This is a genomic window from Clostridioides sp. ES-S-0010-02 (genome assembly GCA_020641055.1).
In the GTDB taxonomy this organism is placed as follows: Bacteria; Bacillota; Clostridia; order Peptostreptococcales; family Peptostreptococcaceae; genus Clostridioides.
Window position 1 is genome coordinate 2,216,173 of record CP067345.1, and the last position, 115,343, is coordinate 2,331,515.

Here is a 115,343-nt window from a genome sequence, read left to right on the forward strand (position 1 = left end):
AAAAGCGACGTTCTATAGCTATGTATAAATCTGTAGGACAAAGTGATAAACAGAATATTAAAATGACTTTAATTGAAGGATTTACATCAGGTTTATTTGGTGCTTTTATTGGAGTATTAATATCTATATTAGAAATTCAGACGATTTTCATAGTTGCAGGACCAAAGATTTCAATGACACCAGATTTAGATTTTAAAACATTCATTTTTGTTGGAATGTTAGGTATTACGGTAACATTAATCGGTTCAGTAGTACCAATTATAAAAGGAAAGAAAATGAAATTAGTAGAAGAAATTAAATTTGAATAAAAATGGAGGATAACACATGAAAGCAAGCTATAAAAGTATAGCAATAGAAGCAAAAAATATTATTAAAGAATTTAAAGTTGATAATACAACTACTAAAGTTTTAAAAGATATATCTTTACAGGTGATGAAAGGTGAGTTCGTTTCTATTATGGGACAATCTGGTTCTGGCAAGAGTACTCTTTTATATATTTTAGGTGGGCTAGATACTCCAACAAGTGGAAAGGTATATATGAATGGAACAGATATATCACATTTCAATGACGATAAGATGAGTATAATACGTCGTAGAAATATAGGGTTTGTATTCCAATTTTATAATTTAATACCTAATTTAAATGTTGAAGAAAATATTATGCTACCTCTATTACTAGATGGGAAAAAAATGAATGATTACAAAAATCAATTAAACGATATTTTGGAAATTGTTGGATTATCAGATAAACGTAAACATATTCCACGTAAGTTGTCAGGTGGTCAACAACAACGTGTTGCAATAGCACGTGCATTAATAGGAAAACCAGAGATTTTATTTGCTGATGAACCTACTGGAAACTTAGACAGTAAGACAGGAGCAGAAATAATGCAATTACTCCGTAAAATAAATCAAGAAAGTGGTCAAACAATAATTATGGTGACTCATTCACCTGAAGCTGCTGGAAGTAGTAATCGTATTATTACAGTTCTAGATGGTGTAATAGCAGAATAATTAATAGATATATTTTGGTAATTTTTATATAATAATTTTAAATATTCTTAAAGATTTCAAGTCTTTTTAGATTGTATAATTTTTATATATATGAATTAGAATATGTTAAATGTGTTATAATATTAAGACAATGAATAAAAAATTATACTCTATGTAAATTATTTTATTTATTGTTTATTAAACATATTATTAGGGTATTTATTTAAGACAATAAAATATTTAAAAGTCTAAGTAATAATTGGTAGAAGTTTTGGCAAAATATACAAAAACTAATTGATTATATACGTTATATGGGTATATAATAGATATTGTTTTAATAAAATACTTGAAAGGGAATGATTTGATGAAAATTACTTTACCAGAAACAGCTATTGATACTTTAAAAAGTATCTTAAAAGACAATCAAGATAAACCTAACAATGTAAGAGTATACTTTGCAGGTGTTGGTTGTGGAGGTCCTTCTTTTGGATTAGCTTTAGATGAGAAAAAAGAAGATGACTTAACTTATGAAGTCGGAGAATTACAATTTGTGATGAGCTCTGATGAATATAGTCAATATGGAGATATAATTATAGAAGATACAGGATTTGGATTTAGAGTAATTCCAGAAAATATGAAAGATCAAGGTGGAGGAGGATGCTCTGGTTGTTCAGGGTGCCACTAGAATTGATTTTTTAGTATATTGAGAACTCTCTTTGATAGAAATAATTTTCTATTCTAAGAGAGTTCTTTTTATTTTTAAGTAAGATAATGTATAATAAAAAATGTATTTTACTAATTTTTATATGTAAGGAGAATTTATTGTGAGAAGAAGACGAAAAAAAGGTGCAGATGAAAAACTTTTAAGTTATACAGAATATGTCTTAAGAGAAGATATAGACAAGTTAAAGGGCAAATGGAGTATAAAATTTGGAAATGATAATCCAATACATGTTGAATTTGGAACTGGAAAAGGTCAATTTATTACAACCTTGGCCAAGCAAAATCCTGATATAAACTATATTGCTATGGAATTAAAGGAAGAAGTACTTTTAAAGGCTGTTGAAAAAGCTGATGTTTCTAATTTAAATAATATATTATTTTTATGGGCTGATGTAAGTGATATTCTAAATTATTTTGAATCTAAAGAATTATCTAGGATTTATATAAATTTTTGTGACCCATGGCCAAAAAATAGATGGAGTAAAAGAAGACTTACTCATTCTGGATTTTTAGAGATGTATAATAATATTTTAGAAGATAATGGAGAAATTCATTTCAAAACAGATAATGAAAAATTATTCGAGTTTAGTTTAAATGAAATTGCTGCAAATAATTGGCTCTTAAAGAACATTTCTCTTGATTTAAGCAGTAGTGAGTATAAAAATAATGTTACAACAGAGTATGAGGATAAATTTATGTCACAAGGAATGCGAATATTTAGATGTGAAGCTAAAAAACGTAACTAGTAATATGTTTATAAGTTTAATAGTAGAAATTTATGCTAATTTATATTAATAAAGTGTACGAAAGTAGGCATATATAACAAGGAAACAGAGCCCTCTCATAGAAATTAATTTACTATGTAAAAAATTTTGTTTTATGTGGGAGGGTGCTATGAATTTAGCTAATTTAATACCATTTCTTATTTCTGCGACGGCTTTAAATCCAATAAATTCAAACGATAAGATTTTAAGTGAAAACCAACTTAAAGATATTTTTCCTGATGCTAACCTGAGAGCAGTTGTAAAGCGATATGTAAATCCAGATGAAATGACTATAAGTAATATAAAGGCTTTGGATGGTGAATTTTATGCAACTGGAGAAAATATTTCAAATTTAAAAGGTATATCATATCTTGAAAACATAGACAATTTTATTTTTTGGAACAATAACATAAAGGAACTTCCTAGAGAAATACTAGGTCTAAAAGATATGGACTCAATTAATCTTGCAAATAATTATTTAATTAATGATAATACAGTTAATTCTCTTTCAAATAATGGTGTAGATGTAAATTGTGATTTGAATTTTATTGATACAAAAGATAATCAATATAAATTAGATTCTAAATACCATAATATTGACATATCAAAAGGCGAGAGTATTGATTTGAGAAAAATAGTTACAAAGAAAATTGATAGTTATTACAAATACTGGGAAGTAACTAATAGCCTTCCGAAAGATTTAAACTTTGTGGTATCTGTAAGTGATAAGAGTATACTTTCATGTAAAGATATGATTATTAAGGGTAATAATAAAGGGCAAGCAGTAGTGAAAGTTATACTAAATGACAAAGATGATTTAAATACATCTCAAGAAGTTTTAATCACTGTAAATGTAAAATAACATAAAATAAAGTGTATATTTATACAACTTATTTAATTATTATATTTTTAATTTTAATATTAAATCAAAACAAAGGTTGCTAGTAACAAGGCACTAATATTAATGTTTTGTTACTAGCAACCTTTAGATATCTATAAATAGATTATCTAAAAAATCCCATTTCTTTTGTTAGTAGACCATATTCCTATTAAAATTATCAATGAATATACTATATACAAAACTATTCTTATATACTGAACATCTAGTCCAAAAAACTCAATATTACTTTGTGAGGTATGCAACATCACAAGTACTGCAGATATACCAATAAGCAAAGGATTAATTACTATTTGCTTATCAGTTCTTAAAATCATTATTTTTCCCATCCAAATTATCGATAATATAAAAAATAAAACTTTAAGACCAAACTCTAATGTATCTACCAAAGCGAAAACATCCCTTCATTTATAATAAATTTTTCAGCTTAATCAAATATAAAACCCTAATATAACTTTTTAAACTTGTACTAAATCCGTATAAGATAATTTAATTAAGTTCTATAAAACTTTATCTACATTAATATATACTACACTATACTTTGCATTTCTTAAATATAAATTATTAAAATTAATAAAATTTTGTTCATGAGTGTATAAAGATATATTTCATTATTTAAATGCATATCATTATATATACAGTTTTAGGAGGCGAGGTATATGGAATCTAAATTTTTTAATTGGTACACTCAATCCTTAGGAGGAACTTTTGGTATTATATCATGTATATGTGCTTATTTAAATGGATATATGTTTGTTTATACAAATAGTGCTAGCAGTTACTTTGAAAGTATAGGATTTTTAGGAATAATTTCAAGCTATGTATTACTTCCACTTTGTATGCTAACGTTGATTTTTGGAATTATACGTTCTTATACTCCAGATACATCTGATAAAAGTATTTTTGATATACCATTTTTTACTTTAAATAAACGATTGATACTTGTTACAGTAGTTTTTGGATTTATTGGTGCTAGATTTTATTTTATAATTCCTGCAATTTTAATGACTTTTAACTTATATAGTAGTATTTTAATCACTAAATTAAAAGATATACTATATAAAAACAAAGAAAATGATACTAATATGAAAGAAAGCGAAGTCTAAATTGCATAATTTTGGTATTTGTCTTAAAAATTCCCGAGGTATTAATTTGTATTTTATTGTATTTTGCAAAATATATTGAATTTTATTCATTTTATACTTATAATTTATATTAATAATGGAAAATTAAAACAAAAGAATTTACTGGTTGTTAATTTAAAATTAAAATATATCTGAATGTGTTGATTCTATAGTCAGCACTTTTTCTTTTATAAATTTGCTTTTTGTGATATAATATTAGCACCAGGTAATAATACAAGGGGGTAACAACATGAACATCAATGAAATTAAGGAATTATTAAAGGTCATAGACTCAACTAACTTAGAATATGTAAAGCTTGAAAGTAGTGATTTTAAATTAGAAGCATCTAAAAAAACTGAAGTTACAAGCTCACCTGTTTTAAGTGTACAACAAGAATCGGTAGTAGATCTTTCTTTAGAAAAGCCATTTGTAAACGAGGAACCTGTAGTATCTAATGAGAATTTATCAATAGTAGTAGCTCCTTTGATGGGGACATTCTATGATTCTCCAAGTCCAGATGCAGAAGGTTTTGTCAAGGTTGGCGATGTAGTTGAAGAAGGTGACACTTTATGTATATTAGAAGCAATGAAGCTAATGAATGAAATAACAAGTGAAATTAAAGGTGAAATAATTGAAGTATTAGTTGATAATGAAGAACTAGTAGAATATAATCAACCTTTATTTAAGATAAAACCATTGTAGTAGGAGGTATTTAAGTTGATAAAAAAAATACTAGTTGCAAATAGAGGTGATATAGCAGTTAGAATCATCAGAACGTGTAAAGAACTAGGTATAAAAACTGTCGCTATCTATTCTGAAATAGATAAAGATTGTTTTCATAGATATATAGCTGATGAATCTATTTGCATAGGGCCAAACAATATAAGCAAGAGTTATAATAACATAGAAAATATTATATACCTTGCTCTTAAATTAAAATGTGATGCTATTCATCCAGGTTTTGGCTTTTTATCAGAAAACCCTGAATTTGCAAAACAATGTGAAGAGAATAATATTATTTTTATAGGTCCAACAAGAGAACAAATGATTTTGATGGGAGATAAATCTAGAGCGAGAGAAACTATGATGGAATTAAATATCCCTGTTGTTCCTGGTTCAGAGTCTGTTTTAAAAACTAAGGAAGAAGCTTTAGAAGTTGCAAGAGAAATTGGCTATCCTGTTATGATAAAAGCCTCAAGTGGAGGCGGTGGAAAAGGTATGAGAATCGTTAGAAAGGAAGAAGAGCTTTTTTCAAATTTTGATATGGCAAGTTCAGAAGCTTTAGCAGCATTTTCTAATAGCGATTTATATATGGAAAAATTCATAGAAAATCCTAGACATATAGAAGTACAAGTATTTGGTGATAAACATTCAAATGCAATACATTTAGGTGATAGAGATTGTTCTATGCAAAGAAGAAATCAAAAAGTAATAGAAGAGTCTTTAAGTCCATACCTTTCAGATGAAGAAAGAATAAATCTTCATAAAATTGCAGTGGATATAGTAAAAGGTGTAGGTTATATTGGTGCTGGTACTATTGAATTTATAGTTGATAAAGATAAAAACTTTTATTTTATAGAGATGAATACAAGAATACAAGTTGAACATCCAGTCACAGAGATGGTAACAAATCTTGACCTTATAAAACTTCAAATATCTATAGCTAATGGAGAAGAAATACCTTTTAAACAAGAAGATGTTGTTTTTAGAGGTCATGCTATTGAGTGTAGAATAAATGCTGAAGATTCATCAAATAATTTTGCTCCATCACCAGGTAAAATAGAGTCATTAAATTTACCTGGAGGTTTTGGCGTTAGATTTGATACTTTTGTATATACAGGATATACTATACCACCTTTATATGATTCTATGATAGGTAAATTAATATGTTGGGCTGAGACTAGAGAAGAATGTATAAATAGAATTTATAGAGCTCTAGATGAAATTATTGTAGAAGGTATTAATACAAATGTAGAATTCCAAAAGGCACTTGTAACAAGTGAAGAGTTTAGAAAAGATACTCATCATACCAAATTTATAGAAGATGTCTTTATGAAGAAAGAATTTGCTACATTATAAGGAGTAAATAGATTATGATAAAAAAATTTTTATCATCAAAAGAATCTAAGTATGTTACGATTTCTTTAGATGACAACTTTAAAAAGAATAGTGTAGATGATAAATTTTGGACTTATTGCAAAGGATGTAATAGTCATGTATTTAGAAAAGACATAGAAGAAAATTCATTTGTATGTCCAAAATGCTCAAGACATTATGGTTTAAGAGTTCGAAATAGAATAAATTTATTGATTGATAAAGGGACTTTTATGGAATTTAATTCTGATATAGAATTTCAAAATCCATTAAACTTTCCTAAATATAAAGAAAAAGTAGACTCTTATAAGGAAAAAACGAATGAGTCAGAAGCTGTTGTCACAGGTTATGGAAGATTAAATGGAATTAAAACAGTTATTTGTGTAATGAATCCTGATTTTATGATGGGAAGCATGGGTTCTATTGTTGGAGAAAAAATAACTTACTCAATAGAATATGCTGCCAAAAACAATTTACCTATAATTATTTGTTCTGCTTCAGGAGGAGCTAGAATGCAAGAAGGTATGGTATCTCTTATGCAAATGGCAAAGACTTCTCAGGCACTTGCTAAGCTTGAAGAAAAGTCATTACCATATATATCAGTTTTAACTGACCCTACTACTGGAGGCGTAACTGCTAGTTTTGCTATGCTTGGAGATATTATAATTTCTGAACCAAATACATTAATCGGTTTTGCAGGACCAAGAGTAATAGAACAAACAATAAATCAAAAACTTCCTGAAGGATTTCAAACTTCTGAGTTTTTACTTGAAAAAGGTTTTATTGACATGATAGTAGATAGAAGAAAAATGAAGGAAGTATTGTATCAAATTCTTGCTATGCACAAGAAATAGGGCATAAAGGAGGAACTGTTTTGATTGAAAATAATAATGATAAAATAAAAGTCTTGGAAAATGATATCAAACAATTAATAGCTATTTCTGAGGCAAATAACATAGATTTAAGTGATAAAATAAATTCCCTTAATGAAAAATTAGCAAAGCTTAGAGAAGATGCCTTTTCACATCTATCACCATATGAAAAGGTAGTGTTAAGTAGAGATATAAAAAGACCTACAACTTTGGAATACATAGAACATATTTGTTCTAATTTTTTAGAGCTTCATGGAGATAGGCTTTATAAAGATGACCCTTCTATAGTTGGAGGAATAGGGCAAATAGGAAAATTCAATGTTACTATAGTTGGTCACCAAAAGGGAAGAGATACTAAAGAAAATATAAAAAGAAACTTTGGTATGCCTCATCCAGAAGGATATAGAAAAGCGTTAAGACTTATGAAGCAAGCTGAAAAATTTGACAGACCGATAGTGACATTTATTGATACATCAGGAGCATTTTGTGGTCTAGAGGCAGAAGAAAGAGGACAAGGAGAAGCTATTGCAAGAAACTTACTTGAAATGAGTAAACTTTCTGTTCCAGTAATTACCTTTGTAATTGGTGAAGGTGGTAGTGGAGGAGCTTTAGGAATTGGAGTAGGCAATGATGTGTGTATGTTAGAACACTCAGTTTATTCTGTAATTTCACCTGAAGGTCTTTCGAGTATCTTATTTAAAGATTCATCTAAAGCAAAGGAAGCTTGTGATGTTATGAAACTTACAAGTAATGATTTATATGATTTAAAAATAATAGATAAGATTATAAAAGAACCTCTTGGTGGTGCACAAAAAGATGTAGAAGCTGTTTCAAAGGAAATGAAGTCTTATATTTTAGAAAGATTAAATCATTATAAAGATATGCCTAAAGAAGAAATAATGTCTCAAAGGTATAATAAATTTAGAAATATTGGAAAATGCTTATAGAATATAAAGAAATTTGTAGATTTTTCATTATAAAATGGTTTTAAAAAATAAAGGTTTTCTTAAATCTATTATAGAAGTATATTTTTATAAAAGTATACTTTAAATGATGATTGTAATTAGTAAATGGCAATTGTGATTTAGTACTTTAGGTAATGGATACTTTAACAAATTAACAAGGAGATGTTGAAATGGAAGTACTAAAAGTTTCATCAAAATCTAATCCTAATTCTGTAGCTGGAGCTTTGGCTGGAGTACTGAGAGAGCGAGGTATTGCAGAAATACAAGCTATAGGAGCTGGAGCTCTAAATCAAGCAATAAAATCAATTGCAATAGCAAGAGGATTTGTTGCACCTAGTGGAATGGACTTAGTGTGTATTCCCGCATTTACTGATATAGAAATCGAAGGTGATAAGAAAACTGCCATCAAACTTATAATTGAACCTAGATAATATATCTTTTTGTTAGAATTTAATCAAGTTTTAAAGGTTGACTATGGAAATGATGTCCTGTAGTGAACCTTTTTTACTTCGATATATTTTATTTTATATAAATTTTAATGTATAATCTTAATTAAACAAATAAGTTTGAAGGAGATGTATATTATGAAATTAAAACTATTTTTAGAAGAGTATGCAGTATGTAGATTAAATAATAACAGTAAAATACCAACATGGATAGATACAGAAAAATTTTACTCTATAACTAAAACTGATGATGAATTGAGCATTGTATGTTCAAATAACAATATTCCTTCTGATATTAAGTCAGAAAAAGAATGGAGAATACTTAAAATCTTAGGCCCTTTAGATTTTTCACTTATAGGAATTTTATCTAAGATAAGTGGGTTATTAGCTGATAATAAAATAAGTATATTTGCAATTTCTACATATGATACAGATTATATTTTAATCAAAGAAAAAGATATAAAAAATGCTTGTAAAATTTTAAACTGTAATGGATATGAGATAGAGTAGTTGAATACTTAAATGCGAGGTCATAGTTTATGATTCATATAGTTGAGATTTTTAAAATAAGTATAATAAATATCTTTTGTTTTATAGGAATATTTATTGTATTTGGATTGATTTTTAGTATTATAGAAAATTTAAATAATAAATATATCTTTTTATCTTTTGGAAAAACTGGTGTCATTGTAACTGGAGCTATAGGAACTTTTGTACATGAATTGAGTCATTTAATAATGTGTTTGATTTTTATGCATAAAATAAATTCAGTAAAATTCTTTAGACCAATTGAAAGTAAAAATGATGGAGTATTAGGATATGTAAATCATAGCTATAAAAAAGATAATATTTATCAGAGTATAGGAAATTTTTTTATAGGAATCGCTCCAATTATAGGTGGAACAATGATAATTATTTTACTTTTTAGAATACTATTACCAGATAGCTATATTAAAATAATACAAAGCATAGATTTAAGGTTATATGTAAGTATGATTAATAACTTTAATATAGCAGGTTTTACACAGATTATTTTAGATGATATTTTTAATTTTGTAAAAATAATATTGTTAACGCCTGATATATATTCATTAAGATATTTTATATTTATGTTTTTAATGTATTCAATTTCCACTCATATGTCACTTAGTAGTGCCGATTTAAAAAGCAGTTTAAAGGGTTTGAGTTTTATAGTTATAATTATATTTGCAATTAGTTTAATCATATACTTATTTGGGCTTAATAGCTTAAATATTTCTAATTTAATAGTGAAGTACAATATATTTATAAGTTTTTTTATGACAATAGGTGTTATTTTTTCAATAGTAACTCTCATAATATCTTATATTTTAAGTTTGGTAAGTCCATTTAAAAATTTTAATTAAGATATTAAATCTTATACTATTTTACTTTCATTGAAAAGATAGTAAAATTCAAAATTGAAAGAGAGTTTAATAAAACATAAAATTTCTCAATATATTTTAGTAAATACTTATTAAGTATATATTGAGAAATTTAAAAAGAGCATTTGAATTCAACTAGTCTTTAAATGTGGATTTAGGGAATAGTTAGTGCAAAAACCAATTAGAGCACTACTAATCTCTTAAAAAATACATTAATTGATTAAATTAAATATTTATGCTAACATAGCTACATTGTTATTAATAAAAATAACTTACAAATATTCATATTTTAATTTTAGGAGGTTTAAATTTGAATAATGATAAGAAAATTATAAAAGTACATAATAAATCTGATAAACCTGATAATATTGTCATCAAAGAAAATGAACTTATAGAAAAATGTCTACTTTTGGAAAATAAACTTCCTGCATTTATGAAAGATTATTTTATATATTTAAAAGGTTCTGTTGCTGTCTCTACACGACTTGCTTATTTAGAAGATATAAAGTTTTTCTGTTTATACATGATTGAGACAAAGGAATTAACAAGTGCAGATTGTATAAAGGACATTACAGAAAGTGATTTTAACATGATAAAATCAAGAGATATAAACTTATTTTTAGGTGATTATTGCAGTAGATATTATAAAAATACAGAGAAAAATACATTGATTTTTGAAAATAACAATAGAGCTCTGGCAAGAAAAAAATCATCCATCTCTACTCTATTTAAATTTTTATATAGAAATTCTCAAATAGATAGTAACATAACTGATGGATTTAATCCAATAAAGCTACCTAAACCACAACCAGATGCTATCAAGCGTCTTGAAATAGATGAAGTTGCAAAAATGTTAGAGTCAGTAGAAACAGGTGAAGGTCTTACTGAAAAAGAAAAAGTTTATTGGAAAAAAACTAGATTACGTGATAAGGCTATATTAGCTCTATTTGTTACATATGGGCTTAGATTAAATGAACTCAGAGAACTTAATATCTCCTCTTTTAATTTTTCAAGAGGTGAATTTAAAATATATAGAAAACGTGGAAAAGAAGTCTTAATGCCTATAAATCATACTTGTGAACATGTAATAAAAGATTATTTACAAAATGAGAGAACAAGAGATGACTTACTAGATGATGAAGTTAAAGATGCATTGTTCTTATCTCTTCAAAATAAGAGGATTACAGCAAAAGCTATAAGAACACTTGTAAAAAAATATACCTCTATTCCATTAGATACAACTAGAGATAATGGATATAGCCCTCATAAATTAAGAGCAACTGCTGCAACTTCTCTGATTCAAACAGGATTTTCTATATATGATGTTCAAAATTTACTCGACCATGATAATGTCACGACTACTCAACTTTATGCCGCACATAAAAAAAATGTAAAACGTGATATAGTTAAGAATTTTGAATGGATTGAAGATGATTAAAAATCAGGAACAAATGTTTGCAGATATAAATGGATTATGTTATAATTAAAAATATAAATGTATGGAAATAAAAACAAAATATGTTTGGAAATGAGTGATGTTATGTATTTAGATCTAACTGAAAAGCAAGTTTTAATACTGGAATTTATAAAATCTCAAATCATATTAAAAGGCTATCCACCTGCTGTAAGAGAAATATGTACTGCTGTAGGGTTACGATCTACTTCAACTGTGCACTCTCATCTAAATAAACTTGAAAAACTGGGATACATAAGAAAAGACCCTACTAAACCAAGAGCTATTGAAGTTTTAGAGCGTAGTAAAGTCAATGATGTTTCTGGAGCTAACCAGGAAATAATAGAACTTCCTTTAGTAGGTCAAATAACAGCTGGAGAACCCATTTTAGCTCAACAAAACATAGAGGAATATATTCCATTCCCTGCCAGTTTAGTAAAGGGCAGTAATAATTTTGTATTAAAAGTAAAAGGCGAAAGTATGATTAATGCAGGAATTTTAGATGAAGATTACGTTGTAGTAGACAAAAAAAATACAGCCTTAAATTCTCAGATAGTGGTTGCACTTATAAATGGTGAATCTGCGACGGTCAAGAGATTCTTTAAAGAAGGAAACTCTATAAGACTTCAACCAGAAAATGATTTTATGGAACCAATTATGCTTAAAGACTCAGAAGTTGAAATTGTAGGTATTGTAACTGGTGTATTTAGAGTTATAAAATAACTATTAAAGAATATCAAAAAAATAAGCTATTTAATAGATAAAATGTATCTTAATTTCTTTATTTTATCTGTTTGGAATAGCTTATTTTTATATGCATTTACTTTTTTATAATATTTAATGCTTTTTATTTATTATTTCTCATACTTTAGCTATTGATATTTTAACTATTGCTTTCCATAACATATATCACATGGGTCATTTTTCTTACTTTCTGCAATTGTACCTGATAATATTTTTTTACTTCTTGAAAGCCCACTACAATTTTTAGTTGAGTGATAACTCTTCCCTTTTGGAGTAAAATACACTGTTTTTGACGAATTTGATACATTTTGTTCCTTATTTAAGGATTCATTTTTGTCTGTATTGTTATTTAAATTTTCGTAGTTTCCATCTTCTCTAACACCATTTTTGTAACTTCCATCTTTACAGCTTGTAAAAACTCCATCACCTGTAGATTCAAATACTATATCTGAACATTCGTCACTTCTATGTACTTTTACACCCATCTTTTTTAATTTGTTCATTGTTTCCTCATGTGGATGACCATATGAATTACCTTTCCCAACTAAAATTACTGCATATTCAGGGCTTACTTTATCTAAAAAAGCCTGAGATGAACTACTACGAGAACCATGATGAGCTACTTTTAAAAGGTCTACTTCTCCAAGTTTTGATAGTATTTCTTTTTCTGTACCTTCCTCAGCATCACCTGTAAATAAGGCTTTATCATTACCATTAGTATATGCAAGTACTAGTGATTGTTCATTAGTAGTATCTCCTCCATTTGTATTTAGAACTTCAAAATAGGAGTCTTCAAGATAAAATTTTTTATTTTCAAGAGGTACACTTGGAGATAAATCCTTATTTGCTAAAGCATTTATAAAATCTCTGTAACTCTTTGTTTCTGCTGAACCATTTGATACAAAAACATTTTCTATATTGAAATTTTTTACAACAGAATCAAGTCCCCCTAGATGGTCTGCATGAGAATGAGTAGCTATAAGATACTTAATATCTTTTACCCCTTGATTATTTAGGTAGTCTACCATTAAATTCTCATCATCGTTATCTCCCCCATCTATCAACGTAAAAGTTTTGCCCTCTTGAATTAATATTGCATCACTATTTCCAGTATTAATAAAATGAATTTTTATATTTTTATCATTTGATATACTACTAGATAAAGTTTCTTGGTTATTTGATTGATTATTTTCACTGTCTGTTGCACTACTACATCCAGTTAAATAAATAGATATAGAAATTATCAATAAAAATACCAAAGCTTTAATTTTACAATTTCTTTTGTTTTTTATATTACCTTCTATCATAACTTACTCCTCCATTTTCACAATACTTTATGTCATCTACCGACTTATTCTATCATAATTAGCCATTTGATATCAATATTTATCCTATACAGTTAATTTATCTTGTATTAATAATAAAACAATAATATCTCAACTTTTTTTATTTTAATAATATAATTTATTAACTTTTTATATATTTTTAAGTAATAATATTTAATATAATAGTAATGATGATAAATTACAAAATAAAGGATTTTTAAGCTTTAATCCATTGGAAAAATATACTATAATATATGTATTAACCAAGAGAAAATAGCTAAATAAGCTATTCTTAGTAATATAAAAATATATTTCTAGATTTTGATAACTGTCAGTTTAACTATCATAACCTATATTTGAGGAAAGAAATTCCCATTTCAAACCTAGCTAAAGGATGAGTTATTGACAGAATTTTTACTCAGGAGGTAAAAATGGAAGATAATTCACATTATACACTCATTCTAGCATTAGCTGATATAATTGTTGGAAAACAAATAGATACAAAAAAAGTCACTAAATCGCTTGAACTTATATGTAATAGTTTTTCGTTTGAATGTGCTCTAGTATATGAAGTAGACCAATATAATCATTTTAATTTAATTGAGAATTACAGTTTGAGTGACATAAAATTATGTAATAGTTTCAATGCATATGAAATTGAATCGGATTTTCAAAAGCAATTAGCTCATCAGAAAATAATTTATTTAAATAAAAATAAAAATTATAAACCATGTGAGATTGATTTTATGAATATTTTTCATGCAGAATCTTTGATTGGAATATCTGTGATAGATGAGAATTTTAATAATTATGGCTTTATTTTATTTTTAAATACTACATCTAGGAAAATAGATTTTTCTGATTCTGAACTTAATACACTATGTATTGTCCTTTCACTACTTGAAAAGTATTTAAGTGTAAGAATACATAGAAATAAAGTTTTCTTCACACAGACTGCACTTGAAAGCATAATAAATAATACAGGCATAGATATTTATGTCATTGATTTTTATACATATGATATTATATATGTAAACAAGTCAATGGCTGAACCTTATGGTGGGATATCTCAATTTTTGGGTCAGAAATGCTGGCAGGTTCTTTTCCCTGGGCAGACATCTCATTGTGAGTTTTGCCCACAAGAAAATCTTATTGATGAAAACGGCAACATTACAGGAGTACATACCTGGAATTATCAAAGACCTTTTGATGGAGCATGGTTTAGAGTATTTAGTACAGCTTTCAGATGGATTGATGGTCGTCTTGCTCATCTTGTTAGTAGTGCAGATATAACTGATAATAAAAAGAATGAAGAATTAATTGAATATATGGCAAATTATGATGTATTAACAGGTCTTCCAAACCGAAGAATGCTTATTGAAGAATGTAAAAATAGAATTGACAATGCTAAAGAAGATGAGCAAGGATATGTAATCTTTTTCGATATTGATGGTTTTAAAGTAATTAATGATAATTATGGGCATGATGCTGGTGACGAGTTTCTTATAAAATTGGGGGAATTCTTCTCATCAATTCCACTTCTTAAAAATTCAGTTTATAGAAATGGTGGAGATGAATTTGTTGCTGTAATTGGTGGTGACATTACAAAAAATAACATACGTAATTTAGTAAGTTTTATACATGAAAGGTTTAAAAACCCATGGAATTTAAAAAATGGTTCTATATATTGTAATACTAGTGTTGGTATAGCTTGCTATCCAGAAGATGGAAATAATGCTGAAGAATTAATTAATAAAGCAGATCAGGCAATGTATCAAATTAAAAAAGCTGGCGGTTCAGGAATATGTTTTGGCTACCAGTTAATAAAAAATGATTAAATCTAAATTTTTTAATCAGCAGTAAAAGGGTAATAACTAATTCTAGTTATTACCCTTTTACTAATTAATTGTAACATGATATGAGTTTTTACGATGTTTTTTTACATAATATTTAAATAATAATTTATAAAGCAATAACATAGAAAATTGATACCTTATAAGTTTTATATTATATAAAATGAATTATTTTACATCAGTAGTACCCAGTTATGCATTTTAAACGCCCATTTATGTTTAAAATATTGCAAAATTCTTCCAAAAACTATAATATATTAAATATCAACAAAAATAAATAAACTTTTTCCTTAAAGAAGGCTTAAAGCTCACACCAACTGCCTTCTTTTTTTTTATAATTTTTTAACTATTTATTTTGATTAATATTTATTTCATATTTTAGCTCTACTCTTCTAGATGCATCTCTATTTACACTATTATCTCCGTTTTTTAAGAGTTCAGCTTTTGACCTACCTATTGCAATAATATGTTTAGTTACCTTATCTTTATATTTATAATTACCTATTTCATCTCCTACTATAAATTTAGCAACGCTATATGCCCTTCTTTGTGATAAATCTAAGTTATAGATATAGCTTCCTACATCGTCTGTATGGCCTTCTATAACTATTTTAGATATATAGTCGCCATAATCTTTATAAATAGTTTCTATGTACTTTGGAACAAACATTTTTAACATCTCTTTAGCCTCTGGTTTCAAGACATCACTATCTACATCAAACATTGTCCTTTCACCAAAAGTTACTTGACCATTAGCCTTATCCACTTTCACAGGTATACCACTTTTTTTAAAGGTATCTTCAACAGAAGCATTCACATTTTTAGCTAAATCCTGTTCAACTGAACCTGAGATACTTTCTGAACTAAATAATATAAGAATTACAACCATCAACACAGTGGATAATAAATCTGTAAATGTTGGCCAGAAACTACTCTTTTCAAATTCTCTGTTAACAGTTCTTCTATATTTATTATTCATTTAACTCATCCTCACCTATGACCTTTATTTCTTTCTTTTCTATCTCATAAATTTCTTCACTTAAAGGATTAAATATACTATCAATATTACTTTCAAATAAGTCTTCACTATCAAGAGGAACTTCGTCTTGCATGAAGGAGTTATTAAACATAACATCTAGCTTATCTTGAATGTCTAAAGAATTCTCAAACATTATATCTAGTTTGGCTTGTAAGTCATTAGAAAAGTTCTCAATAATACTTGAAAGATTCTTAATTGAATCGTCTAGAGTATATTTTTCGTCTAAAAGAATTTTTTGATTTTGAGATATTTTGTTTTCATGAGTCATTAATTTAGTTAACAAATCTTGAGCACTTCTTTCATATAAAGCAAATCCTGCATTTATATTTCTTATATAATCTTTAATTTTATGTTGGCTTTCAGTGGAATTATATATATTTTTTGAGGATTCTTTTATATCAAATAAAATTTCCTTATTTATATTATCTTGATTATCGTACTTATCAAACAGTTTTACAAATTTTACATTTAAAATATTAAACTGTTTATCTAATTTTCTTACACTTTGGTCAAATGTCTTAATAGAACTTTGAGAGCCTTCTAAAAGACTTTTTAAAGCTTCTATTCCACTAATAAATTCGTCATTAAAATCATTTAAGTCTTTAGATATTTTATCAAATTTTTCAATAGCTTCTATAGACTTGCTTATTTGTTTTATTGTATTTTTTACCTCCTCTACTTTTAAATCCATTCTTTCCGATTTAATATGAGTTACCTCAGAAGTCAGTAGATTCTCAGCTTTTAACATTATTTGTATCAAAACATGTTCACAGTCTTTTATCTTTGTAAAATAGCCTATAATTAGAGAAAATACTACTCCAAATATACTAGTTGTAAATGCAGTTTGCATGCTACTAATAGTCGAAGGAAGTGAATTTATAATATCTTTAGTATCAACACATAAAAGCATTGTAGAAAGCCCAACAAATGTACCTAAAACTCCAAGTAATATACTTATTGAAGATGAATTTTTTATGCTCCTAATTTTTTCTAATATCGGTAAGTTATTATATTTTAAATCTGATACAACTTCTTCTACAAACGAAGTTATATTTACATCAGCATAAGGATTTTCTTTACTATATGTATAGTAATCATTCCTTATTTTGCTATAAAATACACTCGTTTTATAGTCTTGGTTGATTTCTTCTAGTTTTGAACTTACAAACAAATACAACTTGTTGTTTTCCATAATTTTAAAAATAGAATACACAGTTATTGCAAGTAAAAATAATATAGTTATTGGATTAGTAAATATTGACTCTATCAAATTAGTTATTATGTTACTCAATTTTATCCCCTACCTTATAATTTATTTATCTATAATTTATACGTACAAGTTACTAAGAAAATACGTAAATAAACAAAATATTTATATTATATTTATGAAAAATGGTACAAATAGGTTGTAATGTTAATAACATAATATATACGAGCTAAAAGTTATAGGGGGTGGCATAATGAATGACAACATAGTAGAAGTTAAAAATATCAATATGAACTTCTACACTAAGGAAGGCGAGCTTGAAGTATTAAAGGATGTCAATTTTAATTTAAAAGAAGGTGAAATACTAACATTACTCGGTCCTTCTGGAAGCGGAAAATCTACAATTTTAAATATTCTTACTAATCTTTTAAAACCAACTAGTGGTGATGTAAAGATTACTGGAAATATTGGATATATGTTTCAAAAAGACAATCTGCTTGAATGGAGAAATATAATGGATAATATAACTATTGGTTTGGAAATTCAAGGGAAAAAAGATAAAAAATCTTTAGATAGAGTTGAAGAGCTTTTAAAGACTTATGGACTATGGGATTTCAGAAGTATGTATCCTAAAGAATTATCTGGTGGTATGAGACAAAGAGTTGCTCTTATTAGGACACTTTCTGTAAATCCAGATGTTTTACTTTTAGATGAACCTTTTTCAGCTCTTGACTATCAAACTAGACTGTTGGTTTGTGATGATGTTTATAGTATTATTAAAAATGAAAATAAGTCTACTATTTTAGTTACACATGATATTGGTGATGCACTTTCTATAAAAGTGCAACTTTAGGAATTAATCTATTTTATTTAAATCCATCCATTTAGATTCTAACTCAGATATTTTTCATGATAATACTCATGAATATGAAGTTGTTATAGTCAATCTTAATATGTATGAAATGTAGAATAGTTGAGGGTGCTATTGCTTCTAACGAGCTAGGAATTATAAAAAAGTCCTTTTAATCTTAAAAAGGGGTTTGTGCTATACAGTAAGATAGTAAAGCTATTTTCATAAGGTTTTCATATTGACAGTTTTGCAATAAAGTTATAATATTAATAGGATTGTAGTTTTTTATAGCATATGGAAAATTATGTTCATTTTAAAACTATTAATAAATATAATTTTTTATATTTGGATAATCGTAAAATTAAAATAAAGGATGATAAAAAATGACAGAACAAAATTTAAGCTTGATTGATGAAGTTAAAAGAAGAAGAACCTTTGCAATCATTTCCCATCCCGATGCAGGAAAAACTACATTAACTGAAAAGTTTCTATTATATGGTGGTGCCATTCGTGAAGCAGGATCAGTTAAATCAAGAAGATCTCAAAAACATGCAGTATCTGACTGGATGGAAATTGAAAAACAAAGAGGTATATCTGTTGCATCAAGTGTTCTTCAATTTGAATATAACAACTTTTGTATAAATATTCTTGATACTCCAGGGCATCAAGATTTTAGTGAGGACACTTATAGGACTCTTATGGCAGCAGACTGTGCAGTAATGGTTATTGACTCTGCTAAAGGTGTCGAGGATCAGACAAAGAAATTATTCCAAGTTTGTAAAATGAGAGGAATACCAATTTTCACTTTTATAAATAAAATGGACCGTCAAGGAAAGGATCCCTTTGAACTACTTGAAGATATTGAAAATGTTCTAGGAATTCGCTCTTGTCCAGTAAACTGGCCAATTGGTTCTGGTAAAGAGTTCAAAGGTGTGTTTAACCGTCATAAAAATCAAGTTGAACTATTTGATGATGGTAACCATGGACAATCTATTGCTAAATCTACAACTGGAGATATATCTGATGAAAAATTTAATACTTTATTAGGTGATGCTCTTCATGAAAAACTACTAGAGGATATTGAACTTTTAGATATTGCTGGAGATAATTTTAATTTAGACGGAGTATTAAATGGTGAATTGACGCCTGTGTTCTTCGGAAGTGCCCTTACCAACTTTGGTGTAGAACCATTTTTAGAATCGTTCTTAGAAATAACACCTCCACCAAATCCTCGTAGCAGTAATTTAGGTGATATTGACCCTAATTCTAATAGCTTCTCAGGATTTATATTTAAAATTCAAGCTAATATGGATAAATCTCATAGAGATAGAATTGCATTTTTAAGAATTTGCTCTGGTAAATTTGAAAAAGGTATGACAGTAACTCATGTACAAAGAAATAAAAAGGTTAAACTTTCACAACCTCAACAGTTTGTAGCCCAAGACCGTGTTATAATAGATTCAGCTTATCCAGGGGACATTATAGGGATACATGATCCAGGAATATTTAATATTGGTGATACATTAAGTGAAAAAAAATCAAATTTACAATACACTGGTATACCACAATTTGCTCCTGAACATTTTGTAAGAGTATCTACAAAGAATGCTCTTAAAAGAAAACAGTTCTTAAAAGGTCTTACACAATTATCAGAAGAAGGTACTATACAGATATACAAACAACCTAATTTTGGTATGGAAGAACTTATTGTAGGAGTCGTTGGAGTTCTTCAATTTGAAGTTTTAGAATATCGTCTAAAACAAGAATATGGTGTTGATATGATAATGAATACACTACCTTATCGTCACATACGTTGGATTGAACCTGATACTTTCAAATCGGATAAGCTTTCAATACCAATGGATACAATACTAGTTGAAGATAAAAATAGCAATCCAGTATTGTTATTTCAAAATGAATGGTCTATTAGACATCTAATTGAAAGAAATGAAAATTTAGTTTTAAGAGAAACTTCTTTATAAAAAATAAATATTAATGCCCCCTACGTCTATTTTTAAACGTAGGGGGGAGATTTCCGATTTTCTTTTTTCTAACCACTCTTCTCTTTTAATGCCATTAGTCTCATAAAATATATGTGAATCCAAATATTTTCTCATTTGTTTTTCCTCTCTTATATCATATGTATACCTTATCAAAATTTTAAGCTTTAGCTTCACTTTTTTCTAAATCTTCTTCTAGTATCTTAAAGGCTTTATCTAAAACTTCCTCAGGATACTTTTTTCTTAATGCATTTACAAACCATATAGCTTTAGCTGATTCTATTTTTTTTAGTTCCAGTGGATTTGTAGGAAAAATCTCCACAACTTTTATATCCATATATAACCCCCCTATGCCTTAATTGAGTTATTATATTAATCTATGAGGTTATAGACTTGTCTTGACACAACTAATTAAGTCTCAAATTTTCTCTATGAAAACGAAATCAATATTTTTTCATATGATGCAATAAAAATGTATTATTAACATTTAATGTATTCTTTACATCATATATTTATATATAAGTAAATAATAAAACACTATTAATACCTATACGTATTGAAAATACTACTATAAGGGGTGAACTGATAAATACATCTACTCTTTTGTGATATGAAATTGAATACCAGAATATTACTTATTCAAGTCAATTTATACCAAAGTTTAAGGGGGTTAAACTTATGAAGGCTGCAATTTATTCAAGAAAATCAAAATTTACGGGCAAAGGTGAATCTATAGAAAATCAAATACAACTATGTATGGACTATGCTAAATCTGTTGGTATAAAAGATTTTTTAATATATGAAGATGAAGGCTTTAGTGGTGGTAATATAGATAGACCTCAGTTTAAAAAAATGATGCAAGATGCAAAAGCAAACAAATTTGATTATCTTGTGTGTTATAGATTGGATAGAATATCAAGAAATGTATCTGACTTCTCTACTCTAATAGAAAAATTAAATAAACTAGATATATCTTTTATATCTATCAAAGAGCAATTTGACACTTCTACTCCAATGGGAAGAGCTATGATGTTTATATCTAGTGTATTTGCACAGCTTGAAAGAGAAACAATAGCTGAACGTATAAAAGATAATATGTATGAACTTGCTCGTACTGGGAGATGGCTAGGTGGTAAAACACCTCATGGATTTAGCAGTAAAAAAATCAAATACTTAGATGAAAACCTAAAAGAAAGAAGTATGTATCAGTTAGAAGTTAGTGATGATGAGATGGAAGTTGTTAAAATAGTTTATGCTAAGTATCTAGAACTTAGATCTTTATCTCAATTATACAAATATGTTTATCACAATGGAATAAAAGGTCCTCGTGGTGGTAAATTTGACCCTAGTTCATTATCTGGTATACTTAGAAGTCCTGTTTATGTAAAAGCTAATGATGTTGTTGTAGAATATCTTAGAAATAATAATATGGAAGTTATCGGTACTCCTGATAATGAATGTGGAATACTTACTTATGCTAAAAATACATCTACACCTATAGCAGCTATTGCTAAACATAAAGGAATTATAGATTCTACTACTTGGCTTGAAGTTCAAGGTTTACTTGATGCTAATCGTGATAAGAGTCCAAGAATTGCTACTGGTAAAGTTGCTTTATTATCAGGAATTTTAAAATGTTCTAAGTGTGGTTCTAATATGAGAATTACTTATAAAGGCAAACGAACTGATAAAGAATTAAAGTATTATTATGTATGTGGTACTAAAAAGAATCTTGGTGTTGATGCTTGTAATTGTAAAAATCTTAAAGGACCTTTAGTTGAAGCTATTGTTATTGAAAGAATTAAAAATTGTAATGTAGAATCTATTATAGATGCTTTTCATGAAAATAAGATTAAAGTTGATAATGCATCAAATAGTATTAATAGTGAGATTAATTTATTTAGGAATTTTATTAAGGATAAAGAAAAAATCATCAGTAATTTAGTTATAGAACTTGCTAAAAATACTGGTAGTGTTGCTTCTAATTATATTATCTCTCAGATTGAAAGTTTAAATAGTGAAATTGAAGAATTAAAAGTTAAGGTTAGAAACTTAGAAGATAACAATGCTGATATTAAAAATGCCAGTGTTAATTTAGATATTGTTGTTAGTAATTTAGAAAAGTTTAACAATATGGTTGATGATGCTAATTTGGATAATAAGAAGTTATTGTTGTCTACTATTATTGATTCTATAGTTTGGGATAGTTCTAGCAACACTCTTAGCATTGTTTATATGGGTGCTGACATAGATGACTTAGTTTCGTTGTCTGATAGGTCGCACTTTTGTAGCGATGGCAGAAGCAATAAGCATATCAGATAAAGTTGCAATACTATCTAAAAGACCAGCTACTATAAAAAATATTTATGATATTGAACTTAATATGGATGGAACAAAAACGCCTCTCAAAACACGTAAAGTTCCCGATTTTCAAAAGTATTTCGACATCTTATGGAAGGAGCTAGATACACATGAGGCTTAATAAAAGATCTGAAGGATATATAAACTATATTAAAGGTGTAAAAAGAGAAAAAAGAAATGTATTATTTTATCAACTATTAATTTTAATTGGCTTTATTATAATTTGGGAGATTTTAGCTGATTTAAACGTTATAAATACTTTTCTATTCAGCAAACCAAGTGATATTTACAACTTGTTTATTCAATATGCATCTAGTGGCCAACTATTTAAACATATTGGAGTATCTGTATATGAAACAGTTCTTGGTCTTGTTATAGGAACTGTTTTAGGTATTTTAGTAGCTATTGCTCTTTGGTGGTCAGAAAAATTATCAAAAATATTAGACCCATTTTTGGTAGTTTTAAATGCTCTTCCTAAGACTGCTTTGGCTCCTATAATTATAGTTTGGGTTGGTGCTGGAATAGAAGGAATTGTAGTAACAGCTGTAACTATTTCCGTTGTTGTTACCATACTTTCGGCCTATAATTACTTTATGAATATAGATGAAGAAAAATTAAGATGTTAAAGAGTTTTGGAGCTAGCAAATCACAAATCCTATTTAAACTTATATTACCCGCAAATACAGGAAATTTAATAAACTTAACTAAGATTAATATTGGTATGGCTTGGGTAGGTGTTATAGTAGGAGAATTTTTAGTATCAAGATATGGAATAGGATACTTGATAGTTTATGGCAGTCAAGTATTTAAGTTAGATTTAGTAATGATGGGTGTATTCGTGTTAGCTGTTTGTGCATGGGCAATGTATGCTATAGTTAACATTATTGAAAAAATATATAATTCTAGATAAATAAAAAATATTATTTAGTAAATTTTAATCATTCTAGTATTTATAGGATAGTTTTCTAGAAATACTAGAATTGTACAATTAAAAAATTATAACTATATAACTTTAATATGTGAAACTGTAGGAATATTTGTGAGAAACATAAAGCAAATTTACCTACAGTTTTTAGTGTATAAAATCAGTAAAATAAGTTAGATATTTACTGATTTTATTACATAAATCCAATAGTACAATTCATCTTTCCATAATATCTGGAGATGTATCATACAATCTTATTTTTTATTGAGTATATTATAAAGTAATAGAACAATTAAAATACTGATTACCCTATTTTGCAACTTACACAATTGTATATAAAAGATAAAAAATAATTATCATCAAATTCATAATTTTAAGGCTTAATGCATATAATTATATGTCGGTTAAAGGCGCATAAAAATAAAAGGAATTCATAAGTTATATGTTGTATAGATATTGTAGTAGATGTAATATGTAAGAAATTTCAGCACTATTTATATTCTGTACAAAAAGATACTTGAAGGGAGATTGAAAATGGGAATATTAGAAGGAGCTGCAATGATAAGAGAAATTGCAATTAAAATAGCCAAAGAAAAAGGTATTACAGAACAAAAGGCATGGCCTGAAGCTGTAAAAGAGTTTAAAGAAAAATATGAACTTGTGTTATAAATTTTGATTATAAAAAACTGTCTTGATTTTATTAAGACAGTTTTCATATTTTATGATGAAAATTTTATAAAAAGTTTAATGAAATAAGATTTAATTATTAAAAAAACAATTTAAAATTTATTTTATCTTTTATATTTTTAGCTATAAAACAAATTTGTTTTTAATACTGTTTTTGAGGTATAAATCTTATATATTAAAGATAAGATTTGGAGGTATTTAGTTTGGAAAGTAAACTTGAAAATAGATGTTCATGGCAAGAGTATTTTATGAGATTATGTGAGACAGTAGCTGAAAGAGGTACTTGTGACAGAGCTTATGTTGGAGCTATAATTGTTAACTCAGAAAACAGAATCGTATCTACTGGATACAATGGTAGTATATCTGGAGATAATCACTGTAGTGAAGTTGGTCATGAGATGAGAGATGGTCATTGTATTAGAACCATTCATGCCGAACAAAATGCCCTTTACTATTGTGCTAAAGAAGGCATATCAGTTAAAGATTGTTCTATTTATGTAACCCATTTTCCTTGTTTAAATTGTACTAAGGCCATAATTCAATCTGGAATTAAACATATCTACTATAAAACTGGATATAGGATGGATGAATATGCCTTGAGATTATTACAATCAAGCAATGTGTTATATACAAAATTGCAATTTTAATACTTACACATATTATTCTATAATTTTACAAAATATTTTATATTAGATAATTAAAGTATAAAAAGAAACAAAATTTTAAATTGTGCATATATTAAATAGAAGTTAAATTTAATCATAAAGGAGATGTATAATTTGAAAGTAGTAGTAATACCAGGGCACACTTTAACTGGGAAAGGTACAGGAGCTGTAGGATATATAAACGAAAGTAAAGAAACAAGAATAATGAATGACTTAATAGTTAAATGGCTTAAATTAGGAGGGGCTACTGTTTATACAGGAAAAGTTGATGCATCAAATAATCATTTAGCTGACCAATGTGCTATAGCAAATAAACAAGAAGCTGATTTAGCTGTTCAGATTCATTTTAATGCAAATGTTACAACTTCAACCCCAGAAGGTACAGAAACTATATATAAATCTAATAATGGAAAAGCATATGCAGAAAAGGTAAATGCTAAACTAGCTACAGTATTTAAAAATAGAGGTGCAAAATCTGATGTTAGAGATCTTTATTGGCTTAATCACACTAACGCAACAGCTATACTAATAGAAGTATGCTTTGTAGATAGCAAAGCGGATACAGATTACTATGTTAATAATAAAGATAAAGTTGCTAAGTTAATAGCAGAAGGAATATTAAATAAATCTATATCAAATTCTCAAGGGGGAGATAAAGTGTATGAAAATGTAATAGTTTATAAGGGGGACGCTGATAAAGTTGCTGCTCAAATTTTATACTGGCAATTGAAAGATGCTTTAGTAGTAGAAGCATCTAGCTATAAGCAAGGTTTAGGCAAAAAAGTTTATGTTGTAGGTGGAGAAGCTAATAATCTTGTAAAAGGTGATGTAATAATAAATGGTGCTGATAGATATGAAACTGTAAAATTAGCATTAAGACAAGTAGGTAAGTTATAAAATAGATATTATTTTATAAATATATAATAAAAAGATGTATCTACTTATTATGTTTATTCATCAATAGATACATCTTTATTTATTTGTACTTTATAAAGTATTTTCTGTAAAATTAGTTTAGTAAAGTTTTAAATTCACAGAAATACTAAAGCTTATCGTATTAATATTTTTTATCCGAAAAAATATTTTTAATTATAGTTAATATATCAACTATGACATCCATATTTGATTTAACGCTGTCTTTAGTAACAAGAAAGTCTGCTGTAACTTCAGTAACAGCCTCTGTTACATCTTTCATATTCTCGCCTACTTCTCCAAAACTATCTACAACACTAGGAAGATTATTTAAAGTTGTATTTATATTTTGAGTATTTTCATTTAATACATTTCCAACAGTATTTAAAATCTTATGTAATTTAGCAAGTACAATAATTAAATAAATTAAAGCGATACACCCAAGTATAGCTAATAATACATATATTATACTAATATTAATTGTTATTGTGTTATTCATTGTTATTCCTCAGTGACACTTACTGGTTCAACAATGTCTATTACTTTATCTTCCTCGCTAGAATCTTCAACACGTTTTTTATTATCTATATAATTTCTTATCTTTTGCTTTGATTCAATGAAATTTCCTTTTCTGTCTTCTAATTTCTCAGACATCTTACCTTTTACATCCACTGTTTTCATGTTTATTTTATCCGCAATTTGTTGAGATGCATCTTTTATATCTTCTCTTGTTTCTTTTCCTGATTTAGGTGCTAGTAATACTCCTCCAACTGCACCAGTAACAGCTCCTAATACGACACCAGCCGTTGCAATTTTAGCTTGTTTGGCTTTTTCAGCTCTTTGTTTAGCTTTTCTTTTATCTTCTATTTTTTTTGATAAGCTCATATCCAATCGCTCCTTATTATAATATTTCTAAATATTATAATACATTTTTTTCCATAATGATATAGTTTCTAACTAAATTTTTAAAAACTAATAAAAAGTTCTTTCTAGTATTTATATATATAATAAGAATTCTAAACTACATTCCAAAAATTCTATAATATAAGTATCTGAAAACTCTTTAATATAAGTCTCCTACTCTTTCACTGTATATCAAAAATTTTGATGCAGTTTCTAAATACAATTCTTCATTAGCGTTTAAACATCTTATTTCTTTTGTGCTAAATATCTCCATATTTTTAACCCTTTTAAATAAATTAATTAAAAAAACAATAAGAGAGGAATTAATCCTCTCTTTTAAATTTAATTAGATTTGGCAGGGCGGCGTATCCTGCATCTCTATTAACTACCCTATAAGCAGCGTATTGGGTGCCTTTTCCAACCTCAAATCTAATAAATAAATATTTACATATATATTTATATTATAACTTATTTGATAATATTTTTCAATGCTTTAGGAAAAATTAATAATATTATGTTAACCATCATATTGTAATACTCTTCCACTACTAATTCTACTTTCTAATTTTGCTTCTTTTATGGCGTATAATGAAGAGACATATAGATATCCCTTTTTTGTATCTAGTTCTGTAGCAACTAATATATAATCATCAAGTTTTTTTACAAATTCTACACTTTTACCAGGTTTTTTAGGATGACTTCCTATATACTCAGGAGATTTTAGCACTGTTTTTATAGTTTCTAGTATATCATTAAAAATGTCTTTACTCAATTGACCTCTATGTTTTTTCTTTATATGTTTTATAACACCAGAAGAAGCATAAATTTTACCAGTATATTTAATTCCAGCGAGTTCAGCTAATTCTTCATCTATGATTCCAACAACTTTGTCTGTAGACATATAAAGCACATTCCTTTCTAAGATAATTTATTGCTAAAATTATTAAAATTAAATATCTATATTTAAAGTATAGTTTATTCGAAAAAGAAAAGATAGTATAATATAGTTTTTTCATATCTGACCTTACATAACCTCTTTTTATATGATTTATAAATGGTAACTAAGGCTCTATTTTCAAATTATTTTTGGAAAATTTTTAGTTTTTTAAGCTTATATTATATATATATCATTTTTTACTTGAAAATATATATATTCTGAATTATTATAATAGTAAGAATTGAAATGAAATTAGGCAAGGCTGTTGAAAGATTTTATGATTAGATATGGAGAAAATATAGTAGACTTTTGTTTGTACAGAATAATAATGCATGTTTTATTTTAAAGTGTTCTATGATAATATTATTTTTATATATCAAATAAATTACCAACAGGAGGAAATTATGAACGCTCAACAAGAAGTATATAAAAAATTGGATGAACTAAATATATCTTATGAAATTGTAAATCATCCTGCAGTCTATACAATTGATGAAATGGAACAATTAAAAACACTACAAATGGAGTTTGTTGTAAAAAATTTATTCCTTCGTGATTCTAAGGGTAAAGAGCACTTTTTAGTTGTCTTAGGTAAAGATAAAAAAGCAGATTTAAAGGATATACGCCAAAAAATTGATAGTAAACCTCTTAGTTTCGCTTCTGAAGAAAGACTTGAAAAATATCTAAAACTTACTAAGGGAGCTGTAACACCTTTTGGTATACTAAATGATACTGATGCTATTGTAAAAATTGTATTTGATAAAGATTTATTGAAAATGGATAAAATAGGTATACATCCAAATGACAATACTGCCACTGTATTTTTAAAGTTTGAAGATTTAAAAAGGATTATAGAAAAAAATGGAAATGAAATATACTATGTAGAAGTATAGGTTTATTATTTTACATATAATAAATGATAGATAAAGTGGGTACCTCAAAATAAAAATTTGAGTCATCCACTTTTTTATACAAAAAATAGAAAGGGGGGTTCATAAGAACCCCTAGTATAATTCACACTACTTCCATAGATGAACTCTGTATTTTCAATGTTTAAATCGCCTTTTGGGACAATTGTGAATCATTTGAACTCAATCACGCATGTATCTCTTTTATTTTCTATTAAGTCATATCATCCCTAAGCGCATCAATAATATTTTCTCTTTTTATTTTACTAATGGCATACAACATTGTAATGAACACTATAAAGAGAACGACAAACACGCTGATTCCGATACTGGTCCATGGAAGTACAAAATCTATATCATCTTTGACCATTCCTTTATGAATTAGCCAGGAAGAAATTACAGCTATAGGAAGTCCAAAGAACAGCGACCTCATGCCATAAAAGGCACACTCAAAATTCATCATCTTCTGAAAATCGCGTTCAGACATTCCCACAGAGCGAAGCATGGCAAGTTCACGACGGCGTAGCTTGATATTTGTGGAAATTGTGTTGAATACATTGGCTACTGCAATCAGCGAGATCATAATTATAAAAGTATATGCGAACACGTTGGCAATAAAGATGTAATTACGGTTTTCGTCCATCATTCCATACATATTGTACAGGTTATACTCAGCCGTAATCCCTTCGATTTCGATGATTTTCTCCATTTCTGCAACTGACTGATTGGGATTCTTTGATTTAAAACTCAAGCTTTTAATTCCTTTAGAAATACTTGGAGTCTCAAACGAATCTTTGACCGAATAAGGTGCCAACACCCTGAAGCAGGCTTTCCTCATCTTTGAGTTTCTGACACCTGGTGGAGAATCAGGTGGCACGACTTTTACAAATGAAATGTTTACATTTTGCCTATCGACTGTGTTCGACTTGCTATCAGCTTCAGAAGTAAGTTTAAGATTTATGGAAGAATTTGTGAAGATATCAATAGTATGGTCATCCTCCACCATCATGGAAACGGCAATCATTTTTGCATTTTGCCCAGTGTACTCTTCTGTTGGCAACCCCAGACTTTTGATAATGTTCAGATACGTACTGTCATCAAGAAACTGCATATCTACTGGCATATCAACCGTTTCAGATGGCGAATGTGAACCCTCATAGTTCAAGTAATCATCTGTAAGTTCACTTACTTTAACAACACATGAATAGGTCATAAGTTCTTGATACAAGCCTTCATACACACCATTGGTAGTCTTCAGCTTATTGTATAGCTGTAGCATTTTACTGTCATTCATGTCCTGTGTGGAAAAAATGATGTCCTGGTCAGTAACCTCTGATGCCTGATTTGAAACTTGTTTCAAATCAGCTACCAAAGCACTGGTCGATATGAACAGCACTATACTTAAAACAAGCGATAGCACAATACTACGATAGCGTTTCTTGTTTCTTTTAAAATTCTTCAGCGCCAGAGTTCCCTCCAGACCGTAAATACGCTGTGCAAGCTTTGATATCCTTACTGCTTTGGATTCAATTTTCACCTCGTTCGTCTGGCGAATACACTCCATCACTGGTTTGCTGGCAGCCTTTCTAGCTGGAATATAAGCCGATATCAAGATGGTAACCATGCTGACCACTGCCGCAACAACGATTGCTGGGATGGACAACGTCAAGGTCAAAGGTACATTGGTGTAGAGAACATTTGCGAAATTTTTGGAGATAACAGAAATAACAAGTCCAATACTAACTATACCAACCGCAACACCAATTGGTATGCCAACAGCACCAATGCAAAGACCTTCAAATAAAACTGAATTACGTAGCTGCTTTGCTGTAGCTCCAACAGATGAAAGGATTCCAAACTGCTGTGTGCGTTCGTTCAACGACATGTTAAACGAATTATATATCAGAAAAATCGAGCCGAGCATGATTATGGCGACCACAATACCACCAACTGAGTACAAAAGCATATTGAACAAGTTATTGTCGGAAATACCCATGAAACGCAACACATTATCATTTAAAACGTAAGCATGGTCTCCAGTACTGTTTGTATATGAATGAACCTGACGTGGATTTTTCAACGTGACAAACAGGCTAAGGCTGTCAGCCTTGATTTGTGCATCCGCTTTGGTTATCAATGTGTATCCTGGTGCGGAAGATTCCTCAAAGACAGGCCTTTGGCAGGTACCAACAACTGTGTAGCTTCTCTCGCCTTGTGGAACAAGAGTTTCATCTCCAGCAGTATATTGGTCACTCTGACTAAGCTTCTCATTTCCATTCATACGGTTTCCCACAGGCAAAGAAATAGTGTCGCCCACTGCGAATTTGACACCGCCATCTGTTGCAACTTTACCCGAAACAAGAATCTCTCCACTGTTTTCAGGTAATCTGCCAGAAATCAAAGTTATAGGCAAAGTATCAAAGGCTTTTTCGCTGAATCCAGCTATAAAAAGATACGGTTTGTTTGGGTTTTTGTTGCCATCAAGCTTTGCATAGCCAATATTTTCAAATGTTGCGGTATTTGCAACTTTATCATTTCCTATCTGTTTCTGTACGAAAGAGGAATTAACATCCAAAAACTCAACATGCCAACCACCATATTTCTCAATCGAACCATTTACCATATAGTTTTGCAGGGAAATGGCAAGTGTAGCGACTGCTGTAATCATAGCAGCAGACAGAACAACTCCGATAACTGTTACAATCGTTCGTGTGCGTCTCTTTTTCATGTTTTGCAGTGCAACTTTGTTGAAAATGTTCATGGATATACCTACCTCCTTTCATCTCGCGTCACTTTGCCATCTGATATGCAGATAATGCGGTCTGCTTGCAGGGCTATATTTTCGTCATGCGTTACAATGATAAGGGTTTGACGATATTTTTTATTGCTTAATTTCAATAGATTGATAATTTCATGTCCATTTCGGCTGTCTAAACTACCTGTGGGTTCATCAGCAAGCATTACCGCTGGGGCATTCATTAAAGCACGTCCTATGGAAACACGCTGTTGCTGACCGCCAGAAAGCTGATTTGGTAAATGCGTTTTGCGGTCTTTTAGCCCAAGTAGGTCCATCAAGTCATTTAAGCGTTCCTCATTGACCTTTCGCTTGTCCATCAGTATAGGTAAAGTGATGTTTTCCACAACATTCAGAGTTGGAATAAGGTTATGAAATTGGTAAATCAGTCCGACTTGTCGCCTACGGAAAATGGCCAGCTTTTCATTGCTTTGGGCATATACATCCTGACCGTCCAAATACACCTTTCCGCTTGTTGGTACGTCCACTCCACCGATGATATGAAGTAATGTGGATTTTCCTGAGCCAGATGAACCAATGATTGCAGTAAACTCCCCCTTTTCTATTGTAAGCGAAACATTGTCAAGTGCGGTAACTTTGTTCTCGCCCTTGCCGTAGACCTTGCATAGATTTTCAATTTTTAAGAACTCCATTATGTAAGTCTCCTTTCTTATGGTTTAACCATATAATATAACTTTCAACTTACATCTGTGTGACTTTCAGGTGAGAGATTAGTCACTTTGGGAAACGAATTACAAATATCGCGCCACCTTTTTGGTGATTTTTTGCAGTAATCGTCCCTCCCTGTCGTGTTATAATTATTTTACAGAGTGCCAATCCAATCCCATATCCTGTGGCTTCTGCGTTTTTACCACGATAAAATCTATCAAACAAATAAGGTAAATCTTCTTTTTCAAATCCTGTGCCACTGTCATGGATAGTAATCTCAGTAAATAGCGGATTATCCTCACAAACAATCTCAATCTTCCCATTATCGCCTGCACTTTCCATACAATTTTTGAGGATATTCTGAATTGCTTCTGAAAGCCAACCCGAATCACCCTGAATAATCATTCCTTTAGGCACATCTATTTGTAAAGCAATGTTATGCAGTTCAATTGGAATTAGAAATGGTCGAAGTGAGTTGTATATCAAGTTGTTCACATCTATCTGCTCGCTTTGGAAAACTACAATACCTGCGTCTAAGCGAGATAACTTCAATAGGGAAGTAATCAACCAATCCATCTTTACAAATAATTCCTCTGTTTCCCTCACCAATGCCTTTCGTTGATTTTCATCAGAGCTATTTGATAGCAATGACAGAATAATATTCGCGGATGTAAGAGGTGTGCGGAGTTGGTGGGCTATGTCAGCCAACGAATCAGCAAGATGTTCTTTTTCTTTTTTCAGCGCATCGTTTTGTTCCCGAATACATAGTGTCATTTTTGTTATCTCGCTGTGCAGAATGGAAAGTTCGCCCTCGTCCGATTCACCAATATACAGATGGTCAGCATTATGAAGCACAAGATCAATTTGATTAGAAATCTGTGCAATATTTTTATATCGAGCTTTGGTAAAAGAGAAAAACGCTAAACCAAAGGCAGTAACAGAAATAATAGAAAGGATTCCCGCCACCATATTTATTGTAAATCCAAGCGTTACAGTGGTGACAGCCATTAAAGAGAACAAAATAGCAAACTGCTTAAACTCTCTATTTCGAAGCATAATCGTCCCCCAATCTATACCCTGTCCCACGAACAGTCAGAATTATTTGTGGGCTTGCTGGGTCGCTCTCTATCTTCTCCCTCAAGCGCTTTATGTACACAGTTAATGTATTATCATTGACAAACTCACCCGCCGCGTCCCATAATTCATCAAGGAGCCTGCTCCTCGTGATAATACTTTTGGGGTTATTAATAAACACCAACAACAAGCGGTACTCTAAAGCTGAAAGAAAAACCTCATTGCTGTTTTTTTTCACAACGCCACTTGCCATATCGACATGAAGCCCACAGATTTCAAAAGCCGCTTCTGAACGTCCGTTTTTTCGTAGGGCAGTTCCAATTCGCGCAATCAATTCACGTGGACGAAAAGGTTTTGTTATATAGTCATCTGCGCCTATATTCAGCCCAGTAACAACACTCGCCTCATCGCCTGAAGCTGTCAGAAAGATAACAGGAACATCTTGCATTTCTTTGATTTCTGTGCAAACTGTAAAACCATTTCCGTCAGGTAAGGAAATATCAATTAACGCCAAGTCAAATTTATTACTGGAAAGTATGGCAATAGCTTCACCTCGTGTAGGAGCGTGAGTGACTTCAAATCCTTCTGAGTGCAGCAAAAGCATAAGATTTTTAGCGATTGCTTTATCGTCCTCAACCAAAAATATTCGTTTCATTTGTTTTCACCATCCTTTACTTTACTATTTCTATATCGTCCATCAGCTGAAACAAATCACATATTCTTCATTTTTTTGTTTACTTAATCCGCTCAGCAGAGTAATTTCATATCACTATTATGTATGCAATTTCCCAATTTTTCAAGGGTTCTTTTGTTGTTATATAGCTCACGCGTAACACCTCCATTGCTATATTATATTTCTTTTGATGGAAATACACAAGTTGAGGTCTTGGTAAAACTGCTTTAACAAGCATCTTTACATTTGAAAATAGTTCTCCATAATGAAATCAATTTTCGAAAGTTCTCATTTTGCATTGTTATAGAAAGTAACCATATTCCTGTAAATACAGGTTTGATAAATGCCTTACCTATATTTACAGTGTCAAATGTACATGTTTATAGTGTAATAAAGAGGGTGAAAGCAACAAGTGCTTTCACCCTCTTTGAATATATAGCTTGTGTCACCCAATAGAATCCCATAATCACTTGCAACCAAAATTCCACTATTTTTTATTACTTTTTCCTTGCAGAAACAAGTAACATCATAGGTCTACGTAATTCATCTTTCATTTCAGGAATCGTATTTAATAATTTCCCTTCTGGTTGAGGTTCGATTATTTCTAATATCTCAAATCCAGTTTTAACTAAAGTATTTAGATAAGTAGTTAATGTTTTATGATATTTTATAACTTCTTCCCCTAAAAAATTTGATTTTCGAAGTCCCTCTATAAAATAGTTATCTACTGGCCAGTGTAAATTGTTTCCATCTTTATCACAGTACCATTCTTGAGCTCCATATGCAGTGAATATAGGATGTTCAACTGAAAATACAAAATCTCCTCCGCTTGAAAGACAATTGCTTATATTTTTACATATATCTTCAAATGATTGAATATAATGAAAAGCCAAAGAACTAATTACTACATCAAAGCAATCTTTTGGGAAGTCTATATCTTCAATAGGCATACATATGTATTTTATATTATCAAATTTGGTTTTATTTCTTGCTTCTTTTAGCATCTTTTCTGAAATATCAATTCCAATAGCAGACTCTGCACCATTTTCAACTGCATATTGACAGTGCCATCCAAAACCGCACCCTAAATCTAATACTCGTTTCCCCTCAAAATCAGGTAACATTTTTTTTAGAGTATGCCATTCTCCAGCACCTTCAAGACCTTTTTTAGAGCGTTCCATATCACTGTATTTACAAAAAAATTCATCATTATCATATTTATTTTGTTTCATTTAATTTCCTCCATTTTAACTGTACTTGTTTAACTATATTTGCCAAAATATAAAATGCAAATCTTCACTACTTTACACAATAACATTTTTTAAATTTATAAAATTAAATTATTATTTATATGAATTAATTTAATATCTATTATTAATAAATTTTGTGCCTATATAATTTATATAAAACATTACTGTTTTAATTTTATATCTTAATTTACAAATAATCAATACAATCTATTTAATATAATCGATTACTTGAAAAATTCAAATATAAAAATTATTTTTAAATTATTGTAGAAATAAATTCTATAGGTATATATTTTTGTAACAACTACAACAAATATTTAATATTATATATTATTCGGATGTCTTATGGGAGGTATTTATTATGTTTAAAAAAATAATCGCAATTGCAAGTTCTATTGTTATGAGCACAATATGCTTAACTGGATGTGATTTTAACTCTAATGATGAAAATGATAAGTCTGCTTCATCTAAAGACTTAGATAAAGTAACTATTGCAGAAGTTACTCATTCTGTTTTTTATGCCCCACAATATGCTGCTATTACAAAAGGATTCTTCGAGGATGAAGGAATAAAGATTGACCTTATAAATACTCAAGGTGCGGATAAAACTATGGCAGCTTTAATTTCAGGTGAAGCAAATGTAGGCTTAATGGGTCCTGAAGCTTCCATATATGTATATAATCAAAACAAAAACGATTATGCTGTAAACTTTGCACAATTAACTAAAAGAGATGGTAGTTTTTTAGTTGCCAGAGAAAAGATGCCTAATTTCTCATATGATGATTTAAAAGGAAAAGAAATATTAGGTGGTAGAAAAGGTGGCGTTCCACTAATGACTTTTGAATATGTTCTAAAAGACAAAGGACTTACTATTGGAGAAAATTTAAAAGCAGGCAATGTCAACGTAAGAACTGATGTACAAAAATCAGTCTGTTTATAACTGTGATTTATAGCATCTAAAATACATATAATATAATTATTACTAAATTTAATGTCAAGATAATATAAAAAGACATAGATGAATTACTCTTCATTCATGTCTTTTTTGTATTATTATTTTTTTCATATATTTCTATATTATATATTAATTAACTTGATGTTTTCTAAAGTTATTCTTAACAAAAGGTAAAAAAATAATTGATAATATTAAACCTGTAAAAATAATCATTGTAGGTAAATCTATTATTAAGTTTCCAAATCTGTAGTTTACATACTCAGAAAATGAGAATGAAATAGCATTTGATGGTAAAATTCGAAGAATCTGATTATATAGCCAATTTGTCTCACTATATTTTAAGAACAGTGGTATAAATAGTAACACCATATCTGTAATTAAAACGGGAAAAGGCGATTTCATGCAAGTAGATAATAAAAGTGTAAATCCAATTAATGCTATTAATATCATATAGATAACTAAAATACTCAATAAAGTTGCTTGTAAAAATGTAACTGGGTATGGTGTTGAGCTTACTGTAAGTTGTAATGGTAAATTCCATCCATCTACTCCAAAAGACAATATAAGAATTCCAATAGATATAATTGTATTTATTATAAAAACAATTGTCCCAAATAAAAAGGAACTTATTATTTTAGCTGTTATAACTTTTGTTTTTCCATATTTAGAAGACAATATCACTGAATCAGTACCTGATTGATATTCTCCTGAAAATACAGAAGCTATACTTATACAGATAGCCAATATAGTGAAAATTAGTAAGTCTCTACCCAGTAAAAAATAATTCCAGCCTTCATAATATCCATTTAAATAGGGTTCATTTATTTTCTTATTCTTAGATAACCAAAACTCTTTTTCTTTTTGTGCATAATTTCCATCTGAATATTCACTGTTTAATATTGTATTTACTTTTTCATTTCTAAACTTATAAAAATTAGTTCTATTTTTTAATGATATTGATTGAAGTATCATAGAATTAAAATCATTTGGTGCATTATATGATTCTGTTATAAAGTTATAAAATGTTTTGTTTGGATAAAAGAATCTCCAATAAACACCTTGCTTAAAACTTGAAAATCCATTTTCATCTTTTACAATATTATTTGGATTATTAAAATTTTTTTGATATTCTCTGATTGAGTTTTCTATTTTTTTATCTGTTATGTATCCCTCGTTTAATTTAGATTGTTGTTTTGAAAGTTCAATAGCTTGTAGCCCTCTATACTCTTTACCATTCTCATCATAGGATTTTTCTTTGAGTGGCATTAAGGCAAAAAGAAATATACTTAAAATCAAGCTTCCTAAAACAACTGCTATTGTAGACTTTCTTTTTATTATCTTTTTTAATTCAAACTTAATTAATGTAGACATATTTATCCCCTCACACATATTTATTGTACTTCATTAAAACAATATAAATATAAATCTTCTAATGTTGGTCTTAGATTACATGCATTATCATGTGGTTTTATATCACTTATAATTCTAAGAGTGGCAACACCTCCAGAGTGATGAATATTTACCAAACAATATTTACTAGCCATATAATCTACTTCATTTTCATTAACCACACATTTCCATACTTTATCTTCTATTTTTGATGTTACTGCTTCCACTGAACCATCCAAAATGAGATTCCCTTTTTTCAGTATTAAAATTTTATCTGCAATATGTTCTACATCAGATACAATATGAGTAGATAAAATTACAATTTTTTCCTTGGAGAATTCTGAAATCAAATTACGAAAACGGACTCTTTCTTTTGGGTCTAAACCAGCTGTTGGCTCATCTAATATTAAAATTTTAGGGTCATTAAGCAATGTCTGAGCAAACCCAAGTCTTTGTTTCATACCACCAGAAAATGTTCTTATTTTTTTATTAACGACACCTGACAATCCAACCAACTCTAATAATTCTTGCGATTTTTCTTTTGCGTAACTAGGAGTTAACCCTTTCAATGAAGCTATATATAACATAAACTCTTTTGCAGTAAAGTCTGGATAATATCCAAATTCTTGAGGAAGATATCCAATCATATCTCTAAAATCTTCTCCCATATCCAAATTATTTTTACCATCTATCTTCACTTCTCCAGAGGTTGGGCTTAATACTCCGCAAATCATTCTTATAAGAGTTGTTTTTCCTGCTCCATTTTCTCCTAAGAATCCATATATACCTTCATTTAGCTTGAATTCTATCCTATCTACTATAATTTTGTTATCATATTGTTTTGTTAGACATTCTAAACTTAGTTCCATACAATTCCTCCTAATACTATATATTGTTATTTATTATTTAGATAATAATGTTTTCAAATGAACAAAGATGTTTCCATGTTTTTTTTATTTCATGTATTAATATTACTGATGTCACTAAAAAAATAATTAACCATTGCTCTATTGATTCAAATTGATATATACTGTTTTTAAAAGTACCAAGCATAAATATTAACAAGACAAGAGATGTACCATAAATCATACAATAGTAATTTGTATACTTACCTCTATTTCTATTTATAATTTCTAAGCATCCAATACACATTAAGTTAAAAGGTACTAATATATAAATTATTATATACAAGGTATTGATATCAATTATTTGTTTTGCTAGTAATAAAATAACGCACATAAATAATAAATCACTTACTCCAAAAACAATCATTCTAGTAGCAATAATTTTATGTAATGTATTTTTTGTTGAAAATTCTATTTCCAATACACTATTGTTATATACTTTTGCTATCTCCTCTATATTAGTCAATATAAAAAGTGGAACTGCTACAGAAACCAAGGATAATATTTCATAAAATGAGTTATTATCTCTTGATGTATTGAATAGTAATGCACATATTGTACATAACACTAGAAATTGTATAATCCAGGTTCTTTTTCGTATAAAACCAATTTGAGAGATAAAAAAATCTATACTATTCATCCTTTTATCAGCGTTACTAAACGTCATTTTATGTATTGTTTTAATAGTCTTTTCAAAAGCTGAAACTTCATATTTAGGAACTGTATACTCCATTAAACTTTTTTTGATTTTTTTCTTATTCATACTTTGCCTCCTTCCATATATACCTCTAATTTTTTTAAGGCCATACTCATCCTATACTTTGTAACAGATACACTGGAATCCATAATTTTAGCAATATCCTTAAATTTCAAATCATGATAATACCGCAAAATTACTACTTCAAATTCTGTTTCTGGCAATTTAGTCAAGGCTTCTTTTACAAATATTTTGTTTTCTACATCTACTAATTCTTGTTTAGATTCTTCTTTGTCTAGTGACTCTAAATATAGGGGTTGTTTTTTCTTCCAAAAATCCTTACACCTATTTCTAGCAATAACATATAAATAATTTTCAAATTTACCATAGTGTTTATAATTACTTATATTTTTTATAACTGTTACAAATACATCTTGAGTTAAGTCCTGTGCAGTCATTTGATTATCTACATGGCGATAACAATAACAATAGACGCTATTATAATATTTCTCTATTAAAGTATCAAACAATTCTTTTTTACCTGTTTTTATTTGTGCTATAATCCTAGAATCATTCACTATTATCACCTCCATAACTCTATATAACGATTAAAACAAAGATAATCTTCAAATGACTTTATACCTTTAGATAATGCCCTATTTATTCCTTGTTTTGCTGTTTTGTTTAACGCTAAACTCTTATTGATAACTATTTTAAATTTAAGTATAATATATAAAACTAAATATTGATTATAATTTAATTATCCTCTCTTAAAATATCCTGTTTATAAATTTTAATATCCTCTTCAAGAGCTTCTTGTGAGTCACTATTTAATTCCTTATTTATGTATATCTTGTCTATAAAAAGTTTAAGCTTTCCTCTATAAGATAATTTGAATATAATGTATGCAATACAACCACCTAAAGTATTCATTATCAAATCATCTATATCTACAGCTCTTAACTGTGGAACTATAGACATGCAGTTCATAATTAATTGAATAGTTTCTATTGATAATGATATTAAAAAGCTAACTATAATTGTTTTTTTAAAATTTCTTAAACTTGATTTTATTAAACATAGATATAATGTAAATGGTAATAACAACAAAGTGTTGCCAATTAAATTATTTTTTATAAGATTTATATTTGTATACTTATTTTCTATGAAATCTCTAAATGGCAATAGATTTATATTCATTTTTTCATAAATCGTAAATCCTGAGAAATAATTTTCATCTGTATCTATTGGCAAAATGACTAAACTTATTAATATAAATAAATAAAGTATAAATATGTTGACCATTATTTCTTTTAAAAAAATATACTTCTCTTTATTCTTATACTTATTTATAAGTACAATTACCCTAACTATTACCCATATTGGTAATCCACACACAAATAACTTCATTATATCAAATTTCATAATCTACCTCCTTAGTATTTGTAATTTGAAAACTTTAAGTAATTTTATCCTTATAAAATTGATTTATCTAGTGTAAATTACTTCTACTATCTTATATAACGATTTACAGTTTCAAAAAGTCAGTATTAAAAAATTATTTTATAAAATATATTCTTTAATATTTATCAATAATAATTTGAAACTTATATACTATCTGAAAATAAAAATAAAAGCTCTCTCCAAATATTTTATATATTTAGAGGTAGCTTTTATTTTTAATAACTATATTTGATTTGGATAATCTAAGGTAGTGTTTATATAAAGTTTATATTTTATTTGAAAGTATAAATGTATCGTACATCAGTAATTTTTTTATCCATAATCTCAATAGTATATACATCATTATTACAATAAAATCCATGTTTCTCATAAAATTTTCTCGCTCTCTGGTTTTCTTCTAATACCCAAAGATAAATATTACTAAATCCTGACAATCTCATATCATCTAGAGCACTTTGAAATATTTCATTTCCAACACCTTTTCCAAAATACTGAGGAAGTAAATACAATGAAACTATCTCGCCCCAATCTTTTAAAGTATCATCCCTTGAGTTGCCATAAGCAATACAACCAATTGGTTTATTATTATCAAAAATCATTTTAGCTGTTATTTTATTGTTTCCAATTAAATCTTTAAAAGTTTCAACCCAAAAATCGTCCTTTAAATCGTCTAAATAACTCTGTGGTATAATTCCCTTATATGCTGTTTTCCAACTTTGAGCATAAATCTTACTTATATTTTCTACATCATCTATTACAGCGTTTCTAATTTCCATCTTCTCCTCCTTAAACATAAAATATTTATGATAGTTATTTTCTATTTTATAATCTTTTATAGTAATAAATTTTAAAAATTATATAACTTACTTTAGTAAGAGTATACCAGTTTTCTTTTATACAATAAATTAAATTTTAAAATAATACTGATATTTCAAATCTTAACAATATTTTATAAGAAATTATCATATGTAATCTAAGTTTTAATGAGTATATTATTAGTTAAAGATTTATTATAAATTAACTAGTGAAGTTTTAATGTTAAGTTTTTAAATATATTTGTCCTATTTTATATCATAAAGAAGTGCTAATTACTAGCAACTTCCTTATTTGAGTTTTGTACTTTTAATTGTCTATCTATCATTATTTTTTCTATTGCTTTATATATTCTATCATCTTTATCCTGTTTTTCTCCTATTGTAAACTTTCTTCCTAGTGTTGTTTCAGGAGATACTACATGGCATACAGTATTTCCATGTAGTACTGTCATGGATATTTTATAACCATTATCGTCTGTTGGAACATCTACATCATCATCAAAGTATGTTATAGTAGTTGTACCATCCAAATCTTTTTCTATCTTTGGCATGCAAATCCCCTCCTCTCTTATATTTTATGTATATTAAAAATTGTCCTATTCTTAATTAATATTTATAAGTATTTAAGTAGTGTAATTTATGAAAAACAGCAATATATATCCAAAATACTCCATACAGTTAAGCACTTAATTAGATACTTTATGTAGTAAATTAAAACCATTATACTCTAATAAAATTAAGTGCTAAACTATGATATACTAAATATAAAAAAATTATATAATTAATAACTTTAATACTTAAGATTTAATATTTAAGTTGATTTTCAATACTAAATCTATACTTTATTATGCTAGTTAATTTGTGCATAAAAAGAGAGGAAGAATTATTTTAAAATAGGTATTATAAAAAGTACAAGGAGCTGATTTTATGGAATGGATTGAAAAACTAAACAAAGCAATTAACTATATTGAAGAAAACATAACAAAAGAAATTGAATATGAACAACTGTCAAAAATAGCTTGTTGTTCTACATATCATTTTCAAAGGATGTTTGCTTATATGGCAGATGTACCTCTTTCTGAGTATATTCGACGTAGACGTATGTCTTTGGCTGCTGTAGAATTACAAAATGATAATAAAAAAATAATTGATGTAGCTTTGAAATATGGATACACTTCTCCAACAGCATTCAATCGTGCCTTTAAAAGTATTCATGGTATTGCACCATCAATTATACAAAAAGGAGAAACAATAAATTTAAAGGCCTTTCCTCCAATTAGCTTTAAAGTTACTATAAAAGGAGCTGAAGAAATGAATTATAGAATTGAAAAGAAAGAAGAATTTCGTATTGTTGGTGTATCTCAACGCCTTCACACTGAGTTAGAAAAAAACTTTGAGATTGTTCCAAAAATGTGGCAACAATCTGCATTAGATGGAACTATTCAAAAACTGTTACCTATGATGAATAGCCAACCAAAAGGTGTATTAGGTGTAAGTGTGTGTAATGATTCAGAAGAGTGGAAATACTTTATCTCTGTTGCAAGCACAGAATCCATAGATGATAAATTAGATGAATATACTATTTCACCTTTTACTTGGGCAATATTTTCTGGAGAAGGACAATGCCCACAAGCTATACAAGAACTAGAAAAACGTATTGTAACAGAATGGTTACCTACTTCCGGATATGAGTATGACAATGGTCCTGATATTGAACTTTACTTAAATCCAGACCCACAAAATTCTAAGTTTGAAGTATGGATACCTGTTATAAAAAAATAGCCTATAAATTTAATTTATATAGATATATAGAAATAGAAAGATAGAATTTATGCAAAAGTGAAGTTCTATTTATAATAACAAAGACTTGAATATATATGTGAAAATAAACATGTTAAAAAATAAAATCTATTTTTTACATGTTTATTTTTTATGTTTTAAATATAATCAGTTTACTGCTGAATATAATATATTCAAGGAGTGTGATTTAATGAATGTTTCTATTTATCTGCGAAAAAGCAGAGCTGATGAAGAAGCAGAACACAGAGGTGAGTTTGAAACCTTAGGTAGACATAAAACAACACTACTAAAACTAGCAAAAGAACAAAACTTAAATGTAATTGATGTTAAAGAGGAACTTATTTCTGGAGAAAGTATAGAATATAGGCCTAAGATGTTAGAGCTACTAGATGAAGTTAAAAGTAATAATTATGATGCTGTTTTAGTAATGGATATTGACCGTTTAGGACGTGGAAATATGCAAGACCAAGGATTAATATTAGATACTTTTAAAAAGTCTCAAACAAAAATTATTACTCCTAGGAAAACTTATGATTTGAATGACGAATTTGATGAAGAATATTCTGAATTTGAAGCTTTTATGGCTCGTAAAGAATTAAAACTAATATCTAGGCGTATGCAAAGAGGTAAAATTAAAAGTATTGAAGAAGGTAAGTTTATTGCTCAGTCTCCTCCCTATGGATATGATATTAAATACTTAAACAATAAAGAAAGAATTCTTGTAGTAAATAAAGATAAAGCAAATGTTATTAAAATGATATTCGATATGTATTTAAAAGGAATTGGAGCCTGTAAAATATCCAAGTATCTAAATGAACTTGGTTATAAAACCACAACAGGTAGAACTTGGTATGAAAAAGGTGTAAGAGATATTATAAAAAATAAAGTATATTGTGGCTACATAGTATGGAATAAAGTTGAGAGAAAAAGAAATTCTAGTAGGACTAGAGGCATCGAGGAACAAATGGAAGTAAAAGGAAAACATGAACCAATAATAAGCGAAGAAATATGGAATAAAGCGCAAGATATAAGAAAAAAACGCAGTAACTCACCTACTCCAAACAATAAAATAACCAATCCTTTAGCTGGAATTATAAAATGTGGATATTGTGGTCATACTTTAGTTGCAAAATCTAATACAACATCAAAAGGATATGAAAAATATATAGTCTGCACTAATTGTAAAAACAAATCTACTAAATTATACATATTAGAAAATAAAGTTTTAGAGGTTTTAAGTAAATGGCTAACAGATTATAAGCTATCTTTGAAAGAAGAACTTGTTTTTAAAGATAAATTTGAAGATAATTTAAAATGTACTCTAACATCCTTAAAAAAAGAACTTGAGAACCTAGAGAAACAAAAGGGAGGATTACATGATTTTTTAGAACAAGGAATATATAGTTCAGATGTATTTATAGAACGTTCAAATATACTTACATCACGTATAGAAGATGTTAAAAATTCTATAAATAAAGTAAATATAGATATTAAAATAGCAAAGGAAAAAAGCACTGTTAGAATGCAAATTATTCCTCAACTTGAAAAAGTTTTAAGAGAATACACAGAAGAGAAAGAGCCTTATCTGAAAAATATATTACTTAAAACTATAATTGACCATGTTGTATATAAAAAAGAGCCTAATCAAAAATGCGATGATTTTTCTTTAATACTATACCCCATTATATCAAAAGATTAATTGTATATTTCAATGTTATAAACAGACTGACTACCAATTTGGAGTAATGGCTGGGGCTTTTGCAGGTGGTGAAGGTGACTTTACAACAGCATTTGAACCTACAGCAACTGCCATGGAAAAAGAAGGCAGCGGATATATAGTAACATCTATAGGAAAAGATTCTGGAGAAATACCATTTACAGCTTACTCTACTACTAGATCTTACATGAAAAATAATAAAGATTTAATTCAAAGATTTACAAATGCTGTTTACAGAGGTCAATTATGGGTTCAAAAAGCTCCTAGTAAAGAAATCGCCGAAGCTATGCAACCTTTCTTTGAAGATATATCTCTAGAAGATTTAGTAACAGTTGTAGATAGATATAAGTCAATAGATGCATGGTCTCAAAACCCTGTATTAAAAGAGGAAGGTTTAAATAAACTAATGGATGTTATGAAAGAAGCTAAGGAATTAGACAAAGAAGCCCCTTACAAAGACATAGTAAATACTGAATTTGCAAATAATGCAATAAAAAATATAAAATAAATATGCATCAGTTTTAACTAAAAGCTTACAAAAATTATAAAAAGAGTCTTTTAAAAGACTCTTTTTATAATTGAGATTAAAGTTTATATTAAAAAATAGAAATTAAAGTATCGTAAAGATACCTATATATCTATCCTCTGTATTCTGCTCCAGCATTGATTTTTGTAATTTGAACAGCAACCATTTCCTCATTGCTTCCATTAGTAATTTCATGCCATTCTCCTGTTGGTACAAAAACAGTATCACCTTGTTTTACATCACACTCATGTTCTCCAAGTTTCATTTTCCCTTCTCCTTTTAAGAACACAAATATTTGTTCACCATTAGGATGTCTATGGGCATTAAGAACTTGATTAGGTTTAAAATAATAAACTTCTGAAGTTATATCATTACCAGCAAATACTGGTATTTTTGGTACTGCTGCATCATTATATTGAGCTAAGCTTCCATCTAATAGATTCTTTTTATTTTCATGCATACTATAAATACCTCTTTTCTATATTATAGATTTACTATTATTATTCCAATATAAAAAAATAGTATTCTCCTTATACATAATAGGAATAAAATTCTTTTACTTGTAACTATGACTCCTTAATATAAATTAAATTTTTTAATGTTTTTATTAAACTTACATCTTAACCTTTTAACACAGAAATTATTTCATTACATATATTTAATGATTATCTTGATTTTCTATTCTAATGTTTTTTTCATAGGTTGGTTTACTTTTGATTCTATTTTCAATATATGTTGAATTTGAAATAGAGTTATTCAAAAAGTTTGTAGAGATAAATTCTAATTTTAAATACATTATTGATGAAAATAAACATAAAAACAATACTACAACAGTGCTTCCTTTATATTTTTCACTAAACATATAATAAACACGTTTTTGAATATCTGATTTTTGATGTAAACCAGCTACAAATTTATTTGAATAATTTAATTTTTTTCTCATCATATTTATGATAATTAAAGCATACTCTTTTTTCTCTTCTATATTACAATTTTTTAAAACTCTTTCATCACAATAAAGTTCACAATCTAAATCTATAATCTTATCCATAATATACATAAAAGGATTAAACCAATAAACACATTTTAAAAATAACACTAAATATTTAATATAAAGGTCTTTATTCTTAAAATGTATAAGTTCATGTCTAAATATCCATTCAAGTTCTTTTAATGTATATTCACATGGTGGCAAAAGAACACATGAATCAAAAAATGCAGGTGTTTCAACTTCATAAGTGTATTTAAGTTTTATATCTTTACTTATTTTTAGTTCCTTTAATAAATTTTCATAAAGCTTGATTATATCTTTATCATCTATCTCATAAGATAAATCATTAATTAAATTTTTGAGTTTTATATATTTCAAAATATTGTAAATTAAATATACTATTGCACCAATAATCCAAATAAATATTAAAATGCCACTTTTAGAAATAGAAATATTATTAAAGTTTTCTAAGTTTATCTTTTTAATACTATCTTGATATTTCAATGTATTAAATGTAAAAGTATAATATGTAAATGGTAGCAAGAGTTTAATAACTACAATAAACCAGATATAATAATTAAATCTTTTACTAAATCTTTTAAATACACTTATTCTAAATACTAATAAAAGAATTAGGAATAAATTACTTACTAAAACCGTTCTAAAAATATCACTTAGAATCAAACTCATAGACTCTTCTCTCCTATTATATCTATTCTTCAATATGTTTATTTAACAATTTTTAAAAATCAGTTCAATATTAGTATTTTGTATTTAATTTTATGTATAAAGTAATTATAATTGCCATTAGTAAAATTTACCAGTATTATTTTGTTACTTATACTTACCAATAAACTTATTTAATTCTCTCCTTACCAAATCAGGTTTATCACGAAGCTATTTAGGCTAATTAAAATTTATTATATTAAATATAATTTATACTTAAAACTATATTATTAAAAAAAGGCATAAAATATATTATTTTATGCCCTTTTTTAATAGTATGGTTTTTTCAATGCTTGTATAAACATAAATCGTTTATTTGTCAGTGAAATGCCAGTAATTTTTTTTGTTTTTTTTATTATTTTTTCATCTTTTTAGGATTCTCATAAACATTATATTTGTATTTATATTTTTAAAATTTATAGAAATCAAGCATATTAATTTACCACTCTAAATAGTTTTTACATTAAATTATTTAAACTTTATATTTTTTGTTTTAGCTATACCATATTTCTACCACAAAGAATTTATCGAATTTTATTTTCATTCAAATCCTTTTCAAATTAAAGACTCGTTGTATCGCATAAATTTCCATTAAAAATATTTGCGTTTCTATTTTTTATTTTAGCAAACTTTTCTTTTATTTTTTTAATTAAATTCATAAATTTCATTTTTATAAATTTCAGCCAAAATTTATCTCTCCGCATTTTGGATTTTAAATGCACTCTATAAAACCACGCTATGTTTTATACATATTTCATACAAACTTCCTTAAAATCTATTTAAATGTGTAATTTGATGTTTAAGCTACAAGCGAATCTAAAAAGTTAACTATATTTATATTATGTAAACTAAATTGATTTTTGAAAGCTTCATTTATATTTTTAAATAATTAAGATAAACTTGAAATTATTTTCATAGTGATTTATCTTAATATTATGAATATTTACCAATAGTACTTTAAAGAAAAAAGGGAAGCATTACAATCTATTTAGATTAGTGCTTCTCTTTTCACTTCTTTTCTTCTTTGTTGAGTTAATAATACTTTCGCAGTTACAGTTATGAATAGGCATACTATTATTCTCATAAATTAATCCATCCTAAAAGAAAAATAAATCTTCAAACTTTTTATCTAATGCAATGCATAAAATCAATGCAAGTTTAGCAGTAGGATTGAATTGTCCTGTTTCTATTGAACTAATAGTATTACGTGATACTCCAACCATTTTTGCTAATGCTGATTGAGATAATTTTGCTTCTGACCTTGCTTCTTTCAAACTATTTTTTAATATCAATTCTTCTTTTTCCATATCACTTCTACCTATAACGTATAAATGAATTTAAAAATACATAGTGCAAAAATAATTAAAGCCCCTATACTTATCAGCAAATATTTTTTCTCATTTATCTTTCTGTAAACAACAAAATAAGCAACTGATACATAGCCAGTTAATACAGCTAAAATATCATAGAATGGTGTTACTTTTTCAAGACCTCTCATGTCAGATACAACTACTTTGACTGCGAAAACAACACCACAAATAATCGCTAAAGCAATTGAACCAATTGCAGTAGCTTTTTGACTTACTGTGTTTTCAAATTCTTCGTTTTTTTCCAATTTTGCCTTGTTTAAAACAGCTTCTTTATTCATATCAATTCCCCTTTCTTAAAATACTTGTGTAATGTAATAGATAAAACTACTCAATGTTATAATAGAAGAGAGAAGGATAATAAAGCCACTCTTTTTATTTAATGCCTTAAAACTCCCATAATAGTTCCCAGTTAACCAGCCCCATAATATAGTTAATAATAAGGATAAATCAGTTGTTCTTAATTTTATAAGATTTAAGATAATGAGCGGTACTATTATACCTACAAATAATAAAGTTCCATATCGTTGACCTTTATTTAATACGAATAAATATCCCTCATCTGATTTTTCTTGTCTACTTCTTTCTAAAATTTCTTCTTTATTCATCTATATTCTCCTTTTATTGCCAAGTTTACTTGTCAATAACTTTTGCAAAGTTTTATTGTCAAATTAAAAGTATGCAAATCTTATATAGAAATGCACGCTTTTATGATTTACCTTACTATCTTCCAGTTATCGCCTTTCTTCAAGGTCAATTCATACTGTGAAATCTGCATTGGATTTTTACATAAAAAATACTAGATATAAATTTATGATTTATATCTAGTATTTTTATTTGTCACATATCACTTTCACCTATCAAAAACAATTGTTTTCCATATTGCAAAAAATTCTCTTGTATAATATGTTGGAACAAATGAAAGCTTTGACTTACTAGCGTAAAAAGAAATATTTTTATATTCATTTCTAGATGCTAGTATTTTACTCCTAAGAACATGAAAATCAGTTGTTACAATTTTTACTTTTATATTTTTTATTCTTTTTCTACTATGCTCTTCTATCTTTAGCTTTGAATATTTAAAGTTTTCATAAGTATTTGTAGATTTATATTCTTCTATTATTCTATTGCTATCTATACCATTTCTAACAAGATAATCTTTCATAGCTTTTGCCTCAGTTATATTTTCTCCATTACCCTTACCACCTGATACTACTACATAGCATTCACTATTAACTTTTAAATATTTTAAAGCAGTGTTTAATCTTCCCTTCAATGTAGTACTTGGTGTAGTCTTTTTTACAGAAGCTCCTAAAATCAAAAGATAATCACTTTTTGTCTCAAAACTATTTTTAGGATAAAAGATTATTAAGCTTTCAGTAATCATGAATACTATTAAGAAAACACTAATTAGTATTTTTAGCACTTTATAAAAAACCTTCTTTTCTTTAATTTTCTTTTTTAAGATTCGATAAACAATTAATAGTATTCCTATAACTAAGAAAAATCCACTAAATGAAATACCACCAAAAACTATTTTAAGATAAAAATAGTAAATTATAAATATTAAACCCAATATTAAATTAATCATATTTCTATAATCCTTTTTATTTGTTTTTGTTTTTATATAAAGAAATATCTATGCACTCTATAAGACAGTTATATTCTCCATCTATCCAATTAATCCAACTTGCAATTGATACATTTTCTCCAAATATATTTGTCTCTGTTTTAAATTTTGAATCTCTATTTTCTTTTAATCCATTAATCGGGCAGTTATTACAAGGAATATTAGATTTTAATAATGATTTATAACATTTATCTCCTATTTTTATTTCTAAGTCTAAATTTGAGACCTTATTATTAATAAAAATAAGGTCATAAGTATTCGGATTTACTATATATATATAATTATCAATAGAATCAAGAACTTCTTTTAGTGATAGATTAGAATCTTCATATTCAATTTCACCTTTTAGACTTTCTTCTTTCACACTACCCTTACTTATATCGGTTTCAAGTTTATTTTCACATATACAATCATTATAAAGTGAATACTTATCTTTTCCTTTATTCTTTGCATAATAAAGTGCCATGTCTGCTTTTTTATAAAGTTCTTCAAATACAGCTCCATGTTCTGGTACGAATGAAATTCCAACTGTACCTGATATCTTATACGTTTTTTTATTTCCAGTATAAGAATTTCTAAATATATTACATATTTTTTCTGCTTTACTTTTAGCATTTTCAAAAGATTGAATATTCTTTAAGAATACTATAAATTCATCACCACCAATACGCCCCACTATATCATTATTTCTAAATATAGGCTTTAGTTGTTTAGAAACTTCATACAAAACTTTATCTCCAAAAACATGTCCTAAATTATCATTTATTGATTTAAAATTATCTATATCAATAATTAAAAAGGCATGAATTCCTGAATTTGATTCTTCTGAATTTAGAAAATCATTAATAAGATTTTCTGTAGTACCCTTATTATATAATCCTGTTAAAGTATCTCTTTCAGCTTTTAATTTTAATTTAATTTCTTCATTTTTCTGTTCGTCGATATCTTTAATATAAGCAAGTGCTTTTATATCATTCGTAATAGAGTCTTTTATTAAATGCATTGTACAAAGTACCCAAATCATTTTATCATCTTGATTCATTCTTCTATATTCCAACTTTATTTCACTTATATTATTTTTATAGGCTTCTAATAAATGTCTACATAAAAATGTATTTAAAAAGACTTCTTTATCATCTTTATAAATAACAGTCTCTGATATAGATTTTACCATTTCAGAGTAGTCATTGCTTGGTTTAATTCCAAATTGTCGATACCAATTTTCATTACCCCTTATAAAAATATCCTTTGATACATTTATTTCATAGGTTATTATTGCTTCTGATAATATAGCGGAATGATATTTGTATGCTTGATTATATCTTATTTCTGCTTCTTTTTGTTCACTTATATCTTCTTGTATCCCAATAGCTCTTATAGGTTTACCATCTTCATCAAAAATAGTAGTTAATGTAATTTTGTTCCATATGTAGCCTTGATCTGGAACTCTTATTTTAACAACACAACTTGCAGTTTTTTCTCCACTTATTATCTTCTCATACATTTTTATAAAATCTTCACTAAAGTCTTTATAAATAATTCCTGCTTCAACTAAGGAATAAGGAACATTTTCATTTATTTTATCAATATTATAATTTTCCATACTCTTATTAGTATTTACAAGAGATTTTGTATTTATATCATACTCAAATATAATATTTGATGTTTGATTTAATGCAATTCTAAATCTTTCTTCATTAATTCTAAGTTTTTGTTCTGCATTTTTTAAATCAGTTATATCAGTTAAAATCCAAATTCCTTTTTTGCTATCATCACTATCAGTAATAAGCCTTCCTTTTAAAGAAACCCATATCATCTTGCCATCACATTTCTTTATTCTATATTCACCTACAGCGATATTTCCAATAATCAACTGATGTCTTAAATTTTCAAGAATCTTTTTTCTATCATCATAAAAAACAAGATTACATGATTTATATTGGAGTTCATCTTCTAACTGTTTACGTGTATATCCAATCATTGATAGATAACCAGAGTTAGCATATTGTATAGTAAAATCTTCATCAAATTCTGTTATAAGTATTCCGCCTAATATATTTTCTGATACCATTTCAAGTTCTAAATTCTTTTGTTCCATTTCTTTTTCTAATTGTTTTGTTTTGGTAATATCTACTGTAACACAATAAAGATATTTTTTACCATCAGGTTCTACTATAAGTTCCCCCTTATCAGATATCCAGACTATATCACCACTTTTAGTTCTAACTCTGTATTCCAATTCAATAGTTTTATTTTTATAAAGTTGTTCAGAGATTTCTTTTTTTACTCTTTCAACATCATCTTTGTGTATTATTTTATAAAAACTATTATTAAATTGCATTTTTATTTCTTCTCTTGTGTAACCAAACAAATCAACAAATCCATCACTTAAAAATTCAAACTCAAATTTTTCATCAACAGTACATTTTTGAACTCCTCCAGGAATGCTATTTGTAATAGATGATATTTCCTTATTGGCTTTTAGAATATGCTTTTGTGATTTATTATTTTTATAGAAGATATATATTATTAGTGCAATAAATAATAAGAACACCTTACAAATTAAAGAAAATGCTAATTGATTTATTTTATCAATATTTTTTCTTACAGTATATTGTGGTATTACTGAGAGAACATACCAGTCATTTACACCTATTGGTGTGTATGTTGCATAACGTTCTTTACCTTTGTATTTATATGAAATAAATCCACTCTTTTTATGTTTTGTATCTTCATATACTTTTTTATAGCTATAACCAGCATCAAAAGAAGCTTCCTTGAATATATCGTATATATTACTACTTGCTCCAACTATAGCATTTGTATGTGAAGATTTCAAAACAAATTGTCCGCTAGATTCAAATATATCTATATATCCTTCACTGTTGAAACTTGTTATGTCAATGAATTCAGCTAATTTATCATTATAGTATGAACCATATAAAACACCAATCACTTTATTTTCTTTGTATACAGGTGTAGCTATAACAAAAGTATCTTTTCCATCAATAGGAGATTTTACTACTTCAGATATGTTACTGTCTCCACTAATAGCTTTCTTAAAATATTGGTAATTTGATATATCAACAACTTTCCCATCGCTAGTACGACTTATTCCATTAGGAGAAGCAATTGATATTCTTTGAAAATCAGATTCTTTTGATATTTTAGCTAATAACGGGATTATCTCAGGATTATCTATAGTATCAAAATATGAAACCATATTCGCTATACTCTTAACAAATGATAATGAACTGTCTAGCTTTATTTTTATAGCATTAGAACTTTGTAAAGATATTTCTTTTAAACTAACTTTATTGTTTTCTTCTTCTTGAACATTAGTTTTAAATGCAAAATCAGAAAAAGAAATTATTGTGAATAAAAATATTAATATAATACTCATTACGCTTTTCAACGATTTTGCTCTTATCACTTACTTACCACCTCCAAATTAAAATTTATTGACCTATATTTTATAGACTAATTTCTCAAACTCTTTAACTGGTAATGGTTTTGAAAAATAATAACCCTGAATAATGTCACAATTTGCTTCCCTTAACATTTCCACCTGACTTTTTGTTTCAATTCCTTCAGCAACGACTCTTATTCCCAATTGTTTAATAAGCGAAACTATACTTTTTATAACAATTTGACTTTTATCAATATTCTTATCATCAATAAAAAAGCCTCTATCTAATTTGATTACATTTAAAGGTATATTTTTAAGCATATTTACAGAAGAATATCCTGACCCAAAATCATCCATTGAAATTATAAATCCAATATCTTGAAGTCTTCTACTTACATCAAATAGAGTGTCCGTATCACCAAACATACTAGATTCAGTAATTTCAATTTCTATTAAACTATATGGTATTTTATATTTATCACATATATTAACTATTTTTGTGATAAAATCTTTTTTTAAAAAATCAACTCTTGAAAAGTTCACAGATATAGGTAAAGGTAAAATACCTTTGTCAAATAAAGTTCTAATTTCTTTGCAAGCTTGTTCTAGTATGTACATATCAATTTTTGTAATAAAACCATTCTTTTCAAATATAGGAATAAAATCACTTGGATATATAAATTCTTTTTCTGTGTATTGCCATCTAACCAGTGCCTCACTTCCACAAAATTTATCTGATTTAATATTGTATTTTGGTTGTAAATACATTATAAATTGATTATTTTCAAGTGCATATTCCATCTCTTTCTCTATTTTATCTTCAAGTAATAACTTATCCCTTAACTTATCGTTAAAAAAAGCAAAATTTATATCTCTATTGTTTTTTATTGATAATTTCGCAAGTGAAGCTCTATCACTATATGCACTTATAGATAAGTTCTTATCCTTAATTTCATAGATTCCAAAAGACAAATTTACAAAGTCATTACTAATAATGATTTTTTTAATAGTATTTACTATATCTTCTTTTGTATTATATTTTAATAAGATATTAAAATTATCAGAACTAACACGAGCAAAAGTCTCATTATCATGAGTCATATTATTTAATGTATCTGCAATATCTTTTAAAATTGAGTTGCCTTTTTTATGGCCATATATATCATTAATTGCTTTGAATTTATCAATATCAAATGTTACCATTGCATGTTTATCATTTTGTGATGCTTTCTTTAGTAAATTTATAGCATCTGATTCAAATTTTCGCCAATTTGAATAACCAGTTACAAGATCTGTATATGCTATTTTTTCTATAGTCTTTTGACTCTTTGCTTTTGAATATAATATGTACAGTATAACACCTAAAAACAAAAATGAAAGTATAATCCATCCAATAATTGTAATCATCATTAAATTGTTTAGCTTTTTAGATACAACTATCTTTGGAACGATTGATATTATAAACCAGTCATTTATTCCTAAAGAAGTATATGCCATATAAATTTCTTTTCCTGATTCTTTAGCCTCTACTACTCCTTTATCCGATATTTTCATATTTTTAAAAGTAAATGTTTTTTTAAAATTAACTTGTGAAAGATTTGTAATATTTGAATTTGAATTTTTGTGATAAGATGGTATAATTATTTCACCATTACTATCACATATAAGTGAAAAACTTTCACCATTAAAAGTTGAAATAGACAAAAACTCAGATACAAACTCAACATCATAATCAGCTGCAATAACAGCAACAATTTTACCATTATTGTATAATGGGACTGCATATGTTTTCGTCAATTTTCCAGTATCTTTATCTATTAAAGGCTTTGATATATTAGCTGTACCTTTAATGGCCAACTTAAAATAATCCCTATCTGAAAAATCTGTTCCAAAAATACCTTTAGCATAGCCTTTGCCATTAGGTAAAATCATACCAATATTATTATAGTTACTATTTTTATTATATGATTCCAAGATTTTCAAAGTTTTTTCTAAATTAAAATTATCTTCTATTTCTAAAAACTTAGAAATACTTTCTAATTCATTTAAATTACTTTTCAACTTACTATTAATTGCAATCTTACTCTCTTCACTAATTTCTGATAAATAATTCTTTGTCTCATATTCTAATACATTATCCATATTACTTATATAAAAAAACGCAAATACACTAAAAAAGAATAGTACCATAAATGCTATTAATATACTTTTTAATATTTGCCTACTATATTTCAAGTAGCTACACCTCACCCTCTCCACTAGTTATATTTAGTTGATTCACTTTATTTTACTATTAAAAACTCTTTTTTACAATTGAGTTTTATAAATTGTTAATAAAGAACATATTAAATAAGTATTATTTATAGGATAATAAAATTAAGGGTATAAATACAGCAATAGCATATTTAATTACATTAGTAACAATAAGACTAATATGATTAAATATGTTATTGTTTATATTTATACCCACTTACATGTAATTTTAAATTTATATAATTTAAATAAGAGTCTATTTTTCTAAATACTCTCTTCTGACTGAAGATGTTTTAAAATATTCAACAAGTTTATTTTTATCATTATTAAAGATAGCCTCTTTTATTAAATTCACTTCCATCTCAAAATTTTCTATAGATTTTAATAAATTATCTCTATTTCCTAAAAAAAGTTCACTCCATAGGTCTTCATTCATATTTGCAATACGAGTTAAATCCCTATAGCTATCTCCAATAAATTTGCCTGTATCTCTACCTTCTTCATCACTATTTATAAGAGCAACTGCCATTACATGAGGTAATTGAGATGTAAAAGCTATCATTTCATCATGTTTTTGTGCAGTTAATTTTTTTACTCTTTTAAATCCTATCTCTAAAATTAAATTCTCAACAAACTCCAAGTTTTTTATATTATTTCTGCCAGTTGGAGTAATTATATAATTTGCTTCTTTAAATACCTCATCACTCGCAAAATCAATTCCCTTTTTTTCTCTACCTGCCATTGGATGACCAAATATAAAATCTATATCATCTGGAATAATTTTTAAGACATCATTTATAAGAACTTCTTTTATTCCTGTGGTATCAGTAATTATAGTTCCTCTTTTAAAATACTCTTTATTATTTTCTAAAAAAGTTACAATTAATCTAGGATATATAGATAATATAATCAAATCAGCTTGTTTGAAAAATTCCTTCCCTGTAGTACATCCTTTTTTGATGATTTCTAACTCTTCTGCTTTTTTCAGAGTTTCAGAATCTATATCTACTCCAAACACATCTTCATATCCAGCTTTTTTCAATGCCTTAGCAAAAGAACCTCCTATAACTCCTAATCCTACAACAACAATATTCATTATTCTTATTTCCCCCTAGATTATTTTTTCATTAAATTCAAATTTAAAATTTTTATTAATTGCATTTTTGATATTATATACAGCATCATTTAATGATTTATCATTTAAAATTTCTATATCCGCAGCATTTTTATAAAGATTTATTCTTTCATTATAAAGATTGTATAATTTCTCTTTTCCATCTTGTAATAAGGGTCTTGAATTAATATTTATATCTTCTAAAATTTTTTCTATAGGTCTATTAATAAAAAGTATTATTCCTGCTTCTTTGAGTATTTCTATATTAATATCTTTTTTTATTACACCACCACCAGTAGAGACTACTGTTTTATCACTAGTAGAAAGTTCTCTACATGCTTGAGTTTCATAATTTCTAAAAACATCTTCTCCTTCTAAAAATAATTCTGCTATACTTTTTTGAGATATTTTATTTATATAATCATCCATATCACAAAAACTACAATTATATTCCTGTGCTAAAAGTTTTCCAATTGTAGTTTTTCCACTACCTGGCATACCTATTAATATTACTTTTTCTTTGTTTATCATAATCAATCCCCCTATAAAAAGTTTAATTTTATTTCTTCATATATAATATTTAAAACACCATTATCTATTTTAGTATTCTGCCATATTTCTTGAGATTTTATTGCTTGCCCAACCAACATATATAATCCATTACACGTTTTTTTACCTAGATTCTGACCAATTTCTAGAAAAGAAGTTTTTTTAGGATTGTAAATCAAATCTACTAATATATCAAAATTTTGTATAATAGATTTTGAGACAGGTGATAATCCTATATTAGGGTACATTCCTACTGGAGTTGCATTTAATATTATATCTCCTTTTATATTCTTAAGTTCTTCATAATCTATTAATATAGCTGAATTATTTGATAGCTTTTTATTATCTTTTTTTCTACTTGAAACATAAACTTTATCTATTCCAGAATCAAGAAGGTATGTTATGGCTGCTTTAGATGCACCTCCAGTACCTAATATAACAGCTGTCTTTCCTTGAATATCAATATTAGCTATTTTGAACATAATGTCAAGTCCAAAATAATCTGTATTATAGCCATATAATTTATTCTCTTTAAGTAAAATTGTGTTAACTGCCCCTATACGCTTTGCTTCTGGAGATATAAAATCTAAAAACTCCATGACTCTTTCTTTATATGGGACAGTAACATTTACACCTTTGATTCTTAATAATTTTATAGCATCATCCAACATTGGTATATTTTCTTTTGAAATCTCAAAGTTCTTATAAGCACCTTCAATATTCAATACTTCAAATAACCTCTTATGAATTTGAGGTGAAACGCTATGAGATAGCTTTTCACCTATTAGACCAAAAAAATTCATCTTTCCACCTCCAATCATTCTGTTTTAAAGAAAAAATTACATTTATCTATTCAATTTTATTTCTATATACACCGATAAATTTGAAGTATGCTGTATTACGTTCTATCATGTCTAATAAGCTACATACTTTTGAATCATATATAGAACATTCAAAATCTATATAAAAGAAATATCTCCAAGAAGCATTTTTCATTGGTCTTGATTCTATTTTTGTCATATTTATATCGTTTTCAGCAAAGTATCCAAGTATTTTATAAAGCTTTCCAGCTTCATGCTCAACAGAAAATACAATACTCATCTTATTTGACTCTTCTTCAATGTGTATCTCATTACTAATTACCACAAATCTAGTATAATTATCTGTTATATCATTTATACAAGGACTTATTATTTCTAATCCATAAATCGTTGCGGCTTTTTTACTAGCAATTGCTGCCTTTGTTTTATCTTGAAGCCTTTTAACAAGTTCAGCACTAGTTGCTGTATTATTAAAAGGTATCAATTTCCATTGACTATTTTGTTTTAAAAATTCACTACTCTGACCTATTCCTTGTGGATGTGAATATATTTCTTTAATATCTTCAAGGTTTGTGCCCTTTATTCCAATTAAATTTTGATTTATTTTTATACACTCTTCCCCAACTATATAGAATCCATATTTTCCTAAAAGGTCGTAAGTTTCAGAAATTGCTCCTGTAGAGGAGTTTTCTATAGGTATTATTCCATAATTTATTTCTTTATTTTGAAGTGCTATAAAGACATCTTCAAATTCTTTAAATTGTTTTTTTGTGATTTGAGTGTTAAAAAATTTTGTTAGTGCTTCTTCTGTGAATGAACCTGATATACCAGGAAATCCTACTAGGAGATTTTTTTTATTAAGTTCACTTTTTAATGACTTATATTTATATAGATTTAACAAATCAAAATTTTCATTTGATGAATTTGAACTGTTTTCATTTTTTTCCTCTACATCATTATCTATTAATCTTTTTTGCAAATTTCTACTAACTTCCATTACTGAATTGAAAAATTGTACAGTCTCTTGTGAATATTTTTTATCTTCTAGATTATCTACTGCTTTACTCAATACTTTTTCTTCTCTATCTTTTTGAAGTATAGTAGTATTATTTTTCATTTTATATCTAGCAATTTCGAGAACTATATTCATCCTTTTTTCAAATAGTTGAACAAGTTCCTTATCTATATCATCAATTTTATTTCTATATCTCGTTAAATCCTCCATTATTATCGTCCTTTCATCAAATCAAAAATTCCAATAGCTGTTACTGCTTCTATTACAGGTACAGCTCTTTGAACTATACAAGGGTCGTGTCTACCTTTAATAGCTAAAACATCATCTTTTTTATCTTTTATATTAACAGTATTTTGTTGTTTACTAATTGATGGAGTTGGCTTAATTGCTACTTTAAAAACTATTGGCATTCCAGTTGTAATACCTCCAACAATCCCACCATTATTATTAGTTTTACTTTTTACTGTATCTTCATCATAGTACATTTCATCATTACTTTGAGAACCATACATGTCTGTAATATCAAATCCTAATCCAAATTCTACACCTTTTATAGATGGAACAGAAAATAGTAAATGTGATAGAGTAGATTCAACAGAATCAAAAAACGGATTTCCAACACCTACATTAACACCTACTACTGCACATTCAATTATACCACCAACTGAATCTCCCTGATTTTTTGCATCTAGAATAGTATTTTTTATAGCTTCTTCTTTTGATAAATCAAGCAAAGGTAATTCTAAATTTTGTAAATTTAATAATTCTTGTCTTGAGATGTCTATATAATTAAAACCCTTATCCTCTATATTCTTGATTTTTTTTATGTGGGCTCCTATCTCTATACCTTCTTGTGATAAAATTTGTTTACATATAGAACCACAAAATACTAATGGAGCAGTTATTCTTCCTGAGAAATGTCCTCCTCCTCTATAGTCATTAAACCCAGAATATTTTATATGACCTGTATAGTCTGCATGACCTGGTCTCATCAAGTTTTTAACTTCTCCATAATCTTTTGAGCGAGTATCACTATTTCTTATAATTGCACATAATGGAGTTCCTGTAGTTTTTCCATCAAAATATCCACTTAAAATTTCTGGTATATCACTTTCATTTCTTGAAGTTGATATAGAATTTTTTCCTGGTGCTCTTCTCTTCATTTCTTTATCAATTTTATCAAAGTCTAACTCAATGCCAGCTGGAAGACCATCTATATTTATACCTATAGCATTTCCATGAGATTCTCCAAAGATGGATATTTTTAAATTATTTCCCCATATTCCACTCATCAATTCTTCCTCCTAACATCTCAAAATCTTTAAAAAAATGTGGATAAGACTTTGATACACACTCAAAATCTTTCAATATGATTGGTTTATCACATCTACAGGAAGCAATTGCAAGTGTCATGGCAATCCTGTGGTCTTTGTGACTCCATACCTCTACGCCTCCATTTAATTTGCTTACTCCCTCAATTATCAAACTATCCTCTTTTTCTTCTATATTTGCCCCAAGCTTACTTAACTCAACATTTATTGCATGAAGTCTATCACACTCCTTAATTCTAAGTCTTCCAGCATTGATTATAGTCGTCTTCCCTATACTTAAAGCTGCTACCACAGATAAAACGGGTATTATATCTGGGCATTGAGATGCATCTATCAAAGTACTATTTAGACAATTTGTTATTCCTTTGATTTTGTTGTCTTCTCTTAAAATTTCCACACCCATCCTTGATAAAATCTCAATAACTTCACTATCTCCTTGAAGAGAATTTTCTTTAAGGTCAAGTATGTTAATATCTTCTCCAATAGCATCTGCTGATAAATAAAATGCACCTTGAGAATAATCTCCTTCAACTTTATAATCTATAGCTTTATAAGTTTGATTTCCTTTTATGATAAATTCTTTATAATTATTGTTTACAATTTCTACCCCAAAATCTTTCATAGTTGAAATAGTTAAATCTAAATACCCTTTAGATTCCAGTTCAGTGGTAATTATTATCTTTGAGTCACTATCTAATGTAGGTAATATAAATAATAATCCTGTTATAAATTGAGAACTTATATTTCCTTTTACTCTAAATTCGTCTGGTTTAAGTTTTCCTGATACGATTAAATCCAGTTTATTTTCTTTGTAGTTGTATTCTATGCCTTGTCTGTCAAATATCTCATAATAAGTATTAAGTGGTCTTTTTCCAAGATTACCTCTTCCTATAAATCTTTTTACTCCATCAAAGGCTAAAGATATAGGTACCAGAAACCTTAAAGTAGAACCTGATTCATTACAATCTATAGTCAATTTAGGTTGATTCAATTGATTCTCTTTATTTAAGATTGCTTCTTTAGAGTAGATTCCTGTAATTTCTAAAATGTCTTCTTTTTTTTCTATGGTTGCTCCTAATGATATCATTGCTCTTATAGTAGCTATGATATCATCAGAAAAATCTATATTAGAAATTCTACTTTTTCCATCACTTAAAGCAGCACAAATAACTGCTCTATGTGCCATACTTTTTGATGGAGGAATTTTCACATCTCCTGATAATTTGCTTGGATATATTTTTAAGCTTCCCATCATTTTACCTCCTGAAAAAATTTAGAAGTAGTATCATATATAATACTTTCTCCAATATCCTTTAAAAGTATTATTTTTAGTGTATCACCTAGATTTTTTTTATCAAGAGATATAGTATCTATTATAGATTTATTATCTCCTAATTCAACATCATAAGGTAAATCATAATTTATTAAAATTGATTTTATAAGCTCTGATGTACCTTGTTTTGTAATCCCTTTTTTTTCACTCTCTAATGTTATCTTATACATGCCTACACCAACAGCTTCTCCATGAGTATAACCTGTAAAGTTATAGTGTTTCTCAATAGCATGACCTAGTGTGTGTCCAAAATTTAAAAGCATCCTATCTCCTAAATCTCTCTCATCAGCTTCAACTACAGTTTTTTTGATAAGGCAACATTTGTGTATAATGTATTCTATATGTTGCATCACTTCTTCCCTATTTTTTAAGTTTTCAAGCTTATTAAAAAAAGTTTTATCTTTTATACATCCATACTTTATAACCTCTGCCATTCCATCTCTATAAAATTTTTCTGGAAGAGATGATAATACATCTGGGTCAATAAATACTGCTTTCGGCTGATAAAAACTCCCTACTAAGTTTTTTCCCCTTTCAAGGTCAACTCCAACTTTTCCACCTACAGAACTGTCCACTTGAGCTAATAGAGATGTTGGAATTTGAATAAAATTTACACCTCTTAAAAAAGTTGCTGCTGTAAATCCTCCTAAATCTCCAATTACCCCTCCTCCCAATGTGATAATCAAATCTTTTCTAGTTAACTTAAAGTCAAGTAAACTTTCATATATTTTAGGTAGAGTATTAAATGACTTTGTCTCTTCACCAGCTTCTAATATTATAGCTTTCGTTTCAAATCCAGATTCAATCAAATTATTTTTAACTTCATATAAATATAATTTTGCTACATTTTCATCTGTAACAATAAAAATCTTATTTCCAGAATATATTTTTTTAATTTCTTTACCTATATTTTTTAATATACTTTTTTTTATAAATATATTGTAACTATTCTCTTTTAGATTAACTAATAATTTTTCTTCCACGTTTAACCATCCTTCTATAGATTATATTTCTCTTCCAACTGCTGATGCGATAGTTTTTAGTTCATTTATTAATCCTTCATACTCATCTGGTTTAATTGATTGTTTACCATCACAAAGTGCATGAGCTGGGTCATTATGAACCTCTATTATTAAACCATCTGCTCCAACCGCAATTGCTGCTTTAGATAGAGAGTCAACCATCCATGATTTTCCTGCTGCATGACTTGGGTCAACTATAACTGGTAAATGGCTAAGTTTTTTTACAGCTAAGATTGCACTTAAATCCAAAGTATTTCTAGTGTATGTTTCAAAAGTTCTTATACCTCTTTCACAAAGAACCACACTTTCGTTTCCTCCAGCCATTATATATTCAGCTGACATTAGCCACTCTTCAATTGTAGCAGATAATCCTCTTTTTAAAAGTATTGTTTTATTTGTTTTTCCTAATTCTTTCAATAAATCGAAGTTTTGCATGTTTCTTGCTCCAACTTGAATTACATCTACATTTTCTTCAAATACATCTATATCTTGTGTTGACATTATTTCTGTAACTATAGGAAGACCTGTTTTTTCTTTTGCTTTTTTTAATAAATCTAATCCATCATATCTTAATCCTTGGAAAGCGTATGGAGATGTTCTTGGCTTGAATGCTCCTCCTCTTAAAAATCCTGCTCCTGATTTTTTTACATCTTCAGCTATAGAAACTATTTGTTCCTCTGTTTCAACAGAACAAGGACCAGCTATCATAGTAAGTTTTTTTGACCCAATTTCCATACCATCTACATTTATAATTGAAGGTTCTGGATGAAATTTTCTATTTGCTTTTTTAAAAGGTTCTACTACATGCATAACTTTTTCAACCACCTTATTTGCTTCTATTCTTTTGGCATCTATTTTACTAGTATCTCCAACTAACCCCAAAACAGTTAATTCTTTTCCATCTATAGGATTCACTTCTACACCTTCTTTACAAATAGCTTCTATTAATTTCTTAACTTCTCTCTTATCTGCTCCTACTTTTAATACCACTATCATCTTTACTACCCCCTAATGTTATATTTTTATACTTGAGTTTAAAATAAAAAAGAGAACTCATTAATGAGTTCTCTAAAATAATCTATTAAGCATCAAATCTTACATGACCATATAAAATAATCATTTTTATAAAATTGACCTATGCCCAAGGTTATTAAAATCAAGGCCTCACCAGAAAGGAATTACATGTATTTTTGTAAAAGAAATAGCCAGCGCTAAAATAAAAGCCCCAGAACATAAAATAAAAAAAGCTATAAAGTTTTGCCACTAGTTCTTTTAAAATCCCTTTCATAGTATTATCCTCCATTTTTATAATTTATTAATCTTCTTGTTTAATAATTATAGCAAAGAAAATATAATTGTCAATATTTTCTATAAATATTTTCAATTTAAAATATTTTTTTATTTTCTTAATACACTTTTTCTTTTAATATATTTTTCTAAAATCGTTTAAAAAGCATCTTATTTTTACAATAATTTTTTTATTTTAAATATTATAATTCCAACAAAAACTATGCCTAACATCAAAAGTAATGTTGCTGGATATCCATAAAGCCAGTTTAGTTCTGGCATATACCTAAAGTTCATTCCATATATTCCTGTTATAATTGTAAGTGGTGCAGAGATAGCCGTAAGTAGGGTCAATTTTGTAATTAAGTGATTCGTTTTTTCACCTACTCTAGAAGAATAAATATCTAGGAGTTTATCTGCTAACTCACGTGTTGATAGTGCAAAATTATATAATTTATCAATACCAAAATCTATCCCTTGAAAATTTTCAAGATTATATTTTTTTACATTCGAGTATTTTAAATATCGTATATTTTCTTTAACTATTCTATCTCCAATATATAAAAGTGGTCTGGTGTTTTTAACTATAGTTCTAGTCAATCCTCTTACATCACTTATTCTAGAAACATGATTTTTATGAATATTGTCCATCATCTCATCTTCTATTTCAAGAATTAATTCTTCAACTTTTTCTAAAGATTCAAAACCATTTTTTATAACTTCTCTAAAAATTAAATAATTTATCTTAAAAAGGTTTATGACAGGATTTTTTTCAAGTTGAGAGTTTTTTAAAATAAGATTCTTTACAAATTCAAATAGAAAATGCTCTTCATTTACAACAACTAATATAAAATTATCTGATAAATACATATTTACTTCTTCTATAACAGCTTCTCCATTTCTCAATTCAAAAGTATTTAGGCTCAAAAAATCATAATTATCAAATAAATCAAGCTTTGTTATTTCATCAAATTTAAGACAATCATTAAATGTTATTTCATCTATATCCAAAGTTTCCTTGAGTAATTTTAAATTTTTTGGAGCACTTAATATAAGATATGAATTTTCTGGTATATAAAATTTTGTTCTAAAATCTTTTGCAATCTCTCTTGTATTTAAATTCAATATATACATAAATCTACTCCTAAACCTCAATTTACATTTTTAAAATTATATATATTTATTACTGTAATTATTTTTCACTATTTCAGTAATTATTATTTAATATTTATTTATATTAAATTTATTAGAAAATAAATATTAAATCTTTTATTTTTTAACTTAGACTTTTCTTACAAATTATACCATACTTTTATTTTAAAATGTGTTTAATATTATCAATGTTAAAAAAGTACTAAAAAATGAAATGCATATACTTAAATTAATAATAGCATACACACTTCATTTTAACTTAATCTAAATTATACAATTTTAGAATCCATTTTGCCTATTCATCATTTAGTCTATATCCAACACCAACTTCTGTAATTATATACCTAGGGTCAGCAGGTTGCTTCTCTATTTTTCGTCTTAATGTTGCCATAAAAACCCTTAAAGACTTAGTTTCATTGCCTATAATACTACCCCATATTTCTTTTATTATAAAATTATGAGTAAGTACTTTTCCATGATGCTTTGCAAGTAATGAAAGAATATTATATTCAATTGGTGTCAAATGTACTTCATTATTGTCAACAATAACTTTTCTTTTATCAAAATCAATAAATAATTCACCTACTTCAAACGTAGACCTAATCTCTTCTTTTTGTTGTAATTCTACTTGTGAGTGTCTAAACGCTACTCTGACCCTAGCTAATAACTCTACTATAGAAAATGGTTTTGTTAAGTAATCATCTGCACCTGCATCAAACACTTCTACCTTTTCTCTGTCTTGTTCTCTCGCTGAAACTACAATTATTGGTATATTTGAAAACTGCCTAATAGCTTTTATTACCTCTATTCCATCCATATCTTCTAACCCTAAATCTAATAGAACGACATCTGGAGAATATGATACAGCAATTGATATTCCTTCTTTACCAGTTATAGCCTCTTTAACATCATAATCTTGAGTTGCAAGTGCAGTAGATATAAATTTTCTTATTGTTTTATCATCCTCTACTAACAATATAAGTTTTTTACTCATTTCTTCCTCCAAAACTAAATTTCAAAATTTCATACTATTCATTTTCTTTTGGCAAACTAAATTTAAAAGTTGAACCTTTATCTTTATTGTTTACTACTAAAATTTCACCTTTATGAGCTTGAATTATAGATTTACAAATTGATAATCCAAGTCCAACACCTTTTCTAGAATCCTTAGTACCTTCTTCTCCAGTAAAAAATCGATCAAATATATGCTCTTTCAATTCTTTTGATATTCCAGGACCATTGTCAGACACTTCAAACCAAACATAATCTTCTTTTTCATATACAATTATATTTATCTTACAATCCTCTTTTGAATATTTTAAAGCATTATCTATTAGATTAATTAAAACCTGTTCTATTAATTTGGCATCCATAGGAACAAATAATATTTGCTCTGGTATATTAATATCTATAATTGCATTTTCAATTCTTTTTTTAATATTTTGCAATGACTCTGATATAATTTCCTCAACAAGTTCAGAACGTTTTTTGACTTCTAACTTTCCTTCATCTATCTTAGTCATGCTAAGCAAATTTTCAACAAGTCTTATTAACCACTGAGTATCTTCATATACACCACTAAGTAATTCGTCTATTATATCCTGACCTATAGTATCCTTATTTTTTATAATTGTACTAACTGCTCCAGATATTCCTGCTAATGGTGTTCTGAGGTCATGTGAAACTGCTCTTAAAAGATTGCTTCTAAGCCTCTCTCTTTCTATCTCAAGATTAGTGTTTTCTTTTGCTTCTGATAGAATTTCTCTATCAAGAGCTATTGCCATTTGAGCAGTTATTGTTTCAATTAAACTTATATCTTCTGTATCTAATTTTGAATCAACACATGATATACCAATGACTCCCAAAGTTGAATTCATACCTATAATTGGTATATAATATCCTTTTGAACCAGGAAGTGTATCTGTATCACTACCTGCTACTGTTGAATTAGACAATACCCAACTTGCAACAGCCTTTTCATCTTCTATATCTAAATCATTTTTGTCCTTATTAGCAGTATTTTTTTTATAGAACTTTGATTTCTTATCCTTATCCACATTTAAATAACAAACTATATCTCTACTTAGACTAAGACATAAAAGTTCTATACCCTTATTTACTATATCATCTTTATTCGACAATCTTAAAAATCCCTTAATGATTTGATATATCATTTTTGTATTTTCTTCTCTTTTAGCAGCTGTATCTGCTTCATGTTGTATCTTAGATGTAAGAGTACTAGTTATTATACCAACTATTGAGAATACAACTAATGTTACTATATAATTTGAATCAGCTATTGACAGTGTATATAAAGGTGCTGTAAAAAAATAATTTAACAGTACTATGTTAAATACAGAACTTATTATACCTGTACTATACCCTTTAGTCCACATAGAAACCAAAACTACACCTAACATATATATTAGTAATATATTTTCTCTTATAAATCCCATACTTTGTACTATATATGCCAAAATGCTTATCACTGAAGTAATAATTATAAGTTTTATAAAATCAGTTTTACTAATTTTAAATTTTGATTTTATTGATGAGTTATCTTTTTTAGGTCTATATTTAACCTCTGAAGCAAATTTATAAGGGATTATATGTATATCTATATAATCAACTTCATCTATTAATTTGTCAACTATATCTTTTTTCAGTTTTTTACTCAATTTTTTAGTATTTGAATGATTTCTGCCTATTACAATTTTTGTTACATTTCTTATCTTGGCAATTCTAAGTATCTGTTCTATTACATTTTCACCATGTAAAACAATTATCTCAGCACCCAACTTCTTAGCTAGTTTTAAATTGTTTTGTAATTGTTTTTGCTCCTCAAAAGGCAATTTTGCTGTATTTGGAGTTTCAACATATAAAGCTATCCACTTAGCAAACGTACTATCTGCTATCCTAGATGCAGTTCTAATAACCTTGGCTGAAGATGGAGATGGGCTTATACATGCAAGAAGTGTATCTGATGTAGGTATTACTGTTACATCACCCTTTGATAATCTAGTCATTTGAACTTCTTTATTTACTCTTTCGGCTGTTTTTCTAAGTGCAATTTCCCTAAGTGCAACTAGATTGTCTTTTATAAAAAAATTATCTTTTGCTCTAATTGCCTGTTCCTTTTTATATATTTTACCTTCATTAAATCTTTCAAGAAGTACGTCAGGTTCAACATCTATAAGCTCTAATTGTGTACTTGTATCTAAAAATTTATCTGGTATAGTTTCTTTGACTGATACATTTGTAATTATCTCCACAATATCATTTAAACTTTCTAGATGTTGTACATTTACAGTAGTATATACATTTATACCTGCTAGTAATAATTCTTCTATATCCTGCCATCTTTTAGTATGCCTTAACCCAGTGACATTAGAGTGAGCAAACTCATCAACTAATATAACTTCTGGCTTTCTTGCTAATGCTGCATCTAAATCAAACTCTTTTAATTTTATAGATTTATATTCTATTTCTTTTACAGGAAGAGTCTCTAATCCGTCAAGTAATGATAATGTTTCTGGTCTAGTATGTGGTTCAATATATCCAACAACTACATCAACCCCTACTTTTTTTAAATTTTGTGCAGATTCCAACATAGAATAAGTTTTACCTACACCTGCTGCATACCCAAAAAATATTTTTAACTGACCTCTATTTAGTTTTTTTTCTTCATTCTTTATTTTTTTTAATAGAATATCAGGATTTGGTCTGTCCATCAAACAACCTCCTTGTACATTTCATTACTATTATAATATCAATTCTAGTATAAAAATGTAGTTAAGATGTATTTTTAATGATTAAGATTATGTAAAGATACAAGTATGTAGTTTAATTGTAAAATAAAAATGCCTATTATTTAGGCATTTTTATTTTTTACACAGTCATTTTTATCGATTCTCTTGTTTTGATTTATATAGATATTTATTTATATTTTATTGAAAATACATTAACATTTTTAAATATACAAATATATCTTTAAATAAAACTATTACTACAATCTTTATTTCAACATGGTTACTTTAAATTCAGTATTTCCATGAACTCATCACCTGTAATTGTCTCTTTTTCTAATAAATATTCAGCAAGTTCATGTAGCTTATCAATATTATTCTCTAAAATCTCAATTGCTTTTTTATGACAAGTCTTTACTATTCTAAATACTTCTTCATCAATTTTAGCTGCAGTATCTGAAGAACAAGCAAGAGAAGAGTCTCCTCCTAGGTACTGATTACTTACTGTTTCAAGAGCAACCATATCAAATTCCTCACTCATACCAAGACGAGTAACCATAGCTCTTGCAATCTTAGTAGCTTGCTCTATATCATTTGATGCACCTGATGTACAAGTATCAAAAATAACTTCTTCAGCAGCACGACCACCTGTAAAAGTAGTTATTTTATCAATGGCTTCCTCTTTGGACATAAGTACACTTTCATCTTCTGCAACTTGCATAGTATAACCCAATGCACCTGAAGTCCTAGGTATTATTGTAATTTTATGGACAGGTGCAGAATGTTTCTGCATTGCAGCAACAAGTGCATGACCTATTTCATGGTAAGCTATGATTTTCTTTTCTTTATCAGAAATCACAGCTCCTTTACGTTGATATCCTGCAATTACAGTCTCAACAGATTCCTCAAAATCTTGTTGCTCTACTACATCTCTGCCAGACTTAACTGCTAAAAGTGCTGCTTCATTTACAATATTTGCAAGTTCTGCTCCAGATGCACCTGATGTAGACCTAGCAATTGCATTATAATCTATATTTGAGTCTACATTTACATTTTTAGCATGTACCTTTAAGATAGCTTCTCGTCCTCCAAGGTCTGGAAGTTCAACTGGTATACGTCTATCAAATCGTCCTGGGCGAAGTAATGCTTTATCAAGACTATCAGGTCTATTCGTTGCAGCTAGTATTACTACACCTATTCCACCATCAAATCCATCCATTTCACTTAATAATTGATTTAAAGTTTGTTCACGTTCATCATTTCCGCCTATTCCACTTCCATTATCACGCTTTTTACCTATAGTATCAATTTCATCTATAAACACTATACATGGAGCTTTTTCTTTAGCTTGTTTAAATAAATCACGTATTCTAGATGCTCCCATACCTACAAACATCTCAACAAATTCAGAACCAGATATTGAGAAAAATGGTACATCTGCTTCACCTGCCACAGCTTTTGCAAGTAGTGTCTTTCCTGTTCCTGGAGGCCCTACTAAAAGTGCACCTTTTGGCATTTGTGCTCCTATTTTTTTGTATTTTTCTGGATTGTGTAAGAAATCTACTATCTCGCTTAGAGCTTCTTTTGCCTCATCTTGACCAGCTACATCATTAAATCTTTTTCCACTTTGAGCAGATACATACATTTTGGCATTACTCTTTCCAAATTGCATACTATTGCCACCCATTCGTTTTTGCATTGATTTCATCATTAAATTACCAAATAGCATAAGAATACCTATAGGTACTATCCATGTAAGTAAAATACTCAAAAGAGGTGAATTTTCTTTAGGAATAATCTTAGTAAATTCTACTTTTGCATCTTTTAATCTATCAACTAGTTCTGGGTCATCCATTCTACCAGTTATGTATATATTTTTATCCTTACTACTAGATGGGCTTATTGCAATTTTATTACTTTCTATTTCAACAGATTTAACCTTTCCTGAATCTAACATTGTAAGAAATTTTCCATAATCAATCTCAACCATTTTTTTATCCATTAGACTTGGAAATATTAAAGCATTTAAAAACATTACTACTATTATTATTATTGTATAATAATAGAGTATTGACCTCTTTTGTGGTTTGTGTTCATCCATAATTTTGTTCTCCTTTAAATTAATTTTATGTTATTTGCAATCAATATGAGTTAAAAGCTTATTTAATTTTTCTAAGCCCTCTATTATATCTTCCATATCTTGCAATTTTTCACTAGTCATATTTTCAAAATAGTCATCAAAAATACTACTTGAAATATTTTCTTGTATATCCAGCGATTTTTCTGTAACTTTAACTTTTACAATTCGTTGGTCTTCTTTATCTCTTATACGATTTAAAAATCCATTTTTTTCGAGTCTTTGACATATTACTGACACATTGCTATTTGTCATATTCAAATTTTTACCTAAATCACTTATTTTTTTCTCTCCATGTTCACATAGTTCTGATAAAATCAAAGCTTGTACTGCTGTAATCCCAAGTGGTTGATAGAACTGACTTAATGAAGTTGTAAATTTGATATTTATATCTCTAGTTAATTCTAGCAGTGCTTTTTTAAAACTTATCTCATCCATATAAATTCTCCCTGTAAAAATACTTTATTTTACTAATATTTTTAACTTTAAATTCAAAAATATTTTATAAATAATCCTTAACACTATAAATATTTAATGTATTAAATATTATAGTATTAAGGATTTATTGTCAATAACAATATTGTAACTTCAGTTATAAATAGTTTATCTTATCTTATTGAAATTTTTGAATAAGATATTTTTAATAAAAAATCGATGTATTTATTTTACACCGATTCCTCTCATTTTAATCTTATTCAAAAATAAAAATCTAAAGTTATTTACTATTACAATAAATTTAATCTTCTGTTAACATATTATATACAAAATCAAAACTTCCTTTATGTGCTCCCAAGGTCGTTTCCATAATACAAACAAATGCCTTTGCTTTTTGCAGTATTTCATCATTATCCCAATCAAACATGCCTTTATCAAATATACACTCAGAAGAAACAAGTAAAAACTCTATTGTCTCTTTTGGATATTTTGTATTGAATACACCTTCTCTTATACCTTGTTCTACTACCTCTGTTAATATAGGTGTAAAATTTAAAATAGTTTTGACTATTGTCTTTTGATGCATCTCAGCATTGTTGGGTTGTTGAAATTGGTTAATCACTTTTTCTTTACTTCCTCCAACTTTAGGTCTTTGAGATATTAATATCTGAAAGAACTTTTCAATAACTGGAATATCTGGATTTGAAGCAATTTCTTTCAACATCTTTATATCATTATCTATAATTCTAGTTATAATTTCATCCATTACCTCTTCTTTAGATTTAAAATAGTAATAAAATGTTCCTTTTGCAATTCCAATCTCATTTAAAATATCATTTACAGTAGTTTTTGTATAACCTTTAGTACAAAAAAGCATTTCAGCTGTATCAAGTATTTCATTTTTACGTTCTTCAGGGTCTTTTATAATTCTCATATACTTTCTCCTTTCAATAGACCAACAGTCGGTTTAGTTTTATTATATAAAACTACTTTTATAATGTCAATTTTATAAAATAAAAATAAGGTATAAAGAAGTATGATAATTACTTTTATACCTTATAGATTCTCATATTTTTTAGTTGCGTTTTATATTATTAGATAGTTTTTTATCCAATTTCTAAACAAAAGTTCTGAATGCTTTTTCCATTTAACAGTTGGTTCTTTTGAAGGATCATCATTTATATAATAATTTTTAGGTATTGAGATTTTATCACCTCTATCTACATCTCTTTTATATTCTTTATCTAAAGTGTATTTATCATACTCACTGTGACCCATTACAAATACATCTCTTGAATTTGTAATTATATAAGGACCAGCTTCTTTAGAATGGCTTACAATGCTCAATTCATCATTATTTTTCAAAGTTTCAATATTTACAGTAGTGTGTCTTGAATGTGGAGCAAAAAACTCTTTTTCAAATCCATCTACTATCTTACTATTTTTATCCACTTCATGCTTAAATACTCCAAAACATTTTTGACTTAATGGAAGTTTTTTTACATTGTAGTATTTGTAAAGACCTGCTTGAGCTGCCCAACATATATATAATGTCGATTTAGCCTTTCTTTTAGAATAATCCATAATATCTTTTAGTTCATCCCAATAATCAACTTCTTCAAACTCCATTTGTTCAACTGGAGCTCCTGTTATTATAAAACCATCAAAAGATTCTTTTTTTGCTTCATCAAATGTTTTATAAAAATTCTTAACATATTCATTACAACTTCTTTTACTCTCTCTTGTTGAGATTTTAATAAATTCTACAGATACATTAAAACCTGTCTTGTCTATTCTTCTAAGTAAATCTAGCTCTGTATCTATTTTTATTGGCATTAGATTTAATATAGCTATTTTAGTATCTATATTTTCTTTGTATTCTAAATCTTTATTAAAGTCTTCTTTACAAATTACATCTATTCCTTCATCTAATAATTTATTAATAACAGGTAGTCCCTTTGGTAGTATTAAAGCCATATCTTTTCACTTCTCTTTCTCTTATACTATTAGAAATTTAAAGCTTGATTTAAATCAGCTATTAAATCCTCTACATTTTCTATTCCAACAGATAATCTTATTAGGGAAGGTAATACTCCAGACGCAATTAATTGTTCTTCTGTTAATTGTCTGTGAGTAGTTGAAGCTGGATGTATAACACAAGTTCTTACATCTGATACATGAGTTACTAATGCTGCTATTTGTAGTTTTTCCACAAATTTTTTAGCATTTTCAAGTCCTCCTTTTACTCCAAATGATAAAACTCCACTACATCCTTTTGATAGATATTTCTTGGCATTTCCATAATACTTATTATTTTCAAGCCCTGGATAGTTAATCCAATCTACATTTTTATGTTTTTCTAAAAACTCAGCTATCTTAAGTGCATTTTCACTATGTCTCTCCATTCTAAGATGTAGTGTTTCAATATTTAAATTAGTAAGATATGCGTTAAATGGACTCAGGCAATTTCCATAGTCTCTAAGTAATTGAACTCTTGTTTTAGTAGCATATGCAGCATTGCCAAACTTCTCAGTATAACTTATTCCATGATATGTTGGGTCTGGCTCAACTAATTCTGGAAATTTCCCATTGTCCCAGTTAAAATTTCCACCATCTACTATAATTCCACCAACACTTGAAGCATGGCCATCTAAGTATTTTGTAGTAGAATGAGTGACTATGTTTGCTCCATATTTTAGCGGATTACAAAGTATTGGTGATGCTAATGAGTTATCAACTATAAATGGAACATTAATTCTTTTAGCTACATTTGCTATTTTTTCAAAATCTATAACTTCAAGAGTTGGATTTGCAAGTGTTTCTGCAAATACAACTTTAGTATTTTCATTTGCAAGTTCTACTATTTCATCTTCGCTTGCATCTAAATCAAATGATATTAAATCTATTCCAAATTTTTTAAGACTAGGCCCTAATAAATTAAATGTTCCTCCATATACTTTTGAAGAACAAAGTATACTATCTCCAGATTTACATATATTTAAAACTGCTAACATATTTGCAGATTGACCTGATGATACAGCAACAGATGATACTCCTCCCTCTAACAAACTTATCTTTTCTTCAAAAGCTTGAACTGTAGGATTACTTATTCTGGAATACATATGACCATCAGCTTTTAAATCAAATAAGTCAGCAAGTTGGTCTATACTACTATATTTAAAAGTTGTACTTTGATATAAAGGTAAAACTCTTGGTTCTCCATTTCCTGGCTTATAATTTCCTTGCACACATATTGTTTCTTTGTTATACATTTTTGTATCCCCCTTAGATTTTAATTAAGAAAATTAAACTATTTGTCAGATGAGATTTAAAATAAATAAAGCCTGAGTATATAACTCAGGCTCTGTATAAGCTTAATTATACTCATCTCTCAGCTTTCGCCGCAGGATTTAGCACCAATGTATATAAATATACTGGTTGCCGGGTTTCATAGGGCCAGTCCCTCCACCTCTCTGGATAAGATTTATTTAATTTTTCTATGTTTTATATCTTATATTTTTTTCCTAATTTTGTCAACTATTTTTCATATAATTTTCTTTTAAGAAATTTTCCAACCTCTACTTGCACTACAGACATTATAGCTAAAATCACTGTTACAAGCCACTGTGAGCTATTTAAAACAGTTAAATTAAATGCATCTCTAAAATTAGGGACAAATAATATAACTGCCATAAGCAAAGCAGAAGTTAAAAATGAGATTAAAAGAAATGGGTTTTTAGCACTATTTCTAGTAAACATAGAATCTGTATTTGAACGCTGGCTAAATGCACGCAACATTTGTGAAAATGCTAATACACAGAATGCCATTGTTTGACCTACAGTATGGTTTCCTATATTAAGACCAATTTTATATGCTAAAATGGTCATTATTGCTACAAATATCCCCTGAGTAATAACTCTTTGTACAAGGTTTTTTTCAAACAAACTTTCTGATTTAACAGGCTGATGCTTCATTATATTTCTACTTGGTGGGTCAACTCCAAGAGCAAGAGCTGGAAGAGTTGCTGTTGCAAGGTTTACCCATAGAATATGCACAGCAAGAAGTGGAGTATCCCAGTTTAACAATATTGCAACAAATAGTGTAAGTATCTCTGCTATATTTCCAACAAGCAAGAATTGTATAACCTTTTGTATATTTCTATATACACGTCTACCTTCTTTTATTGCATATGCAATTGTGGTAAAACTATCATCCATTAAAATCATATCTGAAGAATCTTTTGCCACATCTGTACCACTTATACCCATAGCTATACCAATATCAGCAGACTTTAATGCAGGGGAGTCATTTACCCCATCTCCAGTCATTGCTGGTACTTCTCCAATTCTTTTTAGAGACTGTATAATTCTAAGTTTATCAAATGGTGATACACGAGCAAATACTGTCACATTTTTAACAGCTTTATCAAGTTCATCATCACTTAAATTATCAAGTTCATCACCAGATATAACAGTATTTCCTTCATTCCAAATTCCAAGTTCATGAGCTATTGTTGTGGCAGTGACTTTATGGTCACCTGTTATCATTATGGTTCTTATGCCCGCTTCTTTACAAGTTTTTACTGCATCAGTTACCTCGGTTCTTGGTGGGTCAATCATACCAACTATACCAATAAATGTCAAATCATATTCTATGTTTTCACTATCTTCCTTTGGTATCGATAGAATTTCACGCTTAGCAAAACCAAGTACACGTAATGCATCTTTAGACATAGTAAGACATAATTCGTGTATGTTTTTTTTGTCCATCTCTGTAATGTTTCTTTCACCTTTTGATGTTAATATTTTGGTACATAAATGGAGAAGTTCATCCACTGCACCTTTAGTATATGCTGTGATTTTTCCATCTATATCATGAACAGTTGTCATACATTTTCTGTCAGAATCAAAAGGTTGCTCAAATACACGTGGATATTTCTCTTCAAGAGCTTCTTGATCTATTCCAAATTTATTAGCCATAAAAATCAATGAACCTTCTGTTGGATCACCTAATATTTCATCTTTTTTATCTGGATTTATACATGCATCGTTACAAAGTGCACCAGCATAAACAAGCTCTTTATATACTAGTGGATGTTTCTCAGACGCAGTATCTATTGATGTTACTTTTCCAGATTCAAAATCGCCATTTACAGCAATATGTGTAACAGTCATTTTATTTAAGGTTAATGTACCAGTTTTATCACAACATATTACTGTAGCTCCTCCTAATGTTTCAACTGCTGGCAACTTTCTAATCAAAGCGTTTCTTTTAGCCATACGTTGCACACCTAGAGCCATTACAATGGTTGCTGTTGCAGGTAATCCCTCTGGAATGATTGATATAGCAAGTGAAATTGCAATCATAAACATTGGTAAGAGAGGTCTCTGATAAAATGCACCTATTGCAAATATAATAACGCATACAATAATACCTATAACACTTAATGTTTTTCCAACAGTATTAAGTTTACGTTTTATAGGAGTATCAAAATCATTTTGTGAATCTAAAAGATGTGCTATATTACCTACTTCTGTGTCCATCCCAGTTGCAACTACAACACCTACACCTCTACCATATGTGACAATTGAAGACGTATAGGCCATATTACTACGGTCTCCTAATACACATTCTTCAGGTAAAATGCCATCTGAATCTTTTTCTGATGGGACAGACTCTCCTGTTAAAGAAGCTTCTTGAATTTTTAAACTAGATGTATCTATTAAACGAATGTCTGCTGGAATCATCGCTCCATCTTCTAAAAAAACAATATCTCCTATTACAAGATTACTTGCTTGAATAACATTTTCTTCACCATCACGTATAACACGTGCTGTAGGTGAATTCATATTTTTTAGTGCTTCCAATGATGATTCTGCTTTTTTTTCTTGAACAATACCAATAACTGCATTTACTGTTACAATTATTAGAATTACAAAAGCTTCTGTAAATTCTCCAAATGCTAAAGATAATACTGATGCACCTATTAGTATCAATACCATAGCATCTGTAACTTGGGTCCAAAGCATTTGTAAAACTGTTCTAGGTGGTCTTTTTCTCAGTTCATTTAAACCATACTCTTTAATCCTGTTTTCCGCCTCGGTATCGGTGAGCCCCTCCTCTGATGAGTCTAAACTCTCTAATACTTCATGTGTTGCCATCGAATGCCAAGGCATCTGTTTGTGATTTTCCATTTTGGAAGATCACTCCTTTCTTTTTTTGATTTAAGAATAATTATATTTTAAAATCCAATTCAATTCAATACTCAGTAATTATATTTTACCTAAATTTAACAATTCAATTTAAAGTCTATATAAAAATATCTACTCTTTTACAAACACATACTCCTTATTATTAGATAAATCTTCTTGATATTTATACCCTTCTAAGTTAAACTTTTTTAAGTCGTTAATATCTTCTATTTTATTTTTAACAATATATTTTACCATCATTCCTCTAGCTTTCTTTGCTTGTGTAGATTCGACTTTTAACATATTATTTTTATTTATTTTAAAATTACATGTTACATATGTATGATTGTCATCAATAAATTTTTCCACAGTTTTGCTGTATTCACTTGATGCAAGATTGACAATAGCTGTATTTTCTTTGTTTAATTCGTTATATATACTGTCTCCCCAATATTCATATAAATTTTTAAATTCTCTTATCTGTAACTTTGTCTGCATTTCTAATCTGTATTCATATATACTATCATAGGGTTTTACGACCCCATACAATCCACTTATGATTCTAATACAACTATTTGCAAATTCCTCATCTTGCTTTGTAAAATTCTCTGCTTCTATATTTTTATATTGTATTCCAGCATAAGTTAAGATTGCAGGAGTACCTAAACTGTCAAATTTAAAATTATCAAATCTACTCTTGTTTAATATAGCTAATTTTTCGTTGATTTTCATTTTACTTTTGAAATCCTCTACACTAAAGGTTTTTATATTCTTTGATATTTCTTTTGCTTTATCTATGAAACAGGGCAAGCTTAAATCTCTATCAAATTCTTGTACATTCTTCATATTTTTAGCTGGTGATAACATTATAATCATAAATTTCTACTACTCCTATTTTTCCAAATATTCAAGAATCTCTTGTGCATTTGTATCTGGTTTTGCTTTTTCAAAAACTTTTTCAATAATTCCACTTTCATCTACAATATAAGTTGCACGAACAACTCCTAAAGCAGTTTTCCCATACATTTTTTTCTCTTTCCACACATCAAAAGCCTTAATAGTAGTTAAATCTGGGTCAGAAAGTAAAATAAAAGGAAGCTCATGCTTTTCTGCAAATTTTTGATGTGATTTAATACTATCTTTACTTATCCCAATAACTGGTATATCATTATTTCTAAATCCTTCATATGCGTTCCTAAATGCACATGCCTGACGTGTGCATCCTGGTGTATTATCTTTAGGATAAAAATATATTACCACTTTTTTCCCCTTAAAATCAGACATACTGACTTTATTTCCATCTTTATCTTCTAATGTAAATTCTGGTGCTTTTGTACCTATACTTAACATAAATATCTCTCCTTTTGTTTTTAATCAATAATTTATACTATATTTATATTACTACCCTATATTTCTGTATATAAATAAAATATTTTACTTTTTATATAGAAATTTTCATGAATATGTAAATCTTATATACTGAAAATTTCAAGCTTTATTTGATTGGAACATTTAAACTGGAATTTATGTTAAGTAATTAAAATAAGCAGGATTTAATTTATGTATTAAATCCTGCCTATTTATTTTTATTCTTCTAATACTCTAATCTATATAAATTTAAATTCTTCTACATCAAACAGACCTAAATCAGTAAGTCTTATTTTTGGAATAACAGGAAGAGCCATAAATGAAAGTGTAATAAAAGGGTCTACATACTTTGGAACTCCCATTTTTCTTGCTATTTTTAACATATTATCAGTTGTTTCTTGCACTTCATCTGCTGGAAGAGTACTAATTAATCCAGCTACTTTAAGACTTAAGTGAGCAAGTACTTTTCCATTTGATACAATTACATAGCCACCCTGTATATCTCTCAAGTAATTTACTGCAACTATAATATCATCATCATTATCTCCTGCAACTATGATATTATGTGAATCATGAGCTACAGTAGTTGCTATTGCTCCATTTTTTATGCCAAACCCTTTTAATGGTGCAACTGATATGTTTCCAGTCATTCTGTGTCTCTCAACAACACAAAGCTTTGAATATTCTTCATTTGGATTGAAATATCCATTTTTGTTTGGTATAGATTCAAATAATTTATTTGTCAGAATTTGATATGGTACAATTTCCATTACATAATTTTTTTCATTTGACTTTAATTGTATTTTTTCTCTATCAACGTCTTTAAATTTGACTGTATTGAGTAAATCTTTATCCTTAATTTCATAATTATAATCAGAAAAAATTCCCTCATCTATCAATTTACCATCTTTATAAACACTACCTACCTCCATGTTTTCTAAATTGTTTAAAACAACAACATCCGCTTTATACCCAGCACCTATTGCTCCAATTCTATTTAGACCATATGCTCTTGCTGAATTGTAAGTTGCAATTTTAATAGCTTTAATTGGCTCCATACCCAAATCGATTGCACACTTTATATTCCATCTTATATGACCTTGTTTTTCTATATCATCCAAATGTTTATCATCTGTACAAAACATAAATTCTTCAATTGGTAAGTTGTGTTTCAATAATCCCTTTATTATGGCTTCTAAGTTTTTTGCTGCACTTCCTTCTCTTATAAAAATTTTTAAACCTGCTCTTAATTTTTCATACACTTCATTAAAAGTTATACATTCATGGTCATTTTTTATTCCTGCACATACATATGCTTGAAGTGACTTCCCACTTATATTTGGTGCATGTCCATCTGCAATTTTATCTTTAAAAGCCTCTAATTTATCTAAAATTTCCTCTTCCGCAGATATAACATCATTAAAACACATTACCTCTCCTAATCCTAAGATTCTAGGATTATTTATGTAAGCATCCATATCTTTTGCACTAAAAGTTCCTATTCCATTAGTTTCAAATCTTGTTGCAGGGACAGATGATGGTAGCATAATATATACATTTAAGGGTATTTCTTTTGTTGATTCTAGTAAAAAGTCTATTGCACTTGCTCCTTTTACATTGACTAGTTCATGAGGGTCAGCTATAACAGTTGTTGTACCTGACTTTAGTAATTTTTTTGATAATTCAATTGGCATTACCATTGTAGATTCAATATGCATATGTGCATCAATAAAACCAGGTGATAAGTATTTACCACTACAATCAATCTCTATTTTACCACTATATTCGCCGATTCCAACAATTGTATCATCTACTATTGCTACATCTCCTACTATTAATTCTTCTGTGAATACATTTATAATTGTTCCATTTTTAAGTACAATATCAGCTTTATCTCTTCCACTTGCAACATCACACTTTTTTTTCAAATTGCTCATTTTTACAACTCCTCTTAAATTTTTTATATCAATATACTTGTTGTATCATATATTATAGTTTGATTTATTAATATATATTATATATGAGTTTCAATAAAAAGTATTGATTGAAATTTATTCCATAGCTTATTAAATTAAATAAAAATAACATAAGAAACAATAATATTATTTCTCATGTTATTTATAAATATTTTAATTATATTAAATTTTATTTTTTATATTTTTAATACTTGTTACTATATCCATAGTATAGATTTATGTATTTTTATCATTTATATTAAAATCTACTTTCAATTAACCTAAAAAAGCATAAACTATAATTCCTACGATTATAGCTGGTATAGTAGTAATAATCATAGCCCATAAGGAAGATTTTTTATCCATTGCTAAAAGCGGAAAAAGTGCATCTCCATCTTGAGATATTGAATTAGCTATTACTGCACCAAGTGGTATAGTTCCTTTCAAGTAAAATGACATAAGTACAATTTGTATACCGCACCCTGGAATAAGTCCAAGACCTGCACCTATAAATACACTAATTACACCTGTTGATAAAACTAAATTAACTAAGTATTCATCTCCACCTAAAACCAATATTATCAAATCGTAAATAAGATATGCAATAAAAATCCATGTAATAACAAATGAAATTTCACCTACAGAATGTATAAGCATTTCTCTTAGGGAAATTTTCTTATTTTCTTCCTCTTTTTGATTAGAATTTTTAAATACCTTTTTAAAACACCACATATAAACTATTGAGAATAGTATTCCTATAACTGCTATTGCTTCTTCTAGTGAATGTAATTTTTCAATAATAGGAAGATTTATTCCAGAATGAGCAAGAGACATAAATATAAAACCTATTAATACAATTCCTATATAAATTTTGTACCCTTTACCATGTGTTATTATAAATGCAAGTCTATTTGTATTTCCATGAGATTTAGCTAAATTATCCAAAATTATATCATCATGATTATGCGATTCTTCATTATCTTTATGGTAATTTTTATCTGTATTATGTTTTTCTGATTTTCCATATTTATTTAATTTCAATTTTTCTTCTAACTTAAAATAATCTACTAGTTGTCCTGTTATTACTCCTGTAATTGTACTAACTATAGTCACAAAAAAATACATTTTAATATTTGATGAAATAAGTATAAATGCAGCATCTCCCATACTTGCTATTAAGCTTGCAATGATTGCTCCAAAGCTTAGTTTTCCACTTATATATAATGGCATTATTGCCAAACTCCCACCACAACCTGGTATAGCTCCTATCAAAGCTCCTATTAAAGGTTGATATTTTCTATTTTTTGATATAATATTAGTAAAATTACCACTAGTTTTATAGTTTATATATCCAAATAGCAAAATAAAAAATCCAATCATAGAACCCACATGTAAAAATGCTTCTTCAGAAGCAGATATTAACATTTCCATTAATTTACCTCCTATATTAATTTCGCAATAATTATATTATATTTCATTTATTATTGATAATCAATATCATTATATCTTTTAAATTTCTAATATTAAAAAGTGCATATCTTATATTGTTAATTTCTTGCATATTAAGATACACACTTTCTGATATTAGGTTATCTAGTTGCCATATGTAATTTTATATTATAATATAAAATTACATATAGATATTACAACAAATTTTATATATTATACCGATATTACACATTTTTTCATCGTTTACTATATTTATAAATTTTCAATAAATGTTATTACTTCCTCTATTATCCAATCTGGTGTAGATGCTCCTGCTGTCACTCCTAAAGTTTTATACTTCTTAAGCATATTTACATCCAATTCGTCTTTAGTTTCTATTGCAAAAGTTGGAACTAAATCTTCACAAACTTTTACTAACTTTTGAGTATTAGAGCTGTGTTTTCCACCTATAACTATCATACAATCAACTTCTCCTGCTAATGCTTTAGCTGCTTCTTGTCTAGTTTTTGTGGCTGAACAGATTGTATCATTAAATACTATATTTTCTAGTTTATCAGCTAATTTATTAACTATATTTGAATATAAATCTGGATTTATTGTTGTCTGTGCAACAACACAATATTGTTTTGAATTATCAAATTCCATATTCTCCATTTGCTCTACAGCTTTTATTATTATTGCTGAGTTTTCGCACCATCCATTTATACCTATCACTTCTGGATGTTTCATATCTCCAATAACTATTATTTCATAACCCTTATTATGATACTCACTCACTACTGTATGTATTTTCTTTACAAATGGACATGTAGTATCTACAATTTTAAGTTTTTTATTTTTAGCTTCTTTGTATACTTTCTCAGGAACTCCATGAGATCTTATTATCATATTTTCATAATCTGGTATTATATCGATTTCATCTACAGTTTTAAGACCTTTTTGTTCATATCTTGCTACTGCTTGCTTGTTATGAATAAGAGGTCCTAAAGCATATATTCCAGAATCATTTTTCTCTACTTCATCCCATGCCATTTTCATTGCTCTCTTTACTCCAAAGCAAAATCCTGCATTTTTTGCTATTTTAACATTCACAAAATCCCCCCCCTTATTTTGAATATTTAAAGTAATTCTGTTTTATTATTTCTAAAACTTCTTGCGACATTCTTTCATGGTCATCATTACTTAACTTTTCTTTAAAATGTTCTTCAAATGATATTGGCTCTCCAAAGTACACAATTACTTTACTAAAAGGTTTATACTTAGATATTATCGATACTGGTACAACCTTAGATTTACTCTTTATTGTAAATAGAGAAAGACCTGCCTTAGCTTTGCCAAAGTTGTCTCCTTTAATTCTTGTTCCTTCTGGAAATATTCCTAATATATAACCATCTCTAATTGACCTTAAAATAGTTTTTATAGTGGATACATCTGGCTTTTCTCTATTTATAGGCATAACATGCAATTTTTTTAATATAAAACCTAGTGGCTTCACTTTAAATAATTCTTGTTTTGCAATAGCTGCTATCTCTCTATTCTTTATAGCTGCAGCTAAAAATACAGGGTCAAGATTTGATTTATGATTTGAAGCCACCACTATATTTCCTCTGTCTGGTATATTTTCGGCACCTATAACTTCATATTTAAAAAACACTTTAGAAAAACATCTAAAAATATTTATTGCAAATCTATAAAAATTCACGTTTATCTCCCTTCAATACTACATTATATTTTCATTTTAGATACATTAAGCTTAAAAACTTATCTTAGATACAACTTCTTGTACAACCTGATCTATAGTCTTTCCTGTTGTATCTATTTCTAGTGCATCCTCAGCTTTTACTAGTGGTGCAAATTCTCTATTTGAATCAATTTCATCTCTCTTTACTATATCCTCAATTACTTCTTTTAAAGTAGTATTATATCCTTTATTGCAAAGTTCTTTATAACGTCTATTTCCTCTTTCTTCTGGTGTAGCTACTAAAAAGAATTTATAATCTGCATTTGGAAAAACATATGAACCTATATCTCTACCATCTAATATTACTGAACTTTTTGTTCCAATTTTTCGTTGAACTTCAACCATCAACTTTCTTACTTCTTTTATCTTAGCTACATTGGAAACATTATTGCTTACTTCTATTGTCCTTATTTCATTATTTATAATTTTTTGGTCTAAGTATATGTTATTATTTTCAAAATCTATATCTGAATTTTTAGCTATTTTAATAACCTCTTTTTCATTATTAACATCAATATTATTTTTTAAACACTTATAAGTAACAGCTCTATACATAGCACCTGTATCTATATAATTTATATTTAGTTTTTCTGATACTATCTTAGCTATTGTACTTTTACCAGCCCCTGCTGGTCCATCCACAGCTATAATCAAATTACTCATATCTACACCTCTATTTTATTTATATTTAATAATCAACTTATCAAAAACTTATACACTAATCCCTGCAAGATATCCAGTTGAAAATGCTATTTGTAAATTATATCCACCAGTTTCTGCATCTACATCTATCACCTCACCTGTAAAAAATAAATCCTTTATTAACTTAGACTCCATTGTAGAAGAATTAATTTCTTTAACTGAAATACCACCAGAAGTAACCATTCCAGTGTTTATCCCTGTAGTTCCATTACAAGTTAGTTTCATATTTTTTATATACTCAATAATTTTAATCTCATCAGCCTTAGATAAATCATTTGCTTTTTTATCACTTAAAGATAATATAGAAAGAATTTCTTTTAAGAAATTTTGAGGTAATATCTGTTTAAGATTATTTAAGATATTTTTATTTGGAAATTCTCTAATTATATTAGAAATTTCATTGACATCTAAGTTTGGTAAAAAATCTATATTTAATTCTATCTTATCTTTTTCAATAATCTTATTGATATAAGAAGAGATTATAAGTACACAAGGACCTGTTATCCCAAAATGTGCAAATAACATGTCTCCTGATTTTGATATTTTCTTTTTCTTAATCTTACAAGATATTTCTACATTTCTCATAGATATTCCTTGCAAAGCTTTAATCCATTTTTCTTCTATTGTAAGTGGCGCTAAAGCAGGATATAGTTTATTTAATGTATGTCCATGATTTTGAAGAACCTTATACATTGAACCATCTGAACCTGTTTTTGAATAACTAACTCCTCCAGTTGATATAATGACTTTATCTCCTAATATCTTATCTCCATTATCTAAAATGACACCTTTTATTGAATAATTTGCTTTATTATTGTTATGGTCACCTTGTTCAGTAATTTCTTCAGTTATAATATCCACAACTTTTTTATTATACATTATCTTTACATTATGATTAATTAAGTCCTTATTTAATAATTCTATTACTTCTATAGACTTATCATTCTTAGTATAGACCTTGTGGTCATTTTCTTCTTCAATCTTATATTCTAAATTTTTACTTTCAAAGTACGATATAAGATTTTTATTTGTAAATGTATAAAAGCTACTGTATAGAAATTTTTTATTGTTCACAACCTTATCAAAAAAATCTTCTATCTCTCTATTGTTGGTAAAGTTACATCTGCCTCCACCAGTTGCTCTTAACTTTCTCCCTAACTCTCCATTTCTTTCAATCAATATTACTTCATTATTATTTTTCGAAGCTGACAAGGCTGCCATCATGCCAGATGGACCTCCACCAACCACTATAACTTTACTCATAAACTTCTCCTTATAATTTGATACTTACTCAAGTGCAGAATTATTTATTTTTACATGATTTTTTATATGACTTGTATCATTCATCTTTATTACTACTGGACCATAATCTTTAAACTCTACTATATTTAAAGCAGTATTATCTTGCTTAATTCTGTATATATTTTCCATACCTGACTCTAAGAATGATAGTAACATAACCCTCAATGTAATTGAATGTGTAACAAGAACTATATTTTTATCATTGTATTTTTCATTTAATTCCTTTATAAAAGTATCAACTCTTTCTTTTATAATTTTAAGAGTTTCTCCTTCTGGTATATTTACTAAATGTGGCTCATTTCTCCATGTTGAATATATATCTGAATAGTCTTTTTGAATTTCTTTTATTAAAAGACCTTCCCAAACTCCAAATCCCATTTCTCTAAGTGCTTCAGTTTTTTGTACTTCAATATTAAGCTTATCACCTAAAATTTGAGCTGTTTGCATTGCTCTTCCTAAATCACTACTAAAAATATAATCAATCGAATACTTACCAATGTCTTCAGAAAGTTCTCTTGCTTGTTCTATTCCTTGTGGTGTAAGGTCAGAGTTACCATGACCTTGTGTTTTTCCTAATAAGTTCCAGTCTGTTTGTCCATGTCTTACTATATAAAAAGTATTTCCCATATTTCCTCCTAATATATCTGTCTATTTTTTATTAAATATAAATTGTCACTTCTCAAACTTTAATTATACCATATAATAGTTTACTATGTTTCTATTTTATAACTTAATCTAATTTATCCTTCTTAGCTCATACTATTTATATTTACCTCAATTTATTATATAATAACAGGTTTTTTCTCAACTTATAAAAAATAATCATCATATTTTATTTATAAAATTCTTCAAATCTATATTCTTGAATTGGATTAAAATACTTATCTCTATCTACTTTTGATAAAAACATATCTAATGGCCTTGCAAATATCCCTGTATCATCATATAGAGTTTTATATAAAACCAAATTATTATTATCTTTTTCTTTTTTATGATAAAAACTTCCATTCATGTCTATATATATATAAATATTTTCATCTAGCTCAGTATGCTTAACATCTAGCTTATACCTAATTTTGTTTTTAGTTGAACCTTTTCCATTGTATGTTTCACAGATTTTTTCTATATCATTATTATCAATGGCTTTGCTCAATCCCATTGTAGCATAATATTTTCCTTTAAAATGTTTATAAATACAAGGACATTTTAATTTTCTTTCATCAATATTTAGACTATTTTTTGGTTTATCCATTTTACTATCCTCTCCTATATGTATTTTTTAAAAAATATGCTTTATCTTATTATTTTTTATTTTAAAATAAATTTACAAACTAAGTTATTTAAACTTTTTCAAAATACAGCAATTTTTAATATTCAAATTATATATTATAATTTGTCTAATATTTTTACACATCATATAATATATTTAGTTGTTTATGAATTTAATTTTTATTTATATAAATATATTCTACTTTTCTTATTATGTAGTTATATAAAACTTATCCTATATTTTATTTATTAAAAGCAATACTTGTCTTATATTTTATCATAATTTAAAGTTTATTAATAATACAATAAAATAAATAAAGAGGCTGTATAAAATACAGCCTCTCAAAGTTAATATTTATAATCATATAATTTTTCTAACTTCTTTTCTAATTTCTTTTTTCTATCTAAACCTAAAACTCTTATAAAATTATTTCCTACAAAAATACAATTATTGCTGAGATAAAATTCACACTTATCTAAATTTACAATATAACTGTTACTGCATTTGAAAAAATTTTCTTCTTTCAGTAGTTTTCTTACACTAGAAGAATTTTCTCCAATATAATAAGTTCCATTTTCTGTATAAATTTTTGATTCATACTCTTGCTTTTCTATGTACAAAATTTCTTTAATGTTAATTGAAAAACGTTTATCTTCGTATTCAATATTAATAAAACATTCCTCTTTCATTACCATCCCTCCAAGTATTCTTATTAATTTAATTTTAGTGTTTTTTATCAATATAATCTATCGGAAATATATGTAAGATTAGTCTATTTGAGATATTTATAAAGTTATTTTTGATACTGACCTACAGACTCTTTTTTTAACATTAATTTTTAAAGTTAAAATAGCTTATTATAAATAACATCAGTAATTATAAATACATATTTCTTTAATAAAATAACTTTTCAATAAAATTGTGTAAAATTATACATATAAAAGTAAATATTGACTTTTATATGTATAATTTAAAAAATTAAGATTTAATTATGAATTTGTTAAAATAATTTTATACTTCTTAATTATCAATTAAAATCTCAATAGACATATTATAAATATATATGTATATTTATGTATTTCTTTTTTGATATTCTGTTACTCCCTCAAGTTATATCTAAGCAAATTTAATAATATAATCTTTTTACTATAAAAACTTGATAAAAGTGTTCCCATATATTTTACACATACATTTCATTTTTTCAAAAAAACAATGAAGTTCATATTTGTAAATTTTTTTAATTTCTGTTGAAAGAATTCGAACATTTGCTTGTTCTGAACTAGAAGCAAATGGAAAACGTAAAACACCTTGCAGAGTAACTGGAGTCTGTTCAGAGTGTTTTTCACTTGAGTACATGTGTTGCAATATAGTTGTTACACATATGTCTAGATATAAAGAACGCATAAAAGTGATTTTGGTTGGTACATAGCTAGGATGTTAACATTACATTTTCTTATATTTACTAATATCTCTCCTTACAAAATAGGCATTTCTTGAAGTTATTAAAAAGTCTATAAGTAATTTTACAAATGTTACATGGTATAGTTATAGACATAAAAAAACAGTCTATATGTTAAAATAAACTGCTCTATAAACTAAAACTTGATATTTTTTTAAATTGAATCTATCTAATTATATCTATAGGTTCGTAATAACAAGCAATCCTAAAAATCCTATCGTAAGAATTGTTCCAATCAAAGCTAATGCATTAATAATCGTTTTTATTCTGAATAACTTGTTTTAATTTATTTGCAAATCTGCAGAATATGTTGCTACTATCAGTTCTTCTACCATACAACTTGAGAATACATTTATGTAATCTTACTTATGTCACTAATACGCTCATTTTAGAAAGTCTTAGCATAATCAACTTTATCTACTTCACCAGATAATTCAATTTTCAATCTTTTAAAACAAATAAGCTATAATATATCAATTAGAAATATATACTAAGCTATTTTTATATGTATTAATTAATTTATTATATTATCTTTTTTATCTTTAATTTTAAGAATTATACATATTAATGCAAATATTGAGATATTGGATAATATCAATAGTAAAACTATTACTAGAAAGACAACTCTTCTTTCAGGAGAAATCTTTATAAGATTAATAATATAATCGTAAAGTATAAAAAATGATAATAAATTTGCTATCATTGGAACACATATATACAATTCTTTTTTACTAATTTTAAAATTAGTACAAGAAATTTTATAAATGTATAATAATATAATTAAAATCAATTTTCCAAAAAAGATAGCTTCATACCTGTATAAATTTCCACTAAGTAAAATATTCATATTATCTAAATTGTTCATTGAAACTACTAATAGCATACTCAATGCATTTATACCTATTAACACCATCCAATAAAAAAACAAAACCACTAAACATTTATATATATTGACCTTATAATTAGACTTATAAAAAATAAAAGTTATAAGAATACATATCCATATTCTATCATTAGCTCCTACATTTATATAAAAAGAACCGATAATAAGAAAAATAGAAAATAAGAAAGATATATTTAGTTTCATTAAATTAGTTTTTACTTTACTTGTATAATCAAAAACTTTCTTGCATGCCCATATCTCTATAATAGAAGAAACAATTGTTATAAACGTGTCTAACATAATAACTCCCCAAAAATAATTAATTTATATCTTCACAATAAAATATACCATTAAAAATACATACTAATTATAACATAAAATGGCACTTAAATTTGATATTATCACTTAATGATTTTAATAATAGTATAAAATCAACTAACGAAATATTAACCACTAAATTGTTAACATTACAATTAGAAAATATAAAAATTATTTCCTCATTTTATTTTAATTATGCTCAAAAATATAAGTTGACTCTAAGAACAATTAGAAACAATTAAGGAAGTTTGATATGATTAAATAAAATAACGGCTTGAATTAAGGAAAAGTAATGAATTAAAAAATTATTTTTAAAGCTAAAAGCATGGAGAACTAAAATAGGTGGTATCATTTAACTTGATACCACTTACTTTAATTATTAATAGGTATTTTATTGAATTTACGCCTATTAATCATCAATTTATAAATAGTTGGTAACTTATTAAATAATACCAATATAGATTTTTGTATATATCTATCTATTAAAAACTTAAACATATAAATACATATATTTATTCATCCTTTAAATTTTTAAAATGATTTTCAAATAAATCTAATGCATCTTTGTCAATCACTTCATCTTCATGTAATGCTGAAAGTAAACTTTGTAAAGAATTATCATGTATATTACTTAAAAAATCTTTTGTCTCAACATTCAAATATTCTTTGTGACCAACAACTATCGTATAATGAGTATATCTATCTATTTTTTCTGCATTCAAGAAATGCTTTTTAACAAGTCTTGATAAAAGTGTCAATGTTGTTGTTTGTTTCCATCCATATTTTTGTTCCATAGCTTCAATAGTTTCTTTTGATGTTACTGTATCATTTTTCTCCCAAATAAACTTCATAACTTTTAACTCTGCTTGTGGTATTTTTGAAATTGTCATAGCCTTACGCCCCTCTCAAACTTTTATTAAATTAATACTATCGCAATATAGTTTTTAAGTCAAAGATTTTGTCGATAATAATATTTTCCAATTTTTTCCATAATTTATTTCTTGCTATAATTCTATAACAAATTACATAAGTAATGATTATTCTACATAATAAATTTAAGTACATAAATAAGATATAGATTATCAAAGAAATAAAAATTTAAATTTTCTTATTGATTCATATATTAGAGACCATATATATCATAGACATGTTTATATTTCCTATTTTTGTAGAGAAATAATTTCAAAAAACTAAAAGTGTATTTGTATTTAATTTTTTGGAATATTCTTCTTAAGATTAATTTAGATTTCAATAATATGTCTATTTTTAAGTTAAAGTTTTTTTTAAATCTTTGATTTATTCTATCTTATTTTAGACAATATAAAATAGTAATTTTCATAAACTGTAACTTAATTTATAATAACTATTCTAATTACTTATCCTCTTAAAATCATATCCTATATTTAAATTTAATTTTTCATTATATCAAAATAATTTTCAATTAAATAAAAAAATTACTTACACTAAAATTTTTCTTAATGTATAATCCTAATATAAATAAATTAAATTGGGAGGTAAATAAGTATGCCACAAAATAAAAAAGAAAGTTTGATATTCACAGTGCTTATGTGTGCTTTTATGGTATTTTTTATGAGTATCTATAATATCTCTTTACATGAAGGTCTTTCATCAGAAACTGTAAAAAATGCTTGGATGGGGTTTCCGCTAGCCTATGTAGTAGGTATGATTTTTGATTGGTTTATTGTTTCTAAAATTGCTAAAAAAATTGCATTTTGCATTGTAAATCCACAAAGTAAACAAATTGCAAAGGCCATTGTTATATCAAGTTGTATGGTATGTGGGATGGTTATATGTATGTCTTTATTTGGAGCCATTGAATCAGTTGGTTTCTCTAGCACAACCTTATTTGTATGGGCTGTTAATATACTCAACAACTTTATCATTGCATTGCCGTTGCAACTACTAATTGCAGGCCCTTTAGTGAGATTTGTTTTTAGGAGATTATTTCCTGAAGGAACAATTGTAGACTGTTTATAATTCACAAAACTACATAAAACTTTATACTATAAGTATGTTTATCCTAAAGCAAACTACTACACTATACAATAATTTTTAATTAATGGCAAAATAAATTTATTACCAAATTTATTTTGCCAGCAAATTTATTCTTAATCGTATTTTAGATTTATGAAATACTATTCAAATTCATTTAATTTATTTACATCTAATTTTTCATCTTTTCTATTTATTAAAACTGAAATTAAAATCTTAAGTTAAATTTTATGTATGTTCTTTATAAATCTTTTTATTTCAAATTTTTGATATTTCTTTTGCTAACATTTTATAAAATTTACATTTATCTCTTTTTTAACCATCAAAAGATATTATTTTATAGATAATTTATTAATATAATTTCTGTTCTTAATAATTGTTCTAGTAATATTTCTTATTTTTCACATTCTCTTCAAGGTCACTCATTCCAATGTATTTTTTACTTTGTATAATCAAGTGAAGATTTTATTGTATAGTAGATTTCCAGTACTTCTATACTTCCACCCTTCTAAAAATAAAGTATACTTATCATAATCGATCAGTACTAGTTAATCAATAATATAGGAGGATGTTGTATGATCAAATTAAATACTTTTATGAATGTTTTAATAGGTACTTTCAATAATTCTGAACAACATGAGGGATTACAAAATAGATGACTCAAATGGAAAAACAAACTTTGTATATAATTATATGTAAAAGAAAATAATAAGTTTTTATAAGCAAACAGGTATGTGTTCAAGCAATAGTATATGCCTATTTTGATTTGATGAATATAGAATAAAAGGTATTGAATTTATAGTAAAAACAAAACAGAAGGTAACAACTAATTATAGTTGCTACCCTCTAATCTACTTAACTATTTTTTCTATTTCCTCAAAAGCTTTCTCATTTCCATTCCCACCAATTTGAGTTATATTTTTAAATTTCTTATTCTTAATTAACTCTTTTTGACTATTATCTAATCCACTTCCAACTAAGACTACTGGAGATTCAGTTTTACCTGCAAGTACTCCTACTGATAAAGCATCTACTAAATCATCTTGTTTATTCATTCCATTCTTAGCTACATATAAGTCATTAAGTATCTCTTTGCTATAGAAATGATTTATTACTTTTGAATTAGTTTCTGTTCTATCAGAACCCGCTATTTTAGTTACAGATGGTAATGTATTACTCACTTCTTTAGTATTAAATAAAGATTCTCCACCTATTACATATGACTTTGATATGTCTTTATTAGCTATTAAGTCTTTTATATCTTTCATATCATCATTTTGATTGGTAAGAAGAATTGGCATTTCCTCTTTTGCTGATATAGCTCCCATGCTTACTGCATCAGCTAGTCCTTTTTCTCCATTAACCACTACCACTTTTGACAACTTGGAGTTTTTATCTAATTCTTTTGCAAGTTTTATTGATGTTTCGTATCTATCATTTCCAGATATCCTAATTACATTTAATCCCTTTGTCTTTAAATCAGATACTACTTTTTCACCTACAGACTTTAATCCACCTACTATATACACATTTTTTACTTCTAATCTATTTATTTCTTTTTCTGTTAACTTATTTAAGTTATTATTTTGAGTAAGTAGTATTGGTGCATCTTTTGACTTAGCAAATGGTGTTGCTGATAAAGCATCTGATATACTAGAATCATTTATTAATACTATATTATCAGCTTTTCTCCAACCTTTTTGGCTTATCTTCACAGAGGTATCATTTCTATCTGTACCTGTTATTTTTTCCTTAGATAGTATTGTATTAAAGTCCTCTTTACTTGAAGTTCCACCAGAAGAACCACTTGAGCCCGTTGATTCTTTTTTATAAGTTGCTATAAAGTCAATACTATCATTAAAAACTAATCTACTTACCTGTTCTGATGTATATACTTTTTCATCTTTGTTATTTCTCCAACCACTGAATTCATAGTTTTCTCTTTGAGGATTAGCTTGAATTTCATTCATACTTGAATTGTCTAATATCTCTTTTTCATTAATTATACTCCCATCATAATCTATATATCTAATTCTACATTTTACTAATTTATCTACTGATATATTTACGTCCATATATTGTGTGTCATCTACTGGACCATACTTATATTGCAAACTATAATTTACATTACTTGGAAAATCAGAAGCATTCTTCCATGTTAAAAGACCAGTTGATGTGTCATAATTTCGTGGATATAATTCTTTTAATTTTAAATTTTCTTTTCCTATGTCCACAACTATGTTTTCACCTATTTTTATAATACTTTTTTCTATATATTGGCTACTACACTCTAGTGAATTTAATTCTTTATTTTTACTGATATCTATTTTAGTTAAACTATTATTACCACAAAGTAAAGAACGTAAATTTATATTTGTAGACACATTTAAATCTTGTAATTTATTCTTAGCACACCCTAAGTACTCAAGATTTACAAGCCCTTTTATGTTTAATTCTCTTAGATTATTACCTGAACAGCTTAAATTTTTTAAAATAACATTATTACTTAAGTTGAGAGATTCAAGTTTATTGTTAGTACAATTTAAAGATTGTAATTTTGGATTATGGCTTAAATCTATACTTTTTAAATTGTTATTAAGAAATTGCAAACTTTCTAAATTTTTATTATTACTTAAATTTATTTCTGTTAATTCATTACTCGTAAAAAATAAACTTACCAAGTTTTTATTATTTTTAAGGTCTAAACTGGTTAATTTATTTGCATCACAATTTAATTCATTAATAAGACTATTATTTTTTAAATCTATATTTAATATCTTATTTCCACTAATGTCTATATACTTTAATTTTATATTTTCACTTAAATCTATATTTTCTAAATTGTTTGAACTACAATCAAGTTTTTCTAGACTTTTAAAATTTTCTATTCCATCTAAGTTATCTATTTTTTTTGGATTAGGAACATCTGGATTTTTATGTAAATTTAATTCTAAACAATTCTCAATTTTATTTAAATCGCTTTTATATATCTTGTAATTATCTTTTGATGCAATTTCATTTGTTGTTGGATCGTTTCTGTTTTCCAATACCATTTCTACAATATCTCTTCTAAAAGAATCATCTGGAAAACTACTTGTTATATCTAATTCATTCATATTCTTTCTATTATTATATTGAATATCACTATCAATACCTAAATCTAATGCATTTGCTACAAAACCAGCTTTACTCATTATCAATATTAGACTAGAAACTATTAATAATGATTTTACATATTTCTTAAAACTCATAATATACCCCCATATATTAATAATAGTATTATCTAAATAGTATCATATTTATAGCCTTAAATAAACATCAAGGTCACCTTAAATATAATATCTATATTGAAATAAAATAAAAGAATATTTTTGTTTATAAAAATTTAGTACAATAAATTTATTAAAAAACATATAGGATATTAAGACAAGGACATTAACCTGTATTTTTCTTTTACAAAGTTTCTGCTTTGTACATTGTTGACTATAGGTCATCATCATATATTGAAGTGAATTTTTCTCATATAGCCTTACTTGTTTCTTTGAATTTTGTTCCAAATTCCTCCCCCATAACATACATATTTTCTGTTTGATATGGTTTATAATCTTTTACAATTACTACCACATGGCTTTCCTTTAATCTTTTATAATATAATTCTATTATCTTTGCTAATAGTTTATCTTCTCCACAATAAACTATTATTGAAATAGTAACTCCTTAAAATAAATAAAGTATAAAGAGTTATTACTAATCCCTATATACCTTATACTTATAGCTTTAGTATTAAATTTTATAATTTTTAAGCAAATGATGCATACTTTAAATCAATTTTAAAAGTTATTAAATAATTAAAAAAGTCATTATAAACTTAAAATCATATTTATTATATATATTTAGATCCTAACTAATCAATCCATTCATCTTTTCTTCTATAGTATTGTTTAGGAAATTCATAGCTTGAAAACATTACTGGAGATAGAGAATATGAGTAACTACCTGCATTATTAATTGAAATCACATCTCCTATAACTGCCTTTTTTAATTTAACATTATTAGCTAACACATCTAATGATGTACAAAGATTTCCAACTATTGTTACATATTCTTCTTCTTCTGAACTACTTAATACTGAAAAATAAAATGCATGATTTGATGTATATAATGGTTCTTGCCCTTCTAATTCTACACCACAAGTTACTTTCTCAATTAAATTAGAAATAATAGGTCTCATAAATCCATTAAGACCATTTCTTACAACAAGATACTTTATCCCTCTTGATACCTTAATATCGACAATTTTAGTATAGTAATTACCTGATGTGCAAACTACAAAACGACCTGATTCAATAAAGAGTCTAGCCTTTAATGTATTTGCATTAGTAGAAACAATCTTTTCAGTTAATATTGAAAGCTTTTTAAGATTAACTGGACTTTCTTTAAGATTGTCATATACTACTCCAATACCACTACCAAAATTTATAAATTCAATATTTATATGTTCACTTTTATTTAAATTTAGTGCTATGAGAAAACATTTTTCATAATAACATCCTAACTTTTCAAAATCTAACACTTGAGATTTAATATGTATATGAATTCCAACCACAGATATATAGTTACAAAGATTTAGTATTTTAAAAACATTATCTATATCTTCTATATCAATACCAAACTTGCTTGATATAGAGCTATCATCATCCATAGTAAAAGCAGGATTTATTCTTATGCCTATTTTAATTTTTTTATTTTGTTTTTCTGATATTTTATTTATAAGTTCTATTTCTGTTATACTATCTGCAATAATTATACACTTATCTAAAACAGCTTCTAGCTCCTCTTCTAGCTTTCCTGGTGCAGAATAGTAAATATTATCTCTATCCACTCCACATTCTTTTGAAATCAATACTTCTTTCATGGATGCTGCATCTGTTCCAAACCCTTGTTTAGCAATGCTTTTTACAATTTTATTATATGGATTTGTTTTGATGGAATATAAAAAATCAAAACCTAAAATACTATTTTTTAACTCCATACACCTTTCGATTATATTAATCTCATCATATATATAACATGGTGCATGTTCTTTTATAAAACTATATTCTTGATTTAAATACATATTTTATACCTCCAAAGTTATAGATGATTTTATTAATTAAGTTCCTATACTGTTTATAATATATTTTACTATAGATTGGTATAGTTAACTATATACATATGCTTAAAGTATGCATTTCAAGTATTTTATATAGTAAACATTCAATAGTAATATTTATAAGTTTTTATGCCATAAATTCATCTATCTAATAAAAAAATATAACTTAAAATTATTATATTGAATATATTTTATATCCAATCTTAATTGTTTTTGCCTAATTTTTTGAATGATTTATTTCAACTTTATTACAGATTAAAAAAGTGTATTGTTGTTAATGTATTCTCGTAGTATCCTAAATTTATATGAAACTTTAAAATTGTGAGGTTATATATGAAATTTTTAATGGTCTTTTTAGCATATTTTTTAATGTATATTTTACTGGTACGTATTGGAAAAAGAATTAATAAGATATATCCATACAAAAATCATATTTTTACATGGATGATTTTAATTTTATTAGCATTCTACATAGTTACTAATATTGCTAGTTTTCTAAAATCACTTCTTTAGGCTGTTGGTTTTAAACTACTAAATGAAATGAAACTCATTTTATAGAATATATATTTAAAAAGTTTTTATAAAATTTAAATATTACTATATCATTAAACATTATTTTAAAATAATATGGAGGTGTTAATATGAAAGTATGTATTCTTATGGGAAGCCCTAAGAAAAATGGTAATACTGCTTCTATTTTAGAACCATTTATAGAAGAACTAGAAAACTATAATGCAAATCTTGAAATGTTATGGTTGTATGATTATCAAATAGAACCTTGTATTGCCTGTAAAAAATGTCAAGAAAATTTATCTTCTTTTGGATGTTGTCGTCAAGATGATGTTCATAAAATTTTCAAAAAGGTTCTTATGTGTGATTTAATTATTCTTGCAACTCCAATTTATTCTTGGTATTGCACTTCTCCAATGAAAGCATTGCTCGATAGATTGGTATATGGTATGAATAAATACTATGGTGATGAAAAAGGACCAGCACTATGGTCAGGAAAATCAGTAGCACTTATTACAACTTGTGGATATAGACCTGAAAAAGGAGCTGATATCTGGGAAGATGGTATAAAGCGTTATTGCAAACATTCACAGTTAAAATATATAGGAATGCTTGTTGAACGTGATTTAGGTAAGCTTAATTTTATGGATACAGAAAAAGAAGAACATTCTCGTCAATTTGCAAAACAAATTTATGATATTTTAGAGAATTCATTTAAAGCAGATAACTGTTAAGTACATAATGCTACATGGAAAGTATTGGTAATATAAATAGAGCTTATAATAATTTTAAAATTATATAAGCTCTATTTTTATATGTTTTTATTCTCCAATTGATATATTATTTATGCCACTGTTTTTAACTTCGACAATTGGTTGTCCATTTCCTAAGATATAATCTTTAGACCAACCTTCTGGTAATTTATTCAGACCATTTCCAATCAACTTCAAGTGTAAATTTGATGGTTCTTTTTTCAAGTTTAATTTGAATATGCCATCAAAGGTATCTTTGCTGTCCTTTCCAAACAAACTTATATTGCCACTTATATTTGTAGCTGTTACATTTACAATTCCATTGTTTCCTCTAAACTTTATCTCAGATGATATAGTTTCGGCTGTTACACCTGAAATCCCACTATTAGTATTTATATTAAAAGGATATGTTACACTTTTGTCGATAACTTTCGCAATTCCATCATTGACATCAACTGTAGCTCCCCCCTTAATATTATAAAGTTCTACTGAGCCTCGTTCAACATCTACTTTAAAATTAGAATACACTTTATCTGGAATTCCAATCTTTATTACATTTACTCTCTTATCTTTATTTGCATTTATCATATTATCGCCATTCATATCTTGCAAGGGACCATCTTTCTTCTCTATTGTTTTCTTAGCACTTACAACCAACTTTCCATTTTTTCCATTATTAGAAGCAGTCTCTTCATTCACAGAAAAAGTACAATTTTTTTCATTAGTTACACTTACATAATCAAACTCAAATTTATCAGTATTCGTCTTTTCAACAACTACACCTAAATTATCAGTTTCTATATATACTTCAGAAACTTCATTTCCTTCAATTGAAGTTAAGTGTTTTACAATATTTGGAGTTATATTCATATTATTATATTCCACCATATCTAAACATTGTTTATATATATTGGCATCAATTCCTCCAACTTTTGTTATACTTTTAGCTCCTTTTAAAATACTTTTATTACTTCCATCAGCAACTAAAACAATTGGCTTTTCTTTTGCTAGAGGAGATAGTGTTAATGCATCTACTAATTGATATCCTCTTGTTATGTAAAAGTCAGTTGATTCATTATAAAACTTTTCTATTACTTTTTTATTGGTTTCAAATCTATCATTTCCACCAACTCTAGTTGCATTAGTCTCCCTTACCAAATCCTCATTTATTGCAGATTTGCCACCTATAGCATAAATATTTAATCCTTCAATCTTAAATGGAATTGATTTACCATCTGTAAGTATTATAGCTCCTTTGTTTTTTGCAGCTACAGGTGCTATGCTCATAGCATCAGCCTCTCCTACAAACCCATTTGTCAACATGACATCTTTTACCTTACTAACTTCATTTATTTTTTTTGCTACATTGTAACTAGTTTCAATTCTATTATTTCCACTTATCCTTTCTACTTCAATACCTTTTCTTTTTATATCTTTTTCCACGGAACTTTCAATAGTATTATAACCACCAATTATGTACACTTTTTTTACAACGTTCAAATTCTTGTTATCTAGTCTATTTGAAGTGGCCTTTGGTATTTCATCCTTTTTAGTCAAAAGTATTGGCGCGTTAATAGCCCCAGCTAGTCCACTTGATGAAAGTCCATCAGATAAATTTTTATCTCCATTAACCAATATTACAGTGTCATAAGTCTGCCTATCTGCTATAAGCCCTGCTGTTTCATATCTATCAGTTCCTATTATAGAATCTTCTTTGATTTGTGCACTTGCAGTTATATTATTTTTTTTTATAATCCGATAAAACCTCATCTATTGTATGAAACTTAATCTGTTATTTCTATTATTTCTATATTTTCTAATGCCCTATAAAACATATTAGTATCACATTAGTATCATAGTTTTTACTACATATCTTTTTTATTTCTACAATGTCCTCTATTTCACAATCTAATTTCATTCTTTTATTATAATCTTTTTATGAGCTTTAATTATCATATCATAGTTATCTTTAGCAGTTTTAAATACATCTATAAAAGGTATTATAATAACACTATTTATAAGTACTAATTCATCATAGTGTAGAGTTCCCTTTCCTATATAAAAGTCATTTAACTTCTTTATATCTATATTAGTCAAAATAGATACTGTGTCCATTGAAAATTTATATTCATCTATAAGATAGTATAAATCTCCTATATAATTCTTTGCAACCTCATGGTCTTTAAAAAAATTAATCTCTCCTGTATGCAAAGTTACTTCCATATAACAAATTCCCCCTATTTATACTTTTTCATTTGTATCTTTTATAATAAAATAAAAATCAAATTCACAATCAAGTATTTCAGCAAATTCTCTAATTTCTTTTTCTGAAAAATTGTCCCTTGAAAATTTATTTGAAAGATTTTGTCTTGTTTGTCCTGTTTTTTCTGCTAATTCACCTATAGTCATATTTTTTCTTTTCAGTATTATTTTTATCTTTTCTCCAAATGAAATCGACAACATAACCACCTCGCTTTTCTATATATAATTATACACTATATAGTTTCTTTTATCCATTTTTATTTTACAAAGAAAACTAAATAATTTCATTTTTATATTTACAAACGACACTTTATAGTGTACAATATACTTAACAAAATAATTATTGGGGGTATTTAAGATGATAAAATTTGAAGTAGGCAAAACTTATGCAACAAGAAGTGTATGTGACCATGACTGTGTGTTCACTATAGAGGTTATTAAAAGAACTGATAAAACTATAACTTATAAAGAAGATGGTACTATTAGACGTGCTAAAATTCGTTTTAATTATGATTGTGAATACATAAGGATTGGCAACCATAGTATGGCACCTTGTTTTAATGCTGAAGGCTTAGTTATAGAAGACAAAGAAAATGTATCTACTGCAGAAAAATACTTCGTAATAAGCAGATACTATGATGATGGCAAGACTATTGCTTTTATAGAAATAAATAACACTAGATATAAGACTGAATATGTTAGAAACTTTGACCAGTATGTAGACGAATTTTTTACTTTGGAAGAAGCAGAAAAGCGCTTACAAGAATGCCTTAGTGCTTAAGGAGGGATATAGATGTGTTTTAAGACTTATATACTAAAAAGACTTGTAAATAACAAGCAACTAGAATTAACTCGTAGTTTTGACTTAGATAATCTTATTTGTACTGCAACAGAAATATTAGAAGAAAACGAGATTGATTTGATAATTACAGATGAAAAAAACAAGATTGTTTGGAGAAATGAAAAAAGCACTCCCTAACATGAGAATGCTTAATTGCAACTATAGAAGTGTATTCGTAGTACACTTCTATTTTTTTATTATATCACATAATTTAGGTTGTTAAAAAGAACTATTTAAATCAATTTTAAGGTGTATTGAGTAATGTTCTTGACAGTTTTATACCTTAATGTATTTCAAAAAATAAGCACTCCTATAAAAGAGTGCTTTACCTTAAGTGCTTAACTTCATATATCAGTTCTTTTTCTATCATTTCTTCGTTTTTACTCACTCAGTTCACCTTTTATTCTTCAATTTCATCCATAAATTTAATAAAATCATTAAAATCCCAGATTTCTACAATTCTACTAATGTCAACCACACTTTCTCCGTCATGCCCTTCTCTTATATAGTCTCCTTCTACAACAAGGACTCTAAAGTCATTACCAAAAAAACTCATATAACTTGCTAATTCTTTAGCTGTATCACAACAACTTTTTCCATCTAAAATTTCACAGTCGTCTTCTCTTGCTTCCTCTTCTGTACTATAAATCATTCCCCAACTTTTTGTTCCTATTTCCCAATCTTTGCATTGAAATCTATAAAAAGTATATCTACCCTCGTCGTATTCTTCTACCTTTGATTCTGTTGGCTTTCCGTTAACTTGGTATAAACTCATTTATATCCCCCTATCTCTTTCTTTAATTATATTTTAAGTATTTATATTTATTTCTTTTAGAAATTTTTCTTTGGCACTTTTATATGCTTCTTCTGCTTCTTTTATATCATCGAAGTAACCTAGGCAATAGTGCCTTTTTTTAAAATCTATTTGAGCGCAGTATTTCCTTTTTTCCTTATCCCAAGAAACACCTCTAACTTTAGTTTTCGAATTAGGATAAGCTTCTGTCTTTTTTAATAACGCTAAATTTGTATTGTCAATAATATTTTTTTCCTTGTTGGCTTTTGCTGCTAATTTCATATTTTCCCTTATAGCTTCTTTTTGCAAACATCCACAAGACCTAGTTTTGCCAGTTGTCAGACTGCTTTCTATTATTTCAATTTTATTTCCGCAATCACACTGGCAAGTCCAGATATAATGTCCACTTTTTGCTTTTTTACTAGTAGATTTTATCGCTGTTAATCTGCCAAATTTTTTATTCGTCAAATCATTTTGCTTAAATTGCGTATTGCTTTTCATACATCCACATGCTTTTATTCTTTTCAAACTATCTGCTCTTATCCATTTTTCATTGCCGCAATTCCCGCATTTACATAGACAGTATTTCCTGCTGTTCCTTTGTTCCATATCTAGTATTGTAAGATTTTCAAATTTATCTCCAATTTTCATATTTTCACTTCCTATAGATATTACAAATATTTAATAAACATTTCTTTTATTTTAGTTTCAAATTCTTCTGTTGTTATATACTCATCTTTGTAATTTTCTTCTAATTCTTCAATGTCTCCATCTTCATCTAAGTATGTATCATGCTTATAATATAAGTCATAAACTTCATTGAATAAAGAGCCATCTATGCAATATAGATGATTCTCGCAAGTTGCTAAGTCCTCATAACTACATCCTTCGCCTATATGGCACCCTTCAAAAATATTTATATCATAATCCTTGAATTCACACTCTGTTGCAATTTTAAACCAATATTCGCATAAATTTATTATCGCATCATAGCAATTTTCTTTACTTATTTTATAACAACTAATTCCTGCTTCAAAATGTTCTCCATCTCCAGTTGCACTACTTCTGTGTTCTTTGCCTCTAAAATTTTTATCGTAATCAAGTCTAATAAATTTTTCCATTTTTATGTCCTCCTTTGTTTATCTCTTTCTTTAATTATATTATAAACGTTTGCGTTTATTAAGTCAATGCCTTTATTAAACTTTTGCGTTTATTTTTTTCTTGCATTATTAAACTTTTGCGTTTATAATATAATTAAAAGGAGTTGTTACAATGAAGGATATTTTCGATGAACTTATTTCTATAAAAGACGCTTGCGAACTTTACAAAAAAGGCGAAAGCACGTTAAGGCTGAATATAAAAAATAAAAAATTTGTGGTTGGTACAGATTGTAAAAAATTCGGCACTACATGGGTATTTAAAAAGACAGCACTTGAAAGAGAATATGGAAATGTAGATATAAAAAAAGAGGGGAGCAACTAGTTAATTAGTTACTCCCCTTTTGCGAAACTATCTTTTTATAAATTCTAATGCTTTTTTAGTAGTTTCAAATCTATCTTTTCCTTGTATCTCTGTAAATTTTTCTTCAGTTATAGATTTTATTTTGTTACATGCTCCTGCTCCTACTATATATAGATTTTCTGTCCTTCCTGGTACGTAATCTTTTATATCACATACCAAGCATTTTTCTTTTTCATACCTCCAGCTAAGTATTAATGCTGGTATTCTATCAACTTCTCCTTCAAAAACTATTGTGTGTTTATACATTTTACCTACCTCTACATTATTTATAGTTTTATTCAATACACCTTCTACAATTAACTTGGCCATACCTTCATATCCAAGTTTCTTAGCCTTCTCATAATCTTCTTTATTATCACAGAAGAAACTTTCAATTAATATGGCTGTAGGCTTGGAACTATTTAAAATATATAATCCTTTGTCTAATTTAGCACCTCTATTTTTAAATACTGTGCCTAGTTTCTTACATATTCTAGTTGCATACTCTAAACCTTTATTACTATAATATAGCACCTCTGAGCCTTTTCCTTGACCATCACTTGCATTTAAATGTAACTCTATAAGTAAATCATATTCTCCATTATTAACTTTAGGTATTTTATATGACTTTTCTTCATTCTTAGTTTTAAACTGCTTTTCGGGGCATATTATTACATCTACCTTATGACCTTCTTTTCTGAATGTATCTGCTAATACTGGTGCAAGAGATTTATTATATTGATACTCGTTAACTACTCCATCAGCAGAAGTACATGCGCCACTTTTTAAAATACTGTGTCCTACTGTAATACATATTTTCATTATTTATTTTCCTCCTTTAATTGTTTGTAAGTTTGATTTATACCTATAGATATACCCCAGCAAATTACACCTTGTAAGACTGCACTAGGATTTAATCCCAGCATCCATACTGAAAAACCTATCCCAAGCACTAATAACACTACTGGAATATACTTGTTATCTAACTGTTTATACTTCTTACAACCTGCTCCTATAACATAAAGAGCAGCAACTAAAATTAGCAACTGCTCAGGTATGAAACTTATTAAATTATCCATCTCTTATCCTCCTAATTAAAATATTCCTCTCTGTATTGCAAATATAAAGAATCCTACAAGGGTTGTAATCATTGTACCAATTAACCACTTCAACATACTTGTAAGCGAGTTTAAATTCTCACATAATGCTTTTAATTCTGCTTTAGACTCTATATTTGCTACTTTTAATTCGTCTATTTCATCATTATGTTTATTTATTGTTACCTCATGTCGTTTCAAATTATCTTTGAAAAGTTCTTCATTCATGTAAGCCTCCTAAATTTTTATATTAAAAAAGAACTTCTATATTGTTGGTTCTACTGGTGTTTCTTCTTTATTTAATAAACCTGTTAACTCTAAATATTGTTCTTCTGTAATCCTATTTACTGCATAGAATACATCCATCTTGTGTTGCAAATCCTCTTTAGTACTATAGTTCTTCTGTTCTATCATTAATTTTAATAAGTTGTACATGTTAATTCCTCCTAAATATTGTTATTTAATTTTATATTTTCCACTTCAAATGCTGTGTTTACTATCTCACTATCTCTATTTTTATTTTCTTCTTTTAACATACTTAGTTCTTCTTCTAATGCTTGTAATCTCTTTTGTTCATCTGTCAAAATAACTTCTATATTTTTTAAAACAGGTTCTTTTGTGATTGGATTTATAGACTCTATATACTGTTTACTATAGTCTATACTTCCGTGTTCGACATCTAAGAAATGTAATTCTGTTATTGTATCATGCTCTGATACATCTCCTGTTGCTTCTCCAGTTTGAAGTAAGATTTTTCCGTCTTGATTGTAAATTATTCTATTTCCTCTTTTCATTTTAATTACCACCTTTTCTTATTTATTCATACGCATACCATGTAAAACTTTCCCCGACTTTACAACGGTATATCGCATCACTTGCACCAGTACGTGTATCACGATAAGTACGTAAAACAAAATTACTACTATCTGCACTTAGAACAAACATATGAGCATTAAAAAAATATTCACTACTCCTATCAACACGACCAACAGAAGTAAATCTGTTTAGATTATTAACAGCATAAAAGTTTAAATCATAACTACCATCGTGAAGAATAATTTTTTCAACAATGATAAAACTAGGAGTAAAATTTAGATTAATAGGAACAGTAAGACTTCTCGCATAGTCACTACTAGCCGAATATCGTGAGTAAAAATTGTCATAATCATTTTGAGTAAAAGTATAAGTACCTTTAGCCCATTTTTTACGTTGACTAAGCTGATTATTCAATTCAGTTATCCTATTTTGCAACTCCTGCACACTAGCATCTGAACTGTCAAAAGAAGTTTTAATTTTCTCTGATAACTCCACAAGTGTATTATTTAAATTTGCTTCTATATTTTTAAGTGCTAAAGTATTTATAATACTTGTTTTTCCATTCTTAAATCCTTCTCCAAGCTCTATCAATTTAGTTGATATGTCTTGCAAGGTTGCATCTGTTTGTAGTGGCATTATTTCTTTACTTATACTTAAAACTTTCTCAGCAGTTGCATTCTCTGAGTCTGTAGCTATTATTTTAAGTGTGTGTATTGCATTGTCTGTAAGTTCATAGTTTATTGTTTTCTCTGTTGTTAAATCTGTTGTTATTGTTTCTTTTAACACATCATCTAAATACCACTCAATTTTACTTAAATTATTATCTGTGTCTATTACTGTAAATTTCGTAGAAGTTGAATTGTAAGAGGATACACTTAGTTTTGGTTTAGTATTTCCTTTTATAAATGAAACTACTTTAGTTAAAAATACCCCTCCATCGCTAGTGCTAAGTTCTATAGCTATATTGTTTCTAGATTTAAAACTTAATTTTGATAAATGTTCTTCTGTTAAATCTATAGTATAGTTTGAATCAGTTGTATTATACTTTTCACCTATAACAATATCATTTAATTTATAAACTATTTTAAATCTAGTAGTAGGGTCACTGTCTGTTATTTTATAATTTATACTCTGAGCATAACTAATATAGCCTAAGTCATTACTTATAGAAATTATAGGGTCTGGTATAAGTTCAATAGTTGTATCTTGCCGAATCGTACAATCCTTTATAATAATTTTTTCATTATATTCGCCACCTGCTAAATAATACGCTTCAAATGAATTAATAACATGCTTAGTTGTCTCAGGAATATTTATATTTTTAATATCACTTAAATTATAACTAGCATAATAATTTCTACTTTCAAGATAACAAGGAGTAATGTGTATATCAGATTCAGAATAGCAACCCCTTCTTTTTTTAATAGTTCTTTCAATAACATAAAATTCCAATTATTTCACCTCTCCTTCTACATTGGTATTAGATTACTATTTACAGTTGATATAATACTAGTTCTATTATTTTTTACTTCTTGCATTACTTCTTTTAATGCTCCCTCTACATTATCGCTTTCAAATAAATTATCTGTATCTTTTATACTTGTTTTCTCTGCTGTTGTTTCTATACTATCTACACTAGTTTTTACCTCATTTAATGCACTAACTATATTTGTTTTATCTGTTGTTTCAAGTAGTGTTGTATCTCCTATTTTATTATTAATCTCTGTCTTAGCAGTTTCTAGATTGCTTGTTAACTCTGTTTTAGTTGTATCTATTTTAGTGTTTACATCTTGTATATCTTTGAGTGTAGCTAAAACAACAGTTGGGTCTATTTTTAAATTTATACTTGCTGTATTAGACACAGCTAATATAATTTTAATTAATATTTCTTTTACTGTTCCCGAATCCGGAGCAGGTTTATAAGTTTCAGGATAACTAGATACTGCTAAAAGTTGGTCTTTAGAGTCAAATATCCCTACTTCTCTAATTGTAAAGGTTCCAGTATCCCCAGTGATGGTCTTTTGAATAACTATCCAATTAGGATTTTTTTTATCTGCTTGAACATGCTCTAAGGTGCTTTCCCACACTACATTTTTAAGTGTTGTCTGAGTTTCCGTTGGAATATATGCACTTCCACCACCATCCCCAACTTTTATTTTTGCAAAATCAACTCTAGTCCCAAGTGCTGTAGCATTTGCTATAGCCGCCTTACCTATTTCTGTAAGTAATGTATAATATTGTGTTTGTGCCAATTATATCACCTCCTGTTTAGGATATAATGTTACCCTTTCCGCACTTTTATTGTTTCCACTAGCAAATATCATTTCTCCAAAACATGTTATATCTTTAGGAGTATAAGGGTAGATTGTAACTGTTTCTCCTGTACTAGCCATTGCTCCTGTATAAAGTCCATTTTGATTATATAAAATCATTTCAAATTTATGTTCTAAATGTGCTGGTTTTATTTCTTCTATTTTCTTATCTAATTCTAAAATAGTGTTATAACTGCAATTATTTGTTATAAAACTAAGTGTAAAACTAAATAGATTACTGAACACTTCTACATCAACATTAGTCTTTGTATAAGCCTCTCCTATCGCTTTTATAACTTCTATTGTAGTTGTACCCTTGCCTCTCATCTTTGCTTTTATATTGCTTCTTCTATCTTCTATACTTAAATCGAATCTATTTTTAATAGATAAAATATTTTCCCAGTAATCAAGTCCCCACGTTGCTGTATCCACAAAGCATTGGTCAAAAGTATCGTCGTATGTTTCCCTAAGCATCTCTAGTTCTATGTCATAAGCATCTTGTATCTTTCTAGTAACATTATTGCTATAAAAAGAAGGTAGCTTATCAATTAATTTCAATTAAACCACCTCACTAAACTCAAGCGTCGTAACACTTGGGACTTTGTCTTCTTCAAAACTTATATTTTCAGCTCTATTATTTAAAAGTAAGTTACTAAAGTCATGTAGACCTTCTACACTTGCAAGTATTGCACTTACTTTAGTGTAAATTATTTCTTTATTAACATTTATTAAATAGTCATTAATACTTTCTAAGAAACTCTCTTTTACAAAATCTAGTGTATACCCTGCTTCTAGCTTTATAGTTGCACTTATGCTTATATTAAGTGATGAAGGTGTTGTGACTGTTAGTGTACATCCTATTGGCATTTCTGCTTCGATATGTTCTCTACATTTAGTTATTATTTCTTCTTCAACAGCTTGATTATTTTGACCAAATAATAAAACCTTAACTGTCCCTGCTCCATCCCATCTTGGATATACTTTTGCATTATATACACCATCAACCTCTAAAGCCCATTCCTCATAGTGTGCTTTATTTCCACTTGTAGCTTGGTTTTTCTGTATTTTATAGAATCTTTCTTTTAATTCTTCGTCTGTTTCTATTTCTGTCCCACCTTGGAATGCTAAATTATTATAAATTTTAGTTATACCATTTATTTCGTCTTGTAGCTTAAATTCTGTGTTTGCAGGTATATTATATCTAATTCCGATTTCTAAAGCCTGTATAGGGCTTGTATTTTGTTCGATTTCCGAACCGATTTCTATATCTTTGATTACTACGAATAATAGCTCATTGTAAGATATAGTAGTTCCGTTTTGGACTACTGTTCCAGCTTTTCCCTCGAATGTCACTTCCCCTGTAGCTTCTGTTCCTAGTTTTCTATACACTCCAAATTCATTTACTCGTTTATCTAAAAAATCATCGAAGTTATCTTCTATAAAAGCTTTCTTATGAAGATATGAAAGTTCTATATAGAATTTTGCTAATTCACTATTAACAGGAGATACCATATCACTTAAAAAAGAACCCTCGCCTTTATAGATATTTAAATCTATATTAGATAAGGTCCTATTTTTCACAACATCATATGTTTGGCTACTATACATTAACTTCCACCTCCCCATAAATCGTGTTTATAGTTATGTCTACACTTAATAAATCATCTGTAAACCTTGTATTTACAACATTAACATCTAGTATATATGGATTAACTAGTAAAGACTCTTTTATATATCTAGATGCTTCACTTTCTGTAAGTCCTTTGCTATACTTTTGACCTATTAATTCAGATAGCTCTGTTCCATAATCCCACGAATATACCTCATGTTCATATCTATTAGTTTTAATACATTTATACACCCAGACCTTTATAGCCTCATTTCCTTCAACAATCTTAAAATCTCCATTTTCAATTATTGGTTCATCTTTTTCAAAATTCCAAGCTACTTCTCTGAATAATTCTAACTCTTTTTCTTTTGATACTTCATAATCTGATGGCACTCCTATAAATGGGAATATTGTACTCATTATAAACTCACCAGCTTACTTACAACAGCAAATTTATCACCTATTTTGAACATTATAACCATGTCATCAGGCTTAAAGGTATCTATAAATGGATTTTTTATTTCATGTTTATGTTCTTGACTTGTTTCTGTATCAAATAATTCTATCTGTCTATCAAGAATCCAACTATCTATTAAGATATCTTCTTTTTCTAATATAATGTCATTTGTTTCTATCTTTAAATCTGGTAATTTCTCTTTAACTTTTCCAATAAAAAAAGAAGGTTCATTGTAATGCTTTCCTTCTTCTCTTATTATTCCTATAAATTCATTGATTGGATTAGCCATTGTTTCACCATCCTTTTTTATAAAAATCTTTTAGCTGTTACATAATTTTTAGTGTAATAACTACCACTTAACTTACTTATTTTTACTACATCACCACTATGTGGCGAATGAATAAATTCTCCATTTCCAATAAACATGCCAACATGGTCTATTGCTCCATTTGCTCCTTTGCTAGAAAAGAAAACTAAATCTCCTGGTTGTAAACTTCCTTTACTTACTGCTTTACCTGCTTTTCCTTGGTCTTTTGATACTCTAGGAATACTTATGCCTATCTTTTTATAGCACCACTGAGTAAACCCACTACAATCAAAAGTATTCTCCCCAGTTGCCCCCCAAACATACTTACAACCTAATTTACTTTTTGCTATACTAATTAATTCTTTTGCCTTTCCTGTAGCATTTGTATATCCTGTTCCATCTCCAATTATTATGCTTCCTTTTCTTCTTCCAAACTTGTTACATTCTTCTTTGCTAGACATTAGTATGTCTATCTTATATACTCCATTTACAACTTTTATAACTCCACCTCTATCTGTAACTGTATATGTCTTGTTATCTATATTTGTACCTGGACACTTTGCTTGTATTTGTGTTTTAAATTTAAGTGCTTCGGGTGCGGCACAAGTATTATTGGATGGCACAAGTTTCTTTCCATCCATTTTTTGATATAGTCCACCTTCCATAGGGTCATTTGATGGATAGTATGCTGAAAATTCTGCTTTTACTTCTTTACCATTTAGTGTACCTTCTCCATTCAAACTAGAACTTTCTTCCTTCTGTTCGTCCTGTCCTGCTGTCTTTTCATCCATAATGTTTTGGAAGTTCAAATCTAAGTCTATCTCATAATTTCCAGAACTGTCCCAGTTATGTTTATCTGTATCTATATAAAATAACCCAACTAAACCAGTATAAGAATCTTTTACCTTTACGCCTCTACCAGTTATACAACTTACATCGCCATACCCTTTTAAATTGCAAGTCTGTTCTATTCCTTTAAACTCACTTTCAACATCTACAGTATTATTTTCTTGTTGTTGTATAACTTTTTGCATTATTACTCCGACATCCTTAAAAATCTCATCATTGACCTTTTCACTAATTTTATTACCATACTGGTCTACAACTAATACCTTGTTTTTTACATTCTCCATACTTTCTGAGAAGTTTGTATTTATAAGATTCATACCTTCTTCAAACATAACATTTAATGTAACAGTTCCTTTTTCAATGATATTAAATTTATCTACATTAGACTCTATCATATACTTTTTTTTAGTTGTCTTACTAGCTTCTGTATATGCACTCATTATAGTATCGTAGCCAGTTACACCAATAAACATCTTCGTATATTTAACACCAGTTTTAGGTATGTTTCCTATTGCAAGTTTATTGTCATTAAAAACTTGTTTTGCAATATCTTCAACTAATTTATCTTTAAAATTATATGATACCTCGCTTTGAGTAAGTAAAAATCCCATGTCTTTTGATGTAAAGCTAATACTAGTATTACTGGAGTCTTTAGACCTGTTAATTATCATTCCTCGATAGATTTCTTTATCATCTACATAAAAACAAACTGTACTAGCTATAGGTATATCTATTTGCTTAAAATTAATATCAGAAGCTGACTGTACTATAGAAAACTCTAGTGTCCTTGATGGTGACTTATAATCACCTGACCATGTAATTTTTTCTACTATATCGGTTATGTTGTATATAGCTCCATTTTTTATATGGACCTGTAATTTTATATTATTGATTAAAATCACCTCACTTACTCTACACATATAAAAACACCACCAAAAATGATAAAATATATCATGAGAGGAGGTGTTTTCATATGTATCATTTTGAAAATTTAAGTAATTACTGTTCTGTTATAGATAGACAAGTTTCTACTGATTCTAAATATTTTGAAACTCACACAAGCAATGATAAAAAACTAATTGATTTTAGTTGTTCACATTCAAATACTTGTAATTTATCAGATGAAAATAAATGTGAGTTACTTCAAAAAGCCCACAACAAATATAGATAATTACTTTACTTTAAAATTTTTAAATGGAGATAATTTTAAATCAGTCAATTTACTTAACTTTAAAAAAGTATCCCAAAAATCTGATTCTCTATTATCTCCAAAACATTTATCTAAGTGTTTACACTCTGTACAAGGGAAAACTAAGTCTTTTTCGTTGTGCATGAAGCTTTTTATAGCTCCAATTTGTATAAACTTACCTATACAATACAAGTCTTTTTCTGAAAGTTTTATTTCTTCTTGCATAATAACACCTCTTTCACATTTTTAATCTGTAAAACCTGCACCTGGACACATTCTTACTCCTGTAATTTTTGATAATTTTATGAATGTGTCCCAGTGTGCATAACCATATCCACTTTTAAAACATTCTCTTTCATACTTACAAGTTTGGCAAGGGTCTAATATATCATGTTCTTCTCTAAAACATCTCTTTATAACGTTTATTTGAATATGTTTTGCTATACAATATAAATCTTTTTCTGTCAAATCATCTTTTGTTAAACCATTACTTTGTGGTATTATTCTTACTTTCTCCAACTCTATCACCTCATCTAAGGAATTATTAACACCCAACCATCTTTTATAACGTCAGGATTTTTAATTAATTTTTTATTTGCATCATAAATCTTCTTCCACAAATCTCCATTTCCATAATATTTTTTTGCAAGTGACCAAAGACTGTCGCCTTTACCTACTTTATGAGTCTTTTGTTTATTTTTAACCTCAAATCCTTTCGTCAAAGGTAAATCAAGTTTTGAAGATAACTTATCATTTGAACTCGTATTGATTTTAGGTATCTGTATTCTTTTATACTCTTTTAAATTTAAAGTGAAATATACATCTCCTGTGCAGTCTTTTTCTTCATATTTAAAACTGTCTATTATTACTTCCATATTTATATTTGTTTCTGTAACTGTAAACCTTAATATAAAGCCTTCATTCATCCATTTTTCAATTTTATTTACACAGTCATAAGGCGAGGGAAAACCTGTATAATCACAAAAAGTATAGTCATTTTTGGGAAAGAAACTAGATATTTCTGTAGTTCTTAAGCCTACACCTCCAAATACTGCAATTTCTCCTGTTTTCAAGATATTTGAGGTATTTACTATTGCTTTACTGTTTATCTCAAAAGAGCTTGGGAAAACAGGAAATCTAAAGGTGTCATTTGCTTGTCTAATCCACATTTCCAACTACATCACCTCCTTTCTAAAATATCTTTAAAGCTATACCACAGCTTTCTTAACATATATTCACTTCTTTTGATTTTTCGTATTAAAAAACACCTACCCAAGTAAGTGTTTTTAATTTATAGAATTAATTTCTTATTTATACTTTGATTGTTTACAGTATTTATCTACTATTTGTTTGAAAACATAAAAGTCATGTTCATCTTTTTGTCTTAAAGTTTTTAGGTAAGAAATAAGATATTCCTTTTCCTCATTACATACATTATTTAGCAAGTTATCTCCCATTACATTACCTCCTTGTATACAACATGGAAATTCTTCTTCTCACCTGCAATTTTAATAGGTCTATTATTTTCATCTATCCATTTGCTAATCTTGTTTATTACACTTTCTGTATACTTATTTACAGTACCAGTCCAAGAACCATTTGTTTCCTAAACTCCCTTAACTTCGTTTTCTTCTAATTTTATCTTTTTAATAATTTCACAAATAGCAAGTTGTGCTGGTTTATTACTCTTAGAATATATTTTCAGCTTAGATGCTATTTGCTTTGTATCAAAATAATGTTCTTCTTCATCTATCTCGATTGGTAAATCAATTCCCGCTTTTTTGTACAATGTCTTTGCTGTTAGTAACTTAGATTTATTGTCAAAGCCTGCATTGTCTAGCAACTCTTTTAACATAGATGTACTGTTATAAGCTAATTGTAACTTTTCAATCTCACTTGCTTTTTCTCTTAGTTTTTCAGGATTAGCATTATCAGTTATGTATGCACCAGTCTTAAATATAGATTCTACTACATCCCAAACCCAATCCATAAAAGTATCAGCCTTTGGCTGTCTACTAAAACGACATATTTCCATTACTCCTTTTGTATTATAAACTATAGTATCTCTTAATACTTCTCTATTCCCTTCAACTGTAACCAACTTGACTACAGTTGAAAATTTATCAAGTCTATCTTTGTTACGTTCA

At 27.7% G+C, this 115,343-nt stretch carries 115 protein-coding genes, 2 pseudogenes and 1 riboswitch (2 of these 118 only partly in view); of the genes and pseudogenes, 34 read left to right on the forward strand and 83 right to left on the reverse strand.

All coding sequences use genetic code 11. The features are described from left to right. From JJC01_10020 to JJC01_10040, 5 genes are all read left to right on the forward strand, one after another. A protein-coding gene (locus tag JJC01_10020) for an ABC transporter permease (protein ID UDN56537.1) crosses the window boundary here: on the forward strand, positions 1-308 show its 3' portion. It extends 2,173 nt beyond the left edge of the window; the window shows 308 of its 2,481 coding nt (coding positions 2,174-2,481); its start codon lies beyond the left edge, outside the window; the stop codon is at positions 306-308. A 16-nt stretch (positions 309-324) separates the two neighbouring features. After that, positions 325-1,014, forward strand: coding sequence for an ABC transporter ATP-binding protein (locus JJC01_10025; GenBank protein ID UDN56538.1), 690 nt, complete (start codon positions 325-327; stop codon positions 1,012-1,014). Between the two features lie 343 nt (positions 1,015-1,357). Beyond that, positions 1,358-1,678, forward strand: a complete 321-nt coding sequence (locus tag JJC01_10030) for a Fe-S cluster assembly protein HesB (GenBank protein ID UDN56539.1) — start codon at positions 1,358-1,360, stop codon at positions 1,676-1,678. 139 nt (positions 1,679-1,817) lie between these two features. Further along, entirely contained in the window at positions 1,818-2,462 is a 645-nt protein-coding gene (gene trmB, locus JJC01_10035; protein ID UDN56540.1) for a tRNA (guanosine(46)-N7)-methyltransferase TrmB, read from the forward strand. 133 nt (positions 2,463-2,595) lie between these two features. Beyond that, positions 2,596-3,342 (forward strand): hypothetical protein, encoded by a 747-nt coding sequence (locus JJC01_10040; GenBank protein UDN56541.1) that lies wholly within the window; start codon positions 2,596-2,598, stop codon positions 3,340-3,342. A gap of 146 nt (positions 3,343-3,488) precedes the next feature. Here the strand turns inward: JJC01_10040 and JJC01_10045 are convergent, their stop codons facing one another. Beyond that, on the reverse strand, positions 3,489-3,767 hold the full coding sequence (locus tag JJC01_10045; protein UDN56542.1) for a hypothetical protein: 279 nt from the start codon (positions 3,765-3,767) through the stop codon (positions 3,489-3,491). 270 nt (positions 3,768-4,037) lie between these two features. Between JJC01_10045 and JJC01_10050 the strand changes: the two genes are divergently transcribed. The 10 genes from JJC01_10050 (at position 4,038) to lexA (ending at position 12,459) form a co-directional block, all read left to right on the forward strand. Further along, a complete protein-coding gene (locus JJC01_10050) occupies positions 4,038-4,484 on the forward strand; it encodes a hypothetical protein (protein UDN56543.1) in 447 nt (148 codons plus the stop codon). A 268-nt stretch (positions 4,485-4,752) separates the two neighbouring features. Beyond that, positions 4,753-5,205 carry an acetyl-CoA carboxylase biotin carboxyl carrier protein gene (accB, locus tag JJC01_10055; protein ID UDN56544.1) on the forward strand — a complete coding sequence of 151 codons (453 nt, stop codon included), beginning with the start codon at positions 4,753-4,755 and terminating at the stop codon, positions 5,203-5,205. A 15-nt stretch (positions 5,206-5,220) separates the two neighbouring features. Next, entirely contained in the window at positions 5,221-6,582 is a 1,362-nt protein-coding gene (gene accC, locus JJC01_10060; GenBank protein ID UDN56545.1) for an acetyl-CoA carboxylase biotin carboxylase subunit, read from the forward strand. 14 nt (positions 6,583-6,596) lie between these two features. Further along, a complete protein-coding gene (locus tag JJC01_10065; protein ID UDN56546.1) occupies positions 6,597-7,451 on the forward strand; it encodes an acetyl-CoA carboxylase carboxyltransferase subunit beta in 855 nt (284 codons plus the stop codon). Between the two features lie 20 nt (positions 7,452-7,471). Next, entirely contained in the window at positions 7,472-8,416 is a 945-nt protein-coding gene (locus tag JJC01_10070; protein UDN56547.1) for an acetyl-CoA carboxylase carboxyltransferase subunit alpha, read from the forward strand. Between the two features lie 188 nt (positions 8,417-8,604). Next, positions 8,605-8,865, forward strand: a complete 261-nt coding sequence (locus tag JJC01_10075; protein ID UDN56548.1) for a stage V sporulation protein S — start codon at positions 8,605-8,607, stop codon at positions 8,863-8,865. Between the two features lie 153 nt (positions 8,866-9,018). Then, on the forward strand, positions 9,019-9,390 hold the full coding sequence (locus tag JJC01_10080) for an ACT domain-containing protein (GenBank protein ID UDN56549.1): 372 nt from the start codon (positions 9,019-9,021) through the stop codon (positions 9,388-9,390). A 29-nt stretch (positions 9,391-9,419) separates the two neighbouring features. Continuing rightward, complete coding sequence (locus tag JJC01_10085; protein ID UDN56550.1) at positions 9,420-10,265, forward strand: hypothetical protein; 846 nt, start codon at positions 9,420-9,422, stop codon at positions 10,263-10,265. A 328-nt stretch (positions 10,266-10,593) separates the two neighbouring features. Further along, complete coding sequence (locus JJC01_10090; protein UDN56551.1) at positions 10,594-11,721, forward strand: tyrosine-type recombinase/integrase; 1,128 nt, start codon at positions 10,594-10,596, stop codon at positions 11,719-11,721. Between the two features lie 102 nt (positions 11,722-11,823). Next, positions 11,824-12,459: a transcriptional repressor LexA gene (lexA, locus tag JJC01_10095; protein UDN56552.1), complete on the forward strand. Its 636-nt coding sequence runs from the start codon at positions 11,824-11,826 to the stop codon at positions 12,457-12,459. A gap of 164 nt (positions 12,460-12,623) precedes the next feature. Here lexA and JJC01_10100 read toward each other — a convergent pair whose 3' ends face one another. Then, on the reverse strand, positions 12,624-13,787 hold the full coding sequence (locus JJC01_10100) for an MBL fold metallo-hydrolase (GenBank protein ID UDN56553.1): 1,164 nt from the start codon (positions 13,785-13,787) through the stop codon (positions 12,624-12,626). 449 nt (positions 13,788-14,236) lie between these two features. Between JJC01_10100 and JJC01_10105 the strand changes: the two genes are divergently transcribed. Then, complete coding sequence (locus JJC01_10105; GenBank protein UDN56554.1) at positions 14,237-15,643, forward strand: sensor domain-containing diguanylate cyclase; 1,407 nt, start codon at positions 14,237-14,239, stop codon at positions 15,641-15,643. A 361-nt stretch (positions 15,644-16,004) separates the two neighbouring features. Here JJC01_10105 and JJC01_10110 read toward each other — a convergent pair whose 3' ends face one another. Together JJC01_10110 and JJC01_10115 are read right to left on the reverse strand one after the other, a co-directional pair. Next, positions 16,005-16,637, reverse strand: coding sequence for an OmpA family protein (locus JJC01_10110; GenBank protein ID UDN56555.1), 633 nt, complete (start codon positions 16,635-16,637; stop codon positions 16,005-16,007). Next, positions 16,630-17,988: a methyl-accepting chemotaxis protein gene (locus JJC01_10115; GenBank protein ID UDN56556.1), complete on the reverse strand. Its 1,359-nt coding sequence runs from the start codon at positions 17,986-17,988 to the stop codon at positions 16,630-16,632. Before JJC01_10115 ends, JJC01_10110 begins: the two co-directional genes overlap by 8 nt. 169 nt (positions 17,989-18,157) lie before the next feature. Between JJC01_10115 and JJC01_10120 the strand changes: the two genes are divergently transcribed. Continuing rightward, positions 18,158-18,757: an ATP-binding cassette domain-containing protein gene (locus JJC01_10120; protein ID UDN56557.1), complete on the forward strand. Its 600-nt coding sequence runs from the start codon at positions 18,158-18,160 to the stop codon at positions 18,755-18,757. Between the two features lie 380 nt (positions 18,758-19,137). After that, a complete protein-coding gene (locus JJC01_10125; protein ID UDN56558.1) occupies positions 19,138-20,736 on the forward strand; it encodes a peptide chain release factor 3 in 1,599 nt (532 codons plus the stop codon). 178 nt (positions 20,737-20,914) lie between these two features. On the opposite strand, the gene JJC01_10130 is transcribed toward JJC01_10125, so the two are convergent. Then, the gene (locus JJC01_10130) at positions 20,915-21,091 is read right to left on the reverse strand and encodes a hypothetical protein (protein ID UDN56559.1); all 177 of its coding nucleotides are present in this window, start codon (positions 21,089-21,091) and stop codon (positions 20,915-20,917) included. A gap of 341 nt (positions 21,092-21,432) precedes the next feature. Here JJC01_10130 and JJC01_10135 point away from each other — a divergent pair, with 341 nt between their 5' ends. The 5 genes and pseudogenes from JJC01_10135 to JJC01_10155 all read left to right on the forward strand — a co-directional run bounded on the left by JJC01_10135 (position 21,433) and on the right by JJC01_10155 (position 26,289). After that, positions 21,433-23,076 (forward strand): recombinase family protein, encoded by a 1,644-nt coding sequence (locus JJC01_10135; GenBank protein UDN56560.1) that lies wholly within the window; start codon positions 21,433-21,435, stop codon positions 23,074-23,076. Then, entirely contained in the window at positions 23,048-23,236 is a 189-nt protein-coding gene (locus JJC01_10140; GenBank protein ID UDN56561.1) for a sulfonate/nitrate/taurine transporter ATP-binding protein, read from the forward strand. The genes JJC01_10135 and JJC01_10140 overlap by 29 nt, the downstream gene beginning before the upstream one ends. After that, positions 23,226-24,025 (forward strand): annotated as a pseudogene (locus tag JJC01_10145) (ABC transporter permease). The gene JJC01_10140 and the pseudogene JJC01_10145 overlap by 11 nt, the downstream one beginning before the upstream one ends. A gap of 905 nt (positions 24,026-24,930) precedes the next feature. Further along, a complete protein-coding gene (locus JJC01_10150; protein UDN56562.1) occupies positions 24,931-25,374 on the forward strand; it encodes a cytidine/deoxycytidylate deaminase family protein in 444 nt (147 codons plus the stop codon). Between the two features lie 132 nt (positions 25,375-25,506). After that, a complete protein-coding gene (locus JJC01_10155) occupies positions 25,507-26,289 on the forward strand; it encodes an N-acetylmuramoyl-L-alanine amidase (GenBank protein ID UDN56563.1) in 783 nt (260 codons plus the stop codon). Between the two features lie 160 nt (positions 26,290-26,449). Here JJC01_10155 and JJC01_10160 read toward each other — a convergent pair whose 3' ends face one another. From JJC01_10160 to JJC01_10170, 3 genes are all read right to left on the reverse strand, one after another. Continuing rightward, on the reverse strand, positions 26,450-26,803 hold the full coding sequence (locus JJC01_10160; protein ID UDN56564.1) for a hypothetical protein: 354 nt from the start codon (positions 26,801-26,803) through the stop codon (positions 26,450-26,452). Between the two features lie 2 nt (positions 26,804-26,805). Beyond that, entirely contained in the window at positions 26,806-27,189 is a 384-nt protein-coding gene (locus JJC01_10165; GenBank protein UDN56565.1) for a YtxH domain-containing protein, read from the reverse strand. Between the two features lie 535 nt (positions 27,190-27,724). Further along, positions 27,725-28,108 (reverse strand): hypothetical protein, encoded by a 384-nt coding sequence (locus JJC01_10170; GenBank protein UDN56566.1) that lies wholly within the window; start codon positions 28,106-28,108, stop codon positions 27,725-27,727. 437 nt (positions 28,109-28,545) lie between these two features. Between JJC01_10170 and JJC01_10175 the strand changes: the two genes are divergently transcribed. Next, on the forward strand, positions 28,546-29,037 hold the full coding sequence (locus JJC01_10175) for a prolyl-tRNA synthetase associated domain-containing protein (protein ID UDN60156.1): 492 nt from the start codon (positions 28,546-28,548) through the stop codon (positions 29,035-29,037). 229 nt (positions 29,038-29,266) lie between these two features. Here the strand turns inward: JJC01_10175 and JJC01_10180 are convergent, their stop codons facing one another. The 5 genes from JJC01_10180 to JJC01_10200 form a co-directional block, all read right to left on the reverse strand. Next, positions 29,267-31,813 carry an ABC transporter permease gene (locus JJC01_10180; protein UDN56567.1) on the reverse strand — a complete coding sequence of 849 codons (2,547 nt, stop codon included), beginning with the start codon at positions 31,811-31,813 and terminating at the stop codon, positions 29,267-29,269. Positions 31,814-31,821: 8 nt separating this feature from the next. Beyond that, a complete protein-coding gene (locus JJC01_10185) occupies positions 31,822-32,499 on the reverse strand; it encodes an ABC transporter ATP-binding protein (protein UDN56568.1) in 678 nt (225 codons plus the stop codon). An 82-nt stretch (positions 32,500-32,581) separates the two neighbouring features. Beyond that, complete coding sequence (locus tag JJC01_10190) at positions 32,582-33,571, reverse strand: HAMP domain-containing histidine kinase (GenBank protein ID UDN56569.1); 990 nt, start codon at positions 33,569-33,571, stop codon at positions 32,582-32,584. Further along, complete coding sequence (locus JJC01_10195; protein ID UDN56570.1) at positions 33,558-34,244, reverse strand: response regulator transcription factor; 687 nt, start codon at positions 34,242-34,244, stop codon at positions 33,558-33,560. Before JJC01_10195 ends, JJC01_10190 begins: the two co-directional genes overlap by 14 nt. A 515-nt stretch (positions 34,245-34,759) precedes the next feature. Next, complete coding sequence (locus JJC01_10200; GenBank protein UDN56571.1) at positions 34,760-35,494, reverse strand: class I SAM-dependent methyltransferase; 735 nt, start codon at positions 35,492-35,494, stop codon at positions 34,760-34,762. Positions 35,495-35,873: 379 nt separating this feature from the next. Here JJC01_10200 and JJC01_10205 point away from each other — a divergent pair, with 379 nt between their 5' ends. Then, complete coding sequence (locus tag JJC01_10205; GenBank protein ID UDN56572.1) at positions 35,874-36,452, forward strand: ABC transporter substrate-binding protein; 579 nt, start codon at positions 35,874-35,876, stop codon at positions 36,450-36,452. 144 nt (positions 36,453-36,596) lie between these two features. Here JJC01_10205 and JJC01_10210 read toward each other — a convergent pair whose 3' ends face one another. The 7 genes from JJC01_10210 to JJC01_10240 form a co-directional block, all read right to left on the reverse strand. Further along, the gene (locus JJC01_10210; protein UDN56573.1) at positions 36,597-37,838 is read right to left on the reverse strand and encodes an ABC transporter permease subunit; all 1,242 of its coding nucleotides are present in this window, start codon (positions 37,836-37,838) and stop codon (positions 36,597-36,599) included. 20 nt (positions 37,839-37,858) lie between these two features. Continuing rightward, positions 37,859-38,725, reverse strand: coding sequence for an ABC transporter ATP-binding protein (locus tag JJC01_10215; GenBank protein ID UDN56574.1), 867 nt, complete (start codon positions 38,723-38,725; stop codon positions 37,859-37,861). A 37-nt stretch (positions 38,726-38,762) separates the two neighbouring features. Next, complete coding sequence (locus JJC01_10220; protein ID UDN56575.1) at positions 38,763-39,524, reverse strand: hypothetical protein; 762 nt, start codon at positions 39,522-39,524, stop codon at positions 38,763-38,765. Next, positions 39,521-40,036 (reverse strand): RNA polymerase sigma factor, encoded by a 516-nt coding sequence (locus tag JJC01_10225; GenBank protein UDN56576.1) that lies wholly within the window; start codon positions 40,034-40,036, stop codon positions 39,521-39,523. The genes JJC01_10220 and JJC01_10225 overlap by 4 nt, the downstream gene beginning before the upstream one ends. Before the next feature lie 178 nt (positions 40,037-40,214). Next, on the reverse strand, positions 40,215-40,883 hold the full coding sequence (locus JJC01_10230; GenBank protein UDN56577.1) for a VanZ family protein: 669 nt from the start codon (positions 40,881-40,883) through the stop codon (positions 40,215-40,217). 311 nt (positions 40,884-41,194) lie between these two features. Then, on the reverse strand, positions 41,195-41,698 hold the full coding sequence (locus tag JJC01_10235) for a GNAT family N-acetyltransferase (protein UDN56578.1): 504 nt from the start codon (positions 41,696-41,698) through the stop codon (positions 41,195-41,197). Between the two features lie 308 nt (positions 41,699-42,006). Then, positions 42,007-42,288, reverse strand: a complete 282-nt coding sequence (locus tag JJC01_10240) for a hypothetical protein (GenBank protein ID UDN56579.1) — start codon at positions 42,286-42,288, stop codon at positions 42,007-42,009. Positions 42,289-42,664: 376 nt separating this feature from the next. Here JJC01_10240 and JJC01_10245 point away from each other — a divergent pair, with 376 nt between their 5' ends. The 3 genes and pseudogenes from JJC01_10245 (at position 42,665) to JJC01_10255 (ending at position 45,762) form a co-directional block, all read left to right on the forward strand. Further along, on the forward strand, positions 42,665-43,519 hold the full coding sequence (locus tag JJC01_10245) for an AraC family transcriptional regulator (GenBank protein UDN56580.1): 855 nt from the start codon (positions 42,665-42,667) through the stop codon (positions 43,517-43,519). A 208-nt stretch (positions 43,520-43,727) separates the two neighbouring features. After that, complete coding sequence (locus JJC01_10250; protein ID UDN56581.1) at positions 43,728-45,236, forward strand: recombinase family protein; 1,509 nt, start codon at positions 43,728-43,730, stop codon at positions 45,234-45,236. Between the two features lie 22 nt (positions 45,237-45,258). Beyond that, positions 45,259-45,762 (forward strand): annotated as a pseudogene (locus JJC01_10255) (ABC transporter substrate-binding protein). 130 nt (positions 45,763-45,892) lie between these two features. Here JJC01_10255 and JJC01_10260 read toward each other — a convergent pair. The 38 genes from JJC01_10260 to JJC01_10445 form a co-directional block, all read right to left on the reverse strand. Then, positions 45,893-46,240 carry a cupin domain-containing protein gene (locus JJC01_10260; protein UDN56582.1) on the reverse strand — a complete coding sequence of 116 codons (348 nt, stop codon included), beginning with the start codon at positions 46,238-46,240 and terminating at the stop codon, positions 45,893-45,895. A gap of 198 nt (positions 46,241-46,438) precedes the next feature. Continuing rightward, positions 46,439-47,461 (reverse strand): peptidase M56, encoded by a 1,023-nt coding sequence (locus JJC01_10265; GenBank protein UDN56583.1) that lies wholly within the window; start codon positions 47,459-47,461, stop codon positions 46,439-46,441. Between the two features lie 1,133 nt (positions 47,462-48,594). Beyond that, a complete protein-coding gene (locus JJC01_10270) occupies positions 48,595-48,804 on the reverse strand; it encodes a helix-turn-helix transcriptional regulator (GenBank protein UDN56584.1) in 210 nt (69 codons plus the stop codon). Positions 48,805-48,815: 11 nt separating this feature from the next. Next, positions 48,816-49,145: a hypothetical protein gene (locus tag JJC01_10275; protein ID UDN56585.1), complete on the reverse strand. Its 330-nt coding sequence runs from the start codon at positions 49,143-49,145 to the stop codon at positions 48,816-48,818. A gap of 15 nt (positions 49,146-49,160) precedes the next feature. Next, the gene (locus JJC01_10280; protein UDN56586.1) at positions 49,161-49,472 is read right to left on the reverse strand and encodes a hypothetical protein; all 312 of its coding nucleotides are present in this window, start codon (positions 49,470-49,472) and stop codon (positions 49,161-49,163) included. A gap of 245 nt (positions 49,473-49,717) precedes the next feature. Further along, a complete protein-coding gene (locus JJC01_10285; protein UDN56587.1) occupies positions 49,718-50,455 on the reverse strand; it encodes a YdcF family protein in 738 nt (245 codons plus the stop codon). Between the two features lie 16 nt (positions 50,456-50,471). Continuing rightward, complete coding sequence (locus JJC01_10290) at positions 50,472-53,927, reverse strand: diguanylate cyclase (GenBank protein ID UDN56588.1); 3,456 nt, start codon at positions 53,925-53,927, stop codon at positions 50,472-50,474. A gap of 33 nt (positions 53,928-53,960) precedes the next feature. Beyond that, a complete protein-coding gene (locus tag JJC01_10295) occupies positions 53,961-56,138 on the reverse strand; it encodes an EAL domain-containing protein (protein ID UDN56589.1) in 2,178 nt (725 codons plus the stop codon). Positions 56,139-56,412: 274 nt separating this feature from the next. Continuing rightward, positions 56,413-57,252: a prephenate dehydrogenase gene (locus JJC01_10300; protein UDN56590.1), complete on the reverse strand. Its 840-nt coding sequence runs from the start codon at positions 57,250-57,252 to the stop codon at positions 56,413-56,415. Positions 57,253-57,267: 15 nt separating this feature from the next. Beyond that, positions 57,268-57,801: a shikimate kinase gene (locus JJC01_10305; protein ID UDN56591.1), complete on the reverse strand. Its 534-nt coding sequence runs from the start codon at positions 57,799-57,801 to the stop codon at positions 57,268-57,270. An 11-nt stretch (positions 57,802-57,812) separates the two neighbouring features. Further along, positions 57,813-58,622 (reverse strand): shikimate dehydrogenase, encoded by an 810-nt coding sequence (aroE, locus tag JJC01_10310; GenBank protein ID UDN56592.1) that lies wholly within the window; start codon positions 58,620-58,622, stop codon positions 57,813-57,815. A 46-nt stretch (positions 58,623-58,668) separates the two neighbouring features. Beyond that, on the reverse strand, positions 58,669-59,865 hold the full coding sequence (gene pheA, locus JJC01_10315; protein ID UDN56593.1) for a prephenate dehydratase: 1,197 nt from the start codon (positions 59,863-59,865) through the stop codon (positions 58,669-58,671). A gap of 2 nt (positions 59,866-59,867) precedes the next feature. Further along, positions 59,868-60,947 (reverse strand): chorismate synthase, encoded by a 1,080-nt coding sequence (gene aroC / locus JJC01_10320; protein ID UDN56594.1) that lies wholly within the window; start codon positions 60,945-60,947, stop codon positions 59,868-59,870. Further along, the gene (aroA, locus tag JJC01_10325) at positions 60,925-62,238 is read right to left on the reverse strand and encodes a 3-phosphoshikimate 1-carboxyvinyltransferase (GenBank protein UDN56595.1); all 1,314 of its coding nucleotides are present in this window, start codon (positions 62,236-62,238) and stop codon (positions 60,925-60,927) included. Before aroA ends, aroC begins: the two co-directional genes overlap by 23 nt. Further along, positions 62,238-63,302 carry a 3-dehydroquinate synthase gene (locus JJC01_10330; GenBank protein ID UDN56596.1) on the reverse strand — a complete coding sequence of 355 codons (1,065 nt, stop codon included), beginning with the start codon at positions 63,300-63,302 and terminating at the stop codon, positions 62,238-62,240. Before JJC01_10330 ends, aroA begins: the two co-directional genes overlap by 1 nt. 21 nt (positions 63,303-63,323) lie before the next feature. Then, entirely contained in the window at positions 63,324-64,337 is a 1,014-nt protein-coding gene (aroF, locus tag JJC01_10335) for a 3-deoxy-7-phosphoheptulonate synthase (GenBank protein UDN56597.1), read from the reverse strand. 468 nt (positions 64,338-64,805) lie between these two features. Next, positions 64,806-65,762, reverse strand: a complete 957-nt coding sequence (locus JJC01_10340; GenBank protein UDN56598.1) for a CorA family divalent cation transporter — start codon at positions 65,760-65,762, stop codon at positions 64,806-64,808. 313 nt (positions 65,763-66,075) lie between these two features. After that, complete coding sequence (locus tag JJC01_10345; protein UDN56599.1) at positions 66,076-66,774, reverse strand: response regulator transcription factor; 699 nt, start codon at positions 66,772-66,774, stop codon at positions 66,076-66,078. A 34-nt stretch (positions 66,775-66,808) separates the two neighbouring features. Beyond that, positions 66,809-69,511 carry a sensor histidine kinase KdpD gene (locus JJC01_10350; protein ID UDN56600.1) on the reverse strand — a complete coding sequence of 901 codons (2,703 nt, stop codon included), beginning with the start codon at positions 69,509-69,511 and terminating at the stop codon, positions 66,809-66,811. A gap of 298 nt (positions 69,512-69,809) precedes the next feature. Further along, positions 69,810-71,627 carry an ATP-dependent zinc metalloprotease FtsH gene (ftsH, locus tag JJC01_10355; protein UDN56601.1) on the reverse strand — a complete coding sequence of 606 codons (1,818 nt, stop codon included), beginning with the start codon at positions 71,625-71,627 and terminating at the stop codon, positions 69,810-69,812. A gap of 30 nt (positions 71,628-71,657) precedes the next feature. Then, entirely contained in the window at positions 71,658-72,101 is a 444-nt protein-coding gene (locus JJC01_10360) for a MarR family transcriptional regulator (protein ID UDN56602.1), read from the reverse strand. A gap of 298 nt (positions 72,102-72,399) precedes the next feature. Beyond that, positions 72,400-73,032 carry a TetR/AcrR family transcriptional regulator gene (locus JJC01_10365; GenBank protein UDN56603.1) on the reverse strand — a complete coding sequence of 211 codons (633 nt, stop codon included), beginning with the start codon at positions 73,030-73,032 and terminating at the stop codon, positions 72,400-72,402. Positions 73,033-73,184: 152 nt separating this feature from the next. Next, a complete protein-coding gene (metA, locus tag JJC01_10370; GenBank protein ID UDN56604.1) occupies positions 73,185-74,075 on the reverse strand; it encodes a homoserine O-succinyltransferase in 891 nt (296 codons plus the stop codon). Positions 74,076-74,104: 29 nt separating this feature from the next. After that, complete coding sequence (locus JJC01_10375; protein UDN56605.1) at positions 74,105-75,370, reverse strand: O-acetylhomoserine aminocarboxypropyltransferase/cysteine synthase; 1,266 nt, start codon at positions 75,368-75,370, stop codon at positions 74,105-74,107. Positions 75,371-75,479: 109 nt separating this feature from the next. Next, positions 75,480-75,582, reverse strand: a riboswitch (SAM riboswitch). Positions 75,583-75,635: 53 nt separating this feature from the next. Beyond that, on the reverse strand, positions 75,636-78,293 hold the full coding sequence (locus tag JJC01_10380) for a calcium-translocating P-type ATPase, PMCA-type (protein ID UDN56606.1): 2,658 nt from the start codon (positions 78,291-78,293) through the stop codon (positions 75,636-75,638). Positions 78,294-78,422: 129 nt separating this feature from the next. Beyond that, positions 78,423-79,166: a peroxide stress protein YaaA gene (yaaA, locus tag JJC01_10385; protein UDN56607.1), complete on the reverse strand. Its 744-nt coding sequence runs from the start codon at positions 79,164-79,166 to the stop codon at positions 78,423-78,425. A gap of 15 nt (positions 79,167-79,181) precedes the next feature. Next, positions 79,182-79,640, reverse strand: a complete 459-nt coding sequence (gene bcp / locus JJC01_10390; protein ID UDN56608.1) for a thioredoxin-dependent thiol peroxidase — start codon at positions 79,638-79,640, stop codon at positions 79,182-79,184. Positions 79,641-79,897: 257 nt separating this feature from the next. Further along, entirely contained in the window at positions 79,898-81,595 is a 1,698-nt protein-coding gene (ade, locus tag JJC01_10395; GenBank protein UDN56609.1) for an adenine deaminase, read from the reverse strand. Between the two features lie 294 nt (positions 81,596-81,889). Then, positions 81,890-83,044 carry an arsenic efflux protein gene (locus JJC01_10400; GenBank protein ID UDN56610.1) on the reverse strand — a complete coding sequence of 385 codons (1,155 nt, stop codon included), beginning with the start codon at positions 83,042-83,044 and terminating at the stop codon, positions 81,890-81,892. A gap of 270 nt (positions 83,045-83,314) precedes the next feature. Next, complete coding sequence (locus JJC01_10405; GenBank protein ID UDN56611.1) at positions 83,315-84,154, reverse strand: 4-hydroxy-3-methylbut-2-enyl diphosphate reductase; 840 nt, start codon at positions 84,152-84,154, stop codon at positions 83,315-83,317. Positions 84,155-84,167: 13 nt separating this feature from the next. Continuing rightward, positions 84,168-84,764: a 1-acyl-sn-glycerol-3-phosphate acyltransferase gene (locus JJC01_10410; GenBank protein ID UDN56612.1), complete on the reverse strand. Its 597-nt coding sequence runs from the start codon at positions 84,762-84,764 to the stop codon at positions 84,168-84,170. A gap of 51 nt (positions 84,765-84,815) precedes the next feature. Further along, entirely contained in the window at positions 84,816-85,466 is a 651-nt protein-coding gene (locus tag JJC01_10415) for a (d)CMP kinase (GenBank protein UDN56613.1), read from the reverse strand. Between the two features lie 48 nt (positions 85,467-85,514). Beyond that, positions 85,515-86,768: an NAD(P)/FAD-dependent oxidoreductase gene (locus tag JJC01_10420; protein ID UDN56614.1), complete on the reverse strand. Its 1,254-nt coding sequence runs from the start codon at positions 86,766-86,768 to the stop codon at positions 85,515-85,517. 24 nt (positions 86,769-86,792) lie between these two features. Beyond that, positions 86,793-87,434, reverse strand: a complete 642-nt coding sequence (locus tag JJC01_10425; protein UDN56615.1) for a histidine phosphatase family protein — start codon at positions 87,432-87,434, stop codon at positions 86,793-86,795. Between the two features lie 205 nt (positions 87,435-87,639). After that, on the reverse strand, positions 87,640-88,059 hold the full coding sequence (locus JJC01_10430; GenBank protein ID UDN56616.1) for a DUF1653 domain-containing protein: 420 nt from the start codon (positions 88,057-88,059) through the stop codon (positions 87,640-87,642). A gap of 365 nt (positions 88,060-88,424) precedes the next feature. After that, positions 88,425-88,766: a LytTR family transcriptional regulator DNA-binding domain-containing protein gene (locus JJC01_10435; GenBank protein UDN56617.1), complete on the reverse strand. Its 342-nt coding sequence runs from the start codon at positions 88,764-88,766 to the stop codon at positions 88,425-88,427. A 1,284-nt stretch (positions 88,767-90,050) separates the two neighbouring features. Then, a complete protein-coding gene (locus tag JJC01_10440; GenBank protein UDN56618.1) occupies positions 90,051-90,719 on the reverse strand; it encodes a histidine kinase in 669 nt (222 codons plus the stop codon). A gap of 530 nt (positions 90,720-91,249) precedes the next feature. Beyond that, positions 91,250-91,627 carry a BlaI/MecI/CopY family transcriptional regulator gene (locus tag JJC01_10445; protein ID UDN56619.1) on the reverse strand — a complete coding sequence of 126 codons (378 nt, stop codon included), beginning with the start codon at positions 91,625-91,627 and terminating at the stop codon, positions 91,250-91,252. A 634-nt stretch (positions 91,628-92,261) separates the two neighbouring features. Here JJC01_10445 and JJC01_10450 point away from each other — a divergent pair. After that, the gene (locus JJC01_10450) at positions 92,262-92,735 is read left to right on the forward strand and encodes a DUF2798 domain-containing protein (protein UDN56620.1); all 474 of its coding nucleotides are present in this window, start codon (positions 92,262-92,264) and stop codon (positions 92,733-92,735) included. 866 nt (positions 92,736-93,601) lie between these two features. Here the strand turns inward: JJC01_10450 and JJC01_10455 are convergent. Together JJC01_10455 and JJC01_10460 are read right to left on the reverse strand one after the other, a co-directional pair. After that, a complete protein-coding gene (locus JJC01_10455; protein UDN56621.1) occupies positions 93,602-96,001 on the reverse strand; it encodes a cell wall-binding repeat-containing protein in 2,400 nt (799 codons plus the stop codon). Between the two features lie 653 nt (positions 96,002-96,654). After that, positions 96,655-97,866 (reverse strand): pyridoxal-dependent decarboxylase, encoded by a 1,212-nt coding sequence (locus tag JJC01_10460; protein UDN56622.1) that lies wholly within the window; start codon positions 97,864-97,866, stop codon positions 96,655-96,657. A 677-nt stretch (positions 97,867-98,543) separates the two neighbouring features. Here JJC01_10460 and JJC01_10465 point away from each other — a divergent pair. Then, the gene (locus tag JJC01_10465; GenBank protein UDN56623.1) at positions 98,544-99,146 is read left to right on the forward strand and encodes a flavodoxin family protein; all 603 of its coding nucleotides are present in this window, start codon (positions 98,544-98,546) and stop codon (positions 99,144-99,146) included. 87 nt (positions 99,147-99,233) lie between these two features. On the opposite strand, the gene JJC01_10470 is transcribed toward JJC01_10465, so the two are convergent. The 3 genes from JJC01_10470 to JJC01_10480 form a co-directional block, all read right to left on the reverse strand. After that, a complete protein-coding gene (locus JJC01_10470) occupies positions 99,234-100,934 on the reverse strand; it encodes a cell wall-binding repeat-containing protein (protein ID UDN56624.1) in 1,701 nt (566 codons plus the stop codon). 144 nt (positions 100,935-101,078) lie between these two features. Next, the gene (locus JJC01_10475; protein ID UDN56625.1) at positions 101,079-101,387 is read right to left on the reverse strand and encodes a hypothetical protein; all 309 of its coding nucleotides are present in this window, start codon (positions 101,385-101,387) and stop codon (positions 101,079-101,081) included. An 18-nt stretch (positions 101,388-101,405) separates the two neighbouring features. Beyond that, positions 101,406-101,627: a helix-turn-helix transcriptional regulator gene (locus tag JJC01_10480; protein UDN56626.1), complete on the reverse strand. Its 222-nt coding sequence runs from the start codon at positions 101,625-101,627 to the stop codon at positions 101,406-101,408. 343 nt (positions 101,628-101,970) lie between these two features. Between JJC01_10480 and JJC01_10485 the strand changes: the two genes are divergently transcribed. Further along, positions 101,971-102,207: a hypothetical protein gene (locus tag JJC01_10485; protein UDN60157.1), complete on the forward strand. Its 237-nt coding sequence runs from the start codon at positions 101,971-101,973 to the stop codon at positions 102,205-102,207. A 12-nt stretch (positions 102,208-102,219) separates the two neighbouring features. Beyond that, complete coding sequence (locus JJC01_10490) at positions 102,220-102,405, forward strand: hypothetical protein (GenBank protein UDN56627.1); 186 nt, start codon at positions 102,220-102,222, stop codon at positions 102,403-102,405. A gap of 262 nt (positions 102,406-102,667) precedes the next feature. Here the strand turns inward: JJC01_10490 and JJC01_10495 are convergent, their stop codons facing one another. Genes JJC01_10495 through JJC01_10505 form a run of 3 tightly spaced genes read right to left on the reverse strand, consistent with a single transcriptional unit; the run spans position 102,668 to position 104,181 of the window. Further along, entirely contained in the window at positions 102,668-103,042 is a 375-nt protein-coding gene (locus JJC01_10495; protein ID UDN56628.1) for a hypothetical protein, read from the reverse strand. 33 nt (positions 103,043-103,075) lie between these two features. Further along, the gene (locus tag JJC01_10500) at positions 103,076-103,711 is read right to left on the reverse strand and encodes a hypothetical protein (GenBank protein ID UDN56629.1); all 636 of its coding nucleotides are present in this window, start codon (positions 103,709-103,711) and stop codon (positions 103,076-103,078) included. Positions 103,712-103,731: 20 nt separating this feature from the next. Then, positions 103,732-104,181: a hypothetical protein gene (locus JJC01_10505; protein ID UDN56630.1), complete on the reverse strand. Its 450-nt coding sequence runs from the start codon at positions 104,179-104,181 to the stop codon at positions 103,732-103,734. Positions 104,182-104,332: 151 nt separating this feature from the next. Between JJC01_10505 and JJC01_10510 the strand changes: the two genes are divergently transcribed. Next, on the forward strand, positions 104,333-104,542 hold the full coding sequence (locus tag JJC01_10510) for a hypothetical protein (protein UDN56631.1): 210 nt from the start codon (positions 104,333-104,335) through the stop codon (positions 104,540-104,542). 27 nt (positions 104,543-104,569) lie between these two features. On the opposite strand, the gene JJC01_10515 is transcribed toward JJC01_10510, so the two are convergent. The 12 genes from JJC01_10515 to JJC01_10570 are packed head-to-tail and all read right to left on the reverse strand — an operon-like array spanning position 104,570 to position 112,678. After that, positions 104,570-105,382, reverse strand: a complete 813-nt coding sequence (locus JJC01_10515; GenBank protein ID UDN56632.1) for an N-acetylmuramoyl-L-alanine amidase — start codon at positions 105,380-105,382, stop codon at positions 104,570-104,572. Further along, entirely contained in the window at positions 105,382-105,639 is a 258-nt protein-coding gene (locus JJC01_10520) for a phage holin family protein (GenBank protein ID UDN56633.1), read from the reverse strand. The genes JJC01_10515 and JJC01_10520 overlap by 1 nt, the downstream gene beginning before the upstream one ends. Before the next feature lie 15 nt (positions 105,640-105,654). Continuing rightward, entirely contained in the window at positions 105,655-105,885 is a 231-nt protein-coding gene (locus tag JJC01_10525) for a hemolysin XhlA family protein (GenBank protein UDN56634.1), read from the reverse strand. 36 nt (positions 105,886-105,921) lie between these two features. Further along, positions 105,922-106,092 (reverse strand): hypothetical protein, encoded by a 171-nt coding sequence (locus tag JJC01_10530; GenBank protein ID UDN56635.1) that lies wholly within the window; start codon positions 106,090-106,092, stop codon positions 105,922-105,924. 11 nt (positions 106,093-106,103) lie between these two features. Next, positions 106,104-106,451, reverse strand: coding sequence for a hypothetical protein (locus JJC01_10535; GenBank protein ID UDN56636.1), 348 nt, complete (start codon positions 106,449-106,451; stop codon positions 106,104-106,106). Positions 106,452-106,473: 22 nt separating this feature from the next. Then, positions 106,474-107,925 (reverse strand): hypothetical protein, encoded by a 1,452-nt coding sequence (locus JJC01_10540; protein ID UDN56637.1) that lies wholly within the window; start codon positions 107,923-107,925, stop codon positions 106,474-106,476. Positions 107,926-107,942: 17 nt separating this feature from the next. Beyond that, positions 107,943-108,725 (reverse strand): phage tail protein, encoded by a 783-nt coding sequence (locus JJC01_10545; protein UDN56638.1) that lies wholly within the window; start codon positions 108,723-108,725, stop codon positions 107,943-107,945. Further along, the gene (locus tag JJC01_10550) at positions 108,726-109,343 is read right to left on the reverse strand and encodes a DUF2313 domain-containing protein (GenBank protein ID UDN56639.1); all 618 of its coding nucleotides are present in this window, start codon (positions 109,341-109,343) and stop codon (positions 108,726-108,728) included. Next, positions 109,344-110,393, reverse strand: coding sequence for a baseplate J/gp47 family protein (locus JJC01_10555; protein ID UDN56640.1), 1,050 nt, complete (start codon positions 110,391-110,393; stop codon positions 109,344-109,346). Next, complete coding sequence (locus tag JJC01_10560) at positions 110,386-110,814, reverse strand: DUF2634 domain-containing protein (protein ID UDN56641.1); 429 nt, start codon at positions 110,812-110,814, stop codon at positions 110,386-110,388. Before JJC01_10560 ends, JJC01_10555 begins: the two co-directional genes overlap by 8 nt. Then, positions 110,814-111,140 (reverse strand): DUF2577 family protein, encoded by a 327-nt coding sequence (locus JJC01_10565; protein UDN56642.1) that lies wholly within the window; start codon positions 111,138-111,140, stop codon positions 110,814-110,816. Before JJC01_10565 ends, JJC01_10560 begins: the two co-directional genes overlap by 1 nt. A 17-nt stretch (positions 111,141-111,157) precedes the next feature. Then, entirely contained in the window at positions 111,158-112,678 is a 1,521-nt protein-coding gene (locus JJC01_10570) for a C40 family peptidase (GenBank protein ID UDN60158.1), read from the reverse strand. Positions 112,679-112,980: 302 nt separating this feature from the next. On the opposite strand from JJC01_10570, the gene JJC01_10575 reads away from it, so the two are divergent. Next, entirely contained in the window at positions 112,981-113,178 is a 198-nt protein-coding gene (locus tag JJC01_10575) for a hypothetical protein (GenBank protein UDN56643.1), read from the forward strand. Here the strand turns inward: JJC01_10575 and JJC01_10580 are convergent, their stop codons facing one another. The 5 genes from JJC01_10580 to JJC01_10600 all read right to left on the reverse strand — a co-directional run. Next, complete coding sequence (locus JJC01_10580; GenBank protein UDN56644.1) at positions 113,179-113,421, reverse strand: hypothetical protein; 243 nt, start codon at positions 113,419-113,421, stop codon at positions 113,179-113,181. 21 nt (positions 113,422-113,442) lie between these two features. After that, on the reverse strand, positions 113,443-113,751 hold the full coding sequence (locus tag JJC01_10585) for a hypothetical protein (GenBank protein ID UDN56645.1): 309 nt from the start codon (positions 113,749-113,751) through the stop codon (positions 113,443-113,445). Beyond that, positions 113,730-114,371, reverse strand: a complete 642-nt coding sequence (locus tag JJC01_10590; GenBank protein UDN56646.1) for a LysM peptidoglycan-binding domain-containing protein — start codon at positions 114,369-114,371, stop codon at positions 113,730-113,732. The genes JJC01_10585 and JJC01_10590 overlap by 22 nt, the downstream gene beginning before the upstream one ends. A 132-nt stretch (positions 114,372-114,503) precedes the next feature. Further along, a complete protein-coding gene (locus tag JJC01_10595; protein UDN56647.1) occupies positions 114,504-114,653 on the reverse strand; it encodes a hypothetical protein in 150 nt (49 codons plus the stop codon). Positions 114,654-114,802: 149 nt separating this feature from the next. After that, positions 114,803-115,343 carry the 3' portion of a hypothetical protein gene (locus JJC01_10600; protein ID UDN56648.1) on the reverse strand. Its footprint extends 155 nt past the window's final position, so 541 of the gene's 696 nt are visible here — the last part of the coding sequence; its start codon lies beyond the right edge, outside the window; its stop codon occupies positions 114,803-114,805.

Excerpts from the sequence above, each read along its gene's own strand:
- JJC01_10025 (UDN56538.1), top strand. The coding sequence starts at position 325 with ATGAAAGCAAGCTATAAAAGTATAGCAATAGAAGCAAAAAATATTATT.
- JJC01_10030 (UDN56539.1), top strand. The coding sequence starts at position 1,358 with ATGAAAATTACTTTACCAGAAACAGCTATTGATACTTTAAAAAGTATC.
- JJC01_10040 (UDN56541.1), top strand. The coding sequence starts at position 2,596 with ATGTGGGAGGGTGCTATGAATTTAGCTAATTTAATACCATTTCTTATT.
- JJC01_10050 (UDN56543.1), top strand. The coding sequence starts at position 4,038 with ATGGAATCTAAATTTTTTAATTGGTACACTCAATCCTTAGGAGGAACT.
- accB (UDN56544.1), top strand. The coding sequence starts at position 4,753 with ATGAACATCAATGAAATTAAGGAATTATTAAAGGTCATAGACTCAACT.
- JJC01_10065 (UDN56546.1), top strand. The coding sequence starts at position 6,597 with ATGATAAAAAAATTTTTATCATCAAAAGAATCTAAGTATGTTACGATT.
- JJC01_10075 (UDN56548.1), top strand. The coding sequence starts at position 8,605 with ATGGAAGTACTAAAAGTTTCATCAAAATCTAATCCTAATTCTGTAGCT.
- JJC01_10080 (UDN56549.1), top strand. The coding sequence starts at position 9,019 with ATGAAATTAAAACTATTTTTAGAAGAGTATGCAGTATGTAGATTAAAT.
- JJC01_10085 (UDN56550.1), top strand. The coding sequence starts at position 9,420 with ATGATTCATATAGTTGAGATTTTTAAAATAAGTATAATAAATATCTTT.
- lexA (UDN56552.1), top strand. The coding sequence starts at position 11,824 with ATGTATTTAGATCTAACTGAAAAGCAAGTTTTAATACTGGAATTTATA.
- JJC01_10100 (UDN56553.1), bottom strand. The coding sequence starts at position 13,787 with ATGATAGAAGGTAATATAAAAAACAAAAGAAATTGTAAAATTAAAGCT.
- JJC01_10105 (UDN56554.1), top strand. The coding sequence starts at position 14,237 with ATGGAAGATAATTCACATTATACACTCATTCTAGCATTAGCTGATATA.
- JJC01_10110 (UDN56555.1), bottom strand. The coding sequence starts at position 16,637 with ATGAATAATAAATATAGAAGAACTGTTAACAGAGAATTTGAAAAGAGT.
- JJC01_10120 (UDN56557.1), top strand. The coding sequence starts at position 18,158 with ATGAATGACAACATAGTAGAAGTTAAAAATATCAATATGAACTTCTAC.
- JJC01_10125 (UDN56558.1), top strand. The coding sequence starts at position 19,138 with ATGACAGAACAAAATTTAAGCTTGATTGATGAAGTTAAAAGAAGAAGA.
- JJC01_10130 (UDN56559.1), bottom strand. The coding sequence starts at position 21,091 with ATGGATATAAAAGTTGTGGAGATTTTTCCTACAAATCCACTGGAACTA.
- JJC01_10135 (UDN56560.1), top strand. The coding sequence starts at position 21,433 with ATGAAGGCTGCAATTTATTCAAGAAAATCAAAATTTACGGGCAAAGGT.
- JJC01_10140 (UDN56561.1), top strand. The coding sequence starts at position 23,048 with ATGGCAGAAGCAATAAGCATATCAGATAAAGTTGCAATACTATCTAAA.
- JJC01_10160 (UDN56564.1), bottom strand. The coding sequence starts at position 26,803 with ATGAATAACACAATAACAATTAATATTAGTATAATATATGTATTATTA.
- JJC01_10165 (UDN56565.1), bottom strand. The coding sequence starts at position 27,189 with ATGAGCTTATCAAAAAAAATAGAAGATAAAAGAAAAGCTAAACAAAGA.
- JJC01_10170 (UDN56566.1), bottom strand. The coding sequence starts at position 28,108 with ATGTCTACAGACAAAGTTGTTGGAATCATAGATGAAGAATTAGCTGAA.
- JJC01_10180 (UDN56567.1), bottom strand. The coding sequence starts at position 31,813 with ATGAACATTTTCAACAAAGTTGCACTGCAAAACATGAAAAAGAGACGC.
- JJC01_10185 (UDN56568.1), bottom strand. The coding sequence starts at position 32,499 with ATGGAGTTCTTAAAAATTGAAAATCTATGCAAGGTCTACGGCAAGGGC.
- JJC01_10190 (UDN56569.1), bottom strand. The coding sequence starts at position 33,571 with ATGCTTCGAAATAGAGAGTTTAAGCAGTTTGCTATTTTGTTCTCTTTA.
- JJC01_10195 (UDN56570.1), bottom strand. The coding sequence starts at position 34,244 with ATGAAACGAATATTTTTGGTTGAGGACGATAAAGCAATCGCTAAAAAT.
- JJC01_10200 (UDN56571.1), bottom strand. The coding sequence starts at position 35,494 with ATGAAACAAAATAAATATGATAATGATGAATTTTTTTGTAAATACAGT.
- JJC01_10205 (UDN56572.1), top strand. The coding sequence starts at position 35,874 with ATGTTTAAAAAAATAATCGCAATTGCAAGTTCTATTGTTATGAGCACA.
- JJC01_10210 (UDN56573.1), bottom strand. The coding sequence starts at position 37,838 with ATGTCTACATTAATTAAGTTTGAATTAAAAAAGATAATAAAAAGAAAG.
- JJC01_10215 (UDN56574.1), bottom strand. The coding sequence starts at position 38,725 with ATGGAACTAAGTTTAGAATGTCTAACAAAACAATATGATAACAAAATT.
- JJC01_10220 (UDN56575.1), bottom strand. The coding sequence starts at position 39,524 with ATGAATAAGAAAAAAATCAAAAAAAGTTTAATGGAGTATACAGTTCCT.
- JJC01_10230 (UDN56577.1), bottom strand. The coding sequence starts at position 40,883 with ATGAAATTTGATATAATGAAGTTATTTGTGTGTGGATTACCAATATGG.
- JJC01_10235 (UDN56578.1), bottom strand. The coding sequence starts at position 41,698 with ATGGAAATTAGAAACGCTGTAATAGATGATGTAGAAAATATAAGTAAG.
- JJC01_10240 (UDN56579.1), bottom strand. The coding sequence starts at position 42,288 with ATGCCAAAGATAGAAAAAGATTTGGATGGTACAACTACTATAACATAC.
- JJC01_10245 (UDN56580.1), top strand. The coding sequence starts at position 42,665 with ATGGAATGGATTGAAAAACTAAACAAAGCAATTAACTATATTGAAGAA.
- JJC01_10250 (UDN56581.1), top strand. The coding sequence starts at position 43,728 with ATGAATGTTTCTATTTATCTGCGAAAAAGCAGAGCTGATGAAGAAGCA.
- JJC01_10260 (UDN56582.1), bottom strand. The coding sequence starts at position 46,240 with ATGCATGAAAATAAAAAGAATCTATTAGATGGAAGCTTAGCTCAATAT.
- JJC01_10265 (UDN56583.1), bottom strand. The coding sequence starts at position 47,461 with ATGAGTTTGATTCTAAGTGATATTTTTAGAACGGTTTTAGTAAGTAAT.
- JJC01_10270 (UDN56584.1), bottom strand. The coding sequence starts at position 48,804 with ATGGAAAAAGAAGAATTGATATTAAAAAATAGTTTGAAAGAAGCAAGG.
- JJC01_10275 (UDN56585.1), bottom strand. The coding sequence starts at position 49,145 with ATGAATAAAGAAGCTGTTTTAAACAAGGCAAAATTGGAAAAAAACGAA.
- JJC01_10280 (UDN56586.1), bottom strand. The coding sequence starts at position 49,472 with ATGAATAAAGAAGAAATTTTAGAAAGAAGTAGACAAGAAAAATCAGAT.
- JJC01_10285 (UDN56587.1), bottom strand. The coding sequence starts at position 50,455 with ATGATTAATTTAATATTGGGTTTAATATTTATAATTTACTATTTTTAT.
- JJC01_10300 (UDN56590.1), bottom strand. The coding sequence starts at position 57,252 with ATGAATATTGTTGTTGTAGGATTAGGAGTTATAGGAGGTTCTTTTGCT.
- JJC01_10305 (UDN56591.1), bottom strand. The coding sequence starts at position 57,801 with ATGATAAACAAAGAAAAAGTAATATTAATAGGTATGCCAGGTAGTGGA.
- aroE (UDN56592.1), bottom strand. The coding sequence starts at position 58,622 with ATGAATTTTTTTGGTCTAATAGGTGAAAAGCTATCTCATAGCGTTTCA.
- pheA (UDN56593.1), bottom strand. The coding sequence starts at position 59,865 with ATGGAGGATTTAACGAGATATAGAAATAAAATTGATGATATAGATAAG.
- aroC (UDN56594.1), bottom strand. The coding sequence starts at position 60,947 with ATGAGTGGAATATGGGGAAATAATTTAAAAATATCCATCTTTGGAGAA.
- aroA (UDN56595.1), bottom strand. The coding sequence starts at position 62,238 with ATGGGAAGCTTAAAAATATATCCAAGCAAATTATCAGGAGATGTGAAA.
- aroF (UDN56597.1), bottom strand. The coding sequence starts at position 64,337 with ATGATAGTGGTATTAAAAGTAGGAGCAGATAAGAGAGAAGTTAAGAAA.
- JJC01_10340 (UDN56598.1), bottom strand. The coding sequence starts at position 65,762 with ATGTATATATTGAATTTAAATACAAGAGAGATTGCAAAAGATTTTAGA.
- JJC01_10345 (UDN56599.1), bottom strand. The coding sequence starts at position 66,774 with ATGAGTAAAAAACTTATATTGTTAGTAGAGGATGATAAAACAATAAGA.
- JJC01_10350 (UDN56600.1), bottom strand. The coding sequence starts at position 69,511 with ATGGACAGACCAAATCCTGATATTCTATTAAAAAAAATAAAGAATGAA.
- ftsH (UDN56601.1), bottom strand. The coding sequence starts at position 71,627 with ATGGATGAACACAAACCACAAAAGAGGTCAATACTCTATTATTATACA.
- JJC01_10360 (UDN56602.1), bottom strand. The coding sequence starts at position 72,101 with ATGGATGAGATAAGTTTTAAAAAAGCACTGCTAGAATTAACTAGAGAT.
- JJC01_10365 (UDN56603.1), bottom strand. The coding sequence starts at position 73,032 with ATGAGAATTATAAAAGACCCTGAAGAACGTAAAAATGAAATACTTGAT.
- metA (UDN56604.1), bottom strand. The coding sequence starts at position 74,075 with ATGGCTTTAATACTACCAAAGGGACTACCTGTTATTAATAAATTATTA.
- JJC01_10375 (UDN56605.1), bottom strand. The coding sequence starts at position 75,370 with ATGTATAACAAAGAAACAATATGTGTGCAAGGAAATTATAAGCCAGGA.
- JJC01_10380 (UDN56606.1), bottom strand. The coding sequence starts at position 78,293 with ATGGAAAATCACAAACAGATGCCTTGGCATTCGATGGCAACACATGAA.
- yaaA (UDN56607.1), bottom strand. The coding sequence starts at position 79,166 with ATGATTATAATGTTATCACCAGCTAAAAATATGAAGAATGTACAAGAA.
- bcp (UDN56608.1), bottom strand. The coding sequence starts at position 79,640 with ATGTTAAGTATAGGTACAAAAGCACCAGAATTTACATTAGAAGATAAA.
- ade (UDN56609.1), bottom strand. The coding sequence starts at position 81,595 with ATGAGCAATTTGAAAAAAAAGTGTGATGTTGCAAGTGGAAGAGATAAA.
- JJC01_10400 (UDN56610.1), bottom strand. The coding sequence starts at position 83,044 with ATGGAAATGTTAATATCTGCTTCTGAAGAAGCATTTTTACATGTGGGT.
- JJC01_10415 (UDN56613.1), bottom strand. The coding sequence starts at position 85,466 with ATGAGTAATTTGATTATAGCTGTGGATGGACCAGCAGGGGCTGGTAAA.
- JJC01_10420 (UDN56614.1), bottom strand. The coding sequence starts at position 86,768 with ATGAGTAAAGTTATAGTGGTTGGTGGAGGTCCATCTGGCATGATGGCA.
- JJC01_10425 (UDN56615.1), bottom strand. The coding sequence starts at position 87,434 with ATGGGAAATACTTTTTATATAGTAAGACATGGACAAACAGACTGGAAC.
- JJC01_10430 (UDN56616.1), bottom strand. The coding sequence starts at position 88,059 with ATGGATAAACCAAAAAATAGTCTAAATATTGATGAAAGAAAATTAAAA.
- JJC01_10435 (UDN56617.1), bottom strand. The coding sequence starts at position 88,766 with ATGAAAGAGGAATGTTTTATTAATATTGAATACGAAGATAAACGTTTT.
- JJC01_10440 (UDN56618.1), bottom strand. The coding sequence starts at position 90,719 with ATGTTAGACACGTTTATAACAATTGTTTCTTCTATTATAGAGATATGG.
- JJC01_10445 (UDN56619.1), bottom strand. The coding sequence starts at position 91,627 with ATGACAATTTCAAAAATACCACAAGCAGAGTTAAAAGTTATGAAGTTT.
- JJC01_10450 (UDN56620.1), top strand. The coding sequence starts at position 92,262 with ATGCCACAAAATAAAAAAGAAAGTTTGATATTCACAGTGCTTATGTGT.
- JJC01_10455 (UDN56621.1), bottom strand. The coding sequence starts at position 96,001 with ATGAGTTTTAAGAAATATGTAAAATCATTATTAATAGTTTCTAGTCTA.
- JJC01_10460 (UDN56622.1), bottom strand. The coding sequence starts at position 97,866 with ATGTATTTAAATCAAGAATATAGTTTTATAAAAGAACATGCACCATGT.
- JJC01_10465 (UDN56623.1), top strand. The coding sequence starts at position 98,544 with ATGAAAGTATGTATTCTTATGGGAAGCCCTAAGAAAAATGGTAATACT.
- JJC01_10470 (UDN56624.1), bottom strand. The coding sequence starts at position 100,934 with ATGAGGTTTTATCGGATTATAAAAAAAAATAATATAACTGCAAGTGCA.
- JJC01_10475 (UDN56625.1), bottom strand. The coding sequence starts at position 101,387 with ATGGAAGTAACTTTGCATACAGGAGAGATTAATTTTTTTAAAGACCAT.
- JJC01_10480 (UDN56626.1), bottom strand. The coding sequence starts at position 101,627 with ATGTTGTCGATTTCATTTGGAGAAAAGATAAAAATAATACTGAAAAGA.
- JJC01_10485 (UDN60157.1), top strand. The coding sequence starts at position 101,971 with ATGGCACCTTGTTTTAATGCTGAAGGCTTAGTTATAGAAGACAAAGAA.
- JJC01_10490 (UDN56627.1), top strand. The coding sequence starts at position 102,220 with ATGTGTTTTAAGACTTATATACTAAAAAGACTTGTAAATAACAAGCAA.
- JJC01_10495 (UDN56628.1), bottom strand. The coding sequence starts at position 103,042 with ATGAGTTTATACCAAGTTAACGGAAAGCCAACAGAATCAAAGGTAGAA.
- JJC01_10500 (UDN56629.1), bottom strand. The coding sequence starts at position 103,711 with ATGAAAATTGGAGATAAATTTGAAAATCTTACAATACTAGATATGGAA.
- JJC01_10505 (UDN56630.1), bottom strand. The coding sequence starts at position 104,181 with ATGGAAAAATTTATTAGACTTGATTACGATAAAAATTTTAGAGGCAAA.
- JJC01_10510 (UDN56631.1), top strand. The coding sequence starts at position 104,333 with ATGAAGGATATTTTCGATGAACTTATTTCTATAAAAGACGCTTGCGAA.
- JJC01_10515 (UDN56632.1), bottom strand. The coding sequence starts at position 105,382 with ATGAAAATATGTATTACAGTAGGACACAGTATTTTAAAAAGTGGCGCA.
- JJC01_10520 (UDN56633.1), bottom strand. The coding sequence starts at position 105,639 with ATGGATAATTTAATAAGTTTCATACCTGAGCAGTTGCTAATTTTAGTT.
- JJC01_10525 (UDN56634.1), bottom strand. The coding sequence starts at position 105,885 with ATGAATGAAGAACTTTTCAAAGATAATTTGAAACGACATGAGGTAACA.
- JJC01_10530 (UDN56635.1), bottom strand. The coding sequence starts at position 106,092 with ATGTACAACTTATTAAAATTAATGATAGAACAGAAGAACTATAGTACT.
- JJC01_10535 (UDN56636.1), bottom strand. The coding sequence starts at position 106,451 with ATGAAAAGAGGAAATAGAATAATTTACAATCAAGACGGAAAAATCTTA.
- JJC01_10555 (UDN56640.1), bottom strand. The coding sequence starts at position 110,393 with ATGTATAGTAGCCAAACATATGATGTTGTGAAAAATAGGACCTTATCT.
- JJC01_10560 (UDN56641.1), bottom strand. The coding sequence starts at position 110,814 with ATGAGTACAATATTCCCATTTATAGGAGTGCCATCAGATTATGAAGTA.
- JJC01_10565 (UDN56642.1), bottom strand. The coding sequence starts at position 111,140 with ATGGCTAATCCAATCAATGAATTTATAGGAATAATAAGAGAAGAAGGA.
- JJC01_10570 (UDN60158.1), bottom strand. The coding sequence starts at position 112,678 with ATGATAATTAACAGGTCTAAAGACTCCAGTAATACTAGTATTAGCTTT.
- JJC01_10575 (UDN56643.1), top strand. The coding sequence starts at position 112,981 with ATGTATCATTTTGAAAATTTAAGTAATTACTGTTCTGTTATAGATAGA.
- JJC01_10580 (UDN56644.1), bottom strand. The coding sequence starts at position 113,421 with ATGCAAGAAGAAATAAAACTTTCAGAAAAAGACTTGTATTGTATAGGT.
- JJC01_10595 (UDN56647.1), bottom strand. The coding sequence starts at position 114,653 with ATGGGAGATAACTTGCTAAATAATGTATGTAATGAGGAAAAGGAATAT.